At 65.8% G+C, this 97,259-nt stretch carries 84 protein-coding genes, 2 tRNA genes and 3 pseudogenes (1 of these 89 cut by a window edge); 57 read left to right on the forward strand and 32 right to left on the reverse strand.

Going from position 1 to position 97,259, the window contains the following annotated elements; translation table 11 throughout:
- From C556_RS22270 to C556_RS23885, 4 genes and pseudogenes are all read right to left on the reverse strand, one after another.
- Positions 1 to 849: the start of an LTA synthase family protein gene (locus C556_RS22270; RefSeq protein ID WP_083930558.1), read on the reverse strand. It extends 960 nt beyond the left edge of the window; 849 of the gene's 1,809 nt are visible here — the first part of the coding sequence; it begins with the start codon at positions 847 to 849; its stop codon lies off the left edge, out of view.
- Positions 850 to 977: 128 nt separating this feature from the next.
- Positions 978 to 1,349, reverse strand: a complete 372-nt coding sequence (locus C556_RS22980; protein ID WP_157236109.1) for a hypothetical protein — start codon at positions 1,347 to 1,349, stop codon at positions 978 to 980.
- Between the two features lie 111 nt (positions 1,350 to 1,460).
- Positions 1,461 to 1,548, reverse strand: a pseudogene (locus tag C556_RS23880) (prepilin-type N-terminal cleavage/methylation domain-containing protein); the annotation flags it as partial.
- 162 nt (positions 1,549 to 1,710) lie between these two features.
- Positions 1,711 to 1,818: pseudogene (locus tag C556_RS23885) on the reverse strand (prepilin-type N-terminal cleavage/methylation domain-containing protein); the annotation flags it as partial.
- 101 nt (positions 1,819 to 1,919) lie between these two features.
- Between C556_RS23885 and C556_RS0111435 the strand changes: the two are divergent.
- A tRNA-Thr gene (locus C556_RS0111435) sits at positions 1,920 to 1,995 on the forward strand.
- A gap of 252 nt (positions 1,996 to 2,247) precedes the next feature.
- The gene (locus C556_RS20165; RefSeq protein ID WP_018748394.1) at positions 2,248 to 2,961 is read left to right on the forward strand and encodes a pseudouridine synthase; all 714 of its coding nucleotides are present in this window, start codon (positions 2,248 to 2,250) and stop codon (positions 2,959 to 2,961) included.
- A 146-nt stretch (positions 2,962 to 3,107) separates the two neighbouring features.
- Here C556_RS20165 and C556_RS0111445 read toward each other — a convergent pair whose 3' ends face one another.
- Together C556_RS0111445 and rlmH are read right to left on the reverse strand one after the other, a co-directional pair.
- A complete protein-coding gene (locus tag C556_RS0111445; RefSeq protein ID WP_018748395.1) occupies positions 3,108 to 3,692 on the reverse strand; it encodes a Maf family protein in 585 nt (194 codons plus the stop codon).
- A gap of 58 nt (positions 3,693 to 3,750) precedes the next feature.
- Positions 3,751 to 4,221, reverse strand: a complete 471-nt coding sequence (gene rlmH / locus C556_RS0111450) for a 23S rRNA (pseudouridine(1915)-N(3))-methyltransferase RlmH (RefSeq protein ID WP_018748396.1) — start codon at positions 4,219 to 4,221, stop codon at positions 3,751 to 3,753.
- A gap of 37 nt (positions 4,222 to 4,258) precedes the next feature.
- Here rlmH and C556_RS0111455 point away from each other — a divergent pair, with 37 nt between their 5' ends.
- Together C556_RS0111455 and C556_RS22275 are read left to right on the forward strand one after the other, a co-directional pair.
- Positions 4,259 to 5,002 carry a TIGR01621 family pseudouridine synthase gene (locus C556_RS0111455; protein WP_018748397.1) on the forward strand — a complete coding sequence of 248 codons (744 nt, stop codon included), beginning with the start codon at positions 4,259 to 4,261 and terminating at the stop codon, positions 5,000 to 5,002.
- Positions 5,003 to 5,505: 503 nt separating this feature from the next.
- Positions 5,506 to 7,452 (forward strand): glycoside hydrolase family 19 protein, encoded by a 1,947-nt coding sequence (locus tag C556_RS22275; protein ID WP_157236129.1) that lies wholly within the window; start codon positions 5,506 to 5,508, stop codon positions 7,450 to 7,452.
- Between the two features lie 152 nt (positions 7,453 to 7,604).
- Here the strand turns inward: C556_RS22275 and C556_RS0111465 are convergent, their stop codons facing one another.
- Positions 7,605 to 8,789, reverse strand: coding sequence for an MFS transporter (locus C556_RS0111465; protein WP_018748399.1), 1,185 nt, complete (start codon positions 8,787 to 8,789; stop codon positions 7,605 to 7,607).
- 95 nt (positions 8,790 to 8,884) lie between these two features.
- Here C556_RS0111465 and C556_RS0111470 point away from each other — a divergent pair, with 95 nt between their 5' ends.
- Together C556_RS0111470 and C556_RS0111475 are read left to right on the forward strand one after the other, a co-directional pair.
- Positions 8,885 to 9,760 (forward strand): LysR family transcriptional regulator, encoded by an 876-nt coding sequence (locus C556_RS0111470; protein WP_026263018.1) that lies wholly within the window; start codon positions 8,885 to 8,887, stop codon positions 9,758 to 9,760.
- 102 nt (positions 9,761 to 9,862) lie between these two features.
- Complete coding sequence (locus C556_RS0111475) at positions 9,863 to 10,618, forward strand: copper homeostasis protein CutC (protein ID WP_018748401.1); 756 nt, start codon at positions 9,863 to 9,865, stop codon at positions 10,616 to 10,618.
- Between the two features lie 66 nt (positions 10,619 to 10,684).
- Here the strand turns inward: C556_RS0111475 and ilvA are convergent, their stop codons facing one another.
- The 3 genes from ilvA to yedA form a co-directional block, all read right to left on the reverse strand.
- On the reverse strand, positions 10,685 to 12,205 hold the full coding sequence (gene ilvA, locus C556_RS0111480) for a threonine ammonia-lyase, biosynthetic (RefSeq protein WP_018748402.1): 1,521 nt from the start codon (positions 12,203 to 12,205) through the stop codon (positions 10,685 to 10,687).
- Positions 12,206 to 12,396: 191 nt separating this feature from the next.
- Complete coding sequence (locus tag C556_RS20175) at positions 12,397 to 13,428, reverse strand: DUF3369 domain-containing protein (RefSeq protein WP_018748403.1); 1,032 nt, start codon at positions 13,426 to 13,428, stop codon at positions 12,397 to 12,399.
- 237 nt (positions 13,429 to 13,665) lie between these two features.
- Complete coding sequence (gene yedA / locus C556_RS0111490; RefSeq protein WP_018748404.1) at positions 13,666 to 14,538, reverse strand: drug/metabolite exporter YedA; 873 nt, start codon at positions 14,536 to 14,538, stop codon at positions 13,666 to 13,668.
- 111 nt (positions 14,539 to 14,649) lie between these two features.
- Between yedA and hslU the strand changes: the two genes are divergently transcribed.
- Entirely contained in the window at positions 14,650 to 15,975 is a 1,326-nt protein-coding gene (gene hslU / locus C556_RS0111495) for an ATP-dependent protease ATPase subunit HslU (protein ID WP_083930561.1), read from the forward strand.
- A 66-nt stretch (positions 15,976 to 16,041) separates the two neighbouring features.
- On the opposite strand, the gene C556_RS0111500 is transcribed toward hslU, so the two are convergent.
- From C556_RS0111500 to egtD, 3 genes are read right to left on the reverse strand one after another with little or no spacing between them, the layout of a single operon-like run.
- Positions 16,042 to 16,578 carry a GNAT family N-acetyltransferase gene (locus C556_RS0111500; RefSeq protein ID WP_018748406.1) on the reverse strand — a complete coding sequence of 179 codons (537 nt, stop codon included), beginning with the start codon at positions 16,576 to 16,578 and terminating at the stop codon, positions 16,042 to 16,044.
- A gap of 54 nt (positions 16,579 to 16,632) precedes the next feature.
- The gene (egtB, locus tag C556_RS0111505) at positions 16,633 to 17,907 is read right to left on the reverse strand and encodes an ergothioneine biosynthesis protein EgtB (RefSeq protein ID WP_018748407.1); all 1,275 of its coding nucleotides are present in this window, start codon (positions 17,905 to 17,907) and stop codon (positions 16,633 to 16,635) included.
- Entirely contained in the window at positions 17,904 to 18,941 is a 1,038-nt protein-coding gene (gene egtD, locus C556_RS0111510; protein ID WP_018748408.1) for an L-histidine N(alpha)-methyltransferase, read from the reverse strand. The genes egtB and egtD overlap by 4 nt, the downstream gene beginning before the upstream one ends.
- 246 nt (positions 18,942 to 19,187) lie before the next feature.
- Here egtD and C556_RS0111515 point away from each other — a divergent pair, with 246 nt between their 5' ends.
- From C556_RS0111515 to C556_RS0111535, 5 genes are all read left to right on the forward strand, one after another.
- Positions 19,188 to 19,973, forward strand: coding sequence for an SDR family oxidoreductase (locus tag C556_RS0111515; RefSeq protein WP_018748409.1), 786 nt, complete (start codon positions 19,188 to 19,190; stop codon positions 19,971 to 19,973).
- A gap of 104 nt (positions 19,974 to 20,077) precedes the next feature.
- Entirely contained in the window at positions 20,078 to 20,836 is a 759-nt protein-coding gene (gene modA / locus C556_RS0111520; RefSeq protein WP_018748410.1) for a molybdate ABC transporter substrate-binding protein, read from the forward strand.
- Between the two features lie 28 nt (positions 20,837 to 20,864).
- Positions 20,865 to 21,557, forward strand: a complete 693-nt coding sequence (modB, locus tag C556_RS0111525; protein WP_018748411.1) for a molybdate ABC transporter permease subunit — start codon at positions 20,865 to 20,867, stop codon at positions 21,555 to 21,557.
- A gap of 3 nt (positions 21,558 to 21,560) precedes the next feature.
- Positions 21,561 to 22,247 (forward strand): sulfate/molybdate ABC transporter ATP-binding protein, encoded by a 687-nt coding sequence (locus C556_RS0111530; RefSeq protein ID WP_026263022.1) that lies wholly within the window; start codon positions 21,561 to 21,563, stop codon positions 22,245 to 22,247.
- A gap of 26 nt (positions 22,248 to 22,273) precedes the next feature.
- Positions 22,274 to 23,221: a TOBE domain-containing protein gene (locus C556_RS0111535; RefSeq protein ID WP_245559239.1), complete on the forward strand. Its 948-nt coding sequence runs from the start codon at positions 22,274 to 22,276 to the stop codon at positions 23,219 to 23,221.
- Between the two features lie 442 nt (positions 23,222 to 23,663).
- Here the strand turns inward: C556_RS0111535 and C556_RS22280 are convergent, their stop codons facing one another.
- Entirely contained in the window at positions 23,664 to 24,137 is a 474-nt protein-coding gene (locus tag C556_RS22280; RefSeq protein ID WP_211214717.1) for a hypothetical protein, read from the reverse strand.
- Positions 24,138 to 24,364: 227 nt separating this feature from the next.
- Positions 24,365 to 24,919 carry a TetR/AcrR family transcriptional regulator gene (locus tag C556_RS0111545; protein ID WP_018748415.1) on the reverse strand — a complete coding sequence of 185 codons (555 nt, stop codon included), beginning with the start codon at positions 24,917 to 24,919 and terminating at the stop codon, positions 24,365 to 24,367.
- An 88-nt stretch (positions 24,920 to 25,007) separates the two neighbouring features.
- Here C556_RS0111545 and C556_RS0111550 point away from each other — a divergent pair, with 88 nt between their 5' ends.
- Positions 25,008 to 26,027, forward strand: coding sequence for an NADP-dependent oxidoreductase (locus C556_RS0111550; RefSeq protein WP_018748416.1), 1,020 nt, complete (start codon positions 25,008 to 25,010; stop codon positions 26,025 to 26,027).
- Between the two features lie 172 nt (positions 26,028 to 26,199).
- Here C556_RS0111550 and C556_RS0111555 read toward each other — a convergent pair whose 3' ends face one another.
- Positions 26,200 to 26,772 carry a TetR/AcrR family transcriptional regulator gene (locus C556_RS0111555; protein WP_018748417.1) on the reverse strand — a complete coding sequence of 191 codons (573 nt, stop codon included), beginning with the start codon at positions 26,770 to 26,772 and terminating at the stop codon, positions 26,200 to 26,202.
- A gap of 67 nt (positions 26,773 to 26,839) precedes the next feature.
- Between C556_RS0111555 and C556_RS0111560 the strand changes: the two genes are divergently transcribed.
- Positions 26,840 to 27,604: an SDR family NAD(P)-dependent oxidoreductase gene (locus C556_RS0111560; protein ID WP_157236111.1), complete on the forward strand. Its 765-nt coding sequence runs from the start codon at positions 26,840 to 26,842 to the stop codon at positions 27,602 to 27,604.
- 87 nt (positions 27,605 to 27,691) lie between these two features.
- Here C556_RS0111560 and C556_RS0111565 read toward each other — a convergent pair.
- The 3 genes from C556_RS0111565 to C556_RS0111575 all read right to left on the reverse strand — a co-directional run bounded on the left by C556_RS0111565 (position 27,692) and on the right by C556_RS0111575 (position 31,620).
- Positions 27,692 to 27,767, reverse strand: a tRNA-Ala gene (locus tag C556_RS0111565).
- Positions 27,768 to 27,820: 53 nt separating this feature from the next.
- The gene (gene secA / locus C556_RS0111570) at positions 27,821 to 30,562 is read right to left on the reverse strand and encodes a preprotein translocase subunit SecA (protein WP_018748419.1); all 2,742 of its coding nucleotides are present in this window, start codon (positions 30,560 to 30,562) and stop codon (positions 27,821 to 27,823) included.
- Positions 30,563 to 30,732: 170 nt separating this feature from the next.
- Positions 30,733 to 31,620 (reverse strand): M23 family metallopeptidase, encoded by an 888-nt coding sequence (locus C556_RS0111575; RefSeq protein WP_026263024.1) that lies wholly within the window; start codon positions 31,618 to 31,620, stop codon positions 30,733 to 30,735.
- A gap of 98 nt (positions 31,621 to 31,718) precedes the next feature.
- Here C556_RS0111575 and C556_RS20180 point away from each other — a divergent pair, with 98 nt between their 5' ends.
- Positions 31,719 to 32,087, forward strand: a complete 369-nt coding sequence (locus C556_RS20180; protein ID WP_169338615.1) for a DciA family protein — start codon at positions 31,719 to 31,721, stop codon at positions 32,085 to 32,087.
- A gap of 321 nt (positions 32,088 to 32,408) precedes the next feature.
- A complete protein-coding gene (locus tag C556_RS0111590) occupies positions 32,409 to 33,233 on the forward strand; it encodes an undecaprenyl-diphosphate phosphatase (protein ID WP_018748423.1) in 825 nt (274 codons plus the stop codon).
- A gap of 140 nt (positions 33,234 to 33,373) precedes the next feature.
- Here C556_RS0111590 and C556_RS0111595 read toward each other — a convergent pair whose 3' ends face one another.
- Positions 33,374 to 34,807, reverse strand: a complete 1,434-nt coding sequence (locus C556_RS0111595; RefSeq protein WP_018748424.1) for an NAD-dependent succinate-semialdehyde dehydrogenase — start codon at positions 34,805 to 34,807, stop codon at positions 33,374 to 33,376.
- 154 nt (positions 34,808 to 34,961) lie between these two features.
- On the opposite strand from C556_RS0111595, the gene C556_RS0111600 reads away from it, so the two are divergent.
- On the forward strand, positions 34,962 to 35,351 hold the full coding sequence (locus C556_RS0111600; protein WP_040431108.1) for a YidB family protein: 390 nt from the start codon (positions 34,962 to 34,964) through the stop codon (positions 35,349 to 35,351).
- A 15-nt stretch (positions 35,352 to 35,366) separates the two neighbouring features.
- Here the strand turns inward: C556_RS0111600 and C556_RS0111605 are convergent, their stop codons facing one another.
- The 8 genes from C556_RS0111605 to C556_RS0111640 are packed head-to-tail and all read right to left on the reverse strand — an operon-like array spanning position 35,367 to position 45,563.
- On the reverse strand, positions 35,367 to 36,737 hold the full coding sequence (locus tag C556_RS0111605; RefSeq protein WP_018748426.1) for a hypothetical protein: 1,371 nt from the start codon (positions 36,735 to 36,737) through the stop codon (positions 35,367 to 35,369).
- On the reverse strand, positions 36,700 to 37,761 hold the full coding sequence (locus C556_RS0111610) for a glycosyltransferase family 2 protein (protein ID WP_018748427.1): 1,062 nt from the start codon (positions 37,759 to 37,761) through the stop codon (positions 36,700 to 36,702). Before C556_RS0111610 ends, C556_RS0111605 begins: the two co-directional genes overlap by 38 nt.
- A 32-nt stretch (positions 37,762 to 37,793) precedes the next feature.
- The gene (locus C556_RS0111615; protein ID WP_018748428.1) at positions 37,794 to 38,189 is read right to left on the reverse strand and encodes a GtrA family protein; all 396 of its coding nucleotides are present in this window, start codon (positions 38,187 to 38,189) and stop codon (positions 37,794 to 37,796) included.
- A 20-nt stretch (positions 38,190 to 38,209) separates the two neighbouring features.
- On the reverse strand, positions 38,210 to 39,529 hold the full coding sequence (locus C556_RS0111620) for an NAD(P)/FAD-dependent oxidoreductase (RefSeq protein ID WP_018748429.1): 1,320 nt from the start codon (positions 39,527 to 39,529) through the stop codon (positions 38,210 to 38,212).
- On the reverse strand, positions 39,526 to 40,509 hold the full coding sequence (locus tag C556_RS0111625; protein WP_018748430.1) for a lysylphosphatidylglycerol synthase transmembrane domain-containing protein: 984 nt from the start codon (positions 40,507 to 40,509) through the stop codon (positions 39,526 to 39,528). The genes C556_RS0111620 and C556_RS0111625 overlap by 4 nt, the downstream gene beginning before the upstream one ends.
- Positions 40,506 to 41,486, reverse strand: coding sequence for a glycosyltransferase family 2 protein (locus tag C556_RS0111630; protein WP_018748431.1), 981 nt, complete (start codon positions 41,484 to 41,486; stop codon positions 40,506 to 40,508). The genes C556_RS0111625 and C556_RS0111630 overlap by 4 nt, the downstream gene beginning before the upstream one ends.
- Positions 41,483 to 43,510 (reverse strand): DUF2298 domain-containing protein, encoded by a 2,028-nt coding sequence (locus tag C556_RS0111635; RefSeq protein WP_018748432.1) that lies wholly within the window; start codon positions 43,508 to 43,510, stop codon positions 41,483 to 41,485. The genes C556_RS0111630 and C556_RS0111635 overlap by 4 nt, the downstream gene beginning before the upstream one ends.
- A gap of 22 nt (positions 43,511 to 43,532) precedes the next feature.
- Positions 43,533 to 45,563, reverse strand: coding sequence for a DUF2298 domain-containing protein (locus tag C556_RS0111640; protein WP_018748433.1), 2,031 nt, complete (start codon positions 45,561 to 45,563; stop codon positions 43,533 to 43,535).
- 388 nt (positions 45,564 to 45,951) lie between these two features.
- Between C556_RS0111640 and C556_RS0111645 the strand changes: the two genes are divergently transcribed.
- The 12 genes from C556_RS0111645 (at position 45,952) to C556_RS20195 (ending at position 58,157) form a co-directional block, all read left to right on the forward strand.
- Positions 45,952 to 46,149, forward strand: coding sequence for a hypothetical protein (locus C556_RS0111645; RefSeq protein ID WP_018748434.1), 198 nt, complete (start codon positions 45,952 to 45,954; stop codon positions 46,147 to 46,149).
- A gap of 101 nt (positions 46,150 to 46,250) precedes the next feature.
- Positions 46,251 to 47,414 (forward strand): imelysin family protein, encoded by a 1,164-nt coding sequence (locus tag C556_RS0111650; protein ID WP_018748435.1) that lies wholly within the window; start codon positions 46,251 to 46,253, stop codon positions 47,412 to 47,414.
- A gap of 156 nt (positions 47,415 to 47,570) precedes the next feature.
- On the forward strand, positions 47,571 to 48,974 hold the full coding sequence (locus C556_RS0111655) for a di-heme oxidoreductase family protein (RefSeq protein WP_018748436.1): 1,404 nt from the start codon (positions 47,571 to 47,573) through the stop codon (positions 48,972 to 48,974).
- Positions 48,975 to 49,194: 220 nt separating this feature from the next.
- Positions 49,195 to 50,199, forward strand: coding sequence for an imelysin family protein (locus tag C556_RS0111660; protein WP_018748437.1), 1,005 nt, complete (start codon positions 49,195 to 49,197; stop codon positions 50,197 to 50,199).
- Positions 50,200 to 50,317: 118 nt separating this feature from the next.
- Complete coding sequence (locus C556_RS21700; RefSeq protein WP_018748438.1) at positions 50,318 to 51,367, forward strand: DUF1513 domain-containing protein; 1,050 nt, start codon at positions 50,318 to 50,320, stop codon at positions 51,365 to 51,367.
- A complete protein-coding gene (locus tag C556_RS0111670) occupies positions 51,364 to 52,185 on the forward strand; it encodes a ChaN family lipoprotein (RefSeq protein WP_018748439.1) in 822 nt (273 codons plus the stop codon). Before C556_RS21700 ends, C556_RS0111670 begins: the two co-directional genes overlap by 4 nt.
- 245 nt (positions 52,186 to 52,430) lie before the next feature.
- Positions 52,431 to 53,156, forward strand: a complete 726-nt coding sequence (locus tag C556_RS0111675) for a MotA/TolQ/ExbB proton channel family protein (RefSeq protein ID WP_018748440.1) — start codon at positions 52,431 to 52,433, stop codon at positions 53,154 to 53,156.
- A 307-nt stretch (positions 53,157 to 53,463) separates the two neighbouring features.
- On the forward strand, positions 53,464 to 53,844 hold the full coding sequence (locus tag C556_RS0111680) for an ExbD/TolR family protein (protein ID WP_245559240.1): 381 nt from the start codon (positions 53,464 to 53,466) through the stop codon (positions 53,842 to 53,844).
- A gap of 102 nt (positions 53,845 to 53,946) precedes the next feature.
- The gene (locus tag C556_RS0111685; protein WP_018748442.1) at positions 53,947 to 54,801 is read left to right on the forward strand and encodes a fructosamine kinase family protein; all 855 of its coding nucleotides are present in this window, start codon (positions 53,947 to 53,949) and stop codon (positions 54,799 to 54,801) included.
- A gap of 132 nt (positions 54,802 to 54,933) precedes the next feature.
- Entirely contained in the window at positions 54,934 to 57,006 is a 2,073-nt protein-coding gene (locus C556_RS20190; RefSeq protein WP_018748443.1) for a site-specific recombinase, read from the forward strand.
- Positions 56,981 to 57,574, forward strand: coding sequence for a 2OG-Fe(II) oxygenase (locus C556_RS0111695; protein WP_026263027.1), 594 nt, complete (start codon positions 56,981 to 56,983; stop codon positions 57,572 to 57,574). The genes C556_RS20190 and C556_RS0111695 overlap by 26 nt, the downstream gene beginning before the upstream one ends.
- A 67-nt stretch (positions 57,575 to 57,641) precedes the next feature.
- Entirely contained in the window at positions 57,642 to 58,157 is a 516-nt protein-coding gene (locus C556_RS20195) for an outer membrane lipoprotein (protein ID WP_157236115.1), read from the forward strand.
- 59 nt (positions 58,158 to 58,216) lie between these two features.
- On the opposite strand, the gene C556_RS0111705 is transcribed toward C556_RS20195, so the two are convergent.
- Positions 58,217 to 58,876, reverse strand: a complete 660-nt coding sequence (locus C556_RS0111705; protein ID WP_018748446.1) for a thiol:disulfide interchange protein DsbA/DsbL — start codon at positions 58,874 to 58,876, stop codon at positions 58,217 to 58,219.
- Between the two features lie 89 nt (positions 58,877 to 58,965).
- Positions 58,966 to 59,589, reverse strand: coding sequence for an SPOR domain-containing protein (locus C556_RS0111710; RefSeq protein WP_026263028.1), 624 nt, complete (start codon positions 59,587 to 59,589; stop codon positions 58,966 to 58,968).
- Between the two features lie 447 nt (positions 59,590 to 60,036).
- On the opposite strand from C556_RS0111710, the gene argH reads away from it, so the two are divergent.
- From argH to C556_RS0111780, 15 genes are all read left to right on the forward strand, one after another.
- On the forward strand, positions 60,037 to 61,425 hold the full coding sequence (gene argH / locus C556_RS0111715; RefSeq protein WP_018748448.1) for an argininosuccinate lyase: 1,389 nt from the start codon (positions 60,037 to 60,039) through the stop codon (positions 61,423 to 61,425).
- Between the two features lie 122 nt (positions 61,426 to 61,547).
- The gene (locus C556_RS0111720) at positions 61,548 to 62,027 is read left to right on the forward strand and encodes a GNAT family N-acetyltransferase (RefSeq protein WP_018748449.1); all 480 of its coding nucleotides are present in this window, start codon (positions 61,548 to 61,550) and stop codon (positions 62,025 to 62,027) included.
- A 331-nt stretch (positions 62,028 to 62,358) separates the two neighbouring features.
- Complete coding sequence (locus C556_RS20200; RefSeq protein ID WP_018748450.1) at positions 62,359 to 62,817, forward strand: GNAT family N-acetyltransferase; 459 nt, start codon at positions 62,359 to 62,361, stop codon at positions 62,815 to 62,817.
- Between the two features lie 302 nt (positions 62,818 to 63,119).
- The gene (locus C556_RS0111730) at positions 63,120 to 64,706 is read left to right on the forward strand and encodes an ABC transporter substrate-binding protein (protein WP_018748451.1); all 1,587 of its coding nucleotides are present in this window, start codon (positions 63,120 to 63,122) and stop codon (positions 64,704 to 64,706) included.
- 51 nt (positions 64,707 to 64,757) lie between these two features.
- Positions 64,758 to 65,768 (forward strand): ABC transporter permease subunit, encoded by a 1,011-nt coding sequence (locus tag C556_RS0111735; RefSeq protein ID WP_018748452.1) that lies wholly within the window; start codon positions 64,758 to 64,760, stop codon positions 65,766 to 65,768.
- Positions 65,769 to 65,772: 4 nt separating this feature from the next.
- On the forward strand, positions 65,773 to 66,678 hold the full coding sequence (locus tag C556_RS0111740) for an ABC transporter permease subunit (RefSeq protein ID WP_018748453.1): 906 nt from the start codon (positions 65,773 to 65,775) through the stop codon (positions 66,676 to 66,678).
- Positions 66,679 to 66,899: 221 nt separating this feature from the next.
- Positions 66,900 to 67,877, forward strand: coding sequence for an ABC transporter ATP-binding protein (locus C556_RS0111745; protein ID WP_018748454.1), 978 nt, complete (start codon positions 66,900 to 66,902; stop codon positions 67,875 to 67,877).
- Positions 67,874 to 68,887, forward strand: a complete 1,014-nt coding sequence (locus C556_RS20205) for a peptide ABC transporter ATP-binding protein (RefSeq protein ID WP_018748455.1) — start codon at positions 67,874 to 67,876, stop codon at positions 68,885 to 68,887. The genes C556_RS0111745 and C556_RS20205 overlap by 4 nt, the downstream gene beginning before the upstream one ends.
- Positions 68,888 to 69,224: 337 nt before the next feature.
- Positions 69,225 to 74,207 carry an RHS repeat domain-containing protein gene (locus C556_RS0111755; protein ID WP_020608485.1) on the forward strand — a complete coding sequence of 1,661 codons (4,983 nt, stop codon included), beginning with the start codon at positions 69,225 to 69,227 and terminating at the stop codon, positions 74,205 to 74,207.
- Positions 74,204 to 74,593, forward strand: a complete 390-nt coding sequence (locus C556_RS22985) for a hypothetical protein (RefSeq protein WP_157236117.1) — start codon at positions 74,204 to 74,206, stop codon at positions 74,591 to 74,593. The genes C556_RS0111755 and C556_RS22985 overlap by 4 nt, the downstream gene beginning before the upstream one ends.
- A 453-nt stretch (positions 74,594 to 75,046) precedes the next feature.
- A complete protein-coding gene (locus tag C556_RS22995) occupies positions 75,047 to 75,292 on the forward strand; it encodes a hypothetical protein (RefSeq protein ID WP_157236121.1) in 246 nt (81 codons plus the stop codon).
- Between the two features lie 108 nt (positions 75,293 to 75,400).
- Positions 75,401 to 75,721 (forward strand): immunity 53 family protein, encoded by a 321-nt coding sequence (locus C556_RS0111765; RefSeq protein ID WP_018748457.1) that lies wholly within the window; start codon positions 75,401 to 75,403, stop codon positions 75,719 to 75,721.
- Between the two features lie 30 nt (positions 75,722 to 75,751).
- Positions 75,752 to 76,642, forward strand: coding sequence for a hypothetical protein (locus C556_RS0111770; protein WP_157236123.1), 891 nt, complete (start codon positions 75,752 to 75,754; stop codon positions 76,640 to 76,642).
- Between the two features lie 143 nt (positions 76,643 to 76,785).
- The gene (locus tag C556_RS0111775; RefSeq protein ID WP_018748459.1) at positions 76,786 to 77,133 is read left to right on the forward strand and encodes a hypothetical protein; all 348 of its coding nucleotides are present in this window, start codon (positions 76,786 to 76,788) and stop codon (positions 77,131 to 77,133) included.
- Positions 77,134 to 77,261: 128 nt separating this feature from the next.
- Positions 77,262 to 77,534 carry a hypothetical protein gene (locus tag C556_RS0111780; protein ID WP_018748460.1) on the forward strand — a complete coding sequence of 91 codons (273 nt, stop codon included), beginning with the start codon at positions 77,262 to 77,264 and terminating at the stop codon, positions 77,532 to 77,534.
- A 193-nt stretch (positions 77,535 to 77,727) separates the two neighbouring features.
- On the opposite strand, the gene C556_RS23000 is transcribed toward C556_RS0111780, so the two are convergent.
- Together C556_RS23000 and C556_RS0111785 are read right to left on the reverse strand one after the other, a co-directional pair.
- Positions 77,728 to 78,102 carry a hypothetical protein gene (locus tag C556_RS23000; protein WP_157236125.1) on the reverse strand — a complete coding sequence of 125 codons (375 nt, stop codon included), beginning with the start codon at positions 78,100 to 78,102 and terminating at the stop codon, positions 77,728 to 77,730.
- A gap of 105 nt (positions 78,103 to 78,207) precedes the next feature.
- A complete protein-coding gene (locus C556_RS0111785; RefSeq protein ID WP_018748461.1) occupies positions 78,208 to 79,185 on the reverse strand; it encodes a D-2-hydroxyacid dehydrogenase in 978 nt (325 codons plus the stop codon).
- A 518-nt stretch (positions 79,186 to 79,703) separates the two neighbouring features.
- On the opposite strand from C556_RS0111785, the gene C556_RS0111790 reads away from it, so the two are divergent.
- The 13 genes and pseudogenes from C556_RS0111790 to C556_RS20215 form a co-directional block, all read left to right on the forward strand.
- Positions 79,704 to 81,137, forward strand: a complete 1,434-nt coding sequence (locus tag C556_RS0111790; protein ID WP_018748462.1) for a hypothetical protein — start codon at positions 79,704 to 79,706, stop codon at positions 81,135 to 81,137.
- 690 nt (positions 81,138 to 81,827) lie between these two features.
- Positions 81,828 to 82,895: an ABC transporter substrate-binding protein gene (locus C556_RS0111795; protein ID WP_026263031.1), complete on the forward strand. Its 1,068-nt coding sequence runs from the start codon at positions 81,828 to 81,830 to the stop codon at positions 82,893 to 82,895.
- Between the two features lie 10 nt (positions 82,896 to 82,905).
- A complete protein-coding gene (locus tag C556_RS0111800; protein ID WP_018748464.1) occupies positions 82,906 to 84,114 on the forward strand; it encodes an MFS transporter in 1,209 nt (402 codons plus the stop codon).
- A 4-nt stretch (positions 84,115 to 84,118) separates the two neighbouring features.
- Positions 84,119 to 84,958, forward strand: a complete 840-nt coding sequence (locus C556_RS0111805) for an ABC transporter permease (protein WP_026263032.1) — start codon at positions 84,119 to 84,121, stop codon at positions 84,956 to 84,958.
- Positions 84,959 to 84,968: 10 nt separating this feature from the next.
- A complete protein-coding gene (locus C556_RS0111810) occupies positions 84,969 to 85,748 on the forward strand; it encodes an ABC transporter permease (protein WP_018748466.1) in 780 nt (259 codons plus the stop codon).
- Positions 85,749 to 85,758: 10 nt separating this feature from the next.
- A complete protein-coding gene (locus tag C556_RS0111815) occupies positions 85,759 to 86,868 on the forward strand; it encodes an ABC transporter substrate-binding protein (protein WP_018748467.1) in 1,110 nt (369 codons plus the stop codon).
- Between the two features lie 24 nt (positions 86,869 to 86,892).
- A complete protein-coding gene (locus C556_RS20210; protein ID WP_018748468.1) occupies positions 86,893 to 87,990 on the forward strand; it encodes an ABC transporter substrate-binding protein in 1,098 nt (365 codons plus the stop codon).
- An 18-nt stretch (positions 87,991 to 88,008) separates the two neighbouring features.
- Positions 88,009 to 88,857 carry an ABC transporter permease gene (locus C556_RS0111825; protein WP_018748469.1) on the forward strand — a complete coding sequence of 283 codons (849 nt, stop codon included), beginning with the start codon at positions 88,009 to 88,011 and terminating at the stop codon, positions 88,855 to 88,857.
- Positions 88,858 to 89,764: 907 nt separating this feature from the next.
- On the forward strand, positions 89,765 to 90,586 hold the full coding sequence (locus C556_RS0111830) for an ABC transporter permease (RefSeq protein ID WP_018748470.1): 822 nt from the start codon (positions 89,765 to 89,767) through the stop codon (positions 90,584 to 90,586).
- A gap of 53 nt (positions 90,587 to 90,639) precedes the next feature.
- Positions 90,640 to 91,458 (forward strand): ABC transporter ATP-binding protein, encoded by an 819-nt coding sequence (locus C556_RS0111835; RefSeq protein ID WP_018748471.1) that lies wholly within the window; start codon positions 90,640 to 90,642, stop codon positions 91,456 to 91,458.
- A gap of 184 nt (positions 91,459 to 91,642) precedes the next feature.
- A complete protein-coding gene (locus C556_RS0111840) occupies positions 91,643 to 92,914 on the forward strand; it encodes an MFS transporter (protein WP_026263034.1) in 1,272 nt (423 codons plus the stop codon).
- 80 nt (positions 92,915 to 92,994) lie between these two features.
- On the forward strand, positions 92,995 to 94,920 hold the full coding sequence (locus C556_RS0111845) for an ABC transporter ATP-binding protein (RefSeq protein WP_018748473.1): 1,926 nt from the start codon (positions 92,995 to 92,997) through the stop codon (positions 94,918 to 94,920).
- A gap of 219 nt (positions 94,921 to 95,139) precedes the next feature.
- Positions 95,140 to 97,259, forward strand: a pseudogene (locus C556_RS20215) (hypothetical protein); the annotation flags it as partial.

Consider the following 97,259-nt stretch of genomic DNA (forward strand, 5'->3'; position numbering starts at 1 on the left):
GAAAATGCCAATCAGAGCCTTTGATGTATGATCTTTGGTGGTGTACGCTTGCAAAAATTGATCGCTTCGCTGGGTCATTGCTGCAATAAAAGGCATATTCTCTTGAGTGATCGCATCACTCCTGACAGACTCCATTACCAATATTATAATATTGGGTTTTTTTTGATTTGGTATGGCATGGGCCAGAGATTTAGAAAAATTCCATTTTGGTATTTCTGCTGTGTTTGTTAGTAAGTCTGCAAAGGCATTGTCTTCTTGTTTAATCACAAAAAAACGAGCTGCATAACTTTGTTGGAACCAATCATTTGACCAGGACCAATCGCTGTTCCGGAGAAGGCCGGGGGCATGCAAAAGCACCAGCGGGACGCTGATCAAAGTCGCAGCTAATGCCCAGCCACGAAATACATTGCTAAGCCTATACGCTAGCGCTCCAAGAAGTAGGCAAATAAATATCCAAAAATCTGTTACGACATGGTTGCTGGCAGAGTCGGTAACCACTCTAACCATCCCTCCCCCTTGCTTGATGCCATAGATGGTCAGGTCTAGAGTTAACCTACTACCATTTATTGAGTAGAGAGAGTAGCTGGCGTACACAATTAAAGTATATGTCGCAAGGAGGGCGCTAGTTAGCAGTGCATTCTTTTTTGGGGAGATGTATCGCCCGATGACATGTTTTAATGCTAAGTAAGCAAAAAAAATAAATGATCCATCGACTACAATTGCTTCTATTAGATCGAACCAATACCAAGAGCTTCCTTCCATGTCGACCGTTGAAACATAAGAATACAAACTCAGCATCAGTAGAGAGAAGCAAAGTGTTTCGTATCCGATTTTCAGTTGCCTAGACATGGGGCTAAAATCGACCTAATAGCTGGTGTTTGTCTGCGTACATAATAGCAAAAAGCCCAGTAGGCATGGCCTACTGGGCAAACCAATTGCTTGGTCAATGTCAGCTCTTATGTGCCAACGCGACTATATTAAGGGGCGGGCGGGCAGCCCAGAGTCAGGTTCGGGGTGCCAGGGACTGGGTTGCCTACGCTCGTTGGCTCGCAGGCGGCAACGGCGCCACCTTGGCTGGAGCCACCAAACGTATGCATACCCTTGGTGTTGGCGGAAGTCACTGCCACAACAGTGGGCGAACCGTCGTACTTGAGTGCTACGTTTGCGGAAATATTCAGCTTGAATGCTTCAGAAACATACCCGTTGGCATCGCCGCTGGACACATCGCAAGTTTGCGGGGTACCAGTGGCGGCTACGTCGCCTCCGCAGGGTGCGGCGTAAGCATTCGAAGCCATGGAAATTGCCAGTACACCACCAGCAATCAATGCTGCTTGAACTTTCTTGTCCATATTAATGTCTCCTGGCGGATTACTGGTTAGAAGCAACAAAGGCGGTCAGCGCATTCTTGGCATCGGCCTGCGCGGACTTGTCATTGCCCTTCTTTTGATATTCCGAGAATTGCGGAATAGCGATAGCGGCGAGAATGCCGATGATTGCTACCACAATCATCAGCTCGATGAGGGTAAAACCTTTCTGAAGCTTGTTCATTGAATACTCCCGGTTCTTAAGAGTTCGGTCGCGTCCAGCGGGATAGCTGTTCGCCGCCCCCTGACCTAAGCATGATGCATGCCAGGACTAGTTGAAAACTTCCGAATGCAACATCGCTGCGCTCAGGAAGGACCGCGCATCCGCTTGTGCGGCTTTGTCGTTGGCTCTCATCTGGTACTCGGTGAACTGCGGTATTGCAATTGCAGCAAGTATCCCAATGATCGCGACCACGATCATCAGTTCGATCAAGGTGAATCCACGCTGCAACATAGATACGCTCCCTCGCTGGCTGTGGAGTTACACGCAAGTAGCATGCCAAGGGGGAAGGTGTTGGACTACGGGCCTGAATCTGCTATCCTGCTCGGCGTTTTGCCGTTGTAGCTCAGTCGGTAGAGCAACTGATTCGTAATCAGTAGGTCGTGTGTTCGATTCACATCAACGGCACCAGTGTTCCTCGCAGAAGCCCGCCTTGGCGGGCTTTTGTTTTGCCTTGACGAACCGGTGGCGCCCGTCGTCGCCGACAGAAGGTGATCGCAGGATGACGCGATCCGGCCTTCGCTATGCCTAGAGTCATCTGGAAGTGACGAAAATCGTCACCTCTTCTTACAAAATCCGGCTCCATCAGACTTTTCTCATACCCACGGCATGGCCATGGCAATAGCACGACGTACCTCTACTGCAGGCGCAGGGCGCACCCAGTTGGCGCGGGCGCTGTCCAAGCTCGGGGTCTGTTCGCGGACGCAGGCGGAAGCGCTGGTGCGGGATGGACGGGTGGTGGTGAACGGGCGCTTGGTGCTTGATCCGTTGATTTGGGTATCGCTGGAATCAGACCGCTTTGCGGTCGATGGCCAGCCGGTGGGGGCCGAAGGCAAGGTCTACCTGATGCTCAACAAGCCGCGCGGACTGGTGACCACGGCGCAGGATGAGCAAGGGCGGGGGACGGTCTACGAGTGCCTGCAAGGTGCTGACCTCCCGTGGCTGGGGCCGGTGGGGCGGCTGGACAAGGCCAGCGAGGGGCTGCTGCTGTTCAGCAACGATACGACATGGGCTGCGCGGCTCACCGATCCGGCCAGCCATCTGGACAAGACCTATCACGTGCAGATCGACCGCGTGGCGGATGCGGCGTTGCTACAGGCGATGGAGCGTGGCATGACGGTCGAAGGCGAACGCCTGCTCGCGAAGTCGGTGCGCCTGTTGCGCGTGGGCGAGCGGAACAGCTGGCTGGAAGTGGTGCTGGACGAGGGCCGCAATCGCCACATCCGGCGCTTGCTGGCAGCTCACGAGGTGGAGACGCTGCGCCTGGTGCGCGTCGCCATCGGTGGCTTGGTGTTGGGCGACCTGGCCAAGGGCCAGTGGCGCATGCTGACTGCCGAGGAGGTCGCGCAGTTGAGCGGTGTATCGCCGCGGAAATGAACTTGCAGGCGGCGCTGGGTTCCCAGCCAAGGGAAGCATGGCTTCCTTAGCGAGCAGATTGACAGGGCGCCCCATGGGCGCCCTCTTTTATAACCAGATGCCGCGTTTCCAGTCCTCGACTATTATCTTCTGTTCTGACCTTGGCACTACGCCAATGCACCCAGGCCATATCGCGCGAGCAATTGGGCGGTTTCATGCAACGGCAGGCCGACCACGCCGGTGAAGCTGCCCTCCAGATGGGAAACGAACAATCCGCCCTGGCCCTGGATGCCATAGGCGCCGGCTTTGTCCATCGGTTCGCCGCTCGCCACGTAGCGGGCGATCTGGGCATCGCTCAGCGGCATGAAGGTGACGCGGCTTTCCGACAATACCGTTTCGACACGATCCTGCTCGGCGATCGCCAGCGCGGTCAGCACCAGGTGAGTGCTGCCGGACAGTTGCTTGAGCATGGCGGCGGCGTGGGTCTCGTCGTCCGGTTTGCCGAGGATCTCGCCGTCCAGCACCACGGTGGTGTCGGCGGCCAGCACCGGATGCGGCGGCAGGTTTGCGGCTAGCATCGCCAGCCAGCCGGCCTGGGCCTTGGCGCGTGCTAGTCGCAGTACGTAGCCGTGGGGGTCTTCGTTCAGCAACGGGGTTTCGTCGACCGGCGCGGCGATGCGTTCGAACTGCACGCCGATCTGCGCCAGCAGTTCGCGGCGGCGGGGGCTGGCGGAAGCAAGATAGAGGTCCATGTCGATCCGTGGGGGAAGTTGGCCGCGGGATCGCAGCCTTGGGTGTTTCGGCCGTGGCCTACTCGCGGTGATAGGGGTGATTGTGCAGGATGCTGTAGGCGCGATAGAGCTGTTCCGCCAGTAGCACGCGCACCATGCCGTGTGGCAGCGTCAACGCCGAGAGTTGCAGCAGCTGGTCGGCCTTGTCCTTGACGCGCGCATCCAGGCCGTCGGCGCCGCCGATCACGAAGACCGTATCGCGGCCATCGGCGTGCCAGGTCTTCATCGCTTCGGCCAGCTTCATGGTGGTCCAGTTGGCGCCGCGTTCGTCGAGCACGATCAGGCGAGCGCCCTGCGGGATGGCGGCCAGGATACGGTCGGCTTCTTCCGCCATCACCTGCTGGGGTGTCCGTCCGCCGGCGCGCTTGTCCGGTTTCAGCTCCACCAGCGACAGCGCGAACTCGCGGGGTAGGCGCTTGCGGTATTCGCCAAAGCCATCCTCGATCCAGCCCGGCATCTTGTGGCCGACGGCGACGATGATAAGCTTCATGCCCCGCACTCCTCCGGCAAAGCCCGGACTTTAGCACGTGTCCGAACCCTCTTCTTCCACCGCCGCTGCCCCGTCGCTGCGCCTGTCGGTCACCGATCCCTGGCAGGCCCAGGCCATTGCCGATCACGGCGATTTCCTGGTGGCATACAAGCCGCCGGGCATGAGCTTCCATCGCGAAGGCGATGCGCCCGGCCTGCTCGACATACTGCGGCAGGCGGGCCATCGGGATCTGCACGCGGTGCATCGCCTGGATCGAATCACTTCCGGGCTGGTTCTGGTGGCGAGGGGGGCCGAGGCTGCGCGTGAACTGGGCGAGGCATTCGAAGCGCGCCGCGTGACCAAGTGCTATCTCGCGTTGTCCGACCGCAAGCCTTCCAAGAAGCAGGGCCTGATCAGTGGCGGCATGGCGCCGGGCCGCAACGGCACGTGGCGCCTGACCCGCGAGCTGACCCTGCGCGCGGTGACGCGTTTTCAGAGTGTGGCGCTCGAAGAGGGCCTGCGGCTGTTCGTGCTTTACCCGCAGACGGGTCGCACGCATCAGCTGCGCGTGGCGATGAAGAGCATCTCGGCGCCGATCCTGGGAGATACCCGCTACGGCGGCAGTGCATCGGATCGTGGCTATCTGCATGCCTATGCATTGCGTTTCGACTGGCGCGGGCAGCCTGTTTCACTGGTCATGGCCCCCAATGCAGGGTTGTCGTTCCAGTTGCCGGGTATCGCAGCCCACCTTGCGCAGCTGACCGCCGCGGGCGGGACGGGACTGCCGGCGGCCTCGCCCTGAGCAGGAAGCCGGCGCGGGTGCCGTCGAAAGCAAATTGCTTTCTAAATCCTTTCTATTTTGCCGCTTCATGGCGTAGATGGCGCCTGCTTTACTAAACACGACATCATTTCGGCTTTCTCGATTTCCCACAATAACAAGGGGTTAGCGCACCTATCACTGAACGCTGGCAGTGATGGGGCCGGTTGTCAGGGCCTGCATCGTGGTGCGATCTGCCAATTGTCGGAGACGAGCGTTCGGTGCCCTGTGCCAAGCGGCGTGGCCATGAAGGGAACCGGGTGGGCGGAGTCAATACAGCCGCCGCTTCCAGCGTCGATGGCACATGCGCGGATCGGCAAATACCGCTGGATGGGACCAGGGGAGGGGGCGTGGGCGGGCATCAATTTACTTACAGGGCTGCGTTATGATAACGCCGGCAATGAATGTAACAGTCGCAAATATCACTACAACTTAAAGAGGATGGAGCGATGAATTTCCCTCGCATGCGCAAGCTCTCGATGGCGTGCATGATCGCCATCGGTACCTTGGGTCCCGTGGTCATGAATGCCTCGTCCGCCCACGCCTATGTGGCCTGGACGGAAGGCGTCACCTACACCGCCGGCACCTTCGTCACCTACAACGGTGTCGACTATCAGGCACTGGTCACCCATATCGCCTACACCGGCGCCAACTGGAATCCGGCAGCGACTCCCACGCTGTGGAAGAACGTCGGCACCAGCAGCACCCCGACGCCCACCCCGGTGGTGACGCCGACCCCGACGCCCAAGCCCACTCCGACGCCGACCCCCGTCGTGACGCCGACCCCGACTCAGGTCGTGACCCCGACTCCGACGCCCGTGGTCACCCCGACCCCGGCCGGCAATTGCGGCGCGGCCTGGGATGCCGGCGCCGTCTACAACGGCGGCGATCGCGCCAGCTACAACGGCACCATCTACGAAGCCAAGTGGTGGACCAAGGGTGACAACCCCGCCCAAGCCGGTGAATGGGGTGTCTGGAAGGTGATCGGCCCCTGCGGCGGTGGCACCACCCCGACGCCGACCCCCGTCGTGACCCCCACACCCACGCCGGTGGTGACGCCCACCCCGACGCCGGTCGTCACACCTACCCCGACCCCGGTGGTGACGCCGACCCCGACGCCGGTGGTCACGCCGACCCCCGCGCCGGCCAGCTACAAGCCGCAGATCACCTACATTCCCGCGCCGGCCGGCTACCCGACCGCTGCGCAGTTCACCGCCGCCGAAAACGCGCTGATGGCGCAGGCCGGTACCGATGCGCAGGCGATCAACCGCATCCGCGCCGCGCTGGCCGTGCTGCCCGATGCCCAGGTGGAAGCCGTGGTGCCGGGACGTGCCGCCAACCCGGACAACGTCAAGCGCGTGGAGCGCGTGATGGGTGAGGCCCGCTTTGACGAGATGTTCCCGATCCGTCATGTGAACTACACCTACACCAACTTCCTGCGTGGCGTGGCCAAGTTCCCGGCCTATTGCACCAACTACACCGACGGCCGCGACGCCGACGCCATCTGCCGCAAGCTGCTGGCCACCTCGTTCGCGCACTTCGTCCAGGAAACCGGCGCCAACTGGCCGTCGCTGACCGTCGCCACCGCACGCACCTACGCGGACCACAACAACCCGGTGCTGGCGACCATGGCGCAGAACGACGTCATCCCGACCTACCGTCAGGCGCTGTGGTACCTGCGCGAATCGGGCTACAACGAAGGCTCGTCGGTGGGTTCGTACCAGGATTGCTTCCGTGGTGCCGGCAGCTCGATCTTCTCGGTGTTCTACCCGTGCGCGCAGAACAGCCAGGGCAGCTTCATCGACTACTTCGGCCGTGGTTCCAAGCAATTGTCGTGGAACTACAACTACGGTCCGTTCAGCAAGTCGCTCTACGGTGACGTGAACGTGCTGCTGGACAACCCGGCTCGCGTTGCCGACACCTGGCTCAACTTCGCCTCGGCCATCTGGTTCGCCGTGTACCCGCAATCGCCCAAGCCTCCGATGACCTGGGTGGTGGACGGTACCTGGCAGCCGAACGCGGTCGACCTCGCCAACAACATGAAGCCGGGCTTCGGCGCCACCGTGTTCATCATCAACGGCGGCATCGAGTGTGGCGGCGGCGGTGCCGAGAAGTCGCAGGTGCAGAACCGTATCGCGGCGTACAAGGAAATCGCCAAGGTGATGAACGTGCCGGTGCCGGCCGATGAACCGCTGGGCTGCGCCAACATGAAGGGCTTCCAGTCCGGTTCCGCCGCGGCGACCAAGACCTACCTCGACAAGAACTGGGGCTACAACGCCAACAACCCCGGTGGCGTGAGCTGGGCCTGCCAACTGGTGGATTACCAGATGCCGTTCTCGCTGGCGAACCCGGGCGACTACCAGGCCTGCGTGGACTACATGTTCCGCGGCAAGGTCACCCACAACGGCCAAGTGGTGATCGACAACACCAAGTAACAAATGCTGGTGCAGTAACTGAAACGGCGACCTTCGGGTCGCCGTTTTTTTTCTTGATTCATCCAGCGGGAGCGGTTGGGCAGCGCCGATTCGCGGGGCCCGGACTCGGACCGCGACCTGATTTCCGCATGACCATCGCGCCGGTGCCCCTTTCAGGCCATGGCCGGCTTGCGAACCCGGCTCAGGCCCCAGGTGAGCAGCGCCGCCAGACTGATCGCACCGCCAGCGATGCAGACGCCGTACCAGCCGGCGGCGTGATAGGCCGATGCCGAAAGCAGCGAGCCGGCCGCGCCGCCAATGAAGTAGCTGGTCATGTAGGCGGCCGTCATGCGGCTGCGCGCGTCGGGCCGCAGCTTGTACAACACGCTCTGGTTGCTCACGTGCACCGCCTGCACCGCCAGATCCAGCACCAGCACGCCGACCACGAACGCTGCCAGCGAGCGTTGCGCGACAGCGATCGGCAGCCATGACAGCAGCAGCAGCACCAGCCCGACCGTGGTGGTGCGGTCCGCGCCGCCCCGGTCGGCCATCCGCCCGGCACCGCTCGCGGCCAGCGCCCCGGCGGCGCCCACCAGGCCGAACAGCCCGATGGTGGCTTCCGAGAAGTGAAAGGGCGCTTCGCTCAGCAGAAAGGCCATCGAGGTCCACAGCACGCTGAAGATGGCGAAGGAAAAGGCGCCCAGCGCTGCACGCAGGCGCAGCGCCGGTACTTCGACAAACAGCCGCAACACCGACGCCAGCAACTGCGGGTAGCGCATGCTGGCGGGTTCGCGGTAGGTCGGCAGCGCGCGCCACAGCGCCAGTGCGGTGACCACCAGCAGCGGTGCCGCCACCCAATACACCGTGCGCCAGCCGCCCAGTTCGGCCAGCAGGCCGGCGGCGGTGCGGGCCAGCAGGATACCCAGCAGCAGCCCGCTCATCAGCGTGCCGACCACCCGGCCGCGCTGGTCCGGCGCGGCCAGCGTGGCACCGAGCGGCACCAGCACCTGCGCCACCACCACGAACAAGCCGGTCAGCGTGGTACCGACCAGGATCTGCGCCACACTGTGCGCGCTGGCGGTGATCGCCAGGCCGCAGGCCGCCAGCAGCGTCATGCCGACGATCAGCCCGCGCCGCTCCATCACGTCGCCCAGCGGCACCAGGAACACCAGCCCCAGCGCATAGCCGAGCTGGGCCGTGGTCACGATGAAGCCGGCCAGTGCCTCGGACATGCCGAAGGCGGTGGCCAGGGTGCCCAGCAATGGCTGCGCGTAGTAGTTGCTGGCGACGGTCAGGCCGGTGGCGAAGGCCATCAGCGCGACCAGACGCGATGTGAGCGGGGGATGGGTTTGACTCATGATGGGGGCGAGAACGGGAACGGCTCTCAGTATCCACTCGTGGTTGTCATCTCACCAATGTATTGTTTTGATGGTTTTGATCGTGGATCGAGATGATGAACCTGCGACAGATCGAATTGGCGTTGGCCGTGGCGGAAGAAGAAAACTTCACCCGCGCCGCGCAACGCTGCCATATCGTGCAGTCGGCGCTGAGCCACCAGGTGGCGCGGTTGGAGGAGACGTTGGGAGCGCAGTTGTTCGAACGCGGCGCCCGCCGCACCAGGCTGACCCCGGCCGGACAGGTGTTCGTCCCCGCCGCCCGGCGCCTGCTGCACGAGGCGCAGCGGCTGAAGGAAGAGGTCGCCGCGGTCGGCGGCCAGGTACGCGGCACGCTGTCGGTGGGCGTGATCTCCGCACTGACGGTGCTGGAGCCGGTGGACCTGCTGGCGGATTTCCACCAGCGCCATCGTCAGGTCGATGTGCGGCTGCAGATGGGCATGAGCGAAACCATGATGGCCGACGTGCGCGAGCACCGGCTGGACATCGCCTTCGTCGGCCTGTGGCCGGACGAGCGCATCGAAGGGTTGCAGTCGCGGCTGCTGGAAGAAGAAGCGCTGGTGGCGGTGGTGTGGCAGGGGCATCCGCTGGCGCGGCTGGGCGAAGTCTGTCTGGCGCAGCTCGCCGCCGAGCCGCTGGTCGACTACTACACCGGCAGCGGTGCACGGCGGCAGACCGACGAGGCGTTCCGTGCCGCCGGCTATGACCGCCATGTCCATTTCGAGGTCGGCCACGTCGATCTGCTGGCGCGCATTGTGCGGCGCCAGCTGGCGATCGGCCTGGTGCCGGCGCGTACCGCGCCGGGGCTGGGTGGCTTGGCGATCCTGCCGGTGCGCGACGCGCCGTCGCGGCGGGTGTACTGCACCTGGTCGCGTCATCCCACGCCGGCGGCGATGGCCTTCCTCGAACTGGCGCTGGCGCGTTTTCCCGGCTGATCTGGCCGGGATTGCCGCGCTGGCGGCCGAACGGGAATCCCGGCTTGCCGTCGGGCGGTCGCTGCGCCAGCATTCAGGCATCACTGTCCAGGGAAGACCGTCATGTCCGACGATATCCAGCTTGAAATCTGTGCCGGTTCGGCCGCCTCGGCGCTGGCGGCACAGGAAGGCGGCGCGGTGCGCGTCGAATACTGCGACAACCTGTTCGAGGGCGGCACCACGCCGTCGCATGGCGCCATCGCCGCCGCGCGCGATCGGTTGTGGATCACTCTCAACGTCATCATCCGCCCGCGCGGTGGCGACTTCCTCTACGACGAAATCGAATTCGAGGTGATGAAGCGCGACGTGCTGGCCTGCAAGAAGCTGGGCGCGGACGGCGTGGTGATCGGCCTGCTGACCGCCGACGGCGACGTGGACGTGGCGCGTACTCGCGAACTGGTCGAGCTGGCCGCGCCGATGCAGGTCACCTTCCACCGCGCCTTCGATGTCGCGCGCGACCCGATGAAGGCGCTGGAGGACGTCATCGCCGCCGGCTGCAACCGCCTGCTTACCAGCGGCCAGGCGCCCAGCGCACTGGAGGGCGCATTGCTGCTGGCCGAACTGAATCGTGCCGCCGCAGGTCGCCTGGTGGTGATGCCGGGCGCCGGGGTGCGCGCCAACAACATCGGCGAACTGGTGAAGGTGACCGGCTGCCGCGAATTCCATACCTCGGCGCGGGCGCCGCGCCCGTCCGGCATGCGCTGGCGCAACCCGGTGGTGAAGATGGGCGCGCCCGGCCAGGACGAATACGAGATCCTCGACACCTTCGCGCCGCTGGTGGCGGAAATCCTCGGCAACGCCCGCGCCGCACTGGAGTGATCCGGCGAGCGCCGGACAAAAAGGCCACGCGATGCGTGGCCTTTTCGTTGCCCGGCGCCAGCGCGCTCAGGACAGGAACAGCTTGTACGCCGGGTTGGTGCTTTCCATCCAGTACGGGTAGCCCAGCTTTTCCAGGAAGGCGACGAACGCCTCGTTGTCGCCTTCCGGCACCTGGATGCCGACCAGTACCCGGCCATAATCGGCGCCGTGGTTGCGGTAGTGGAACAGGCTGATGTTCCACTTGCCGCCCATCTGGTTGAGGAAGTTCATCAGCGCGCCGGGGCGCTCGGGGAATTCGAAGCGCAGCAGGCGTTCGTCCTGCGCCTGCGGCGCACGGCCGCCGACCAGGTGGCGGATGTGCAGCTTGGCGGTTTCGTTGTCGGTGAGGTCGATCGCGGCCAGGCCGTGGTCGGCCAGCCTGCCGATCAGGTCGGCCACCTCGGCGCGGTGCTGGATCGACAGGCCGACGAAGATATGCGCGACCTCGTCGTTGGCGTAGCGGTAGTTGAACTCCGTGACGTTGCGCGCGCCCAGCAGCGAACAGAAGTCGCGATAGGCACCCGGTCGCTCGGGAATGGTCACCGCGATGATGGCCTCGCGCTCCTCGCCCATCTCGGCCTGTTCCGCCACGTAGCGCAGCCGGTCGAAGTTCATGTTGGCGCCGGAGGCGATCGCCACCAGCGTGCGATCCTGCGCGTTCTCGCGCGCCGCCCACAGTTTGGCGCCGGCGATGGCCAGCGCGCCGGCCGGCTCCAGGATCGAGCGCGTGTCCTCGAACACGTCCTTGATTGCCGCGCACATGGCGTCGGTATCGACCAGGATCACGTCGTCCACCAGCTCGCGGCACAGGCGGAAGGTCTCCTCGCCCACCTGCTTCACCGCCACGCCGTCGGCGAAGATGCCCACCTGCGGCAGGTTCACCCGCTCGCCCAGCTTCAGGCTCAGGTACATGGCGTTGGCGTCGGTCGGCTCCACGCCGATGATCTTCACTTCGGGCCGAAGCCGCTTCACGTAGGCCGCCACGCCCGCGATCAGGCCGCCGCCGCCGACCGGGATGAAGATGGCGTCCAGCGTATCCGGGTGCTGGCGCAGGATCTCCATGCCGATGGTGCCCTGGCCCGCGATGACTTCCGGATCGTCGTAGGGATGGATGAAGGTGGCGCCGGTCTCCTCGGTGATCTTCATCGCGTGCAGGTAGCAGTCGGAGTACGAATCGCCCACCAGCACCACCTCGGCGCCGCGCCGCGCCACCGCATCCACCTTGATGTGCGGCGTGGTGGCCGGCATCACGATGGTGGCGCGGCATTGCAGCATCTGCGCCGACAGCGCCACGCCCTGCGCGTGGTTGCCGGCCGAGGCGCAGATCACGCCGCGCTCCAGCTCGGAACGGCTCAGCTTCACCATCTTGTTGTACGCGCCGCGGATCTTGAAGCTGAACACCGGCTGCATGTCCTCGCGCTTGAGCAGCACCTTGTTGCCAATGCGGCGAGACAGGTTGGGGGCGGCTTCCAGCGGGGTTTCCACCGCCACGTCGTAGACGCGGGCGGCCAGGATGCGTTCGAGATAATCGGGCTTGGACGGGGACATGGCGGGCGGACGGTGAATTGTCGGAAACCCTTGATTGTACAGGCTGTAAGCTGGGGCGTCCCGGCGCCGATCAATTTTCCGTGGGCACGCCGGCGGCGCTTCGATCCGCCCCGGCGCGCGGGGCAAGGCCGCGCCCGCCGCGACCGGGCAAACCGGCTACTTGCGCGCCACGGCGGATCGCTTTGCGCGTGTCACAGCCCCAGGCCGGACGATGACGCCGGGCGAGGTACGGGATCGCGGTTGGCGCCCAGCCCATCGTGCAGCACCTGATTGTCGAAGGCGATGGCGACGTTGCGGCAGAACAGCTCCACCAGCTGGCGGTCGGCGTTGGAGAGCGCCACCGGGCCATCGACGATCAGCAGGTTGGCCGCGCCGTGGCGCGAGCGGAAGAAGCCGACGAAGTGATCGGCGCCGAACACGCTGGCGCCTTCGCGGATCGCCTGCTCGATGGTCGGCCCGAAGCGCGACAGGTCGGCGTCCGACAGCGGCTTGCCGCACAGGTCGGTGTAGCCGCCGGTGGCATACAGCACCGTCATCCCCTGATCACGCTCGACGGCGGCCACCGCGCCGTTCACCACCACGTACAGCGCCTCCTGTTCGAAGAACAGCAGCGCCTGCAGCTGTTCCAGCACGCCCTGGGCGAACTGTCGCATCGATTGCAGGCGGAAGATGTCGCTCGACGCATCCACCACTTTGAGCAGCCCGCGCCGGTTGGCGTCCAGCATCTGCCGCTGGCGCTCGATCAGCATGATGTCGCGGTAGGAGCGCAACGTGCCGAGCACCGCGGTGTACAGCTTGTCGCGCGTCAGCTCGGTCTTGGCCTTGTAGTCGTTGATGTCGTAGTTCTCGATCACCTCGCGTTCCGGCGCGGCGCCCGGCTGGCCGGTGCGCAGGATGATGCGCACCTGGTGGTTGCCCAGGTCCTCGCGCACCACGCGCGCGGTATTGAGCCCGGCCTCTTCGGATTCCATCACCACGTCGAGCAGGATCAGCGCCACGTCGTCGCGCTCCGCCAGGTAATCCACCGCCTCGCGCCCGGAGTAACACGACAGCAGGTTGAGCGGCCGGCCCAGGAACTGCACGCTGCCCAGCGCCAGCCGGGTCACCTGGTGGATGTCGGGCTCGTCGTCCACGATCAGCACGTTCCAGGGATCGGTGAGCGCGGCCGTGGCTTCGTCCGCGCTGTCGTCGATCAGCCAGTCTTCGTCGGTGACGGTATCCATGGTCTTTTTCCTTCCAGGCGCCTGAACGCCCAGTATAGGAAGACCATTCCACGCTTCGGCGTCAGCGGACGAACAGCCGGCGCCGCGGGTGGACGAACGCGCGGATTGACTGATCCGCCTTGCCGTATGCGGCGGCATGCGGTGTCAGGCTGGCCACCCCAGCAAGGCATGGCGGACACGCCTGTCGGCAAGCACGGTAAGGATCAGGGTGCCGGCACGCGCCCCGAGGCGCGGCGCTCAGTGCCGCTGGTTGCCCAGCGCGATCAGCACCACCCCGCCCAGGATCACCGCCATGCCCACGCCGATCGGCAACGACAGCACCTCGTCGGCCAGCAGCGCGCCCAGCGCCACCGCGATCGCCGGGTTCACGTAGGCGTAGCTCATCGCCAGCGCGGGCCGGGCATGGCGCAGCACGTACACGTAGGCGTTGTACGCGACCAGCGAGCCGAACACGGTCAGGTAGGCCAGCGCCGCCCAGCCGTGCCAGTGCACCTCGGCCGGCAGGCGCTCGCCGCTGGCGGCCGAGACCAGCGCCAGGCCCACGCCGCCCACCGCCATCTGGATCGCCGCCGACATCGGCCCCGCCGGCATCGCGATCCGCGCCTGCAATACCGAGGCAAAGGCCCAGGTGGCGGCGGCGATCACGATCAGGATGAAGCCCTTGGGGCTGGCGGCCAGGTGGGCGTCGAAGTTGAGGATGGCCACGCCGCCCAGGCCGAGCGCGATGCCCAGCCATTCCCCGGCACGCGGGCGGCTGCCCCAGGCCCAGGCGATCAGGATGGCGAACAACGGCCCGCAGGCCACCAGCAGCGCCGCCAGGCCCGACGGCACGGTCTCCTCGGCCACGCAGACGGCGCCGTTGCCCACGCCCAGCATCAGCAACCCCATGATGCCGGCGTTGCGCACCTCCGCCCAGCGCGGCCACGGCACGCCGCGCCAGCGCAGGAAGGCCAGCATCAGCCCCCCGGCGGCGAGAAAACGCATCGCCGCCAGCAACAGCGGCGGCATTTCGGCCACGGCGATGCGGATGGCCAGGTAGGTGGACCCCCACACCACGTACATCATCAGCAGACACAGGGGCAGCAGCAGGCGGGGGGAAAGGGTTTTCATCCGGTTGACGATAGCAGGCGCGCGCCCGGCTGAAACGTCACAGCCGCGCTTTAAAATCGGCAAACAGCCCCCAGCTTGGGCTGTATTCGCAATCAGCCGCCGCCCGCCGCCATGAGCCAGATGACCCCGCAGGAAATCGTCCACGAACTCGACAAGCACATCGTCGGCCAGCGCGACGCCAAGAAGGCCGTGGCCATCGCGTTGCGCAACCGCTGGCGCCGCCAGCAGGTGGACGAGCCGCTGCGCCACGAGATCACCCCCAAGAACATCCTGATGATCGGTCCCACCGGCGTGGGCAAGACCGAGATCGCGCGCCGCCTGGCGCGGCTGGCCGACGCGCCGTTCATCAAGGTGGAGGCCACCAAGTTCACCGAGGTGGGCTACGTCGGCAAGGATGTGGACAGCATCATCCGCGACCTGGCGGAAATCGCCTTCAAGCAGGTGCGCGACGCCGCGATCCGCCGCCAGCGCACCCGCGCCGAGGATGCCGCCGAGGAGCGCCTGCTCGACATCCTGTTGCCGCCGCCGCCGAAGAACCCGTTCGCCAGCGTCGAGGACGACCCGGCCGGGCGCGAGACGCGGCAGAAATTCCGCAAGATGCTGCGCGAAGGCAAGCTGGACGAGAAGGAAGTGGAGGTCGAACTCAACGTGGTGGCGCCGACCATGGACGTGATGGGGCCGCCGGGCATGGAAGACTTCACCAGCCAGATCCAGGACATGTTCAAGGGTGCCTTCGCCGGCAAGAAGAAGGCGCAGAAACTGAAGGTGCCCGAGGCGCTGAAGCAGCTGACCGAGGAAGAAGCGGCCAAGCTGGTCAACGACGAGGACCTGCGCAGCGAGGCGGTGCAGGCGGTGGAGCAGAGCGGCATCGTGTTCATCGACGAGATCGACAAGGTGACCAGCCGCGCCGAGGGCGCCGCCGGCGAAGTCAGCCGCCAGGGCGTGCAGCGCGACCTGCTGCCGCTGGTGGAGGGCACCACCGTCACCACCAAGTACGGCATGATCAAGACCGACCACGTGCTGTTCATCGCCAGCGGCGCGTTCCAGCTGGCCAAGCCGTCCGACCTGATCCCCGAATTGCAGGGGCGGCTGCCGATCCGCGTCGAGCTGGCCTCGCTCACCGTCGAGGATTTCGGCCGCATCCTCACCGGCACCGACGCCTGCCTGACCAAGCAGTACCAGGCGCTGCTGGCCACCGAGGGCGTAGCGCTGGAGTTCTCGGACGACGGCATCCGCCGCATCGCCGAAATCGCCTGGCAGGTGAACGAAAGCACCGAGAACATCGGCGCGCGCCGCCTGCACACCGTGATGGAAAAGCTGCTGGAGGAAGTGTCGTTCGACGCGCGCAGCGGCGCGGTACGGGTGGACGCCGCCTATGTGGAAGCGCGCCTGGGCGCGGTGGCCAAGAACGAGGACTTGGCGCGCTACGTGCTGTGAGTGGCGCGGCGCCCAAACGAAAACAGGCCAGCATCGCGCTGGCCTGTTTTCATTGCGCCGCCGTGTTCAGTTACGACGTCCCGAATTCTGCAGGACGGTGGCGGTGGGGGCCTCCCACTGGCTGCGCGAGGTCTTCAGTCGCAGATCGAACGCAGCCAGCGCGTCCGGGTTCAGCTTGCCGGTGCCGCCGCCAGCGAACGGCGCGACCTGCCCACCAAAGCTCTGGTTCCAGCGGTTTTCGGCGGCGGTCTTGGTCGCCTGCGACGGCAGCATGCCCATCTTGTGGTAGAAGCCGTGGGCGCTCGGCGCCGTCAGCGTGGTGCGGATGAAGGGCTTGCCCAGCTCCTGCGCATCCTGGGCGATGCGATGCATCAGCTTGCTGCCGCCACCGGGCTGCTCCGACTGGATGCTGTGCACCGTCAGGTCATGGGCGTTGTGATCGAAGGTGGCGGAACCATGGGCGTAATCCAGCGTACCGCGCTGCCCCAGGCGGGTAGGCTGCTCGTGGAACACCTTCATCTCGGTGCCGGGCGGCTCGATCTGGCTACTGCGTGGCTTGCCCGAACCGCCGCTGCCACCGAAAACGGATTTGAAAAACGACATCGTCATTGCTCCAGGGCTGAACGGCTTTACCGTAGGAGATGACGGCGGGTTCCGCTACCGCGTATCACGCGCCAGCCGGATACCGCTGAACTGCCAGCGCGCCGCCGGGGGGAAGAAATTGCGGTACGACGGGCGGATATGTTCGCGCGGCGTGGCGCACGAGCCACCGCGCAGCACCATCTGGTTGATCATGAACTTGCCGTTGTATTCGCCGACCGTGCCGGCCGCCGGGCGGAAGCCGGGATAGGGCAGGTAGGCGCTGGCGGTCCATTCCCAGACGTCGCCGAAGCACTGGCTCAGGCCGTGTTCGTTGGCCGCGCCCGGGTGCAGGCGGCCGCTTTCCAGAAAGTTGCCTTCGTCGGCGTGGATCGGCCAGCCCGACAGCGCGGCGTGCTCCCATTCCGCTTCCAGCGGCAACCGGGCGCCGGCCCAGCGCGCGTAGGCGTCGGCCTCGTAGTAGCTGACGTGGCAGACCGGCTCCGCCGGCGCCAGCGCGCGATCGCCGCCCAGGGTGTAGTGGTGGCGCAGGTCGGCGTGCCAGTACAGCGGCGCCTGCCAGCCTTCGCGCTGCACGGTGTCCCAGCCATCGGACAGCCAGAGTTCCGGCCGGCGGTAGCCGCCATCCTCGATGAACGCCAGGTACTCGGCGTTGCTGACCGGGCGGGCCGCCAGCAGGAACGGCTGCAACCAGACGCAATGGCGCGGTGCCTCGTTGTCGAAGGCGAAGCCCGCGCCACGCCGGCCGATCTCGACCAGACCGCCGCTGAACGGCAGCCAGCCGGTCGCGCAATGCGCCACGCGCTCGATCTCGCTGAGCGGCCCGTGTGCCGGGTGCAGCGGGTTGCTCCAGAAGTGGTGCTTCAGATCGGTGACGATCAACTCCTGGTGCTGTTGCTCGTGGTGGATGCCCAGCTCGATCAGGTCCAGCACCGGCGCGGCGATCGGCACGGCGAACAGCCGGTCGAGCGCGTTGTCGACGTGCAGGCGGTAGGCGTGGACCGTCTCCAGGTCCGGCCGCGACAGCAGTCCGCGCGCCGGGCGCGGATGGCGTTCGCCGACGCCGGCATAGTAGGAATTGAACAGCACCCGGTACGCCGGATCGAACGCGGCGAAATCCGGCTGGGCCCGCTCCAGCACGAAGGTCTCGAAGAACCAGGTGGTGTGCGCCAGGTGCCATTTCACCGGGCTGGCGTCCGGCATCGACTGCACCATGCAGTCCTCGGCGCTCAGCCCCGCCACCAGTTGCAGGGTGCGGTCGCGCGTGGCGGCCAGCGCGCGGCGCAGTTGGGCCTGGCGGCCGGCAAGCAGCGGATCGCTTTCGTACCTCATTCCAGCGCTCCGGCCGGCGCGGCGAGAAATACATTGAACCAGCCGCGCTCGTCGCTGAAGCGGTCGATCCGGCCGAAGCCGGCCTGCGACAGCAGCTCGACGAAGCGTTCGGGGGCGTACTTGTACGAGTGCTCGGTGACGATGAATTCGCCGGCCTCGAAGCGGCGTTGTGCGTGGCCCAGGGTGACGGTCTGCGGGTACAGCGCCACCAGGTGCATCTCGATGCGACTGCGTTCGCGGTCGAATACCGCGCGGTGGGCGAAGGCGGCCGGCTCGAAGTCCGTGCCCAGCGTGCGGTTGATGTGACGCAGCACGTTGCGATTGAACGCGGCGGTCACGCCCAGCGCGTCGTCGTAGGCGGCTTCCAGCCGTGCCGGCTCCTTGGGCGCGTCGACCCCGATCAGCAGGCGCCCGTCGCGTCCCAGATGCCGGCGCATGGCGCGCAGCAGCGCCAGCGCTTCGTCCGGCTCGAAATTGCCGATCGACGAGCCGGGATAGAACATCACCGGCGTGTAGTCGTCCACGGCGTCGAGCACGTGGGCCAGCGACAGTGGCCGGGTGAAGTCGGTGACGATGCCGACGAACTCGGCGTCGGGAAAGCGCTTGGCGCCGCGTTCCAGCGTATCGCGCAGCCAGTCCTCGGCGATGTCCACGCCCACGTAGCGCGCGGCGGCCACGTGTTCCAGCCAGTCGAACGCCTTGGCGCCGTCGCCGCAACCCAGGTCCACCCATTGGCAATGGCGCGGCAGCAGGTCGGCGATCTCGTGGCGGTGGCGGGCGAAGATCGCCGCCTCGGTGCGCGTCGGGTAGTACTCGTCCAACTGGCAGATCGCGCCGTACAGGGTGCAGCCCTGGGCGTCGTACAGGTGCTTGGGGCTGATGCAGGCGCGCGGTTGCAGCAGCCCGGCCAGCAGGCTGGCGTTGCGTTCGGCCGGGTCTTCCAGCGCCTCGACGTGGATCTGCGGGGGAAACGGCGCGCACAGGATGGGGACATCGTCGAACAGGCGCACGTCGAGCGGGCTGGCGGGCTTCATGCAGGACCTCGGGGCGGGTTTTTCGGCGGGGCGGCCCGATGCAGGAAGCGTGCCGGTTCCGCATTGGCCCGATCAGCCGCGAATTCCGACCGTTCGAGGCTTTTTGGTGCAATTGCTGCACGATTCCGTGAAAAAGCTACACGCGATTTGCTCGCCGCTAGCCCAGCCAGGCTGGTTTGCCAAGGCCAGCAATCCCCCTCACGCGTGCACCGTTGCACCCTCCAATGCCGGAAACGAGGAGCGCACATGGAACTGCAAGGCAAGGTGGCGCTGGTGACCGGCGCCGGGTCCGGCATCGGCCGCGCCACGGCGCTGCGGCTGGCTGCCGAGGGCGCGGCGGTGGGGGTGCTGGCGCGCACTGCGGACAAGATCAACGCCGTCGCGGCGCAGATCGTCGCCGCGGGTGGGCATGCACTGCCGCTGATGGCCGATGTGTCGGACGACGCGCAGATGGCGGCGGCCGTGGAGCGGCTGTTGGGCGAGCTGGGCAGGCTGGACATCGTCTGCGCCAACGCCGGCATCAACGGTACCTGGGCGCCGATCGACCAACTGCGCCCCGATGAATGGGACCGCACGCTGGCGATCAACCTGCGCGGCACCTATCTCACGCTGCACCACGCCGTGCCGCACCTGAAGCGCGCCGGCGGCGGCGCCATCGTCGTCACCGCGTCGGTCAACGGCACGCGGATGTTCAGCAACAGCGGCGCCACCGCGTATGCGTGTTCCAAGGCGGCGCAGCTGGCGATGGTGCAGATGCTGGCGCTGGAACTGGCGCCGTCGCACATCCGGATCAACGCCATCTGCCCCGGCAGCATCGACACCGAGATCGACGCCAGCAGCGAACAGCGCGGGCTGGGCGCGATCAAGGCGCCTGTCGACTATCGCGCCGGACAGGTGCCGCTGACGGCGGGCAAGCCCGGCAGCGCGGACCAAGTGGCGGAGCTGGCGCTGTTCCTGGCGTCGCCCCGCGCCGCGCACATCACCGGCACCCCCGTGTGGATCGACGGCGCGCAGTCGCTGCTGGTGGGCTAGCGGGGGCGCCAGGCTGTACCCCCTCCAGGATGACTACGCCTAAATGGCTATAGCGTTATATACGGCGCGATATTACGCTGGGGGCACCTGGAGAGGAGCCCTTCATGTTCAAGCAGATCGTCGCCCGCGCATCCTTCGCCGCAGTGGGCCTGCTGTGCGCCGGCAGCGTGCTGGCAGCGGAGATCACCGTATCCGCCGCGGCCAGCCTGACCGATGCCTTCAAGGAAATCGGCCAGCGCTATGAAGCCCGCTACCCGGACGCCAAGGTGCAGCTCAACTTCGGCGCGTCGGGGGCGTTGCTCCAGCAGATCGACAAGGGCGCGCCGGTGGACGTGTTCGCGTCGGCGGACCAGGAGACGATGCAGCAGGCCGAACGGCAAGGGCTGGTCGCCGCCAAAGAATCGCGCAATTTCGCCGGCAACTCGCTGTTGCTGATCGTGCCGGCGGACAGCGCCTTGGCGTTGCCGGACCTGCAGGCGCTGAAGGCCGTCGGGGTCCGGCGCATCGCCATCGGCAACCCCGCCAGCGTGCCGGTGGGCCGCTATGCCAGGCTCGCGCTGGAACGCGCGGGCCTGTGGGCGGCTGTCGAGCCCAAGCTGATCAATACCCAGAACGTGCGGCAGTCGCTCGATTACGTCGCCCGCGGCGAGGTGGATGCCGGCTTCGTGTACGGCACCGACGCCGCCATCATGAAGAACGCGGTGAAGACCGCCTTCCGGGTGCCGCTGGACGTGGCGATCAGCTACCCCATCGCGCCCGTCATCGGGGGCGGACAGCGCCAGGAGGCCCGCCGCTTCATCGACTTCGTGCTGTCGCCCGCCGGCCAGGACATCCTGCAGCAATACGGATTCCAGAAGCCTTGAGCGCCTGCCGTGCCAGGAGACGACGCCCATGATGGCCAGCCTGGACGCCGCCTGGGTGCCGCTGCTGCTGTCGCTGCGCGTCGCGGGCCTGGCCACGCTGTTCGCGCTGGGCATCGGCATCGGCGTCGCCTGGCTGCTGGCGCGTCGCGCGTTCCGCGGCAAGGAACTGCTGGATACCTTGCTGACCTTGCCGATGGTGCTGCCGCCGACGGTGCTGGGCTACTACCTGCTGGTGCTGCTGGGCCGCCATGGCTGGCTGGGCGGCTGGCTGCGCGAGCAGTTCGGCATCAACCTGATCTTTTCCTGGCAGGGCGCGGTGATCGCGGCGGCGGTGGTGGCCTTTCCGCTGGTGTTCAAGCCGGCGCGCGCGGCATTCGAATCGGTGGACCCGCAGCTGGAAGACGCGGCGCGGGTGTTGGGCCAGCACGAAATCGCCGTGTTCTGCCGGGTGACGCTGCCGCTGGCGTGGCGCGGCATCCTCGCCGGGGCCTTGCTCGCCTTCGCCCGCGCCATGGGCGAATTCGGCGCGACGCTGATGGTGGCCGGCAGCATTCCGGGCAAGACCCAGACCCTGTCCATCGCCGTGTACGAGGCGGTGCAGGCGGGGCACGACGAACTGGCGCTGTTCCTGGTGCTGCTGATCTCATCGGTATGCATCGCCGTGCTGCTGCTGGCTGCGCACCTGCTGCCCGGCCGGATCGCCAATCCCATCCAGAGGTGACGCGTGCAACTTCATGTGGATATCAGCAAGACCTTCCGCTCAGCCGGCCGGCGTTTCGACCTCAGCGTGGCGTTCCAGGCCGATTCGCAGCGTGTGGTGATCTATGGCGCCTCCGGCGCGGGCAAGAGCCTTACGCTGAAGGCGATCGCCGGCCTGATCACGCCCGATGACGGACGCATCAGTGTGGACGGCGCCGACTTCTTCGACTCGCAGACCCGGTTGAACCTGGCGCCGCGCCAGCGCAAGGTGGCCTACGTATTCCAGGATTACGCGCTGTTCCCCCATCTGACCGTGCGCGAGAACATCGGCTTCGGTCTCAACCGCGGCTGGTTCAACCGGGAGGCGAGGCATAGCCGGGCGGACATCGACCAATGGCTGGACACGCTGCATATCCGCAACGTGGCGGACCAGTACCCGACCGAACTGTCGGGCGGACAGCGCCAGCGCACCGCGCTGGCCAGGGCGCTGATCAATCGCCCCACCGCCCTGTTGCTCGACGAGCCGTTCGCTGCGCTCGATCATTCGCTGCGCAAGCTGATGCGCAAAGAGCTGGATCAACTGCAACGGGCGCTGCGGATTCCGCTGGCGCTGATCACCCACGACCGCGAGGACGTCGAGGTATTCGGCGATCAGGTGGTGCATCTGCGGGACGGCCGCGTGGCGGCGGGGCTGGCCGATGCCTTGGCCTGACTTCGCTTCCGCTTCGAATGACGCCGATGCCGCGACCGCAGCCCCGAAGCCGGCCCGCGATCTATGCTGGAAGCACTTTTGCCCAGGCAACGACCACCGGCCCCGCTGGGCAGTGGGTACCGGGCGCGCTCCTCTTCAATCGTCCTTGGCAATCGGCAGACATGAGTACCGACCCTGAAGGAATCCAGTTTGGCGGCTCGGTGTGGTTGACCATCGGCGGCGAAACCCTCGGTGGCATCCAGCGCATCGAACTGCTGGCCGGGATCGAGGAACACGGCTCGATCACGCGGGCCGCCAAGGCCATCGGCATGAGCTACAAGGCCGCGTGGGATGCCGTGGACACCATGAACCAGCTGACCGGCCAGCCGTTGGTGCTGCGTACCACCGGCGGCAAGGGGGGAGGCGGCACCCGGCTCACCGAGCGGGGCAGGCGGCTGGTCGACAACTTCAAGTTGATCGAGCGCCAACACCTGCGTTTCCTGGCGGAACTGAGCCAGCAGGCCGACGGCATCACTGAAGACTATCTGTTACTGCGGAGACTCAGCATGAAAACCAGCGCGCGCAATCAATTTCTCGGCAGGGTCAGCCAGATCAAAACCGGCGCGGTGAATGACGAGATAGAACTGGAAGTGGCCGGCGGCCACAAGCTGGTGGCCGTCGTGACCCGCGAGAGCACCGAAAACCTGGGCCTCAAGGTGGGCGCCGAGGCCTTCGCCCTGATCAAGGCATCGTCCATCATCGTCATCACCGACGACGAAGGCGCGCGCTTCTCCGCGCGCAACCGGCTGGCCGGCGTGATATCGCGCATCCAGACCGGCGCGGTCAACACCGAAGTGGTCCTCGACTTGCCCGGCGGTTTTACCGTGGCAGCCATCGTCACCAACGAAAGCAGCACCGCGCTGGACTTGGCCGTCGGCAAGGAGGCCAGCGTGATCTTCAAGGCATCCAGCGTGGTATTGGGGACGCCGGCCTGAGGGTTGCCGCGCGGGTGAACGGAAGAAGGGGCCATTTGGCATTACGAAAACCCTGGCCTCCTGGCCTTCTGCGAATTTCTACCTCAAACACCAAAAGCCGATTATGGCAACCAGTCAATTCAACTCAAGGCCTATTGCTCTTGCCATTCTGGGGACGGTCATCTGCCTGTATCCCAGCCTGGTGATATCCCCGGCAATATGCGTTCAACGGCTTTTGACGGGAAAAATCGAATTGGTGCCGGTCACTGCACTGTACATTTGGCTGGCCAGTGCTGCACTCCTGGCGATCTCCAACTGCATTTTTGCGGTGCTCTATTTCAGGGCTACAGCATGCACTCGTTTTTGGTGGCGACTATTTGCAAGCGCATGCCTTGTGCAGGGTATTGCTGTTTTAGTTCAGTTGAGTTGAATGCTGGCGTTTCATTCGGCCCTGGACCGCGTGTCATTGGGCATCCTCGGGGCGTAGCGGTGAATAGGCCCAGGCGAAACTCTCCAGAAGTGCCCTGGCGTCGGCATCGAATTCCTCTCGGTAGTGATGTTGATGCGGAAACGGAATGCTTGCCTCCCCCGGAGTAAATCCAAGGGCGTCGAGTTCTGAAGAAAGCCGGATAAGCGGGCCATAAGCAAAAAGCTGATTGTGCCGATCCCAGACCACAGTGGCTTGCTCGACCGGGGAATGTGCCCAGATGTCGAATCGCGAGTCCGAAGATAAATAGCTGCCGAACCGGCTCATGAATTCGTGGAACTGCTCCGAGGATACGGCTGGGCTCTGGTAGCGACCGGCATCGCCTTCGCCCCGAGGTGTGTGGAGTACATAAAGCAGGAAATACGGCGGTTCCAGACAGCTGACGAGGCGCGTGAAGGGGATGGGGTCGCCAAGCGGTACCCCGGCCACAATACGACGGTCTTCATCCACTGAGGAAACGTTGTAGACCGCGGGGTGCGAGTACGGCTCCCAGCTACCGGCGATGGCGTGAGACAGTTTGCTAGGGCGAATCGACATTCAAACGTGGGGTGCGTTGGTCCGTGGGCCGGATGGCCGCATTGTACCTCGCTTGCGGGGATGACCCCGCGGCACTCGGCACGCCTTGCCCTGCATCCCGGTCTTCGCCCTTCGCACCCGCGTTTGAAGGTCGATTCGCCCTAAGCATCGCGATTCACCAGGACCGCATCGGTAATCACGCTGAAGAGCCGATCCGCGCGTGGTGCGTGTGAGGGTTGCTCGCGAAGCCAGGCGAGCGCCGCAATGAGGTCGAACAGTTCCGAGCCGTCGAGGTCGGCCCGAGCATTGCCATCCGCTTGCGCACGGGCCAGAAGCGAAGCCCCTGCGGCACGCAACATGACGCACGAAGCATGAAGCGCGGATTCCGGATCCTCGATTGCGCCCATCATCGGTGCGATGACACCCCGGTGTTCGTGCGTGAACGCAATGGTTTCCTGCAGCCACGACACCAGGGCTTCGTCGGAGGCGCCAGACGATTCGAGTTCCCGGGCTTTCGCCGCCAGCGCGTCGAAGCTCGAGCGCAGCAAGGCTTCGAGTAAAGCTTCGCGCGTTGGAAAGTGGCGGTACAGCGTGCCCAGGCCGACTTCGGCTCTGCGAGCGATATCGCGCAAGGACGCATCGGCCCCTTGCTCGGTAAAGACCTCGCGGGCAGTCGCCAGTAGTTGATCGTAGTTTTTCTTCGCATCGGCTCGCATAGGGCTCCTTGACAAACGGAACACTGCTCCATATATATGGAGCAGTGTTCCGATAAACGATAACGCATTTCCGTTCAAGGAGAAACTCATGACGGCCAACACGATGAAGGCGATTCAACAAGATAGGTTCGGCGGCCCGGAGGTGCTGCGTTACGACGATGCGCCGATACCGGAACTGAAGCCCGGAGAAGTACTGGTGCGGGTTCACGCCGTAGGCATCAATCCGCCGGATTGGTACCTGCGCGACGGTTACAAGATGCTGCCGCCAGCATGGCGGCCTCAGTTGACCTTTCCCCTGATCCTGGGGACCGATATTTCGGGTGTGGTGGCGTCGGTCGCCGATGACGTCGGGGCCTTCACCGTTGGGGACGAAGTGTATGCGATGACCCGGTTCCCCGACGGCGCTGCGGGAGGCAGTCGTGCGTATGCGGAATACGTGAGCGTGCCCGCGTCGGACGTTGCGCTCAAGCCGGCTGGCATCGATCACGTGCATGCTGCCGCCGCGCCGATGTCCTTGCTGACCGCGTGGCAGTTCCTGGTCGATCTGGGCCACGACGAGCCCAATCCGCTCCAACCGACCCGACATGAGCCGGTACCGCTTGTTGGCAGGACGGTTCTCGTGAACGGCGCTGCGGGGGGCGTCGGGCATTTCGCGGTGCAAGTGGCCAAGTTGAAGGGCGCGCGCGTGATCGCCATTGCGTCCGGCAAGCACGAGACGCTTCTGCGCGAGCTGGGTGCGGACGAGATCATCGACTACACCAAGACCGCTCCCGAGGACGTTGTCCGCGACATCGATCTTGTCGTCGATTCGGTTGGCGGCCCGACCACGGATCGTTTCCTGCGCACGATCAGGCGGGGCGGTGCCCTGTTCCCTGTGTTCCCGTTGGGTTTTTCCAGTGCGGAGGAGGCCAGGAGGCTGGGCGTCACTGTCTCGGCAACCCAGGTGCGCTCGAATGGTGCGCAGCTTGCGGAACTTGGCCGTTTACTCGACGACGGGACGATTCGTGTCGTGATCGACAGCACCTATCCGCTTGCCGATGCCGGCAGGGCGCACGAACGGGCGGCCCGTGGGCATATTCAAGGCAAGCTCGTCCTCGAGGTTCGATGAATCAGGTTGATCAAAGGGCTCCCGGCAACGTCTGGCAGGGATTCGCGAGGAGGTGTACGTGTTTGCGGGCCGTGGCCCGGACCGGTGCTTCGTCAGAATCGAGGAAATCGCGCTGGCTCTTGAATCGTAACGGGGAAGTGATCGGTGCCTGTGCTGCTCGCGACGACGGCTCTTAGCCCGGATCTCTTGCCTGCGGCACGCTGATGCCATTGAGGAACAAGTCCGCCAAATGAGTGATCCGCGATTTCGATGAATCGTTCTGTTCGACGGCAAGCGAAATCGCGGTGGCGACGTACACGATATCGTCGAAAGTGACATCGCCGCGAATCGCGCCGGCTTGCTGCGCACGACGAAGGAGCCTTTGTCCTTCCTCGGCCGTCGCGTGGCAGCCGGGCGTGCCGCTTTGCAAAACCGTTCCGAGCGACGTCGCGATGCCGCGATAGGTGCTCGTATTCGTCACCAGGTCTTCGAGATAGGCACGCACGGCGCTGGCGGGGCCATGCTCGGCATCCCGCGCGCGGCTTGCCGCGGCAAAGGACAAGAGCCGCGCATCGTAGGTGGCGGCCAACAACGCCTCGCGCGTCGGAAAGCGCCGGTACAGCGTTCCGATCCCGACCCCCGCGCGCTTGGCTACATCTTCCAGCGAAGCGCCGGCGCCTCGTTCCAGGAACACCTCATCGGCCGCAGCGAGGATGCGCTCGCGGTTGCGTTGGGCGTCGGCGCGCAGCGCGGATGAGTCGTCCACTGGTCTCTCTCGTCTCCACTTGTAAAGCGGAGGGTAGCTCCATATTATAAGTGGAGCAATCCTCCACTTGAACAAAGGGCACTGGAAATGGCAAAGCGATTCGAGAGCAAGGTCGGTGGTGGTGACGGGCGGCAGCGACGGTATCGGGCTGGCGACGGCCAGGCACTTCGCGGCGGAGGGCGCGCACGTCTACGTGACGGCGCGCCGGCAGGAACCGCTGGACGCAGCGGTGAAGGAAATTGGTAACGGCGTCGTCGGCGTACGGGGCGATGTTGCCAACCTCGCCGACCTTGACCGATTGTACGAACGCATCCGGCGCGACCACGGCCGGGTCGACGTGGTATTTGCCAATGCAGGGATTTCCGAGTCCTTGGCGCTCGATGCGATCGACGAGGCGCACTTCGACCGAGTGTTCGGCGTCAACGTCAAGGGCTTGGTCTTCACCGTGCAGAAGGCGCTGCCGCTGATGACCCGCGGCGGTGCGGTGATCCTGCCCGGCTCGGTGGCCGGCAGCAAAGGCATTCCGGGCCTGTCGATCTACAGCGCGACCAAGGCCGCGATCCGCTCACTCGCACGTACCTGGACCGCCGACCTGAAAGACCGTGGCATCCGCGTGAACGTGGTGGCGCCCGGCTTCATCCTCACTCCGGGCATGCAGCGGTATCTGCAGGACAATGCGGGCGCGAATGCGGCGCTGACCCAGATGACGCCATTGGCGCGGCTGGGTGGGACGGAAGAAGTCGCCAAGGCGGTGCTGTTCCTGGCCTCGGACGAAAGCAGCTTCGTCGCTGGCGGCGAGCTGTTTGTGGATGGCGGCGTCACAGCCGTTTGAGCCAAAACGCCCAATAAAGCATAAAGCGGCCATCAGGCCGCTTTATGTTCAACTGCACACCAGCCGTGTAGGCCGGCTTGGGATATCTGGTGGACCGAAGGAGGATCGAACTCCCGACCTCCGCATTGCGAACGCGGCGCTCTCCCAGCTGAGCTATCGGCCCAAGAAACGCAACGATAATGAAGCGCCCGGCTGGCGTCAACCGGGCGCCTGTGGTCAGGCGAGCTGGCCGTGGCAGTGCTTGAACTTCTTGCCGGAACCGCACGGGCACGGGTCGTTGCGGCCCACGCCGGCGAACTGCACGCCCGGTCCGCCTTGTGCCTGCATCGCGGCCAGGATCGCGGCCTTGATCTGTTCCTCGTCGCCGGAGGCCAGCAGTGCTTCGATGTCGGCGTGCTGGAACTGCATCGCGGATTCGGGCACGGCGGTCGGGGCCACGGCGTCGACGTCGGCCTGCGAGCGCACTTCGACGTTCATCACGATGCGCACCACGTCGCGCTTCACGCTGTCGAGCAGGTTCTGGAACAGCTCGAATGCCTCGCGCTTGTATTCCTGCTTGGGGTTCTTCTGTGCGTAGCCGCGCAGGTGGATGCCCTGACGCAGGTGGTCCAGCGCGGACAGGTGCTCGCGCCAGCTGTGGTCCAGGTGTTGCAGCAGCACCGCGCGCTCGAACTGGCGGAAGGTGGCTTCGCCGGCCTCGGCCACCTTGGCGTCGTAGAACTCGGTGGCCAGCGCCTGGATGCGACCCTTGATGGCTTCGTCCGACAGATCGGGCTGATCCTTCAGCCACTGGCCCACCGGGGCGCTGAGGCCGTACTCGGATAGCGCCTTTTCCAGGCCCGGCAGATCCCATTGTTCTTCCATGGCGTCCGGCGGCACGTGCTGCTCGAACAGGTCGTCGAAGAACGCGTTGCGCATCGCGGCGATGGTATCGGTCACGTTGTCCGATTCCAGCAGCTCGTTGCGCTGGGTGTAGATGGCGCGGCGCTGGTCGTTGGCGACGTCGTCGTATTCCAGCAGTTGCTTGCGGATATCGTAGTTGCGGCCTTCCACCTTGCGCTGTGCCGATTCGATGGCGCGGCTGACGATGCCGGCTTCGATGGGCTCGCCCTCGGGCATCTTCAGCTTGTCCATGACGAAGGCGACGCGCTCGCCGGCGAAGATGCGCAGCAGCGGATCTTCCAGGCTGAGGTAGAAGCGGCTGGAGCCGGGGTCGCCCTGACGGCCGGAACGGCCGCGCAGCTGGTTGTCGATGCGGCGCGATTCGTGGCGTTCGGAGCCGATGATGTGCAGGCCGCCGGCCGCCACCACCTTCTCGTGCTCGACCTTCCAGTCGCTGCGCAGCGCGTCGATGCGGCTGCGGCGGCTGACTTCGTCCAGCGCCTCGTCCTGCTCGATCACGCGGATATCGCGTTCGATGTTGCCGCCCAGCACGATGTCGGTGCCGCGGCCGGCCATGTTGGTGGCGATGGTGACTTGGCCGGGACGGCCAGCCTGCGCCACGATCTCGGCTTCCTTGGCGTGGTGCTTGGCGTTGAGCACGTTGTGCGGCACGCCGGCCTTCTTCAGCAGTTCGGACAGCTGTTCGGACTGCTCGATCGAGGTGGTACCCACCAGCACCGGCTGGCCGCGTTCAACGCAGCCCTTGATGTCCTCGATGATGGCGTTGTTCTTCTCGGCGGTGGTCTTGAACACCTGATCCTGGCGATCCTGGCGGATCATCGGGCGGTTGGTCGGGATGATCACCGTTTCCAGGCCGTAGATCTGCTGGAATTCGTAGGCTTCGGTATCTGCCGTACCGGTCATGCCGGCCAGCTTGCCGTACATGCGGAAGTAGTTCTGCAGGGTGATGGTGGCGAGGGTCTGGTTTTCCTGCTTGATCTCGACGCCTTCCTTGGCTTCCACCGCCTGGTGCAGGCCCTCGGACCAGCGGCGGCCGGACATCAGGCGGCCGGTGAATTCGTCGACGATCACCACTTCGCCGTCCAACACCACGTATTGCTGGTCGCGCTGGTACAGCGCGTGGGCGCGCAGCGCCGCGTACAGATGGTGCATCAGGCTGATGTGCTGCGCGGCGTACAGGCTTTCGCCCTCGCCCAGCATGCCCATCTCGGTGAGGATGGTTTCGACCTTCTCGTGGCCGGCTTCGGACAGCAGCACCGAGTTGGCCTTTTCGTCCACCCAGTAGTCGCCTTCGCCTTCCTCGGTTTCCTGGCGGGCGAGCTGCGGCGGGATGATGTTCATCCGCACGTAGAGATCGGTGCTGTCCTCGGCGGGGCCGGAGATGATCAGCGGGGTACGAGCCTCGTCGATCAGGATCGAGTCCACTTCGTCGACGATGGCGTACGACAGCTCGCGCTGCACGCGCTCGCCCGGCGTGAACACCATGTTGTCGCGCAGGTAGTCGAAGCCGAATTCGTTGTTGGTGCCGTAGGTGATGTCGCAGGCGTAGGCGGCCTGCTTGTCGTCGTGCGGCATCTGGCCGAGGTTCACGCCGCAGGACAGGCCCAGGAAGTTGAACAGGCGGCCCATGGTATTGGCGTCGCGCTGGGCCAGGTAGTCGTTGACGGTGATGACGTGCACGCCCTTGCCGGAGAGGGCATTGAGGTAGGCGGGCAGGGTGGCGACCAGCGTCTTGCCTTCGCCGGTGCGCATTTCGGAAATCTTGCCCTGGTGCAGGGCGATGCCGCCGATCAACTGGACGTCGAAGTGGCGCATGCCCAGCGAGCGCTTGGCGCCTTCGCGGCAGACGGCAAAGGCTTCGGGCAGGATGGCGTCGAGTGCTTCGCCCTTGGCGACCCGCTCGCGGAACTCGGCGGTCTTGGCCTGCAGCGCCTCGTCCGACAACGGTTCGATCTGCGCTTCCAGTGCGTTGATCTTGGCGACGATGCTGCCGTATTGCTTGAGCAGGCGATCATTGCGGCTACCGAATACTTTCTTGAGCAGAGTCGAAATCATGTCCGTTGCCAGCTTCCCGCTATCGGGCGGTGTTTTTAGTTAGAACAACGGCGGTAGGGATAACCCTCCGCCGCATGTGCACGTTGTCTCCAGATGGGGTGTCCCCACTGGATTTCCATCCCCCTGCGGGCTCGTCGATCAGAACGAGCCGCTCAGCATGAGATCGGCTGCTAGTCGCTTGCCGCCACCGCCGTTTCCCGACTTACCGCCTCGGGCTTCATGAAGCGCAGCGGATTCTGGGCCACGTTCTTGTAGCGGATTTCGAAGTGCAGGTGAGGCCCGGTGGAGCGGCCGGTACTGCCCACTTCGGCGATCTTCTGCCCGGCGGCGACCTTGTCGCCCACCGACACCAGCAGGCGGCTGGCATGGGCGTAACGGCTGGTCAAACCGTTCTCGTGGCTGAGGTCGATCATATTACCATACTGGGGGTGGTAGGCCGCGTAGACCACGGTGCCTGCGGCGGCGGCGTGGATCGGGGTGCCCACCGGGCCGACGAAGTCGATGCCTTCGTGGAAGTTCTGCCGGGCGGTGAAGGGATCGATGCGCCAGCCGAAACTGGAGGATTGCAGGCCGGTGGCCAGCGGGGCGCGCGTCGGCAATTGCCAGCCTTGCGGACGCAGCAGCATGGTTTCCGCCAGCGTCATGTGGTCGAGGTAGGCGTCGGCCTGGTCGGTGGACTGGTTCAACAGGTGCGAGACATCGTTGAAGCTGAGTGCCCGATCCGGCTTTTCCAGACCGCCCGTCGGTGCCGGTTGGCTGGAAAGAAAGGGTTTGACGTCGATGCCGGTCTTCAGGCCGACCTGCCGCGCCAGACCGTCCAGGCGGATCAGCTTGGCCTGCAACTCGCCCAGCTTGATCGCCAGCACGTCGAGGTCGGCGCTCTTGGGCGGCTGGCTGAGGCGGAACAGCCGCGGCGCCTCGCCCTGATGCAGCAGCATTCCGGCGCCGACACCCAGCGTGCCGGCACCCACGGCGATCAGCAGACCGACGGCCGCCAGGGAATACGGTCCCAGATGCAATGCGCTGGAGAACCGGTTTGAAACCAGAATAATATTCATCGAACTCCCCCTCTCGTGCCTTCTTCTTGATGTCAGCCCGTTCCTCGAAACCAAGGTTTGTCGGCCAGAATCGGCAATTGTCGCGACTGGTGGCGCAGGTGGACGAACTCAATCGTCTGCTTGCGACGGTGCGCGGCGCCTTGCCGCCCGCGCTGGCCGCAACCTGCATTGCCGTGGCGCTGGAAAACGGGGTGCTTCAAGTGGGCGTGACCTCCTCGGCGGCGGCGGCGAGGCTGAAACTCTCGGGCGAAGCCATCGTAGAGGCCGTGTGTCAGGCTGGCTGGCACGCTACCGCAATCCGACCCCGCGTGCAAGTTGAGTTACAACGCCAAAAAGCGAGGCGCACCAAGGACTTAAGCATTCCCCCTGCTGCGGTTGAAGCATTCGGGCAGCTTGCCGAAAGGCTGGATCGCGGACCGTTGCGCGACGCCGTATTGAGGCTTGCCAAGCGTCATCGGTCGCGCTGAAGCCGGCGGCAACCGGGTGCATCCGTCAGGATCGGAATGTACCGATGGTTGAATTGCTTCTCCGGGCGGGCGGACAAAAAAATGCCGGGCTCGATGGGAGCCCGGCAATCAGGGAGGAGATGAGCAAAATGCGCGCGTCGCTCGGGGGAAGCGACGATGAATCGCACACGGGATAAGAGTGGGGTCGGCACGTCGAGTTCCCAGCCTCACCGTGAAAATTTACCGTGCTCCCGCTGGCTCCTCCGCCCCGTCGCTATCGCATGGCGCCGCGATTTTGGTCGTTATAATGCGCCCTCCTGACGACTTTCCTGGCGCTTCCTTATGGACCTTCTGCTGTTGTTGAAATCGTTGATCATGGGCTTCGTGGAGGGGGTGACCGAGTTCCTGCCCATCTCCAGCACCGGCCACCTGATCCTGGCCGGCGACCTGCTGAACTTCCTGTCCAAGGACAAGCGCGACGTTTACGAGATCTTCATCCAGCTTGGCGCGATGCTGGCCGTGGTGTGGGAATACCGCGCCAAGATCGGCCACACCCTGGTCGGTGCCGGCAAGCCCGGTTCCGAACGCAACCTGCTGCTGGCGGTGCTGATCGCCTTCGTGCCCGCCGCCATCCTGGGCAAGCTGTTCAACGAACAGATCAAGGCGGTGCTGTTCAACCCGGTGCCGGTGGCGATCGCCTTCATCGTCGGCGGCCTGGTGATCCTGTGGGCGGAAAAGCGCCAGCACACGGTCACGGTGGAGACGGTGGACGACCTCAGCCTGAAGGATGCGCTCAAGGTCGGCCTGTGCCAGTGCCTGGCATTGATCCCCGGCACCAGCCGCTCGGGCGCGACCATCATCGGTGGCCTGTTCTTCGGCCTGTCGCGCAAGGCGGCCACCGAGTTCTCGTTCTTCCTCGGCATTCCCACCCTGGGCGCGGCGTCGCTGTACAGCCTGTACAAGCACCGCGATGCGCTCGACGCGGGCGACGCCGGCGTGTTCGCGGTGGGCTTCATCGCCTCGTTCATCTTCGCCTTCCTGGCGATCCGCGCGCTGATCCGCTACGTGTCCAGCCACACCTTCATTCCCTTCGCGTGGTACCGCATCGCCTTCGGGGTGATCGTGCTGTTGACGGCCTGGACCGGCATCGTCGACTGGTCGGTCTGACGCTATAAGCGCGGCTAACAAAACCCTCCCGGCTGTGTCGCGTTCCTTGCCAGGAGCGCTTCGTTGGGTTTTGTTGGCCGCTCAAAAAAGGGCTGCTCCGGCAGCCCTTTTTCATGAATGGCGTGTCGACGCCGCTCGTCCTAGATGCCCAGGCACAGGTATTTCAGTTCCAGGTACTCGGCCAGGCCGTAGCGCGAGCCTTCGCGGCCGAAGCCGCTTTGCTTCATCCCGCCGAACGGCCCGACCTCGTTGCTGAACAGGCCGGTGTTGATGCCCACCATGCCGTACTCCAGCGCTTCCGCTACGCGGAACACCCGGCTCAGGTCGCGGCCGTAGAAATAGGCGGCCAGGCCGAACTCGCTGGCGTTGGCCAGTGCGATCGCCTGTTCTTCGGTATCGAACTTCACCAGCGCCGACACCGGGCCGAAGGTTTCCTCGCGGGTGACCAGCGCATCGCTCGGCACGTCCGCCAGCACCGTCGGCGCGTACCAGGTACCGCCGCGCCGCTCGCCGCCGGTCAGCAGGCGCGCGCCGCGCGCCAGGGCGTCGGCGACGTGGCGTTCCACCTTGGCCAGCGCGTCGGCGTCGATCAGCGGCCCCTGCTCCACGCCCGCGTCCAACCCGTTGCCGACCTTCAACTGCGCCGCGCGCTCGGCCAGCCGCGCCGCGAATCGGTCGTGGACCGCCGCCTGCACATAGAAGCGGTTGGCGCAGACACAGGTCTGCCCGCTGTTGCGGTACTTGGCCGCAAGGGCGCCTTCCACCGCGGCGTCGACATCGGCATCGTCGAACACGATGAACGGTGCGTTGCCGCCCAGTTCCAGCGACAGCTTCTTCAACGTCGGCGCGCACTGCGCCATCAGCTTGCGACCGGTTTCGGTGGAGCCGGTGAACGACAGCTTGCGCACCGCCGGGTTTTCCGCCAGCTCGGCACCCACTTCGCCGGCCGGGCCGGGCACCACGTTGAACACCCCGGCGGGCAGCCCGGCCTCGACGGCGAGCGCGGCCATCGCCAGCGCGGTCAGCGGGGTCTGGCTGGCCGGCTTGACCACCATGGTGCAGCCGGCGGCCAGCGCCGCGCCGGCCTTGCGGGCGATCATCGCCGCCGGGAAGTTCCACGGCGTGATCGCGGCGCAGACGCCCACCGGCTGTTTCAGCACCAGGATGCGCCGGTCGGCCTGCGGGTGTTCCAGCACATCGCCGGCGATGCGGCGCGCCTCCTCGGCGAACCACTCGATGAAGCTGGCGGCGTAGGCCACCTCGCCCTGGCTTTCCGCCAGCGGCTTGCCTTGCTCGCGGGTCAGCAAGGTGGCGATGTCGTCGCGCCGCGCCATCAGCAGTTCGTACCAGCGCCGCAGCACGGCGGCGCGCGATTTGGCGGGCGTGGCGCGCCAGTTGGGCAGCGCGGCTTCGGCCGCGGCGATGGCGGCGCGGGTTTCGTCGCGACCGCAACGGGCCACCCGGGCCAGTATTTCGCCGGTGGCCGGGTCGTGGACGGCGAAGCGCGCCGCGGTGGCGTGCCAGCGGCCGTCGATCATGGCGTCCTGGTACAGCAGGTCGGAGGTGAAGGTCATGGTTGGTGCACTCCTGGGCTGCCCATCCGTTCATACGGGAATTGCCGAGGTTGGCCGAATGCGCGTTGGGCAGGCTTTTATAGTGGGTTGTCCCTCGCGGGATGGGTTCGATGTTACGCCCCGGCACGGTGGGGCCCCAATCAGGAGAACGCAGATGTTGGAACAACTGAGTGGTTTGTTCGGGGGTGGTGGAGGTTCGAACGTGGCCAGCCTGGCCACCGATCTGTTACAGCGCGAAGGCGGCGTGGCCGGCCTTGTCGAGCGCTTTCAGAACGGCGGCCTGGCCGAGGTGGCGCAATCGTGGGTGGGCACCGGCGGCAATCTGCCGATCTCGCCCGAGCAGATCCAGTCGGTGTTGGGCAGCGATGTGGTGCGCCAACTGGCGGACAAGGTCGGCATCGATCCGCAGGCGGCCGCCGGGCACCTGGCGGAGCTGCTGCCGCAAGTGGTCGACAAGCTCACCCCCAATGGCCAATTGCCCGCGGAAGGCGGCGGGGACGCGCTCAGCCTGGGGCTGGGCGCGTTGGGCAAGCTGTTCAAATAGGCGCCGTCAAGCCGGTCAGACCTGCTGCACCGCCGTTTCGCCATGGCCGTCGGGATCGATCTCGGCGGCTTTGTCTTTCAGCCACTCCTGCCACAGGATGTTGCCGGTCAGCAGCAGCGTCGCCACCGGCTTTTGCGCCACGAAGCAGTAGTAGAGCAACGGCGAGCTGGCGAGCATCGCCTCGCCGCTGACCTCGCCGGTGAAGCCCAGCACGGTGCGGAACAACGCGTAGCTGGTCGGCAGCGCATACATGGCGGCGATCAGCAGCATGAAGCGGGTGCGATACCACTGCGGACGCTGGCACCACAGGTAGGCCAGCACCGGGATCAGCAGCGTGGCGTGGTAGTCGTGGCCGCGGGCGTACACCAGGAAGAACCATAGCGTCACCAGCGACACCGCCAGTTCCAGCGGCTTGCGGCGCAGCACGACGGCGCCGATCAGGGTGACGATCAGACCGAACAGGTAGCGCAGGTAGAGCTGGGCATCGGGCGACATCCATTCGCCGAGGAACGAGGCCATCGATTGCTCCTGGTTCCAGCGCGGCACGTTGTACTTCAGGTAGTGGCTGCCGATGTCGAAGAACGGCGCCAGCGAAGTATTGCGCCCCAGGTGGATGCCCTGCTCGAGCGAGTAGTTGAGGAAGAACCACGGCAGGTAGCCGATCAACAGCGCCAGCACGATCAGCACGATGGTCTTCCACATGCCGCGCACCAGCAGCACCAGCCCGGCCGGTCCCAGCAGTGGCTTGCCGAAGGCGCTGACGATGAAGCCCAGCGCGGGGTTGCGCGGTTGGAGGAACACCAGCATCAGCGCCAGCACCGCCAGGCTGTGGTACTGCCCCTGGTGGTAGAGCACGTACATCGGAAAGAAGAAGCCGAGCAGGCCGAACATCAGGTGGTCGCGCCACTGGCCGCCGTGGAAGGTGCCGGCGTCGCCCGCGGCACGTCGTGCGAAGTGGACCAGGATGAACAGATGCAGCGCCAGGTTGAACAGGTTGAACAACCAGTAACCGGCGAAGGGAGGCAGGTAGGACAGCGGTACGCCGGGGAAGACGCACAGGTTGGGGTGGGTGACCCAGTTGGTGGCCCACGGGCCGTAGTGGGTGTAGGTCTCGGCGCTGGTGAAGACGTCGGTACCGTGGCGGATCGCCAGGCCGCAACGCGGCAGCGTGAAGTAGTCGTAGCCCCGGAACACGCTGTCCGAGTTGGGGCTCAGGCGGTGCAGCAGCCAGAAGACCTGGCTGAAGAACAGCGCCAGCGCGCAGCCCAGCCCGGTCCAGAGCGGCCGGAAGGCCAGGGTCTGTCGGAGCGAGGCGGGCCGGTGTGGCCAGGTTTCGGGGTCGGGCCCGTTAGGCAGGGCCCTCCACCACTGGGCGAGGGAGTTCATCGGTCGTTTCCTTTCGAGAGGTCAGGGCCGCTTCTGACGAGCGGTTCTGGTGTATCCGCGCGGGTTTCCAGCCCTGCGCGAAATAGAGGGGACGTCCCTTGGTCTCGTCGAAGATGCGGCCCAGGTATTCGCCGATCACCCCGATAAAGAACAACTGCACGCCGCCGAGGAACAGCATGGTCACCATCAGTGTGGGATAGCCGCGCACCACCTCGCCCAGGAACAGCGTCTTGCCGATGATCCACAACCCGTCCAGGAAGGCCAGCGCGGCGGTGATCAGGCCCATGTAGGTGGCGATCTTCAGCGGGCCGATGGTAAAGGAAGTGATGCCCTCCAGCGCGAAGTTCCACAGCTTCCAGTAATTGAACTTGGTGTCGCCGGCCGCGCGCGGGTCGCGGCGGTAATCCAGCGCCACCGACGGAAAGCCCACCCAGGCGAACAGGCCCTTCATGAAGCGGTGCTGCTCGCGCAGTTCGAGCAGCGCATCGACCGCGCGCCGGCTCATCAGGCGGAAGTCGCCGGTGTCGCGCGGGATCTTCACCTTGCCGGACAACTGATCCATCACCCGGTAGAAGGCGGCGGCGGTGGCTTTCTTCAGCGCGCTCTCGCCGTCGCGGTGGGTGCGGCGCGCAAACACGGTATCGAAGCCCTCGGCCGCCTTGGCCAGCATCGCGGGGATCAGTTCGGGCGGATCCTGCAGGTCGGCGTCGATCATCACGATCCAGTCGCCGCGCGCGTGGTCCAGCCCCGCGGTCATGGCGATCTCCTTGCCGAAGTTGCGCGACAGATCCACCGACGCGGCGCGCTCGTCGCCGGCGCACAGCTCGTCGATGATGCGTTGCGTGGCATCGCGACTGCCGTCGTTCACGTAGATCACTTCGCTGCGGTAATCGGCCAGCGCGTCGAACACGGCGGTCAGGCGCTGGTGGAAGGCGGCCAGCACGGCCTCCTCGTTGTAGGCGGGCACCACCACCGACAGCAGGGGCCGGTCGGCGGGGCTGGTGGGCAGGTCGGTGTTGTCCATTGTGAAGTCTCTCGGTGAACTGCGCCGCGTGCCTATCCCTGGCCGCCGCCCGGCGCGGGGGCGGCGTGGCGGAACACCCAGGCCCGGCTGCCCAGGTAGTGGGCGACGAAGCAGACGACGGTGGAGATGGCCTGCGCCAGCAGGTAGTGCCAGCGCCAGGCATCGACCATCAGCGCCATCAGCAGCGCGTTCAGTCCCCACAGGCCCAGCACCAGCGCGTAGTAGCGCGGCGCGGTGACGCGGTGGGCCTGGCGGCTCTCGAAGGTGTAGGCCCGGTTCAGCAGGTAGTTGACCAGCGCGCCCGCGATCATGCCCACGGTGGACGCGCCCACCACCGGCATGCCCAGCCGCACCAGCAGCCACAGCACCGCGAAGTGCGCGGCGGTGCCGGTGGCGCCGACCAGGGTGAAGCGGACCAGTTGTTTCATTTCAGCGCCTGTTCAAGCTTTCAGCCCAACTGCGCGGCCAGTTCGCGGCCGATCTTGCGACCTTCGCGCACCGCGTAGTTGGTGCCGCGATCCTCGGGGTAGATCTGCGCCATCGACGCCAGGTGGAAGCCTGGCTGCGGACCGGCGGCCGGCGGGATCAGCGTGCTGTAGTGCTTTTCCACCACCGGCTGCGACCAGCGCGCCTTCCACACGTGATGACGCTGGATCCAGCCGCGCTCCAGCTTGGGGAACATCTTCTGCAGGAACGGCAGCGCGTAGTCGAGGAACTGGTCGGCGTCCATCTGGTACAGCGCATCGGTGTGCGGCAGGTACTTGGACAGGTAGACGATGCGGCGGCCGCCGTAGGTGGCGGGCGATTCGAAGTTGGTGTGCTCGATCACCCCGACGAAGGGGAAGCTCGGGTCGTTGACGTTGAGCCAGTAGGTCTCGGACAGCGGGCGGTCGAGTTCCATCACCAGGCAGACGTTGGCCAGGTAGTGGATGCGTTCCAGCCTGGCCACGTAGTCGGCCGGCGCCCAGCCGCGCACCATGTCGGCCACCAGCGGCAGCGCGGTGGTGGCGATCACGTGGTCGGCGCTGACGGTGCCATTGGGGGTGTCGAGCTGCCAGACGTTGCCTTCGGGACGGATCGCCGCGACCGGCGCGCCGGTCTCGATGCGCCCGCCCAGTTCGCGGATGCGCGTGGCCAGCGCCTCGGCCAGCGCCACGAAGCCGCCCTTGAAGTAGGCCAGGCGTTCCTCGCCGCCCTTGCCGCGGCTGCCGCCGCGCAGCTTGAGCTTGTTCCAGAACCACACCGCCGACACCTGCTCGGCCACCGGGCCGAACTTGCCCTTGAGCAGCGGTTCCCACATCACCTGGTACACCCGCTCGCCGCCCAGCTCCTTCAGCCATTCGGCGGCGGTCTTGTCCTCCAGCGCCATCCAGTCGTCCACGCCGCGCGCGCGCAGCGTCAGGAGGCCCAGGCGGATGCGGTCGACGAACGACAGCGGCGTGAACTTCAGCAGGTCCAGCGGGGTGGAGAGCTTGAAGAAGTTGTTGGCGTAGTACACGCCGGTGTTGGTCGGGTTGATCGCCACGCGCTCGTTCAGGCCCAGCTCGTCGATCAGCTTCATCACCTCGACGTCGTTGGTGAACCAGTGGTGGTAGAAGCGATCGAGCTTCTCGCCGCCGACCTCGAAGGCGGCGGCCAGGCCGCCCAGTTCCGTTTCGGCTTCCAGTACCGTGACGGCGATGCCCTGCTTGGCCAGTTCGTAGGCGGCCGACAGGCCGGTGAAGCCGCCGCCGACGACGGCGACGCGGGTGGCGTGGGTGTTGCTCATGACAGCTTTTCTCTTGGAAGACGGGTGTGGGAGGCCAGGAAGTAGCAGCCGCCGGCCACGGTGGGCGGCAGCCACAGCAGGGCGTGGACCAGGAAGGCGTAGGCGGTCGCGGCCGCCTGGCCATTGCCGAGCGCGGTCATGGCGCGCACGGTGAAGTAATCGAAGGTGCCGACATAGCCGGGCGTGCTGGGGATCAGCGTCGCCAGCGTGCCCACCGGCAGGGCCAGCCAGCCGGCGGCGGGGGCGATCAGTTCCGGCAGCGCCAGCGCCGCCATCCAGAACACCGTGCCCTCGGCCAGCCACGCGGCCAGCGACCAGCCGACCAGCCGCAGCATGGTGCCGCCGCCGGCCAGGTGTTGCAGCGTGCCCAGGCCGCGCTCGATCTCGGCGGCGAGCCGGGCGCCCAGCGCCGGCGACACGCGCCCGGCCAGCCTGCCCGCCAGCCGTGCCGGCGGGGCGAACAGGCGCGGGAACAACAGCACCACCAGGATCGCCAGCGCCACCGCGATCAGCGCCGCGCTGCCCAGCCCGGCGAAGCGGCTGGCGTCCAGGCCGAACACCGCCAGCGCCGCGCCCAGCAGCACCAGCACCATCAGCAGGTCGAGCAGGCGTTCGACGAACAGCGTCGCCAGCACCGTGCCGGCACTGGTGCCCAGCCGCGCGTTGAAGGCGAAGGCGCGCAGCACGTCGCCGGCGCGGAACGGCAGCACGTTGTTGGCGGCGAAGCTGGCCAGCAGCGGGCCGGCACAGTCGATCCAGCGCAGCGCCGGGTTGTCGCGTGCCAGCATCACCCGCCAGCGCGCGATGCGACAGGCATAGCCGACGCAGAACAACGCCAGCCCCGCCGCCACCCAGCCGCCGCGCGTACCGGCGAAGGCCTGGGCCAGCGCGGCCGGGTCGATCTGGCGGGCGATCAGCCACAGGAAGAACAGCGCCAGCAGGATGCCCAGGCCGAGGCGGGCGGCTTGCTTGGGTTTCACTTGCGGTCCACCACCGGGCTGCGCGACAGCGCGGGCGCATGCTCGCCGTAGCCCAGGTATTCCTGCACCACGTACAGCGGGCGATGCTTGACCTCGTTGTAGATGCGGCCGATGTACTCGCCGAGGATGCCGACGCAGATCAGCTGCACCCCGCCGAGGAACAGCACCGCGATCATCAGCGCGGTCCAGCCTTCCACCCACTCGTTGGTGAACAACCGCATCGCCACGGCATACAGGATGCCCACCAGCGCCAGCGAGGCGGCCGACAGCCCCAGGCCGATCGACATCTGCAACGGCTTGGTCGAGAACGACAGGATGCCGTCGGTGGCGAAGCGCAGCATCTTGCGCAGCGGATACTTGCTCTCGCCGGCAAAACGCTCGGCGCGCTTGTAGGGCAGGGCGGTCTGCTTGAAGCCTACCCAGCTCACCATGCCGCGCACGAAGCGGTCGCGTTCGGGCATGGCGCGCAGCGTGTCGACCACGTGGCGGCTCATCAGGCGGAAGTCGCCGGTGTCGAGCGGGATCGGCACGTCGGACAGCTTGTTCAGCAGCCGGTAGAAGCTGCGCGCGGTGGCCAGCTTGAACGCCGATTCGCCGGGGCGCTCGGTGCGGGTGCCGTAGACCACGTCGTAGCCTTCGCGCCACTTGGCGACCATCTGGTGCACCACTTCGGGCGGGTCCTGCAGATCGGCGTCGATCAGCACCACCGCGTCGCCGCGCGCGGCATCGATGCCGGCGGTGACGGCGATCTGGTGGCCGAAGTTGCGGGCGAAGCCGATCACGCGGATGCGCTCATCCTCGGCGGCGAAGCTGCGCAGCAACTGGCGGGTGCGGTCGCGGCTGCCGTCGTCGATGAAGATCAGTTCCACGTCCAGGTCGGACAGTTCGGCGCAGAAGGCCTTGAGGCGCTTCATGGTTTCGCCGATCACCTCTTCTTCGTTGTAACAAGGCACGACGACCGAGAGCAGGGCGGTCATGGCTTCATCTCCCGACGGATCCACAACCCGGCCGGCGGGTTGTCGCTGAAAGGCTTCCAGTAGTAGTAGCCACCGATGGCCTGGTTGATGGTGGCCCAGGCCTGCGGCGCGGCGGCGGAATCCACCGGCAGCCAGGTGACGTAATCGACGCGGTGGCGTTGCAGCCAGTTGGCGCTGTCGGGCAGCTCGCCGCGGTAGAAGGTCTTGATCATCCCCGACTCGTTCCACACCTGTTGCGGCGCGCCGTGCCAGAGGCTGACGTGGTTGGTCCAGCCCTGCATCGAGATCTGCTGCGAGAACATCGCGATCAGTGTCTGGTTGGTATAGGCGTAGGCGTCGCCCTGCCAGGTTTCGAGCACGATGCCGCGCGGCGCGTTGGACAGGTAGTTCACCATGTCGCGGTTGACCTTGTCCTGCATGAACCACGCCCGGCCGTCGAGCTTGCCGGCGTCGGTCTTGGGCACATACCACCAGTAGCGCGCCACGTCGAAGGCATAGAACGAGGTCAGGATCAGCGTCACCGCGGCGGCGGCGCGCACCCAGCGCTGCGCGCTGGCGAGCGCGAGCGCGCCGCAGACCAGCAGGCCGCCGCTGTAGATCCAGCCCCACCACTTCATGGTGGTGTTGGTGCGGTCGTACTTGCCGCCGCTGGGATCGTCGACGAACACCATCTCGGACACCACCAGCATGGCGGTGAAGGCGACGAAGAAGCACAGCGCCAGCGGGCGGTGGCGCTTGTCCACCAGCGACAGGCCCATCAGCGCCAGCATCGGCCACCAGAAGATCACGTAGCGCAGCGCCGGGGTGTGATCCACCCAGGGCACCAGCTTGATCGGGGTGTTGATCGCCTGCGCCGCCAGGCCGGCCAGATAGGGATAGACCAGCAGCGCGCCGAGCAGACCGCCGCCGATCACCGCACCCCAGTCGGGCGGCTCCTTGCGCCATTCGCGCCAGCAGACCCAGGTGAGCAGCATCAGCAGCGCCAGCGGGAAGATCCAGGTATTGGTGATCAGCATCACCGGCACGGTCAGCGCGAACAGCCCCTGCGCCAGCCGCCGCCGCACCGGGAAGCTGCCGGAGGCCGGCGTCTCCACCCACGCCAGTAGCGACAGGCCCAGGAACAGCAGGAAGAAGCTGCCCAGCGGCGGGTGATAGTCGCCCAGGAAGAACTGGTAGCCGAAGTTCTCCATCGGCAGATCGTTCGGCTCGAAGTCGGGGCGCGGCTTGTCCTCGGGCTTCAGCTTGGGAAACAACGCACGGCCGAAGTTGGTGTTCACCTTGGTTTCGAAGTTGCCGATGAAGCGCGCGCTGCCCCACATGTATTCGGTGGCGGCCCATTCCACCGGCTGGTTGGCCGGTTGGCCGACCACGAAGTGGATCAGCGGGGTGATGCCGGTACCGCCCAGGCCGATGGTGATGACCAGCAGCCAGCGCGCCCAGCGCTGCGCCAGGAAGCGGCCGCTGAAGTACCACATCAGCGTCAGCGACAGGCCCATCAGCAACGCGAACGCGATGTTGTAGGCCACGCCGGGGTTCCAGCCGAACAGCCGGCCCATCAGCGCGGCGCCGTAGTGCTGGAAGGCGTAGTAGAAGTCGAAGCGGTACGGCGGGTACCAGGTATCCAGCGGCGGCAGCTGCTCGCCCGGATAGTAGTTCAGCATGAAGTAGAGGTCGGCCGCCCGCTCGCCCATGTTGGGCAAGATGTTGGGCAGCATGAACTTCCAGGCGAAGGCCACGGCGAAGCACACCACCAGCACCTTCTCGGCATTGCGGAACGCCTCGGAGCGCGCCTCGGCGCGGAACAGGTAGAGCACGAACAGCATGCCGGCGGTGGTGAACGGCCACAGCCACGACAGCCGTCCCAGGCCGAACGCGTGTTCGATGGCACAGAGCACCAGCGTCACCAGCAGCACGCCGGCGGCACGGGCGATGGGGTAGGGCAGCCAGCGCCCCAGCACCAGGGTGGTCCCGGCCAGGTGCAGCCAGAGCAGCAGCAGGCTGCCGAGCAGGAAAATCATTTGCATGGTCGTTGTCTTCCCTGGTGCGTCAACGGCGTTCCCACACGCCGTAGGCCACGCCGTCGGCGTCGCTGAGCGGGCGCCACACGTAGCTGGGCGCCAGTTGTTGTTGCAATTGGGCGAAAGCCCCCTGATTACGGTTCTGCTCGAAGCGGCTCCACACTACGTAGCGCGCGCCGCGCGCCATCAGCCACTCCGCCGCGTTGGGCAGCTCGCCGCGATAGATGCGCCGCACCGTCTCGGCGTCGATCAGGATGTGCTGCGGCTCGCCGTGCCATTGCGCGACGTGGCTGGGCCAGCCGTTGAACGCCGGCTGCGCCGCATGCAGCGCGAACGCCGAGGTCGCCATGTAGGCGCCGCCGTCGATGCCTTCCACCACCAGGCCGCGCGGCGCAACGCGCAGGTATTCGAGGATGCGGCGATTGACCGGATCGCTGGTCAGCCACGCCTCGCCACCCAGCTTGCCGGCGTGCGGCTTGGGTTGCTGCACCAGGTACTGCAATTGCGGCAGCGTATAGCACAGCACGCCGATCAGCGGCACCGCCGCCAGCCAGCGCCAGGCGCGGCGCTCGGCGGAGATCAGCAGCGTGGCCAGCAGCGCCAGCGCGCCGGGGAACAGCCACGACCACCACTTGAGCACGGTATTGAAGCGGTTGTAGCGATCGCCGCTGGGGTCGTCCATGTAGACGGTTTCGCTGATCACCAGCAGCAACAGCACGCCGAGCGCGGCCCAGGCGCCCAGGCGCGCCGACGGCGTGTCCTCGCCGAAGCGGCGGATCCAGCACAGCAGCATCAGCCACAGGATCGGCCACCAGATCGCCACCCATTGCGCCAGTGGGGTGTGGTCGATGCTTGGCACCGGGCGCAGCGGCACGGCCAGCGAAGTGAGCGCGAAGTGGGACATGAAGGGATAGAGCAGCGCCAGCCCGATCAGGCCGCCGCCGATCAGCCAGCCGAACTGCGCCGGCTTTCCCTGGGTCAGCCGCCAGCCGGCCCAGCCCAGCACCAGCAGCCCTTGCAGCGGGAACACCCAGCTGTTGAGCGCGATGGCGGCCGGCACGCTGGCACCCAGCAACAGCAGCAGCTTGCCGCAGGCGTTGTGCTCGCCATGGGCATCCTCGCGGTTCTGCGGCGGGGCGCCGGTTTCCAGGCGGGCGATGATCGCCAGCGCCAGGAACAGCAGCAGGAAGCCGGCCAGCGGTGGATGGTAGTCGCCCAGGTAGATGAAGTAGCCGATGTTCTCCAGCGGCAGGTCGCGCGGCCCCCACGGCTGTTGCAGCAGATCGGGCGACACGCTGCCGAACAGGCGGCGGCCCCACTCGACATTGATGTTCTGGTCGAACACGCCGGTGAAGCGGGTATTGGCCCACAGCCGCGTGACGGCGGTGCCGACCACGAACGGGCCCTTGAACAGCACCAGCAGCAGCGGCGCCAGCCCGTTGCCGCCGGCCACGGTGGCGGCGACGATCAGGCTGCGCCAGCCGGTGCTGGCCACCCAGCGCGACGCCATCGACCACACCAGGCTGCCCAGCAGGCCGATCAGCACGCAGAAGCCCAGGTTCATGCTCCAGCCGGCGCTGAGGTGGAACAGCCGCCCGATCAGCGCCGCCGCGTAGTGCATCAGCGCGTAGTACACGTCGAAGCGGAAGCCCGGCAGCCACTGGTCGGGCGGCGGCAGCGTCGCGCCGTCCATGTAGTTGCGCACGAAGTACAGGTCGGTGAGGTGCTCGGCCGTGACGTCGAGATTGGGAAAGAGGAAGCGCCAGACGAAGGCCCAGGCGAAGGGCAGCAGGAAGGGCAGTTCGCCGCGCCAGAATGCTTCGTCGGCGATCTTGCGCCGGAGCACGAACAGCGAGCCGGCCAGCGTGAACGGCCATAGCCAGCGCAGCGAGCCGAGCCCGAACAGGTGCTCGACGAAGAAGCAGCACAGCACCAGCGTGAAGACCAGCGCGCCGCGTACCAGATGACGATCCGACCAGCGCTCGCCGCCCAGCTGGCCGAGTGCGGCCAGATGCACGAGCAGCAGCAGCACCGTCAGGGCGGTGAAGATCAAGCTCATTGGGACTCCTCCGAAGCGGGGCGTATGTTACCCCGCCTTTTGTCGGCGTATCGCAGTGCGATGCGCGCTTTGGTAGCGACCGCTCCGTTGTCGCCATTGCGCAAAGCACAATGACGGATGCAAGCGGATGGGGTGCTCCTTGTTGTAACCGTGGAGCTTACTACAAGCCGCCGCCGCTGCGTACCGCGCAGGCGGCTCACACGACCGGCGCAAAGCGCCGTGCGGCGGTTGGCCCGCAGTTCGCGGGAAACGGCCGCCGGACGGCCGGGCGAACCGCGCGTGCGTGCGCCGGCCATGGGACAATCGTGACCTTGCCCACAAGGAAACCATGATCATGGAATGCCGACCGGGATGCGGCGCCTGTTGCATTGCACCATCGATTTCGGTCATGCCGGGCATGCCCGGCGGCAAGCCGGCCGGCGTGCGCTGCATCCACCTGCTGGACGATCTGCGCTGCGCATTGTTCGGCCTGCCGCAGCGGCCGTCCTGTTGCGGTGGGCTGCAACCGAGCGCGGAAATGTGCGGCGGCGATCGGCAGGCCGCGCTGGCCTGGCTGACCGAGCTGGAGCGCCTGACTACGCCCTGACGGCAGGGGCGGCGGCATCGGGCTGCACCTATTGAAACAAGAACCGTTATCAATTAAGGTGCGAGCCATCCCCGTGCATGCCTGCAGGAGCATCTTTGCAAATGGCCTTCTCCTTCCCCTTCCGTCCCCTGGCCGCACTGGCCGTGGCCGCCGTGGTCGTCGCCGCGCCGGCGCGCGCCGCCGAAGTCAGCCAGCGCGCCGTGCTCGACCAGTATGCCGCCATCGTCGAAGCCAACTACCAGGACACCATTGCCGGTGCCAAGGCGTTGCAGGCCGCGGTCAACGAATTCATCGCCGCTCCGTCCGACGCCGGCCTGCAGAAGGCGCGCAAGGAATGGCTGGCCGCGCGCGAATGGTACGGCCAGACCGAGGCGTTCCGCTTCTACGGCGGCCCGATCGACGACGACAAGGGCCCCGAGGGCCTGATCAACGCCTGGCCGCTGGACGAAGCCTATATCGACTACGTGGAAGGCAAGCCCAAGGCCGGCATCGTCAACAACCCCAAAGCCGCGCTGACCGCCAAGAACCTGCGCGCGCTGAACGAGCGCGGCGGTGAAGAGAACGTCGCCACCGGCTGGCACGCCATCGAATTCCTGCTGTGGGGCCAGGATCTGAACGAAGGCGGCCCGGGCGACCGCAAGTTCACCGACTTCGTCGACGGCAAGACGCCCAACGCCGACCGCCGCCGCAGCTACCTGAAGATCGTCACCGACATGCTGGTGTCCGACCTGGACAGCGTCGCCAGGCAATGGGCGCCGGGCGCAAAGAACTACCGCGCCCGCTTCGTCGCCGGCGGCAACGAAAGCGTGAAGAAGATCCTGACCGGCATCGGCACCCTGTCGCGCGGCGAACTGGCCGGCGAGCGCATGGAAGTGGCGATGGACACCCAGGCGCAGGAAGACGAGCACTCGTGCTTCTCCGACAACACCCACCGCGACATCGTCACCAATGCCCAGGGCATCCAGAACGTGTGGGAAGGCCGCTACAAGACCCGCGACGGCAAGACCCTCGAAGGCGCCAGCATCAAGGCGCTGGTTGCGCAGAAGAACGCCAAGCTGGCCGACGCCACCAGCGCCGACATCGCCCGCACCGTGCAACTGGCGCAGGCGATCCGCCCGCCGTTCGACCGCGAGATCGTCGGCGACGAGAAGGCCGAAGGCCGCAAGCGGGTGCAGGCCGTGATCGACGCGCTGAAGAAGCAGGCTGGCGGCCTGGTGGAATCGGCGCAGGTGCTGGGTATCAAGCGCCTGAACACCGCCGTCTGATTACCACCAACGCTGAGCAACCGGGCCGGCGCTGGCGCGTCGGTTCCGCGTTCCAGGGCGAATCGCCCTTCGCACCCACGTTTGAAGGTCGATTCGCCCTAGAGCCCCGCCAGGGGGCTTCGGCCGTTGTAGAAAGCTTTTGTAGAAGTAATGCGCATGTATAAGTGGTTGATTCCCGCGTTCTGCGTCGCCGGTGCCGTGATGGCCGGCGGCGGCGCGCTGCTCGCCCGGTTCGAACCCGACGAGGCGCTGCCCGGCGGCCAGACCGCCACCATCGACGACCACGGCAAGAACGCGTTCTCGCTGCCGGCGCCGGGACTGACCGACGCGCAGAAGACCGATTTCGTCATCGGCAACTCGTTCTTCAAGAAAGCCTGGGTCGAAGCGCCGTCGTCCACCGCCGCGCGCGACGGCCTGGGGCCGCACTTCATCGCCCGTTCCTGCGGCGCCTGCCACGCGCTGGACGGGCGCGGCGCGCCGCCGGACATCGAGAATGGCATCCAGGCCGAGCAACCGATGGCGCTGCTGATCCGCCTGTCGATCCCCGGCCAGGATGCGCACGGCGGCCCGTTGCCCGAGCCGGTCTACGGCGGCCAGTTCAACAACGACGCCATCCCCGGCGTGGCGCCCGAAGGCAAGGTCGAGATCCGCTACACCGAGATCGCCGGTCGCTTCGCCGACGGCACCCGCTACACCCTGCGCCAGCCCAGCTACCGCCTGACCGACCTGGGCTACGGCCCGATGGACCCGGGCACCCTGCTGTCGCCGCGCGTGGCGCCGCACATGGTCGGGCTGGGCCTGCTGGAAGCGATCCGCACCGAGGACATCCTCGCCAACGCGACACGCCAGGCGGCGGAAGGGCGCGGCATCCGCGGCGAGCCCAACTGGGTGTGGGACGCGCCATCCGGCAAGACGGTGCTCGGCCGTTTCGGCTGGAAAGGCAACGTCGGCACCATCGCCCACCAGAGCGCCGGGGCGTTCCGCGACGACATCGGCATCACCTCGCAGCATTTCCCCGAGCAGACCTGCACCGCCAGGCAGGCGGACTGCCGCGCCGCGCCCAGCGGCGGCGAGCCGGAAATCGACGCGCGCAAGATGGACCAGGTGATCCTGTACAGCCAGACGCTGGCGGTGCCCAGCCGGCGCGATCCACAGAGCCCGGCCGTGCTGCGCGGCAAGCAGGTGTTCGCCGACGCCAACTGCGTCAGCTGCCACGTGCCGAGCTACACCACCGGCCAGCATCCCACGCTGGCCGCGCTGTCCAACCAGAAGATCTGGCCTTATACCGACATGCTGCTGCACGACATGGGCGACGGCCTGGCGGACGGCCGGCCCGACTTCAAGGCCAACGGCCGCCAGTGGAAGACCCCGCCGCTGTGGGGCCTGGGCCTGATCCCGGCGGTGAACGGCCACAGCAACTACCTGCACGACGGCCGCGCCCGCAACCTGATGGAAGCCGTGCTGTGGCACGGCGGCGAGGCCGAGGACAGCAAGCAATACGTGCTCAAGCTCAACCGCCAGGACCGCGACAACCTGGTGCGGTTTCTGGAATCGCTTTGATTGGGGGTGAAACCCCAAGTCTTGAACCACAGAGGACAGTGAGAACACGGAGTTTCACAGAGAACACCGCAAACCGATCGATACGAACATTCAGGCCGACTCGGTTTTGCCTTTCCTCTGTGAATCTCTGTGTTCTCTGTGCTCTCTGTGTTTCAAGATTTGGGGTTTGACCAGATTTGGGGTTTGACCCCAACCAGCCCGAAAAACAAAGGACCGTTTCATGTTCAGACCGTTGCTGATCCTGATGGCGCTGGCGAGCGCCGCGCCGGTGCATGCCGAGGCGCCGCTGCCCGATGCCGAGTTCGCCGTGCGCTGGATCGATGGCGCCTATGTGTCGCGCCATGAAGCACTGGTCGCGGCCAGCGAGCGCTTTGCCGGCGCCGCCGGGCAGTTCTGTGCCCGGCCCGACGACGCGGGCCTGCAGGCGACGCGCAGCGCGTGGCGCGGGGCGATGCTGGCGTGGCGCACGATGGACGGCGCCAGCGGCGGCCCCATCGTGCTGGAACGCACCGGGCGCATGATCGACTTCCGCCCCACCCGCACCAAAGACATCGAGAAGCGCATCGCCAGCGGCGCCGGCGTCGATCCGCACAACGTCTCGGTGCGCGGCCTGCCCGCCGCCGAATACCTGCTGTACGGCGATGCCCAGCCCAAGGCGCAACTGGCACGGCTGAAGGACCCGGCGCGCTGCGCCTACCTGCAAGGCAGCGCCGGACGCGCGCTGGAGGACGTGCACCAGCTCGACGCCGGCTGGACGCTCTACGAGGAACAGTTGCAGGGCGAAGCCGAGTTCTTCCGCAAGAACCTGTTCTCCGAAACCATCGGCCTGATGTTGAGCGGCATCGAAGGCGCGATCCGCCGCCTGCCGCGCGTCGAAGAGGCCCAGCCCGACGCCTGGCCCGACTGGCGCTCCGGCCTGACCCGCGACGCCATCGGCGCCCAGCTCGACGGCTTCGCCACCGCCTATTTCGGTCCCGAAGCCGGCGTCGGCCTGGCGAACTTCGTCGCCGCGCAAGGCCACGCCACCGTCAACGCCAAGGTGAAGGCCGCCTACGACAACGCCCGCGCGGCCCTGGCCGCGCTGCCCGCCGACCAGGCGCGCAGCAGCGAAGCCCAGCGCGCCGCCGTGCGTAGCGCGCTGTCCGCGCTGAAACAGGCCATCGCCGGCGACGTCGCCGTGGCGCTGGACGTGGTGCTGGGCTTCAACGACAGCGATGGGGATTGAAAATGCGGGAAGAGGGAAGGGGGAAGAGGGAAGGGTCAAGTCAAAAGCAACAGCAAAGACGGGCGCTGCGGATTTTGCCCTTCCCTCTTCCCCCTTCTCCCTTCCCATTCACGAACCCATGAACCTCTCCCGCCGTCACTTCCTCGTCGCCCTGGGCGTGCTCGCGCTGCCGTTGCCCGCGCTGGCCGGCCTGCCGCGTCGCACGCTGCTGGCCGCCGCGGCGGATGACGGCGGGCCGTTCTTCGAAGCGGTGAACGGCGGTGCGCCGTTGCGGTTGCCGACGCGCGGCCACGGCATGCTGCCGATTCCGGGCAGCGACGAACTGATCCTGGTGGCGCGCCGCGCGGGGTTCTGGCTGGCGCGCGTCGACTGGCGCCGCGGCGTCGAGGTCCAGCGCATCGCGCCCGCGCCGGGGCGGCACTTCTATGGCCACGCCATCCTCAGCCCAGATGGCGCCACGCTCTACACCACCGAGAACGACATCGAACACGGCGCGGGGGTGGTCGGCGTCTACGACGCGGCCACGCTGACGCGGCGCGGCGAGTTCTCCAGCCACGGCATCGGCCCGCACGAGCTGTACTGGCTGGTGCCGGGCCGGACGCTGGCGGTGGCCAACGGCGGCATCCTCACCCTGCCGCAGTCCGGCCGCGACAAGCTCAACCTGGCCAGCATGGCGCCGTCGGTGGCGATCTTCGACCTGCCGTCGGGCACGCTGCTGTCCAGCCATGCGCTGTCCGACAACACCCTCAGCCTGCGCCATCTGGCGCGCACCGCCGACGGCACGCTGGGCATCGCCATCCAGGCCGAATCGCCGGACGGTCGCGACGTGATGGATACGCCGCTGCTGGCCGTGCTGCGCGACGGCAGGCTGACGCTGGCCGAACACCTGCCCGGCTGGGGCGGCTATGCCGCCAGCGTGGCCGCCGTCGGCGACGTGTTCGTCGCCACCGCCTTGCAGGGCGACGTCATCCTGCTGTGGCGCAGCGACGGTTCCTTCCTCGGCGAGGTCGGCTTGCAGCGCCCCGCCGGCATCGCGGTCGATGGCGAGCGGGTGTATGTGTCCAACGAAATGGGGCTGATCGCCGAGCTGGACGTCGCCCGCCGTCGCCTCACCCCGCTGGCCACCCGCGCCGGGGTGAAGTGGGACAACCACCTGGTGGTGGTATGACGCGGCGCTGGCTGGCGGCCTTGGCGACGCTGCTCGCCGGTTGCGCCACGCCGCCATCCGCTCCGCCGCGACTCGACGCCGCGCTGGCCGCGCGGCCGGTCTGGCTGCTGGGCGAGGTGCACGACAATGCCCAAGGTCATCGCCTGCGCACCGAACTGCTGGCGCAACGGCTGGCGGCGGGCTGGCGCCCGGCCATCGCCATGGAGCAGTTCGACCGCGAGCGCCAGGCCGACCTGGACGCCGCGCTGCGCGACTGCGCCGACGCCGAGTGCGTGGTGGCGCGGGCCGGCGGCGCCAAGGCGGCGTGGCAGTGGGCGTACTACACGCCAGTGATCGCGCTGGCGCAGCGCTACCGCCTGCCGCTGCTGGCGGCTAACCTGTCGCGCGCCGATGCCGGACGCGTGATGCGCGAAGGTTACGGCGCGGCGCTGGATGCGGCGACAGTCCAGGCGTTCGGGCTGGATCGCCCGCTGCCGGCGGACCTGGAAGCCGGCCAGCGGCACGAGGTGGACGTCGGCCATTGCGGCCAGCTGCCGTCCGACCTGCTGCCGGGCATGGCGCGCGCCCAGGTGGCGCGCGACGTGTGGATGGCCAAGGTGGTGCGCGAGCACGCCGACGGCGTGGTGCTGCTGGCCGGCAACGGCCACGTGCGGCGCGACCTGGGCGTGCCGCGCTGGCTGCATGGCGTGCCGGGCCAGCGGGTGGCGAGCATCGGCTTCGTCGAGGCACCGACCGAGGCGGGGCGTTTCGACCAGACGCTACTCATCCCGGCCGCCCAGCGCCCCGACCCGTGCGCCGGGGTGAAAGCCGGCAAGTAGGCCAGGGCGAATCGACCTTCAAACGTGGGTGCGAAGGTCGATTCGCACTAGGGACGGGCGGGACTTTCCCCGCCGGATCAGCGGCTTGCCGGCGCGATGTCCCCGCCGTGGCGGTGGATGCCCGTGCGACGATCTTCTTTTAGTTGAGAATTATTCGCGTTATTATGTCGCCTTTGCGCGCCGTCGGGCGCATCATCCGGCGCGGCGGGTCGCCCCGCAGTCATCGTTGAGGAGTTGCTTCACCTATGGAAAACAATCCCTACGGCATCGCCGCCCTCTGGGCGCAGGGCGACGCGGTCACCCGCGGTGTCGCCATCCTGCTGCTGCTGATGTCGATCGCTTCCTGGTGCGTGATCGTGATGAAGGCCTGGCGCCTGATGCACCTGCGCCGCCAGGCGCGCGCCGCCACCCACGATTTCTGGCACCAGCGCGACTTCGCCGCCGGCCTGGCCGTGCTGGGCGAAACCAAGCAGGAGAACCCGTTCCGCAGCCTGGCCGAGGAAGGCGCCGAGGCAGTGGCGCACCACGCGCACAACAAATCGGACCTGCACGGCGCGCTGAACGTCAGCGACTGGGTCACCAGCAACCTGCGCCGCGGCATCGACGACGCCGCCCAGGCGATGCAGTCCGGCCTGTCGATCCTGGCTTCGGTGGGCTCGACGGCGCCCTTCGTCGGCCTGTTCGGCACGGTGTGGGGCATCTATCACGCGCTGGTCAGCATCGGCGTCACCGGCCAGGCCTCGATCGACAAGGTGGCCGGCCCGGTGGGCGAGGCGCTGATCATGACCGCCTTCGGCCTGGCCGTGGCGATCCCGGCGGTGCTGGGCTACAACGCGCTGGCGCGCGGCAACAAGTCGGTGCTGGCGCAACTGAACCGCTTCGCCCACGACCTGCACGCCTACTTCATCACCGGCGCACGCGTCGGCACCGCCTCGCCGGCGCCCACGTTGAACGTGGTTGGGGGGCGTTAGAGCCCTCCCGAGGACATTTCGCGGCAGCGCCGGGCCGGAAAAAGGTCAGGCGCAAGGCGTGCGACGCAGGTAATACCTGGGTATTTCCAAGGAGCAGAACGAAGTGAATGACCTTTTTCCGGCCCGGCCCTACGGGTTCGAGGCATTGCCGACGCCGGGCGGTGTTGCAATCCGCTTGCGGTATACATACCGCGGCGCGAATTGCGCCTTGCCCGTTCATCGGCACTGCCTCGAACGCTGCCGTGAAATGCCCTCGGGAGGGCTCTAAATGGCCTTTGGCAGCTTTGATGAATCCGGCGATGAAGTGATGAGCGAAATCAACATGACGCCGCTGGTGGACGTCATGTTGGTGCTGCTGATCATCTTCATCATCACCGTGCCGGTGATCAGCCACCAGGTGAAGCTGGACCTGCCGCGCGCGGTGAACCAGCCGCAGGAACTCAAGCCTTCGCACATCTCACTGTCGATCGACCCCACCGGCCAGCGCTTCTGGGACGGCAAGCCGGTGGACGACGCCACGCTGGACGCCAATCTGGCCGAGGCGGCGAAGAAGGAGCCGCAGCCCGAGCTGCACCTGGCCGCCGACCGCGACGTGCGCTACGAATCGGTGGCGCAGACCATGGCCGCCGCGCAACGCGCCGGCTTGACCAAGATCGGCTTCGTCACCGATCCCAAGCAACTGCAGTAAAAGCCGCCGCCGCCGTTCCAGCGGCGCGGCGCATCTGCCTCTTCCACCCGCCGCCTTTCCACCATTAATCTTCCGTCATCGCCCACCCGCCCTGACCGGATCATGTGGAACCAGATCGCCCTTGCCCTTTCCACCGCGCTCGGTGAGCCGGTCACCCTGGGATCGCCGCGCGCCGTCGGTGGCGGCAGCATCAACCACGCCTGCCGCGTCGAAAGCAGCGCCGGGCCGTTCTTCGTCAAGCTCAACCGCGCCGGGCGGCTGGGCATGTTCGAAGCCGAGGCCGAGGGCCTGGACGCGCTGGGCCGGGCGATCCGCGTGCCGCGGGCGATCTGCCACGGCGTGGCCGGCGAGCACGCGTTCCTGGCGCTGGAATGGCTGGACCTGGTGCGCCACGGCGACGACGCCGCGCTGGGTGAGGCACTGGCGTCGATGCACCGCCACACCGCGCCGCGCTATGGCTGGGCGCACGACAACACCATCGGCAGCACGCCACAGGCCAACGGCTGGCTGGACGACTGGATCGAATTCTGGCGCGTGCGCCGCCTGGGCGAGCAGTTCCGGCTGGCGCGGCAGCAGGGCCGGCGCTTCGCCCGTGCCGACCGGCTGCTGGAGGCGCTGCCCGCTTTTTTCAATGGCTATGTGCCCGCCCCGTCGCTCTTGCACGGCGATTTATGGTCGGGTAACGTCGGTTTCCTCGCCGATGGCGGCCCGGTGTTGTTCGATCCGGCCTGCTACCACGGCGACCGTGAAGCGGATCTGGCCATGACCGAACTCTTCGGTGGCTTCGGCCGTCGCTTCTACGATGCCTATCGCGCGGCCTGGCCCCTGGATGCGGGCTACGCCACCCGGCGCGATCTGTACAACCTCTACCACGTGCTCAACCACTTCAACCTCTTCGGCGGCGGTTATGCCGACGAGGCCGAGCGCCTGACGGAACGGCTGCTGGCCGCCGTCTAGGTTCCTGGCGCGGAACCCTCGCTGCGGGCGGACGGACCGAGGACGGCGCGTGCCGCGCGCCCGCGCGGCGCCCCGCCAGGACAACGCCGGCGACAAGACCCGATACAGGCTGAACAACATGGAAGGATCGCGATGCAGGTGACCTTGCTGAAGATGACGACCGCGGCCGACAGCGCGCAGGTGCCGCTGCTGGTCGAACTGGTGGACGGGCTGCGGCCGCGCCGCGCCAGCGACGAACGCGCCGCCATCCACAACGTGCAGGCCCTTTGCTACCTGCTGGAAAGCCACCCGGATTACCGCGCCGCATTGCGCCGCGCGTTGCTCTATCTGTTGTCCACCTGCTGGCAGGTGCCGCTCTATACCGAGACCGGCATCCTCTCCAACGAAACCTTCTTCGCCACCTTGCGCCGCCGTATCGGCCTGCGCCTGTTGCCGCCGGTGGCCGACCCGCACTCGCTCAAGGATCGCTTCGCCCAGCTGTTCCACCGCAACGACGACTACGAGTGGCTGGCCAACGTGCCCAGCCAGAACTGGTTCGAGCTGGGGCGCGCGCTGCACTTCGAAGAGGAACAGGACCACGACAGCATCGCCCGCACCCAGGTGCAGATGCTGGAGGCGGTGCAGATCCTGTCGTGCCGGCTGGCCGCGCTCGGGCTGGAGCCCGAGATCGTGCGCAACTGCCCGGAGGTGCAGCGCTTCGAATCGCCGTTCGTGCACCAGAACGTGGAGGCGCTGGCCTACATCGAGCGCTATCGCACGGCGATGATCGACGATGCGCTGCCCAAGGACGACGACGCGCAGATCCTGGTACTGCTCGACCAGTGCGAGACGCTGGCCGCCAAGGTGCGGCGCAGCGCGGCGCGGCAGGGGGTGTCGGTCAGCCTGACCTACCACCTGATCCGCATCCGTCAGCACATCGAGCGCATGCGCCTGCTGCTGGATCTGATCGACCCGGACAGCGACCGCGACAGCCGCGCCGAGCGCCTGCTCACGGTGATGATCGGGCTGGTGCGGGCCGAGAACCGCAAGCACAGCATCCGCGACGTGTTCTCGGAGAACACCGAGCTGCTGGCCTTGCAGGTGACCGACCACGCCAGCCGCACCGGCGAGCACTACATCGCCGAGAACCGGCGCGAATGGATGGCGATGTTCCGCTCGGCCGCCGGCGCGGGCCTGATCGTCGGCTTCATGTCGCTGGTCAAGCTGCTGACCGCCAAGGCCCATCTGCCGCTGCTGCTGGAGGCGCTGGCGTTCGGGCTGAACTACGCGCTGGGCTTCATGCTGATCCACATCCTGCACTTCACCATCGCCACCAAGCAGCCGGCGATGACAGCGGCCAAGATCGCGGCGTCGATCCACCAGCAGACCAGCAAGAGCGGCAAGAAGCAGCTCGACCTGGACGAGCTGGCGCAATTGATCGTCAAGGTGCTGCGCACCCAGTTCATCGCCATCTTCGGCAACGTCGCCCTGGCGCTGCCGGTGGCGCTGGCGATTGCGCTGGGCTGGAAATACGCCTTCGGCGCGCCGGTGGTCGACGCCGCCAAGGCGCAGCACCTGCTGCATGACCTGTCGCCCATCGCCAGCCTGGCCGTATTTCATGCGGCCATTGCCGGCTGCTGCCTGTTCCTGGCCGGGCTGATCTCGGGCTACTACGACAACAAGGCGATCTACAACAAGATTCCCGAGCGTATCGCCGCGCTGCCGTGGCTGAACAAGGTGCTGGGCGAGCATCGCACCCGCCGGGTGGCCGGCTACATCGAGCACAACCTGGGCGCGCTGGCCGGTAACTTCTACTTCGGCATGATGCTGGGCACCATCGGCACCATCGGCATGCTGATCGGCCTGCCGGTGGACATCCGCCACATCACCTTCTCGTCGGCCTACCTGTCGTACGCGGCGGTGACGCTGAACTTCGACATCGGCCTCAACGTATTGCTGATCTCGCTGGCCGGCATCGTGCTGATCGGCCTGACCAACCTCGCGGTCAGCTTCGGCCTGGCGCTGTGGGTGGCGCTGCGCTCGCGCAAGCTGAACTTCCGCGCCACGCGGCCGCTGCTCGGCAAGATCCTGCGGCATTTCTTCACCTATCCCGGCGACTTCCTGCTGCCGCCGCGCAGCCCCAAGCCGCAGCCCGAGACCCCGGCCGAGCCTGGCCGGACCGACAACGCGGAGACCGCTCGTGAGTGGATTCGACAACGTGGCTGACCGGCTGGCGGACAGCGGCTGGGCCTTGTGGCCCGGTTTTCTGGACGCCAGCGAAACCGAGGCCCTGATCGCGTTGAGCCACGGGCGGCGCGAGGCATTCCAGCACGCCGCCATCGGCCGCGCCGGCGGCCGGGCGCGCAACGAGGCGATCCGTGGCGACGATGTGCTGTGGCTGGACAGCGACGACCCCGACGTGCAGACGCTGCTCGACCGCCTGGGCGACCTGCAGGCCACGCTGAATCGCGGCCTGTACCTGGGGCTGGCCACGCTGGAATGCCATTTCGCGGTGTATCCGGCCGGCGCCTTCTACAAGCGCCACCTGGACCAGCATCGCGGCCAGGACACCCGCGCCGTGACCGTGGTGATCTACCTGAACCACGACTGGCTGCCGGAACAGGGCGGCCAGCTGCGGCTCTATACCGAGGCCGGGCCGGTGGACGTGCAGCCGCAGGGCGGCACGCTGGTGGCGTTCCTCTCCGATCGCTTCGAGCACGAGGTGATGCCGGCCACGCGCGAACGGCTGTCGGTCAGTGGCTGGTTCCGCCGCCGCGAGGCCGCCGTGTTGTGAGCCGGCACACCGTGCCTGGATCACACCAGGACTAGAATCGAGTCGTGGCCCACTCGGAGTAAAAATCATGGAAATCAAACAGTTGTGCGCCATTGTCATGGCGGGGGCGGTGCTGGTCCTGGGCGGTTGCGCCACCAGCGATTCGGCCAACGTCTACAAGCGCAGTCAGATGCGCACCGCCGCCACGGTGCAGAGCGGCGTGGTGGAACAGGTGCGCGAAGTGCGCATGGAGGATTCGACCGGCGTCGGCGCGGTGGCCGGCGGCGCCATCGGCGGCATCGCGGCGGCCGGCAACATCGGCGGCGGCAACGGGCAGATCGTCAGCGGCATCATCGGTTCGATCATCGGCGGCCTGCTCGGCAACAAGATCGAAGAAAGCGTGATGTCCAAGCAGGCGCTGGAGGTGACGGTGCTGCTGGACAACGGCCAGCGCATGGTGGTGGTGCAGGAGGCCGACCAGCCGATCATCGCGCGGCAGCGGGTCAACCTGATCTCGGACGGCCAGACCACCCGCGTAGTGCCGTCGAACGAACCGTTCCCGGCCACGGCGCCCGAGGTCTCCACCGCGCCGATGTCGATGTAGCGGCAATGGCACAAAAAAAGGCAGCCGCATGGGCTGCCTTTTTTGTTTGACCGCGACGGTTACTTTTTCTTCGGGGCCGCCGGCTTGGCCGCGCCGCGTTCCGTTGCCAGCAACTGGTCGATCACGGTGAAGATCGTGCCGTCCTCCTTGCCCACCATGCCGGGCGAGGTGAAGTACTTGCCGTTGACCACGAAGGTGGGCACGCCGTCCACGTTGTAGTCGCGGGTCTGCTGCGCGGCCTTGTTCAGCGACACGCCCATGCTGAAGCCGTTGTAGATGGCCTTGAACTTGGCCACATCGATGCCCTGCTTCTTCACCCAGTCGAACAGCACGTCCTCGCGGCGCAGTTCGATGCGATCCACCTGCACCGCCTTGAACACGGCCTTGGCGTATTTCTCGGCGATACCCATCTGGCTCAGCGTCACGAAGATCCTGGCGTGGCCTTCCAGGTCGCTGCGGCCCGGCCACATCACGTGCACGCGGCGGAAGGCGACATCCTTGGGCAGCTTCTTGATCCACGCCTCGGTGTGCGGCTCGATGGCGAAGCAGTGCGGGCAGCCGTACCAGAAGAACTCGACCACTTCGAGCTTGCCGGCGGGCACTGGCTGCGGGGTGGCCAGACGCTTGTATTCGCGCCCTTCCTGCGGCGCGGCCAGTGCCACGGTCCCGGCCAGCAGGCCCACGGCGACGATGGCGGTCTTGAGGATGCGGGTGAACATCGGGTCTTCTCCTGGTTGGAACCGGGCATTGGGGGTTATCCGGCATGGCGCCGATCCGCCACGCCCGCCACGGTTTTTTATGCGATGCGTTAGTTGCCGCGCACGACGGTGCTTTCCACGCCGTTGGACTTGAGCTGGTTGCGGGTGCGTTCCAGATCGCCCAGGCTGTTGAACGGGCCGATCCGCACCCGGTGCCATACGCCCTTGCCGGGGATGTCGGCGGTGTAGATCGAAGCTTCTACGCCCACCAGCGCCAGCTTGGCCTTCAGGTTGTCGGCGTCCTGTTCGTTCTGGAACGCCCCGATCTGCAGGTAGGTGCCCTTAGGCGCCTCGACCTTGGCCGGCGGGCTGGCCTCCGGCGCGGCCGGTGGCGTGGGCGTGGCGGCGGATGCCGGCTTCTTGGCCTCGGCGTCGTCGGAAAGCCCCGGCAACACCTTGTAGAAATCGAAATCCTGTTCTGGTTCCTTGGGCGCATCGCCGGCGGCGCCGCCCGGGTGCAGGGTCTCCGGGCCCTTGGCCGGATTGGCGGCCGGCGCCGACGACACGGCGTCCGGCGGCGGCGACTTCTTGTCGGTGAACGGGTTGGTGCCCCGGTTGAGGTAAATCGCCAGTACCACGGCGGCGGCCACGCCCCCCAGCAGCCCGATCAGCAGACCGGTCAGCAGCGACGAACCACCGCCGCCGCCGCTCCTGGTTCCACGGGAGCGCTTCATATCCTTGCTCATTGCCTTGGTTGTCTCCATGCGTCGCCCTGATGGGCGGTACTGCGTATCCGTTTCGCGCCGGAACCTCGCGCCGGCGTTGCAACGGCCGGAGTCGCTCGGCGGATCGCGCGTGGCGACCCTCTGGGCAAGCGGGTGATTATACGGTGGAATCCCCCGCGCGCCATGAGGGGGAAACACAGGTTCACCGTCGCGCGATCGTGCTGTTCGAGGCGACACGGCATGGCGTGCGCGCGGCCGTCTCCAGGCCGATGGCGCGAAGCCGTCGGCACGGCGGAATGCCGCGGGAACGGGCCGGCACGCCAGGTGGCGCGCCACGGGGCCGGGCGGTTGTCGCGCTGGCGCAGCGGCGCCGCCGTTTGCCGCCGTTTGTTGCTGCGATGCACGCAAGCGCGCCGTATAATTCGCGCTTTGCCAATGCCGTACAGGATTTCCACCATGCAGGACGCCGCCAACAAGGCCTGGTCCGGTCGCTTCAACGAGCCCGTTTCCGAGCTGGTCAAACGCTACACCGCCTCGGTGACCTTCGATTGCCGCATGGCCGAGGTCGACATCCAGGGCTCGCTCGCCCACGCCACCATGCTCAATCGCGTCGGCGTGCTGCCCGACGAGGACTTCCGCGCCATCCAGTCGGGCATGGCCGACATCCTGGACGACATCCGCAACGGCGTCTTCGACTGGTCGGTGGACCTGGAAGACGTGCACATGAACATCGAGCGCCGCCTGACCGAGAAGATCGGCGACGCCGGCAAGCGCCTGCATACCGGCCGCAGCCGCAACGACCAGGTCGCCACCGACATCCGCCTCTACCTGCGCGGCGGCATCGACGCCACCCTGCGCCAGATCGCCGAGGTGCAGGCGTCGCTGGTGGCGCTGGCCGAACAGCACGCCGACACCGTGATGCCCGGTTTTACCCACCTGCAGGTGGCGCAGCCGGTCACCTTCGGCCACCACATGCTGGCCTATGTCGAGATGCTGGGCCGCGACGCCGAGCGCTTCGCCGACGCTCGCCGCCGCGTCAACCGCCTGCCGCTGGGCGCCGCGGCGCTGGCCGGCACCACCTATCCGATCGATCGCCGCATGACCGCCGAGCTGCTGGGCTTCGAAGGCGTGTGCGAGAACTCGCTGGACGCGGTGTCCGATCGCGACTTCGCCATCGAATTCACCGCCGCCGCCGCGCTGACCATGACCCACCTGTCGCGCCTGTCGGAAGAACTGATCATCTGGATGAGCCCGCGCTTCGGCTTCATCGACATCGCCGACCGCTTCTGTACCGGCAGCTCGATCATGCCGCAGAAGAAGAACCCGGACGTGCCCGAGCTGGTGCGGGGCAAGACCGGCCGCGTCAACGGCCACCTGGTGGCACTGCTGACGCTGATGAAGGGCCAGCCGCTGGCGTACAACAAGGACAACCAGGAAGACAAGGAGCCGCTGTTCGATACGCTCGACACCTTGTCCGACACCCTGCGCATCTATGCCGACATGATGCGCGGCATCACCGTCAAGCCCGAGGCCATGGAGCGCGCGGTGCGCCAGGGCTTCGCCACCGCCACCGATCTGGCCGACTACCTGGTCAAGCGCGGCCTGCCGTTCCGCGACGCGCACGAAGCGGTGGCGCTGGCGGTGCGCTACGCCGAGGACAAGAAGAAGGACCTCGCCGACCTGTCGCTGGTCGAGCTGCAAAGCTTCTCGCCGCTGATCGAGCAGAGCGTGTTCGAGGTGCTGACCCCCGAGGGCAGCCTGGCCGCGCGCGATCACGTCGGCGGCACCGCGCCGGCGCAGGTGCGTGCGCAAGTGGCGCGCTGGAAGGAAAAGCTCGGCGTCTGAGCGCCGCCGCCCGCGCCGTGCCCGGCCGATGCCGGAGCGGGGCGCCGCGCTTTTCGCGGCCGTTGCCGTTTTCCCAGCCCTCGCCTCGGCGGGGGCTGGTCGTTTCGTGAGCGAGTTCATCCATGCCGATCACCTGGACCTGGCGCCACCTCGCCGATTTCGACGCGCTGGCGCTGTTCGACTATCTGCGCCTGCGTCAGCAGGTGTTCGTGGTCGAGCAGACCTGCGCCTATCCCGACCTGGACGACTACGACCTGCTCGCCGAGCACCTCACCGGCCATGACGAGGCCGGGCGACTGCTGGCCTGCCTGCGGCTGGTGCCGCCCGGCTTGAAGTATCCCGAACCATCGCTGGGTCGGGTGGTGATCGCACCGGCGGCGCGCGGCAGCGGCGCGGGGCACCTGCTGATCGCCGAGGGGCTGGCGCGGGCGGCCCGCCGCTATCCGGGGGCCGGACACCGCATCGGCGCGCAGGCGCATCTGGCGCGGTTCTACGGCCGCCACGGCTTCGTGCCGGTGGGCGAGGTCTACGACGAGGATGGCATCGACCACATCGACATGATCCTGCCGCCGGGTTTCGTCCCGTCGCCGACCGGCGGCTGAGCGCGAAGGCCCATGGCCGCCGTTGTCCTGCCGGCCCGGCGGCGCGCATGGCGCCGCATCCTGTAGTCACAAGTTTGACACTACGCAATTTCTCACGCCGCGCGCGGGCTTAGGGTTTTGCCTTATCCCGGCCCCGCGTGCCCCGTTCCATCGCATTCCGCCGCTGGAGCTGCCGACAAACCCCCGGCTGCGTCGCGTTCGCTTGCCAAGCGCCTTGGCTGCGTTTCGCGCGTGTTGCCGGAACCGCTGCACTGGGTTTTTCGGCCCCTTCTTTCTCTGCACGCCCCGCCGCTTCCACGTGCCGCCGCGCACGCCCGAGCAGGAGTTGTCGATGAAACTGGAATTCCACCCCATGACCGAGGCCGACATCCCGGCCCTGATCCCTCCCATGACCCGCGCCTTCGACGATGACTCGCGACGCTTTCGCGGCGAGCTGCGCGGTGGCCCCTACGGCTACGACGACGGCTCGTTCCTGCGGCGCTACGGCCTGTGCGATCGCGCCTCGTCGCCGTTCACCATCCGGGTCGACGGCAGTCCGGTGGGGGCCTTCATCGTCTATTGGCAGCGTCATGGGGAAAGCGTGCTGGGCAACCTGTTCCTCGATCCGTCGGTACAGGATCGCGGCCTGGGGCTGGAAACCTGGCTTTATATCGAAAGCCATTTCCCGTCGCGCGCCTGGCGCCTGGAAACCCCCGCCTGGGCGGTGCGCAACCATTGCTTCTACGAGAAGTGCGGCTTTCGTCGCACCGGCCAGGACGGCCAGCGGGTGATCTACCGCAAGACGCAATGATCGGGTGACCGCGCCGGGCCGTGCCGCGCCCACCGTGCCGTTCCCCGTCATCCCGGCGACGCCGGGGCCGCGCCGGCCCCGCATCGTCATCCGCCGTCTATGATGAGCGGTGTTTGCCAATGCTTATCACTGCTGCGTTTAGGGCGGGGCCATCTTCGGCGTCGCGCGATCATTTGCGCTAGCGCAAGCAAATTTCCCGAAGGTGGGGAATCACCTGATTCCGTAAAGCTGACGGCTTATCAAGATGGCGGACTGTCCGGAATTCCCCCGGCCACCCGATTCGTCCGGCAAAGGAGCTTCACATGAACAAATACGGTCTCGCGCTCGGCGCCTTGCTCACCCTGACAGCCGGCGGCGCCATGGCGGCCGGCACCCTGGTGTTCTGCTCGGAGGGCAGCCCGGCCGGCTTCGACCCCGCGCGCTACACCACCGGCACCGATTTCGATGCCTCCGCCGAAACCGTCTTCAACCGCCTGACCGAGTTCGAGCGCGGCAAGACCACCATCCGCTCCGCCCTGGCCGAGAAGTGGACCGTGAGCGCGGATGGCCTGACCTACACCTTCAACCTGCGCAAGGGCGTCAAGTTCCACACTACGCCGTACTTCAAGCCCACCCGCGATTTCAACGCCGACGACGTGGTGTTCACCTTTGAGCGCCTGATCGACAAGAACCACCCGTTCAACAAGGCCGCGCCGGCGCAGTACCCCTACGTGACCGACATGGGCATGGATACCAACATCGCCTCGGTCGAGAAGGTCGATCCGTACACCGTGCGCTTCAAGCTCAAGGCGGTGGACGCCGCCTTCCTGCAGAACCTGGCGATGTCGTTCTCGTCGGTGCAATCCGCCGAATACGCCAACCAGTTGCTCAAGACCAACAAGGCCGCGCTGATCAACACCCAGCCGATCGGCACTGGCCCGTTCGTATTCAAGAGCTACCAGAAGGACGCGGTGATCCGCTTCGACGCCAACCCGACCTACTGGCGCAAGGATGAACTGAAGCTCGACAAGCTGATCTTCGCCATCACCCCCGATGCCTCGGTGCGCTACCAGAAGCTGCAGAAGGGCGAGTGCCACCTGATGGCCTACCCGCGTCCGGCCGACCTCAAGGCCATGCAGTCCAACCCGCAGTTGCAGGTGACGCAGCAGGCCGGCTTCAACCTGGGCTGGGTGTCGTACAACGTCAAGCACAAGCCGCTGGACAAGGTGGAAGTGCGCCAGGCGCTGGACATGGCGATCAACAAGAAGGCCATCATCGACGCCGTGTACCAGGGCGCCGGCCAGCTGGCCACCAACCCGATGCCACCCACCCAATGGTCGTACAACAAGTCGCTGAAGGATGCGGCGTACGACGTGAACAAGGCCAAGGCGCTGCTGAAGAAGGCCGGCGCCGAGAAGCTCACCATCACGCTGTGGGCGATGCCGGTGCAGCGGCCGTACAACCCCAACGCCAAGCTGATGGCCGAGATGATCCAGGCCGATTGGGCCAAGATCGGCGTCAACGCCAAGATCGTCACCTACGAATGGGGCGAGTACATCAAGCGCGCCAAGGCCGGCGAGGACGACACCATGCTGATCGGCTGGAACGGCGACAACGGCGATCCGGACAACTGGCTGGGCGTGAACCTGGGTTGCTCCGCGGTTGGCGGCAACAACTACGCGCAATGGTGCAACAAGGAATTCGACGACCTGATCGTCAAGGCCCGCAACCTGAGCAACCAGGCCGAGCGCACCAAGCTGTACGAGCAGGCCCAGGTGGTCTTCAAGCGCGAAGTGCCGTTCACCCCGATCGCGCACTCCACCGTCTACATGCCGATGAGCAAGAAGGTGTCGGGCTACATGATCAGCCCGTTCGCGCTGCACTCGTTCTATGGCGTGAGCCTCAAGTAACCGCCCCGGGCGCCGGCCAGCCGGCCGGCGCCGCCGCGAGAAACGCCATCCATGATCCAATTCCTGCTCAAGCGCATCGGCGTAGTGATTCCCACCTTCCTGGGGATCACCGTGCTGGCGTTCGCGCTGATCCACATGATTCCGGGCGACCCGGTGCTGGTGATGCTGGGCGAGCGCAACATCGATCCCGCCTACTACCGCGAGGCCATGCACCGCATGGGCCTGGACCTGCCGCTGTGGCAGCAGTACGTCAATTACCTGGGTCGGCTGCTGCACGGTGACCTCGGCACTTCGCTGATCACCCAGACCCCGGTGATGGACGAGTTCCTCACCCTGTTCCCGGCCACGCTGGAGCTGTCGATCGCCGCCATGGTGTTCGCCGTGGTGTTCGGCCTGGCTGCCGGCATCGTGGCCGCGGTCAAGCGTGGCACCGCCGTCGATCACACCGTGATGGGCGCCGCGCTCACCGGTTACTCGATGCCGATCTTCTGGTGGGGGCTGATCCTGATCATGGTGGTGTCGGTGCACCTGGGTTGGACGCCGGTGTCGGGCCGCCTCGACATCGAGTTCGATATCCCGCCGGTGACCGGGCTGATGCTGGTCGATACGCTGCTCTCCGGCGATTCGGGCGCCTTCGCCTCGGCGCTGGAACACCTGATCCTGCCCGCCATCGTGCTGGGCACCATCCCGCTGGCGGTGGTCGCGCGCATGACGCGCTCGGCGATGCTGGAAGTGCTGCGCGAGGACTATATCCGCACCGCGCGCGCCAAGGGCCTGTCGCGTACCCGCGTCATCCTCAAACACGCGCTGCGCAACGCGCTGATGCCGGTAGTCACCGTGATCGGCCTGCAAGTGGGCACCATGCTGGCCGGCGCGGTGCTGACCGAGACCATCTTTTCCTGGCCCGGCATCGGCAAATGGCTGATCGACGCCATCAGCCGCCGCGACTACCCGGTGGTGCAGGGCGGCATCCTGCTGGTGGCCAGCATGATCATCCTGGTCAACCTGTTGGTCGATCTGCTGTACGGCGTGATCAATCCCCGCATCCGGCATGCGAGATAGGCGCATGAGCGAAACCACTACCCCCGCGCTGACCGCGCCCGATTTCCCGTCCCCGCTGGCAGAGTTCTGGCACGGCTTCTCGCGCAACCGCGGCGCCACCGTCGCGCTCGGCTTCATGTTGCTGTTGTTCGTCGCCGCGCTGTTCGCACCGTGGATCGCCCCGCACAACCCCATCGAGCAATACCGCGACGCGCTGCTGGTGCCGCCCGCCTGGACCACCGACGGCAGCTGGCGCTTCATCCTCGGTACCGACGAGTTGGGCCGTGACATCCTGTCGCGCCTGATCCACGGCGCGCGCATCTCGCTGTGGATCGGCGTGGTGTCGGTGCTGTGCTCGATGATTCCCGGCGTGGTGCTCGGCCTGCTGGCCGCGTTCTATCCCGACCGCCTGGGCACCGTGATCATGCGGCTGATGGACATCATGATGGCGCTGCCGTCGCTGCTGCTGGCGGTGGCCATCGTCGCCGTGCTCGGCCCCGGCCTGGCCAACACCATGCTGGCCATCGCCATCGTGGCGCTGCCGTCCTACGTGCGGCTGACCCGCGCCTCGGCCATGACCGAGCTGACCCGCGACTACGTGGTCGCCTCGCGCCTGGCCGGCGCCGGCACGCTGCGGCTGATGTTCAGCACCGTGCTGCCCAACTGCATGGCGCCGATCATCGTCCAGGCCACGCTGGGGTTCTCCTCCGCCATCCTCGACGCCGCCGCGCTGGGTTTCCTCGGCCTGGGCGCCCAGCCGCCGCTGCCCGAGTGGGGCACCATGCTGGCCGCCGCGCGCGACTACATCGAACGCGCCTGGTGGGTGGTGACCATGCCCGGCCTGACCATCCTGCTGACCGTGCTGGCGCTCAACCTGATGGGCGACGGCCTGCGCGACGCGCTCGACCCCCGGCTGAAACAACATGACTAGCGCCTGCCGGATCGTGCCGCTTGCGGCTGTCGCGCGGGCCAAGGCCCAGCCCCCGGCAAAGCCGGGTGCTCAAGGTACTCCGCGTGCGGGCTGCGGCGCTTTCCTGTCCGATTCCACTCCCCCCGCCCTCGCCGCCGCGAGGGAGCCTCGCTTTGCCCGGAGGCGATGAACCCATGCCCACACCTCAAGCTCCCGATATTGCCGTTGCCGGTGGAACCTCCATGCTGCTGGACATCAAGAACCTGTCCGTCACCTTCGGCAGCGGCCGCGATCCGTTCCGCGCCGTGTCGGGGGTGGACCTGCAAGTGGCCGCCGGCGAGATCGTCGGCATCGTCGGCGAATCGGGCTCCGGCAAGAGCGTGACCATGCTGGCCGCGATGGGCCTGATCGATGCCCCGGGGCGCGTCACCGCCGACCATCTCAGCTTCGCCGGGCGCGACCTGCTGTCGATGAAGCCGCGCGAAAAGCGCGCCATCGTCGGCGCCGAGATCTCGATGATCTTCCAGGACGCGCAGTCCAGTCTGAACCCCGCGTACACCGTGGGCGCGCAGCTGATGGAAACGCTGGCCGAGCACCAGAACCTGAAGGGCGCCGCCGCCCGCGCCCGCGCGCTGGAATTGCTGGAACAGGTGGAGATCCCCGACGCCAGATCGCGTCTGGCCGCCTATCCGCACCAGCTTTCCGGCGGCATGAGCCAGCGCGTGATGATCGCCATGGCCATCGCCTGCAACCCCAAGCTGCTGATCGCCGACGAGCCCACCACCGCGCTCGACGTCACGGTGCAGGCGCAGATCATGGAACTGCTGGTCAGCCTGCAACGCAGCCACGACATGGCGCTGATCCTGATCACCCACGACCTCGCCGTGGTGGCCGAAGTGGCGCACCGCGTGGCCGTGATGTACGCCGGCGAGATCGTCGAGACCGCCCCGGTGCCGCAGGTGTTCGCCACCCCGCGCCACCCGTACACCCAGGCGCTGCTGGCGTCGATCCCTGAACACAGCAAGGGCGCCAGCCGCCTCAACACCCTGCCCGGCGTGGTGCCCGGCCGCTACGACCGACCCAGCGGCTGCCTGCTGGTGCCGCGCTGCCCCTACGCCGAGGACGCCTGTAGCCGCGCCCATCCCGAACTGGTGCTGGTGGGCGACGCCCAGGCGCGCTGCATCAAACCGCTCGACGACCAAGGGAGGCCGCAGCCATGAGCGAACCCATCCTGATCGCCGAAGACCTGTCGCGCTTCTACACCGTGCGTCGCGGCCTGATGCGCGGCACCGCCACCGTCAAGGCGCTCAACGGCGTGTCGTTCTCGCTGCTGCCGGGCCGCACCCTGGCCGTGGTCGGCGAATCCGGCTGCGGCAAATCCACCCTGGCGCGCCAGCTCACCCTGGTGGAAACGCCCAGCGGCGGCCACCTGAAGATCGCCGGCGTCGACGTCGCGGTGGCCGACCACGCCGCCCTCAAGGCGCTGCGTCCGCAGGTGCAGATGGTGTTTCAGAACCCCTACGCCTCGCTCAACCCCCGCAAGACCGTGGGCGCCACGCTGGAAGAGCCGCTCAAGCTCAACACCGCCCTCAGCCAGGCCGAGCGCCGCGAGCGCGTGGCCCAGATGATCGAAATCGTCGGCCTGCGCCCCGAGCACGTGCGGCGCTACCCGCACATGTTCTCCGGCGGCCAGCGCCAGCGCGTCGCCATCGCCCGCGCCATGATCCTGCAACCGCGCATCGTGGTGGCGGACGAACCCACCTCGGCGCTGGACGTCTCGATCCAGGCGCAGATCCTCAACCTGTTCATGGATCTGCAACAGCAGCTGGGCACCAGCTACGTCTTCATCAGCCACAATCTCGCCGTGGTCGAGCACGTGGCCGACGACGTGATGGTGATGTACTTCGGCAGCACCGTGGAATACGGCGACAGGCAGACCCTCTACAGCCTGCCGCTGCACCCCTACACCCGCGCCCTGCTGTCGGCCACGCCCACCATCCGCGCCGAGGACCGCCGCGCCAAGATCAAGCTGCAAGGCGAACTGCCATCACCGCTCAACCCCCCCGGCGGCTGCGCCTTCCACACCCGCTGCCCCTACGCCATCGAGCGCTGCCGCGCCGAAACTCCCCCACTGCGCCCGGTGCTGGGCCGACTGGTGGCGTGCCATCGGGCGGAGGATGTGGCGGCGGAGGAGGGAGTGAACGTACCGTTGCAAGGGGCCGTCGCGTAGTCGATCGCCGCTCCACTGAGTGCACCGAACAAGCCATGACCGGATCAAGGTTGATTTGCGTCATGGCTTGTTTGTTTTTTTTTTGCGCAGTGCTTGCGGAGAATTGGCGTCCCGCAGCATGGGTATGCGGCTCGGTTATCGGTATGCTCGGGCTGTAAGTGGCTTCGATCCTGGAGTTTCCGGTTTTCCACCTTGATGGGTCTTGGCACGTTGATTGCGCCACAAAGAGTTGCGCTTTGTAAGCAAAGAGTTGCCAGGGTTTGATGTTTTTTTCGGGCGATGTAAATATTGCGCTTGATCGCGCTTCCCCAGCGCCCACAACAACAAAAACCCGCTCATGATCCCCATCCGTACTTTCCTGCGCACCGCGCTGTGCGCGGCTGTGCTTGCGCCCGCCTTTCTCCACGCAGCCCCGCTGCCCGCCAGCGGCGGCGACCTGCCGGTCACCGCCATCGATTACTTCAGCGAAGACAACGCCCCGCAACGACGCGGGGAAGAGCCCGGCGCGGTGGACCATGTCGACCCGTTGACCGGCGGGCTGCGCATCGACATTCCGCTGTTCAGCCTGCCTGGCCCCGGCGGTGCGCTGAACCTGCGCTGGACCTACAACTCGCTCGAACCCTTCACCGAGCCGATCCGGGCCATCCGGGTGCGGGACGGCATGGGCACACCGTCCACGCCGGTTTTCCCCATGCTGGAGTTACCCGACGGCACCACCCAGCGCTTCTATCCCATCGATCCGAATGCCCTGAAGACCTGGGGTTACAGCGCCGCTGGCCAATACCGCACCACCAGCAACTGGTGGCTGGAAAAAGGCGGCCGCGGCGATGCCATGACCCTCAAATCGCCCTCCGGCACGGTGTACCAGTTGTCGGTGACTCGGTTGGAAGTCAAAAAAACCCTGCTGTCGGCCAACAGTATCCAGCCATTCAACGCGCCGCAGGAACGGCCGACCGAAGGGCGCTACCGCAACCTGGGGGGCGAGTTCGACTACTACTTGCCGGCGGCATCGACCGACGTCAACGGCAATCGCATCACCTACCGCTACGACGGCCTGCTGCTGCGCAGCCTGAGCGCGGCGGATGGCCGCAGCATCACCATCAATTGGCAGAGTCGTTACCCGGAACAGTCCCAGCGCGTGGCCTCGGTGGTGGCCGGGACGCGGCAATGGCTGTTCGATTACGCCGACGCGAGCCAACTGCGCATCCAGCAGCCGGACGGTCTGTCCTGGTTCCTGCCGTATCGGGACTGGGAAACCTACATGACCACCAATGAAAGCAACTCGCGCCTCAACCTGCACCAGTACCCGCTATACACCGGCGTCACCCTGCCCAGCGGCGGGCGTACCAGCTTCGAGTTCATGCGTTACCTCGCACCGGTGCCATTGCCTGAGGGGTGCACGCAGACCAATTGCGACAAACCTGCCTCGATCCGGGAGCAGCCGCATCCGGCCGTGGCGCGCAAGACCACCAGCGATGGCGGCGTCTGGGTATATAACCACTACGCGGACTGGGGCATCGACAGTGTGCTGGCCACCGACGTCGAAGCGATCCGGGGGGACAAGATCGCCCCGGTGATCCAGGGTCGTCGCCAGGTCAGCGGTCCGGGCGGCATCACCTATTACACCTATGTCTCGCCTTATGACGTGACCGACTGCCAGAACGACCTGTGGAAGAGCGGGTTGTTGCTGGAGCGCAGTGATGCCACGGCCAGCGGCCAAACCCTGCAGACCACCCGCTATACCTGGGGCTACCTGACCATCGCCCACGCCGTTTCCATGCTCGACAGCAACTGTCGCAGCACGGTCAGCCGGGTGCCGCTGCAAACCCGGCAGACCATCACCCGCGATGGCAAGACCTTCACTACCACGCAGGAATACGACAGCTACGGCCGGGTGATCGCCACCGACGAAAGCGGCGACAACGGCGACAGCCGCCGCACCGAACGCAGCTACCTGACCGACACCAGCCGCTGGATCATCGACAAGGTCACCGCCGAATCCGTGCGGGCGGCCGCCGGCATGGCGCCGGTGTCCAGCCTGAGCCGGGTGCTGGATGGCAACGGCAACCTGTTGCAGGAAACCCGCGACGGCATCTCGCGTAACTACACCTACGACGGCGCCGGACAACTGGCCACCGCCACCGACCCGCGTGGCTTCGTCACCCGCTACAGCGACTACTATCGCGGCATCCCGCGCGGCGAAGTCCGCCCGGTGGCCACCGGCAGCGAACCCGCCACCTGCCCGGCCAGCCCCGCCATCACCCTGGCGCGCAGCGTCGACGACTATGGCAACGTGGTCAGCCTGACCGATGGCCGTGGCTACGCCACCGGCTACCAGTACGACGCGATGAACCGCCTGACGCGGATCACCCCGCCGCAGGGCAATCCCACCAGCATCGCCTGGAGCGCCAGCGGCCGCACTCTTACCCGCGGCAACTACAGCGATAGCATCAGCTGGGACGGCTTCGGCCGGCCGCTGCAAAGCACCGTGAACGGCATCACCATCAGCCGCCAGTTCGACGCCCTCGGCCGCCAGACCTTCGAGAGCTATCCCAACCAGAGCGTCGGCGACAGCACCTACTACGACGCGCTCAACCGCGTCACCCAGCTGACCCATAGCGATGGTACCTATCGCAGCTTCGGCTACAGCGGCAGCGCCGTCGCTGAAGTGAACGAACGCGGCTACCAGACCTCCAGCTTCTACCAGGTGTTCGGCAACCCGGACGACAAGGCGCTGCGCAAGGTGGTGCCGCCGATCGCCGCCGCCACCACCGACATCCAGCGCGACCTGCTGGGCAAGGTCACCCAGGTGACCCAGAACGGCGTCACCCGCAGCTGGGGCTACGACAGCCGACAGTACCTGATCAGCCGCAGCGATCCCGAAACCGGCACCACGCTGTTCGGTCGCGACGCCGCCGGCAACCTGGTCAGCCGCCAGGTCGGCAGCCAACCGGCCGCCGGCTACAGCTACGACGCGCAGAACCGGCTGAGCACCAGCTGGTACAACGACGGCACCGAAGCTGCCTGCCGTCGCTACGACGGCAACGGCAACCTCACCGCGCTGAACACCGGCAGTATCCAGCGCAGCCAGGGCTTCGACGCCAACGACAACCTCACCAGCGAAACCCTGGTGGCGTACAGTCGCACCCTCACCCTGCGCCACGAATACAACGCCAACGACGCCAAGAGCGCGCTGGTCTACCCGGACAACCGCCGCTTCGACCTGATCCCCGACGCCTTCGGCCGGCCGACCCGGCTGGGTGACATCGTCCCCACCCTGCAATACAACGAACGCAGCCAACTGACCTACTGGCAAGGTGCCAACGGTCGCCAGGATCGCACCGGCTACAACGTACGCGGCTGGCCGACCAGCCATCAGGTGCGCAACAACGTCACCCTGCCGCCGGTGCCGGTGGCGCCGACCGTGCCGGCTCCGGTTGCCGCACCGGGCAACCCACCCAACCCGCCGGCCCAGCCCAACGCGCCAAGCGTGGTGGAACCCGGTGGTGTCACCGCCGACCAGGCGTGTCGGGCCGCCTATCCCAAGCCGACTGCCGAGCGGGATATCTACCAATGGCAGCAAATCCAGTACAACCCCTGCGTCGCCAACTGGAATGCCAAAGGCAGCGAATACCTCAGCGGCAACGGCGGTTGCCTCGTCATCAACCCCAAGCCGGTTTGCACGTTGACCCGTTGCGACATCGACACCAAATACCAGAACGCCCTCAAAGCCTGGACGCCGACTCATGAAGCCTGCAAAGCCGACTGGAGCTACCGCGCCACGGCCTGGGTCAACTACCGCAACGCCTATGCCCTCTGGCAAGCCCAATACCAGGCCTATCAACAGCAACTGAACGACTACAACGCCCGCAACCAGGCCTATCAGCAATACCAGAGCGCCTTGGCGCAGTACAACCAGGCCCTGGTGAACTACAACCAAGCACAGGCCGCCTACAACCAAGCCTTAGCCGCCAGCCAGCCCGTGCTCGACAGCGTGTGGACCTACGACGGCAGCGGCAACGTCCTGACCATCACCGATGGCGTCGATGCCAGCTACAACCGCAGCTTCGGCTACGACGGCCTGGACCGCCTCACCGTCGCCAACGCCGCCACCTGGGGCAATGGCGCCATCAGCTACGATGGCAATGGCAACCTAACGTCCCAGCAGTTCGGCAACTGGCGTATCGACTACGGCTACGACGCCACCCAGAAACTCAAGACCGTCAGCGGCGGCAAGAACTACAGCCTGAGCTACGACGGCTGGGGCAACGTCACCAGCCGCGGCGACGGCCTGAGTTACCAGTACGACGCCGCCGGCAACCTCAAATGGGCCAACCGCAACACCGCCAGCCAGATCGCCTACACCTACGACGGCGCCGGCACCCGGGTGCTGAGCTTGGGCAACGGCGTCAATCGGCTGGAGTTCACCGGCGCCGACGGCCTGCTGTATCAGGAGATCAACCTCGCCACCGGCGCGACCAAGGACTTCCTCTACCACGGCCGCACCAAGCTGGCCGACATCGAAGGCACCACCACCACCTGGTACCACAGCGACCCGGCCGGCAGCCCCATGGCGGGCACCGACCAGAACGGCGTGCTGGCCTGGCGCACCCACTACCGGCCGTATGGCGAAAAGATGGTGGGCGCCACCGACAAGAACACCCAGTGGTTCACCGGCAAGCCGTTTGAGGACAAGATCGGGCTGAGCTACTACGGGGCGCGCTGGTACGACCCGACCTTGGGTCGGTTCATGGCGATGGATCCGGTGGATGTGGAGTCAGAAGAGTCGTTTACTGTGCTCCACAGCTTTAGCCGGTATGGGTATGCCAATAACAGTCCTCTCAAATATATCGACCCAGACGGGCGAGCATCTACTCTTGTTGCAAAATTGGCAGAGTGGAAAGCAAAGAATGAAATACGTAATTTAGCTTCAAAGATGGGGAGGGATGGAGATACTAAGCTGAACAAAGCCATTGATGCTTTGGCCAGTCATGTGAAGCAATCATTTGAAAATGATAAATACACAAGTGATTTTCTCCAGGAAATCGGGGTTTGTGAAAATTGCAAATCTAGCGTGCCTGTGGTTTTTGGGAAGGAACAAATTGATGTCATAATCAATGATTTTTCGAAGCAGGATCCCAAAGATGCCCAGATAGTTGAAGACGCAATCAACACTGCTATTCAAAAAGGGAAAGTTGTAACTTACGAACAATACAAAGCAAGTCAAAAAAAGGCTGAGGGGAAAAAGACTGATACAGAAAAGAAAAATGAAGGAAAAAGCGGCGATGGGGAAGGTAAAAAAGGAGAAAATCGCAAATGATTGACCAGAGATATCCATCTGGCCAATGTGTATTAGTATTTTCTATTGCTTTTGCCATAAATGGGCTGTTGTATTACCTCTATTTTTTTTCTGGATTTAATTGGGTGGCGGCAAAAATTGACACATATTTTTTGTCGTTTCCTGCATGCTTTTACTTTTTTTTGCCGCACCGAGAGTGGAAGCTTTTAGCTATATCCACTTCCTTTTTAGCTTCCTCCCTGTTTTGGGGAGGGGCGTTTATTTTGTTTTGGAGGCTTTCTGGTCTTCGAAAATTGGCTTATGTGGTTGGGCTAGTGTTGGTTTTCTTTTTCTCTGCAAAAATGATGGAATACTATATTTGGTCTGATTTTGAGGGCTTTGTGGTGTTCTTAAAAAAATACCTATAAGCATAATGTTGGGGGTTATAAGGGGGCGGAATTTGGTGCAAAGTTTGTTTAAAACATTAACAATGATGGTGGTTTTGGCTGAAGTGCCTCAATTTGAAAATATTCAATAAATTTGGCAAATAAACCCCCTCAATACCCCGCCCGCTTATCCACCACATTCACCAGCGACTGCCCGTGCCTCAGCTGCTTCAGGTTCTCCATCGCCACCGCCAGCGCATGGTTGAGGTAGCGGGGCGGCGCCGGCGGTGTGGGCGGCATAACGCCGCACCGTATTCGTTCCAGAGTGGCCCAAGCGGGCCGCTTTTTTTCGCCCGACTGGATTGCTCGCCCAGCCGGGCTATGCGTCAATACCCAGGATTTATGGATGTTCCAGAAGGGTTTCAACCGGGAAATTGTGCTACGCGATATTTGCCGGAGAGATAGATTGGGCGGGCGGCGCGGGAGAAGAAAAGAATGGATGATGGGAAACGCAAGAACGGCTGGCGCACGGATATTTTCAGCGACCCTGCATTTGAACACTTGGTGGCCGAACTCCATTTCGACGGCAGTCTGGTTTTGGTGCTGGATAGAGAAGAAGGCCGAGATGCCGTGTCGGTATCTTTTCCCGATGCGAGTAAAGAGGGCGGGCTGGGTGCAAGGGTAAGGCTGGCCGATTTCAAGCAAGCGCTTGAGGCTGCGGTTGAAAATTTGAATCGATGAGTGTTTTTTGGGGTATGCAGCACAACTATCCGCGCATCGCGGCAGGTTCCAAGCCGGGCTGCTGCCTGGGCATTGCTCTGCTGGGGAAATCGACATGGGCAGGAGAGCATGATCGAGCAAGAACTTCTGACATGGATGGAGGCCTGGTTTTCCACATGTTGCAATGGAAAATGGGAGCACGGCTCCGGGATCAAGATCGAAACCTTGGATAACCCGGGATGGTCGGTTTCCATCGAACTCGCGGGTACGCCATATGAAAGGGTATCAATGCCCGATTTTGTCGTGGAGCGGGATGACACGGATTGGGTCAGTTGTTCCATTAAGGACGGCGTATTTCGAGGGTTCGGTGGCATGGAAAATTTGAAAGAGATATTGAATCTATTTAAGGCCGTTGCTGGTGGTTATTCTGACGAGCTGCTCAAAAAATAAGCCTTCCATTTTTCGAGTGACGATGAAAATATGAACGGAAATAAAGAGCGAATAAGCGTTTTCGCCAGTAATTTGATTGAAATGGCGGATTTTTACGCCGTGATTCAAGAGGCCATGCAGCAATCCAACCACCATGCATGGCAGGTCTTTGTCGACGAAGACTTGATGTTTGTTGAAGAGGGAGAAATTGAAAATTACGAAAAGCTGATGAAGCTGTTGTCTGCTGCTTCAATTGCGGACCTGAGTTCTTCATATGGATATTGGAGGGAAATGCCACAATTTCCAGAGTTGGAGCAGATGAGGGCGGCTTTCTTGAGTAGAGAGGCACAACCATGGTTTTCTCCGTTGCCTTGGCATGTAAGGCAATGGAAGCAGAGGCAAGAAGACCAGGTTCGCTACTATGCGATACAAGAGGCAGTAAACACAAAGTGGCATGCGCTCTTGAGTCAGGAAGCTCAGCAGAACTTCCCGGGGGAAGAGCAGGATGTTTCCCGAGAGGGTGTGATATTTCATCTAAATGAAAAATTGCGTTGCTATGGATTTTCCGAAGCAAAGAGAAACAAGGAAAAGTACACTTGGTCCAAGCCTGTTTCTAATGGCTGGATGTTGGTTTGGGAGTTCGATTTGGTGGAATCTGGGATCGGGCGCATAGGTAACCATGGTGTTTATTCTCTTTCGCTACGGTTGTTCCTGAAGAGGCCTGGGCTAGTCATCCATGATGTGCCGCCTAGATTTAAAAAGGGCATTCAGATCCCTTTTGAGGCGGTTGGGCCGTATATGTACAAATCATATGGTTTGTTCAAAAATCACGGACAAATGAAAAATGTGTTTGATGCCAAAATCATCTCATACCAATTTCTTCAGGGTTTCTTGGAGGGTGTTGCGAAAGATGCTGTTGAAACAATTTTTGCTGATTGGTAATCAAGCCGCACCGTGAATTGGCTTTTCGTAATAGATCAAATCGAAATGGATTTTTCGGGAAAGGTTGGTTTATGAAAGGCAGTGCTTCCATTTCCTTGCACCTCAGACACCCCAATTGCGGTGTGGACTTCATTCGAGGCGGGATGAATGTCGAAGCTACCGGGTATCATGAAGTGGGAACTCCTCGTGTCACCCCGAAAGGAAAGGCGCTGGAAGGGTTTTATAAGGAAACGTACTGGTTCTACAATTTTGGGGCGTTGTCGAGTGATGATGCTTCACTCGAAATCGAGGCTGCAAATAGGTGGCTCCGAGATAGGAAGGGTTTCCTCAGTTCGTTTATTTCGTCCGGTGGGAAGGCCCAGTATTACATTACGGTGGGCGCGGAACAGCATTATGCGTTTGAACTCTCTCAAGGGCTGATCAAAGAGTGTGCCGAACTGGGTGTTGGCCTGGGGCTTGAGTTTTTCTTCGAGCCCCCGTTGGACGAATGATTTGTTCCGGACTTATACGCTTTTACAGACCCTTAGAAAATTGCCTGACCACAATTGTTTAGGCTGGCTGGTTTATCCATGCGCTATGCGTGTTGGTTCTTTCAATAGATATAACAGGGGGTGCAAAGATGATGGCCGAAATCTATGCCAAGGTTTTCCCGTTGGGTTTTGTTTTGGCTTTTTTGTATATAGCGTGCGTTTTCTACTTCCGCTTTAAAATAAGAGCATTGAGAGACTACACCCCGTGGAATCAAGTGCTATGGGTTTTGGGGAGGAAGGCGGCGCAAGGTGATGCAGGTGAGGAAATCAATGCGCCGCTCTGGTTGAGATGGATGTTCTATTGTGCATTTGCTGTTTTCGCTTTTCTGTTGGTAATGGGTTTGAAAATTTCCTTTCCCTGAGTGGCAAGGGTTGTTGAAGTCAATGTTGAGCGCGTAATGAAAAGCCCGTTGTGCCCCATCCGAATGAAAGTGATGGGGCAGCAAGGGTTGATAAAAAGAATCGTGAATGATCCTCAGAAAAATGGCTGTGGCCGCTGCTGTTTTTCAAACATTTCGCTAAGCCTGCTCTGGCGTTGGCTTGCCGGTAGGTTTTCTACGAATGGCTGGTGATCCTGGTTACATTGTTTGCATTTGAGAAAATTATGGATCTTGATGCAGTAGTGATATTCGTCGTTGTCGCGTTGATGGCTGCATGTTTTGTTGTGACCATCGTATATGTTGGGTGTCTTTTGTACTTTATCTGCAAATACAAGCAGTTTCGCCGGGCACCGAAATTGGTGAAAATTTCATGGATTTTGAGGAAAACAAAGTTCGTGGGAGATGCGGGAGAGCAAATAGAAGCACCGCTTTGGTTAAGGCGGATGGCGATAACAGGATGCACACTGTTTTTATGCACATTGGCGAGCCTTGTCGTGGGGATAATGATCACCTGATCCGATGTTGATGCCGCATCACGTATGGCTTCCATGCGAGGCCCGCCATGGCAGCCGGCGGATGCCCTACTGCCAAGGCTCCCGCGGACCCCTTCCTTCGGATGTGGTTTGGCGGGTCACTCGCGATGCAGCGGTTTTCCTCAATACCCCGCCCGCTTATCCACCACATTCACCAACGGCTGCCCGTGCCTGAGCCGTTTCAGGTTTTCCAGCGCCACCGCCAGTGCGCGGTCGAAGTAGCGGGGGGAGGCGCCGGCGGTGTGGGCGGTGAGGATCACCTTCTCCGAGCGGCGCAGCGGGTGATGGGGCGGCAGTGGTTCGGGGTCGGTCACGTCCAGGCCGGCGCCGGCCAGGCGGCCGTGGGTCAGGGCGCCGAGCAGGGCGGCGTGATCCACCGAGCCGCCGCGGCCCACGTTGTAGAAGTACGCGCCGCGCTTGAAGTGGGCGAAGCGGCGATCGTCGAAGAAATGGCGGGTGTCGGCGGTCAGCGGCAGCGCGGCGACCACGTGATCGGCCAGCGCCAGCGCGCGGTCGACGTCCTCGCTGCCGACGATGGCGGTCACGCCCTCGGGCGGCGGCGCGTTGTGGCGCTTCACCCCGATCACCGTCAGGCCCAGCGCGGCGGCGCGTAGCGCCAGCGCCTGGCCGATGCGGCCGAAGCCGACGATCACCAGCGTCTGGCCGGCCAGCTCGAATTGCTCCAGGCGCGGATGATGCAGTGCGTGGTGGCGCTGGCCCTGCACCAGCCGCGGCAGGCCGCGCGCGAAGGCCAGCATCAGCGCCAGCGCGTGTTCGGCGATCTGGATGCCATGAATGCCGCTGGCGTTGGTCAGCACCACGTCGCTTTCGACGAAGCGCGGGGTGAGCCAGCGCTCCACCCCGGCGCCGAAGGTCTGCAACCAGCGCAGGCCAGGCGCGATCTCCAGCAATTGCTCGCCATCGACCTCTCCCTGGCCGAACCACACCGCGTCGGCGCCCGCCAGCGCCGGGTCGGGTCGCAGGCGGTCGGTGCGGACCACGTGGGTATCGGGTGCCAGCAGGCGGATGCGCTCGATGGCTTCCTGGCCCAGTTGCGGGCCGATCACCAGTTTGCGGGGCAGGGTGGCGAGGGTGGTCATGGCGCGGTCTCCACGGTGACGGTCTGCCGGCCCCGCAGCAGAAAACATGCCACGCCGCCTGGCCGCGCCAGCCGGCGCTTCCGCCGCGAGCGGGCTGTTGCGCAGCCAGCACATTGCGGCGCGCGCTGCTGCAAAAGCGGCGTCTGGGCCCTGCTTATTGCCGATTTTTCTATCGAAAACTCATGGCACGCATTCTGCTTATAAGGTTCCACACCGATGCCGACGTCCCGATTTGGGCGGCGCGACCGATTCCCGTGGAGCCTGCATGCGCAACGACCGTTTCTTCCTGCCTTGCTCGATGACTACCGGATTCTGTCCGCCCTGGCGCGGCTAACAAAACCCAGCGAAGCGGTCCTGGCAAGGCGTGCGAAACGCAGACAGTACAAGGCGTACGGCAAGTGAGGCTCGGCGCCCCCGCACAACGCAGCCAGAAGGGTTTTGTTAGCCGCGCTTCGGCAATGCGATGCCCGACCCACAGCAGGTCGGCGTCGACAAGAACAAACCAGGGAGATACACCAATGCCACACCCCGCCAATTGGCTGGGCGCCGGGCTGGTCGCGCTTGCAAGCGCGGCGCAGGCGGCCCCCAGCACCGAGGAACTTCAGAAGCAGATCGACGCCTTGCGCAGCACGGTGGAGGCGCTGCAACGCCAGCTGGACGACGCGCGCCGCGTCGAAACCGCTGCCGCGCCGGCTCCGGGCGCCATCGTCGCCGCCGAGACCGGGGCCGATCCGACCACCGTCGCCACCAAGGAGGACCTGGACGGCCTGCGCGCCGACCTGGAGAACTACAAGTACGAGCAGCAGCGCAACCGCGAGACCAAGACCGCGCTGACCAGCCGTGGCACCACCATCGGCGGCACGATCGTGGCGCGCGCCAGCTACCAGGATGCGCCGACCAGCGCCGGTTCCAGCGCGGTCACCGACGACCGCTATTCCAGCTTCGACATCCCGACCGCCACGCTCAATTTCAGCGGCAGCCTGTATCGCGACTACGCGGAGGGCCGCAACCTGGATTACCGGCTGGCGTTCCAGTACGCCAAGACCACGCCGGCCACCAGCAACAGCAATTTCAACGTCACCGACGCCTACCTGCGCTACAGCTTCTTCCCCACCCTCACCGGGCTGGAGGAACCCAAGCTGACGCTCACGCTGGGTCAGCAGCAGATTCCGTTCGGCCTGGAAGCGCAGGTGGGCGAGGAACTGCGGCCGGTGATCAATTCCGCGCAGTTCCTGTCCGGGTTGGGCGTGGGCAACCGCCAGATCGGCCTGATCCTGCGCGGCGATTACGACCCCTACGTGGACTACGGCTTCAACTACCGCGCGCCGCTGCTGGAATACGCGATCGGCGTGGTCAACGGCAACGGGCCGAACAAGTCGGACGACAACAGCGAGAAGGATTGGCTGGCGCGCGCCGCGGTGACGCTGCCGGTGGACTACAACAGCCTGCTGCGCGAGTTGAAGATCGGCGCGTCCTGGTACAAGGGCACCAAGAACCTGGCCGACAAGAGCGGCGTGGTGTCGCACGGCCGCAGCGACCGCTACGGCTTCGACGTCTACTACAACCACGATCCGTTCGGCGTCACCTACGAATTCGCCGAGGGGCGCGACGAGTACCTGGCGGCCGACAAATCCATCGGCGGCACCACCCGCAGCCGTGGCCAGTACCTGACGCTGTTCTACACCTGGGGCGAGCAGTGGGTGAAGAGCTTCCGCGGCCAGGCCAAGTACGACGACTGGTGGCCCAAGTCGTACCAGGCGTTCCTGCGCTGGGACCAATACGACCCCGACCGCAGCAAGCCAAACGACCGCACCACCATCAGCACCGGCGGCCTCAACGTGTTCTTCGCCGAGACCACCAAGTTCCAGCTCAACGTGAACCACTACGCCTACGACGATGCGGCGCGGGAGAGCGTGAATGAGTACCTCGCGCAGTTCCAGTTCGGGTTTTGAGGGGCTGGGATGAGATTGGTCACTTTCATTGAAAGGTTCATGGCATCGGGCACCCGGCGGAGCCGGGCGCTCAACGGCGGGTGGCTCGCGAGTACCGCCCCTCAAAACCCGAACCCTGATTCATTCCACTCCCCCCGCCCTCGCCGCCGCGAGGGGGCCTCGCTGTGCTCGGGGGTGGGTTTGCCTGGGGCGGCTGGAAATGGGGTGGTGATTGAAGCCGGGTTGAGCCGGGCGCTCGACGGCGGGTGGCTCGCGAGTACCGCCCCTCAAAACCCGAACCCTGATCCACTCCACTCCCCCCGCCCTCGCCGCCGCGAGGGGGCCTCGCTGTGCTCGGGGGTGGGTTTGCCTGGGGCAGCTGGAGATGAGGGGGTGAATGAAGCCGGGTTGAGCCGGGCGCTCGATGGCGGGTGGCTCGCGAGTACCGCCCCTCAAAACCCGAACCCTGATTCATTCCACTCCCCCCGCCCTCGCCGCGGCGAGGGGGCCTCGCTGTGCTCGGGGGTGGATCGGCCAAGGGTTTTGGCGAGGGGCGTATTCATCGCTCGCCGTGCCAACAGCGCCGTGTTGTGCCCTGACCGGTCGCCGACTGGCGCCGCCCCGAACCCGATTCCATCCGCCCCCGCATCGCCTCAGGCGACGCCCGCGGCGGTGACCCGATTTTCGCTATCCCCTACATCGAGAGACACGATGACAAAAACCACTCTTTTTGGCCGCCTGTTGGGGCTGGTCGCTTTGACGCTTTCCCTGGTGCTGCCCGCGCACGCCGAAGACAAACCGGCGGTGATCCGCATCGCCTTCTCCGGCGCCGGCACCGGTGGGCGGCCGTTGGGCAGCGGCACCACGCTGGCCATCGCCCACCAGTTGGGCGCGATCGAGAAGGAGCTGAAGGCCGACAACATCAAGGTGGTGTGGAACTTCCTGCCCGGCGCCGGCCCGGCCACCAACGAGGCGCTGGCCAGCGGGCTGGTCGATTTCGCCTACCACGGCGATCTGCCGCTGATCGTCGGCCGTTCCACCGGGCTCAAGCACAAGATCATCTTCGGCCTGGGCCGCTTCGGCGCGACCTACCTGGTGGTGCCGTCCGATTCGCAGGCCACCACGCTGGCCGAGCTCAAGGGCAAGCGGCTGGGGGTGTTCAAGGGCACCGCCAACCAGCTCACCCTGAACCGCGTGCTGGAGAAATACGACCTGAACGAGAAGGACTTCAAGGTCATCAGCATGAACAACGACACCGCCAAGGCGGCGCTGGCGACCAAGGACATCGACGGCTACCTCACCACGCCGTTCGACCTGCAGGCGCGCGGCATCGCCAAGCCGTTGCTGGAGATCAAGCGCGATCCCAAGGTCACCAGCGTCGGCACCTTCTGGGTGACCGAGGATTTCGAAAAGAAATACCCGCAGGTGACGCAGAAGGTGGTCACCGCGCTCACCCGCGCCACCCAGTGGGCGTCGGACGAGAAGAACCGCGACCAGGTGTTCAAGTACTGGGCCGCCGCCGGCGCCACGCCGTATGCCGATTTCGTGAAGAGCTGGTCCGGCTACACCCTCAAGGAGCGCAACAACCCGCTGCTCGACGAGTACTACGTCGCCAGCCTGAACAAGGCCATCGACGAGGCGCAGCGCTTCCGCCTGATCCGCCGCCCGGTGTCGGTGGACGGCTGGATCGAACCCAAGTACCTGAACGCCGCGCTCAAGGAGCTGAAGCTGGAAGGCTACTGGGACCAGTACGACGCCAACGGCAACATCAAGAAGTGACGGACGCGCCGTGAACGCCTTCTATCAGCGACATCGCTTCCTGCTGGCCTTCGTGCTGCTGTCCTCGGTGGCCGGGCTGTCGGTGGGCGTGGCCAAGGTGGCCACCTCGCTGTACGCGCTCGACCTGGCGGCCAGCGAGCTGGAGCTGGCGCTGATCGCCGGCGCGCAGAGCGTGGGCATCCTGCTGATGAGCATGCCGATCGGCGTGCTGGTCGACCAGCTCGGACCGCTGCGGCTGTTCGTATTCGGCTCCATCGCCGCCGGGCTGCTGTACCTGGCGACGCCGCTGGTGGCGGCGCCGGCCTTCCTCGCCGCCACCGCGGTGGCGATCAGTCTGTGCATGCCGTGCCGCTTCGTCTCGCTGAACGCGGTGTTCATGCAGCAGCTGGAGCGGGTCGGCGTCGCCAAGGCCGGCTGGTTCCGCGGCACCCACATGATCGGCATGTTCCTGCTGGGGCCGTCGCTGGCGGTGGCGGTGATCGCGGCGGTGCAGTACGCCGGCACCTACACCCTGATCGGCGTGGCGTTCTTCGGCACCGCGCTACTGGCGCCGCTGGTGATGCGCCACTACGCCCCCGGCCCGGCGCGCACGCTGTCGTGGCGCGAGCTGCGGGCGCAGTTCGGCCTGCTGTGGCGCGACCGCGAGCTGCGTCGCGTCGGGCTGGTGGAGTTCGCCGGGCAGGCGGTCAACCAGTACTACGGCTTCTTCATCGTGATCATCGCCTTGCAGCACTACCGCTTCGCCTCGACCGGCGCCGCCGCGCTGCTCACGGTGCAGGGCGCCGCCTTCGTGCTGGCCCTGTTCACCCTGGGCGTGCTGCTGCAACGCATCGGCGAGCGGCGCTTCCTGCTGGCCGGCTTCGCGCTGGTGACGCTGGCGCTGCTGGGCCTGGGCCTGACCGAACGCGCGGCGTGGCTGTGGCCGGGCGCGGCGGCGCTGGGCCTGGGGCTGGGCATGGTGCAGACCGCCAACCTGTCGCGCTTCGCCCGCATCGGCAGCCGGCTGGGGCGCGGCCGCGTCGCCGGCATCAACGCCTTCGTCGGCCCGGCCGGCGGGCTGGCCGGCAGCGTGGCGGGCGGCTGGGTCGGGCATCTGTTCGGCCTGCAATTCACCTTCGTGCTGTTCGCCCCGCTGTTTCTCGCCTTCGGCTGTCGGGCGTGGCTGCGCCGCTGTAGCGGCCCCGCGCGCCCGCAGTTCGAACAAGCTCTCCAGGAGTAACCGCATGACCTCACTTTCGAACACCCTTGGCCCCCTGCCATTGGCCGCCGCCCCGTCCTGGCCGGCGCGGCTGGCGGCGCCGTTGCGCCGCGCCGGGCACTGGGCGGCCGGGCTGCTGCTGCCGCTGGCGCTGTTCGCGCTGTGGCAATACGCGGTGCGGCACCAATGGCTGGCCGAGCAGATCCTGCCGCCGCCGGCGCTGGTCTGGCAGTCGCTGGGCGAGCTGTGGTACAGCGGCGAACTGCGCGACCACCTGGCGATCAGCCTCGCCCGCGTCGGCTGGAGCGTGCTGCTCGGCGGCGGCGCCGGGCTGGTGCTGGGCGCCGCGCTGGGTCTGTCGCGCACCGCCCGCGCCTATCTGCTGCCCAGCTTCGAGCTGGTGGCGCAGTTCCCGGTGGTGGGCTGGGTGCCGCTGCTGATCGTGTTCCTCGGCATCGACGAGGCGCTGAAGGTGGCCGCGATCTCGCTGGCGGTGCTGGTGCCGGTCACCGTCAACACCCATCGCGGCATCGTCGGCATTCCGCGCCCGCTGCTGGACGTGGGCCGCGTCTACCGCTTCACCGTGCCGCAGACGTTGTGGCGCGTAGTGCTGCCGGCCGCCGCGCCCAGCCTGTTCAACGGCTTGCGCCAGGGCGTGATGCAGGCGTGGCTGACGCTGGTGTTCGTCGAACTGCTCGCCTCCAGCGAGGGCATCGGCTACCTGATGGTGTGGGGGCGGCAGCTGCTGCAACTGGATCTGGTGGTGGTCGCCATGCTGACCATCGGCGCGGTGGGGCTGGCGCTGGATCTGGCGCTGCGCTGGGCCGAATCCCGCCTGGCGTCGTGGCGCCGTGGCGCGTTCTGAGGAGGCCGCGATGACGACTTCCCATTCCGCCCGCCGCGACTATCGCGGCCTGGTGCCGCCCGCGCTGCTGCTGCTGGCCTGGTTCGCCGCCGGCCGCCTGGGCTGGACCAACCCGACGCTGATCCCGCCGCCCGAACAGGTGCTGGCGGTGGCGTGGCACTACCTGGGCAGCGGCGAGCTGTTCCGCGCACTGGCGGCCAGCCTGGCGCGCGACCTGGGCGGCTTCGCGCTCGGCGCGCTGGCCGGCATCGGCCTGGGCGTGCTGCTCGGCGTGTCGCGCTGGGCCGAGCGCCTGCTCGGGCCCACTTTCCACACCCTCAAGCAGATTTCGCTGTTCGCGTGGATTCCGCTGCTGTCGATCTGGCTGGGCTACAACGACGGCTCGCGCGTGGTGTTCATCGCCGTCTCGGCCTTCTACCCGGTGGCGCTGGCCACCTTCGAGGGCGTGCGCGGCGTGACCCGCGCCCAGTTCGAAGTGGCGCGGGTGCACGGCTTCACCGCCCGCCAGCGCCTCACCCGCCTGATCCTGCCGGCCGCCGCGCCGCAGATCCTCACCGGCCTCAACCTGGGGCTGGTCTACGCCTGGCTGGCCACCATCGGCGCCGAATTCCTGCTGCCCGCCTACGGCGACATCGGCCTGGGCGACACGGTGATCCGCGGCCGCGCCGCCTTCAATGTGGCGCTGGTGATCTTCGGCATGCTGGCCATCGGCGGCGTCGGCGTCGCGCTCAACCGTGTGTTCCACCGCCTGGAGCGCCGCCTGCTGCGCTGGCGCGGCGATCCTCGATAAGGACCTTCCCATGATCCGTCGTCTCATATACCTGTGGCTCGCCGTGCTGGCGGGCGCCGCGATCGCCGCCGAAGCGCCTCCGCCTCAGCCGGCCCCACCTCAGCCGGCCGCCCCCAAGGTGGTGCGTATCGGCGTCGCCTCGCCGGCGGTGGGCAACCCGCCGCTCTACACCACCGGCTCGCTCGGCCTGGCCCGCTACAAGGGCTGGATCGACGAGGAACTGAAGGGCAGCGGCACCCGGGCGCAGTGGTTCTTCTTCAAGGGCGCCGGCCCGGCGGTGAACGAGGCGCTGACCAACAAGCAGCTCGACCTGGTGTTCCAGGGCGACCTGCCGGCCATCATGGCGCGCGCCGCCGGGCTCAAGACCCGACTGGTGCTGCCGGTGGCGATCCGCAGCAACGTCTACCTGCTGGTGCCGCCCGATTCGCCGATCCGTGGTATCGCCGATCTCAAGGGCAAGCGGGTGTCGATCTTCCGCGGCACCAACGCCCACCTGCCGGTGAATCGCATCCTGGCCGCGCACGGGCTGTCGGAGCGCGACCTGCGCGCCATCAATTTCGACAACGCCTCGGCCCAGGCCGCGCTCACCACCCGCGACATCGACGCCGCCTTCCTCGGCGTGGAGTCGCTCAAGCTGGTGGAGCAGGGCGTGGCGCGCATCGCCTACAGCACCCAGGGCGGCCCGGCGGTGCTCACCCGCCAGAGCGGGTTGCTGGCCAGCGACGACTTCGCCGCGCGCCATCCCGACACCGTGCGCCGCGTGGTGCGCGGCGTGGTGCGCGCCGCCTACTGGGCCTCGGACGACGCCCACCGCGCCGAGGTGTTCAAGGTGTGGAGCCTGATGGGCTATCCGCTGTCGAGCTTCGAGACCGATTACCGCGACCAGTCGGTGAAGGCGCGCGTCTCGCCGCTGTTCGATCCGTTCCTGATCGGCCGCTACCAGGACGCGGTGACCGGCGCCCAGCAGTTCCGCCTGGCGCGCGGCAAGGTGGACGTGGCGGCGTGGATCGACCGCCGCTTCGTCGATGCCGCGCTCAAGGAACTGAAGCTGGAGCACTACTGGACCCCGCTCGACGCCCAGGGGCGGCCACTCACCACACGCAGCGCCAGCGCCCGCTGATTCCCACGGAACGGAGATACCCCCATGACCCTGTCCAGACTGTTGTCCGCCGCCGTCGCCGCCCTGTGGCTGGCCGCCGCCACGGCCGCGCCCGCCCCGCAGACCATCCGCATCGGCGTGGCCTCGCCCACCGTCGGCAGCCCGCCGATCTTCACCGCCGGGCCGTTCGGCATCGCCTACAGCAAGGGCTGGCTGGAGCAGGAATTCAAGCGCGACGGCATCAAGGTCGAGTGGTTCTTCTTCAAGGGCGCCGGCCCGGCGGTGAACGAGGCGCTGACCAACAAGCAGCTCGATTTCGCCCTGCAGGGCGACCTGCCGTCGGTGGTGGCGCGCTCGGTCGGGCTCAAGACCCGCATCCTGGCCATGCAGGGCGTGCGCACCAACCTCTACCTGGCGGTGCCGCCGGATTCGCCGATCAAATCGGTGGCGGACCTGAAGGGCCGCAAGGTGGGGATCTTCCTCGGCACCAACCTGCAACTGCCCAGCGACCGCGTGCTGGCCGACCACCAGTTGAGCGAGCGCGACCTGCGGGTGGTGAACCTGGACCTGGCCGGCATCGACAACGCCCTCATCACCCGCAACATCGACGCCGGCTTCACCGACCAGCGCGTGCTCAAGCTGCGTGACAAAGGGCTGGCGCGCATCGTCTACACCACGCGCGGCACCGCCCCGCGCTACACCCGGCAGAACGCGCTGCTGGTGGCCGACGACTTCGCCACCCGCTACCCGGACGCCACCACCCGCGTGGTGCGCGCGCTGGTGCGCGCCTCGCGCTGGGTATCCGACCCGGCCAACGAGGCCGAGACCTACCGGCTGTGGGCGCAGATGGGCGTGCCCGAATCGGTGATCCGCGAGGACTTGTCCGGCGAACCGCTGCGCAGCCAGTACAGCCCGCTGCTCGACGACTTCGCCGTCGCCCGCTACCGCGACGTGGCCGACGGCCTGCTGGCGCTCAAGCTGGTGCGCCGCCCGGTGGCCGTGCCCGGCTGGTTCGACCGCAGCTTCCTCGACGCCGCGCTCAAGGCCGAGGGCCTCACCGGCTACTGGCAGCCGGTGAACGCGGCCGGCAGCAACGTCGCCAAGGCGGCGCCCGCGGCCAAGGCCAGCCAGGCCAGATCCTGATCCGACGGAGCCCGATCCATGTCCGCCTATCCTTCCGCGCTCGCCCTCGACCCCGTGCTGCCGGCGCCGCCCGCCACCCCGGCCGCACGGCCGCGCCGCCGGCTGTGGCCCGCGCTCGGCCGCGCACTGCTGGCCTGGCCGTTCCCGCTGGCGGTGCTGCTGCTGTGGCAGCTGGCCGCCACCTACGAGTGGGTGCCGTCGCAGATCCTGCCGTCGCCCGCCACCGTCGCCGGCACCTTCGCCGACATGTGGCGCAGCGGCGAACTGCAGGACAACACCGCGATCAGCCTGTGGCGCGTGCTGTGGGGCTTTTCCGCCGGCGCCACCCTCGGCTTCGTGCTGGGCGTGGCGATGGGCCTGTCGCCGCTGACCAAGGATTACCTCTACCCCACCTTCAAGACCTTCGCCCAGGTGCCGGCGCTGGGCTGGCTGCCGTTGCTGATGATGCTGGTGGGCATCGACGAGGCGCTGAAGATCATCCTGATCGCCAAGGCGTCGCTGGTACCGATCGCGCTCAACACCTACAAGGGCCTGCAAAACGTGCCGACGACGCAGATCGAACTGGCCAAGGTGTACCGCTTCAGCCGCTGGCAGCTGCTGCGCCACGTGGTGCTGCCATCGGCCTTCCCGCCGATCTGGAACGGCGTGCGTTACGGCCTGACGCACGCGTGGCTGGCGCTGGTGGGGGTGGAGCTGCTGGCGTCGAGCGAGGGCCTGGGGTTCCTGATCGTGTATGGCCGGCAGTTGTATCAGCTGGATGTGGTGCTGGCGGCGGTGGTGGTGGTGGGCGCCATCGGCTGGGCGTTGGATCGGGTGTTGGCGGTGATCGAGAAGCGGTTGTTGCGGTGGCGGGTGGAGGGGTTTTGATGGGTTTGTCTGCGATGGTGGGTGGTGTTGCGGGGGTTGCGACTGCAACTGCAACTTCAAAAGCTTTTAACCGCCTAGCGCCTGCGGCGCGGTTGATTGATGCCCTTCGCGACCGGGCGGGCCGGTTCATTTCTTTTGCTTCTCCAAAAGAAACGAACCAAAGAAAAGGAGCCCCGCGTCTGCGCCCCTCCGGGGTGCCCTACGTCGGTCGCGAGCCTAAGGTCTCGCTCCCTCCTCGGCGCCACGTAACGGGAGGAACCCCCGTTGGGTGCAACGGAAAGTGGGGAAAAAACAAACGCCGGCTTGTACTTTTGGGCCAGCAAAAGGCGCGCGCTTACTTGGTGGCCGTCGCACACGTCACCCCTCGCCTTCAAGGGGAGGGGCTGGGGGAGTGGATGGTCTGCCCGGGGCCCCTCAGCAGCGCCGAGCAGAGGACAAGCGGGGCGGGGTTTCGGCGAGGACTGTCTGAGGGCGCGCAGCGACCGAGTTTCGCAGCCGCCGACCCGATTGTCCGGCGCGAGGGAACCCCGCAGGGGCGCGTATGCGGGGCGGCCTTTTCTTTGGTTCGTTTCTTTTGGCCGCGCAAAAGAAATGAACCGGCCCGCCCGGTCGCGAAGGGCATCAAGCAACCCGCGCCGCAGGCGCTCGGCGTTTCAGGGGTTGCCGTTGAAGTGTGTTTATTTGGTCATGACTCCGAAATGACCGATTCCTTGGCCTGCCGCGACACACAAGTCCAGGCAGTCAGCGTTTCAGGCGTTGACGTTGATGTTGACGTTGAAACCGCCCGCCTCACCGCACAAAGCATCAAGCAACCCGCGCCACAAGCGCATGAAGTGTTGGGAACGGGTTTACCCGCGCGCCCGGTAGCCACCATGGCATCCCCCGCACCAAGTACAAGGAGCAATCCATGACCTCCCGCCAACAAACCGCTGGCCGCTGGCCCCACTGGCTGCACCCCGCCGCCGTCCCCAAACCCCTGCGCGGCTGGGTGATCCCCGTGCTGCTGCTCACGCTGTGGTGGGCGACGTTCCGCTTCGGCTGGACCAGCTCGCAACTGTTCGTGCCGCTGTCCAAGGTGATCGACACCGGAGTGCGCATGGCCGGTAGCGGGGAGCTGGCGCATGCGCTGGGCGCCAGTCTCTATCGCATGGTGCTCGGCTTTGTCATCGGCACGGCGGTGGGGCTGGCGGTCGGGACGGCGCTGGGGGTGTCGCGGCTGCTGGAAAACCTGATCGGGCCCACTTTCCACACGCTGAAGCAGGTGTCGCTGTTCGCCTGGATTCCGCTGATCTCGCTGTGGTTCGGCCTGGGCGACCTGGCCAAGATCGCCTTCCTGTCGCTGGCCGCGTTCTTCCCGGTGGTGCTCAACACCTTCGAGGGCATCCGCAGCGTGCCGCGCGCGCATCTGGAAGTGGCGCGGGTGTTCGCCTTCAACCCGTGGCAGGTGTTCGCGCGGGTGGTGTGGCCGGCGGCGTTGCCGTCGATCTTCACCGGGGTGTACCTGGCGCTGATCTACGCCTGGCTGGCCACGCTGGGCGCGGAATACCTGCTTACCTCGGGCTCGGGCATCGGCAACCTGCTGGTCGATGGCCGCGAGCATTTCTGGATGGACCAGGTGCTGCTCGGCGTGCTGGTGGTCGGCGCGGTGGGGTTCGTCCTCAACTGGAGCGCCAGTCAGCTGGAGCGCCGGCTGCTGGCGTGGCGCGGCCATTCCACTGCTCAGTTTTGAATTTGTTTCTCTCTCTGAAGAAGTAACCCACTTTTTATTATCAGGAGCCCCCCATGCCCCATGCCGCCACGCTCGAAATCCGCGGGCTTTCCAAGCAATACCAGGTCAAGGGCGAGACGTTGCCCGTGCTGGACAACGTGTCGCTGTCGATCAAGCCGGGCGAGTTCGTCAGCATCGTCGGCGCCAGCGGTTGCGGCAAATCCACGCTGCTGCGGCTGGTGATCGGCCTGGAGGACGATTACCAGGGCGACATCCTGCTCGACGGCCACCGCATCGTCGGCACCAGCCTGGAGCGCGGCATCGTGTTCCAGGAGCACCGGCTGTTTCCGTGGCTGACGGTGGAACAGAACGTCGGCCTGGGCCTGCTCAACGCCGATCTCGGCGAGGCGCGCAAGCGCGACGCGGTGCGCGAGCACATTGCGCTGGTCGGGCTGGAAGGTTTCGAGCGCGCCTATCCCTACCAGTTGTCCGGCGGGATGAGCCAGCGCGTCGCCATCGCCCGCGCGCTGGTCAACCGGCCCGAGGTGCTGCTGCTGGACGAGCCGTTCGGCGCGCTGGACGCGCTGACCCGCGCCTATCTGCAACAGGAGCTGCAACGCATCTGGGCGCAGGAGGGCATCACCATGATCCTGGTGACCCACGACGTGGAAGAGGCGGTGTACCTGGGCGACCGGGTGGTAGTGATGCAACCGCGCCCCGGGCGGATCAAGCGTATCGTCGACGTACCGCTGCCGCGCCCGCGCGACCGGGGCGACTATGCGTTCGCCGCGATCAAGGAGGACGTGCTGTCCGAGTTCTCCGACCACCCGCGCGACGAACTGATCGCCGAGCCGCGCGAACGCAACGCGGTGGAGTGGCAGTTCAGCTGGTAGGGGTTTTTTGGGGGAAGAGGGAAGGGGGAAGAGGGAAGGGTAACGGCAACAGCAACGGCCGCTTCTGCCGGTACTGCGGCTTTCACCCTTCTCCCTTCCCTCTTCCCCCTTCTCCCCCCAACGCATCTCCAAAAGAACACCGCCACCCGCCTCCCAACAAACTTTGCATCGCCACCAGACCCCCATGTCCCTTTCCGTTCTGCGTCATCGCGACTTCTCGCTCTATCTGGCGGCCCGTGTCCTCTCCACCCTGGCGGCGCAGATGATGAACGTCGCGGTCGGCTGGCAGGTGTACGCGCTGACCGGCAGCGTCACCGACCTGGGGCTGATCGGGCTGGCGCAATTCGCGCCGTTCCTGTTGCTGGTGCTGCCGGCGGGGCAGGTGGCCGACCGTTACGACCGGCGGGTGGTGGTCAACCTCTGTTTCGGTTTGCAGACGGCGGTGGCGCTGCTGTTGCTGGCGTTCACCCGCAGCGGGCTGGCGGTGGTATGGCCGGTGTTCGCCGCGCTGGCGCTGGCCGGCTGCGCGCGGGCGTTCATGATGCCGGCCAGTCAGGCCATCGTGATGAACCTGGTACCGGTCGAACGCTTCGGCCAGGCCACGGCGTTGTCGTCGTCCAGCTTCCACGTGGCGGTGATCGCCGGGCCGGTGCTGGGCGGGCTGCTCTACCTGGCCGGACCGCAGGTGGTGTATGCGCTGGTCGCCGTGCTGTTCGCGGCGGCGGGGCTGCTGATGCTGCCGGTGCGCACCCGCCAGACCACGCAGCGCGCGCCGGCCGGCGGGCGTTCCATCCTGGAGGGCTTCCGCTTCGTGCGTTCGCGGCCGGTGGTGCTGGGGGCGATCTCGCTCGACCTGTTCGCGGTGTTGTTCGGCGGCGCGGTGGCGCTGCTGCCGGTATACGCGCGCGACGTGCTGCACGTGGGGCCGACCGGGCTGGGGCTGTTGCGCACCGCGCCGGCGCTGGGGGCGGCGTGTACCTCGATCGTGCTGGCGTTCCGGCCGATCACCCGCCACGTCGGGCGCTGGATGTTCGGCGGGGTGGCGCTGTTCGGCATGGCCACGGTGGTGTTCGGGCTGTCCACGCACCTGGCGTTGTCGGTGGCGGCGCTGGCGCTGACCGGCGTTGGCGACATGGTCAGCGTGTACATCCGCCACCTGCTGGTGCAGCTGGAGACGCCGGACGCGATCCGTGGCCGGGTGTCGTCGGTGAACGCGGTGTTCATCGGCGCCTCCAACGAGCTGGGCGAGTTCGAATCGGGCCTGACGGCCGGCTGGTTCGGCCTGGTGCCGTCGGTGGTGCTGGGCGGGCTGGCCACGCTGGGCGTGGCCGTCGCCTGGATGGCGCTGTTCCCGGTGTTGCGCCGCATGAACGGCTTTCCCGCGCCCGCCGCGGTGCCGTCACCCGCGCCGACGCCGGTCGCCGCGCCGGCGGCCTTGCCCCAGGCTGCGAAGTAGCGCGGCCTATCGTATCCACAACGGGCGCGCTGCGCGCCCGGCGGGCACGGCGCCAGGCGCCGGCCCATCGAGGACTCTCCATGACCGAACTGGCTTCCCAACGCGCGCCGGGCACCCCGGCGCTGCCGAATACCCCGTTCCGCTTCATCTGGTATTTCGTGGCGCGCTATCGCTGGTGGTATCTGGCGATGCTGCTGTTCGAAACCGCCAACGCCACCTGCGGCATCCTGATCCCCTACGCGGTATCGAAGATCATCAAGGCGGTGACGCTGGCGCAGAGCCAATCGATGGCGCTGGTGGGCGCGCTGCACGGCCCGCTGCTGCTGTTCTTCGCCTTCAGCGTCGGCGAGGTGCTGTTCGGCCGCGCCGCCGGGGCGATCCAGATCCGCCTGGGGCCGCGCCAGCGGCAGAACGTGACGCGGCAGGTCTACCACTACCTGCAACACCACTCCCATCGCTACTTCAGCAACAACTTCGCCGGCGCGCTGGCGCACCGCATCAGCGAAACCGCGATGGGCGTGACCCAGACGCTGTGGTCGCTGATCACCGAGTTCTGGCCCATCGTCATCGTATTCGGGGTATCGATCGGCCTGCTCTACCGCGCCCACCCGCCGCTGGCGGCATTCGTCGCGCTGTGGGCGGTGGCCTTCGTCGGCATCTCCTACGCACTGGCGCGGCGCGCCCAGCCGCACGCCTACCAGGCCGCCAACGCCCGCAGCGACACCACCGGCAAAGTGGTCGATTCGGTGACCAACCTGGCCAGCGCGCGGCTGTTCGCCCGGCTGGACTACGAGCGCGAGCTGCTCGACGGCGCGCTGCGCACCGAGCTGAAGGCGGTGCGCCGCTCCAACAGCTATTCCGAGCGGGTGCGCTGGTTCCAGTTCTCCGCCGCCGCGGTGCTCAAGGTGGGCACGCTGTACTACGCGCTGACGTTGTGGGGCCAGGGCCGGATCGGCGTGGCCGAGTTCGTGATGGCGGTCAGCCTGTCGCTGCTGATCATCAACGAGGCGCGCAACCTCAGCCGGCGCTTCCTGGAGTTCTTCGAATTCATCGGCAACGTCGCCAACGGCGTGCACACCATCGTCGGCCCGCACGAGCTGATCGACCGCCCCGGCGCGCACGCACCGACCATCACGCGCGGCGAGATCGAATTCCGCGACGTCGATTTCGGTTACACCCCGGAGCGCACGGTGTTCGAGCGGCTGAACCTGCGCATTCCCGCCGGGCAGCGCGTCGGGCTGGTGGGCTATTCGGGCTCGGGCAAATCCACCTTCGTCAGCCTGATCCTGCGGCTGTACGACGTGCAGGCCGGCGCCATCCTGATCGACGGCACCGATATCCGCGACATGACCCAGGACGCGCTGCACGCCCAGCTCAGCCTGATCCCGCAGGACCCGACGCTGTTCCACCGCACCCTGCGCGAGAACATCCGCTACGGCCGCCTGGGCGCCGGCGACGACGAGGTCGCCGAGGCCGCGCGCCTGGCGCATGCGCACGAATTCATCGCGCGGATGAAGGAAGGCTACGACGCCATGGTCGGCGAACGTGGCGTCAAGTTGTCCGGCGGCCAGCGCCAGCGCATCGCCATCGCCCGCGTCATCCTCAAGGACGCCCCGCTGCTGATCCTGGACGAAGCCACCTCCAGCCTGGATTCGGTGACCGAAAAGGCGATCCAGGAGACGCTGGACGACGTGATGCAGGGCAAGACCGTGCTGGTGGTGGCGCACCGCCTCTCCACCATCGCCCACCTCGACCGCATCCTGGTGTTCGAGGACGGCCGCATCGTCGAGGACGGCACCCACGCCGAACTGCTGGCGCGACGCGGCGCCTACCACCGGCTGTGGAGCCATCAGTCCGATGGTTTCCTGCCCGAGGAACACGACAGCCCCGCCGCGCCGCGTCCATTCTCGTCCGCCGCTGGTGGCGAGCACCTGCCGCCACAGGACGACACCGCCGACGACACGGCGGACGAACCGCCGCTGGATCCGGATGTGGAGCGGGTGTGAGGGGGCTGGAAAGTCTAAGGCCGGCGGATGTTGGCCTTTTTGTGCCTGGAACAGTCGTCAGGCTATCCGAAAGCGCCGACAACACTTGCAGTAATTTTGCTTGTATTGACTCTGTGCTTACTGTTTGTCGGGTTTTGTCCGACAAATATCGCATGTCATTTGAGTGCGTTATGCCGCTTGTGCCTGAATGCCGGCTGTTCTCATCCGAATGGCATTCCCATGACGCTTACTCCCATGTCCCAAGCGCTGGCCGGTGTCGGCCTGATTGCGCTATGCCTGTCCGGCGCGGCAACGGCCGGTGGCATCTGCAACCCCAAGAGCGGTATTTCCACCATCGGGCTGGAGTACGTGTCGTCCGCCTGCCCGGCGGGCGAGAACAGTCAGATCGACTATCAGGTCAATGCCTTCGAGTGCAAGAACGGCCAGATCAGCCGCTACGCCGTGTATGGCAGTTCGTACCTGACGCCTGCATCCCTGAGCAATACGGCCAACCAGGTCCCCAGCAATACTTTCCGCGCGTATCGCAACCGCCTGGGCACGCACTTCCTGATGGTGCACAAGAACTACAAGGGCACGCTCAAGCTGGACGACAGCGGCCAGGCGGTGACGCCGGCAGTGGCGCTATCCACCAGTGCGGCGTGCGGCGTGGCCTATGTGCCCCCGGCCCCTGATCGCAATCCGGGCGCGTGCGACGAGAACTGCACCAACCCGATCAATGGTGGCTGGCGCGGCAACAAATACCAGGCGCTGGTTGACTATCAGGCGCGGCATCCCATTCCCTTCGAGTTCGGCTGGCATTACAACAGCCAGCGTCTGCCGTTCCTGATGTACCCGGGCGACCCCCGTTACACGCCCAACCTGCCGCTGCTCGGCTTCGACAAGGATTTCGCGATCAACATCGCTGTCGGCACCTATTCGGAACAACCGCCGGTGAGCCAGCTTCCGCCCTCGACCCCGGGCGTGGCCGGTTCCTGGCAGACCAGCTACAGCCGTTACCTGGTGCAACTGGCGAGCGACAACGTGGCGCTGCGGCGCGATGACGGCAAGACCTTTGGCTTCCGGTTGGTGGCTGGGCAATGGAAAGGCCAGGCAGACGAGTCGGGTCGCCTGAGCCAGATCGCCGGGCAAGGCTGGAGCTACGTCAATCCGCAGGGCGACACCGAGCGTTATGACCTGCGTGGCAAGTTGACGGGTTTGACCAAGCTCGGCGGACAAACTCTGAGCTTTGGCTACAACGGTGCGGGCCAGCTTTCCCAGATCGGCGACGCATTCGGCAACCAGCTCACGCTGGTCTACGACTCGGCGGGCAAACTGCAGAAGCTGACCGATGCCGCCAATGGCAATACCGTCTACGCCTACGATGGCAACGGCATGCTGAGTTCAGTTACCTACCCGGATAACAGCGTGCGTCGTTACGAGTACAACAACGCGTTGTTCCCCACAGCCTTGACCGACATCTTCGACGAGTCGAACCAAGGTAGCGCCAAGTGGACCTACGATGCGCAGGGGCGCGCCACTTCCAGCGCCCATGGCCTGGGACAGCAAGGCCAGGAGACGGATCGCTCCGACGTCACCTACCTGAGCGATACCCAGTACAACGTCACCACGGCCCAGGGCGGCGTCTACCAGTTCACGGTGGCGGATGTGGTCGGCACCAAGCGCATCGTGTCGCGCCAGCGTGCCGGTGCGGCCAGTACCCTCGGCTACGACGCCAACGGCAACGTGAGCAACCGCACCGACTTCAACGGCACCAGCACCACCTACGTCTACGACCTCACCCGCAACCTCGAAACCAGTCGCACCGAAGCTGCCGGCACTCCCCAGGCCCGCACCACCACCACCACCTGGCATCCCACCCTGCGCCTGCCGGCCACCATCACCGAACCCGGCCGCGTCACCGAATTCAACTACGACCCCAACGGCAACCTGCTCAGCAAGAAGGTCACCGCCGACGGCGTCAGCCGTACCCAGAGCTGGAGCTACCTCGCCAACGGCCTGCTCGACACCGCCACCGACGCCCGCGGCAAGGTCACCCGCTATACCTACGACGCCCAGGGCAACCTCGCCACCGTCACCAACCCGCTGAACCAGATCACCCGCTACGGCCCCTACGACCCGCACGGCAACCCGCTGAGCATGGTCGAGCCCAACGGCGTCGGCACCAGCTTCAGCTACGACCTGCGCCAGCGCCTCAAGACCCGCACCACCGACAGCGAAACCACCAGCTTCGACTACCTGCCCACCGGCCTGCTCAGCAAAGTGACCCTGCCCGACGGCAGCTGGCTGGCCTACCGCTACGACCCGGCGCACCGCCTGATCGGCATCGACCACAGCAACGG

This window comes from Chitiniphilus shinanonensis DSM 23277, from assembly GCF_000374805.1.
Classification (GTDB): Bacteria; Pseudomonadota; Gammaproteobacteria; order Burkholderiales; family Chitinibacteraceae; genus Chitiniphilus; species Chitiniphilus shinanonensis.

What these genes read in the sequence shown, in the direction of transcription:
- C556_RS0111500 (WP_018748406.1), bottom strand. Translation starts at nt 16,578, where the DNA reads ATGTCGTTTTTCAAATCCGTTTTCGGTGGCAGCGGCGGTTCGGGCAAG.
- C556_RS0111845 (WP_018748473.1), top strand. Translation starts at nt 92,995, where the DNA reads ATGACCGAACTGGCTTCCCAACGCGCGCCGGGCACCCCGGCGCTGCCG.
- C556_RS0111805 (WP_026263032.1), top strand. Translation starts at nt 84,119, where the DNA reads ATGACCTCACTTTCGAACACCCTTGGCCCCCTGCCATTGGCCGCCGCC.
- C556_RS0111610 (WP_018748427.1), bottom strand. Translation starts at nt 37,761, where the DNA reads ATGGACAACACCGACCTGCCCACCAGCCCCGCCGACCGGCCCCTGCTG.
- rlmH (WP_018748396.1), bottom strand. Translation starts at nt 4,221, where the DNA reads ATGAAGCTTATCATCGTCGCCGTCGGCCACAAGATGCCGGGCTGGATC.
- secA (WP_018748419.1), bottom strand. Translation starts at nt 30,562, where the DNA reads ATGATTTCGACTCTGCTCAAGAAAGTATTCGGTAGCCGCAATGATCGC.
- C556_RS0111590 (WP_018748423.1), top strand. Translation starts at nt 32,409, where the DNA reads ATGGACCTTCTGCTGTTGTTGAAATCGTTGATCATGGGCTTCGTGGAG.
- C556_RS0111745 (WP_018748454.1), top strand. Translation starts at nt 66,900, where the DNA reads ATGCTGCTGGACATCAAGAACCTGTCCGTCACCTTCGGCAGCGGCCGC.
- C556_RS0111815 (WP_018748467.1), top strand. Translation starts at nt 85,759, where the DNA reads ATGATCCGTCGTCTCATATACCTGTGGCTCGCCGTGCTGGCGGGCGCC.
- C556_RS0111550 (WP_018748416.1), top strand. Translation starts at nt 25,008, where the DNA reads ATGACGGCCAACACGATGAAGGCGATTCAACAAGATAGGTTCGGCGGC.
- C556_RS20210 (WP_018748468.1), top strand. Translation starts at nt 86,893, where the DNA reads ATGACCCTGTCCAGACTGTTGTCCGCCGCCGTCGCCGCCCTGTGGCTG.
- C556_RS20200 (WP_018748450.1), top strand. Translation starts at nt 62,359, where the DNA reads ATGAAACTGGAATTCCACCCCATGACCGAGGCCGACATCCCGGCCCTG.
- C556_RS0111465 (WP_018748399.1), bottom strand. Translation starts at nt 8,789, where the DNA reads ATGAGTCAAACCCATCCCCCGCTCACATCGCGTCTGGTCGCGCTGATG.
- C556_RS0111445 (WP_018748395.1), bottom strand. Translation starts at nt 3,692, where the DNA reads ATGGACCTCTATCTTGCTTCCGCCAGCCCCCGCCGCCGCGAACTGCTG.
- C556_RS21700 (WP_018748438.1), top strand. Translation starts at nt 50,318, where the DNA reads ATGAACCTCTCCCGCCGTCACTTCCTCGTCGCCCTGGGCGTGCTCGCG.
- C556_RS0111790 (WP_018748462.1), top strand. Translation starts at nt 79,704, where the DNA reads ATGCCACACCCCGCCAATTGGCTGGGCGCCGGGCTGGTCGCGCTTGCA.
- C556_RS0111650 (WP_018748435.1), top strand. Translation starts at nt 46,251, where the DNA reads ATGGCCTTCTCCTTCCCCTTCCGTCCCCTGGCCGCACTGGCCGTGGCC.
- C556_RS0111670 (WP_018748439.1), top strand. Translation starts at nt 51,364, where the DNA reads ATGACGCGGCGCTGGCTGGCGGCCTTGGCGACGCTGCTCGCCGGTTGC.
- C556_RS0111475 (WP_018748401.1), top strand. Translation starts at nt 9,863, where the DNA reads ATGTCCGACGATATCCAGCTTGAAATCTGTGCCGGTTCGGCCGCCTCG.
- C556_RS0111825 (WP_018748469.1), top strand. Translation starts at nt 88,009, where the DNA reads ATGTCCGCCTATCCTTCCGCGCTCGCCCTCGACCCCGTGCTGCCGGCG.
- C556_RS22985 (WP_157236117.1), top strand. Translation starts at nt 74,204, where the DNA reads ATGATTGACCAGAGATATCCATCTGGCCAATGTGTATTAGTATTTTCT.
- C556_RS0111470 (WP_026263018.1), top strand. Translation starts at nt 8,885, where the DNA reads ATGAACCTGCGACAGATCGAATTGGCGTTGGCCGTGGCGGAAGAAGAA.
- C556_RS0111830 (WP_018748470.1), top strand. Translation starts at nt 89,765, where the DNA reads ATGACCTCCCGCCAACAAACCGCTGGCCGCTGGCCCCACTGGCTGCAC.
- C556_RS0111680 (WP_245559240.1), top strand. Translation starts at nt 53,464, where the DNA reads ATGAGCGAAATCAACATGACGCCGCTGGTGGACGTCATGTTGGTGCTG.
- C556_RS22995 (WP_157236121.1), top strand. Translation starts at nt 75,047, where the DNA reads ATGGATGATGGGAAACGCAAGAACGGCTGGCGCACGGATATTTTCAGC.
- C556_RS0111770 (WP_157236123.1), top strand. Translation starts at nt 75,752, where the DNA reads ATGAACGGAAATAAAGAGCGAATAAGCGTTTTCGCCAGTAATTTGATT.
- C556_RS0111545 (WP_018748415.1), bottom strand. Translation starts at nt 24,919, where the DNA reads ATGCGAGCCGATGCGAAGAAAAACTACGATCAACTACTGGCGACTGCC.
- C556_RS0111575 (WP_026263024.1), bottom strand. Translation starts at nt 31,620, where the DNA reads ATGAATATTATTCTGGTTTCAAACCGGTTCTCCAGCGCATTGCATCTG.
- C556_RS0111645 (WP_018748434.1), top strand. Translation starts at nt 45,952, where the DNA reads ATGCCGGGCATGCCCGGCGGCAAGCCGGCCGGCGTGCGCTGCATCCAC.
- C556_RS0111795 (WP_026263031.1), top strand. Translation starts at nt 81,828, where the DNA reads ATGACAAAAACCACTCTTTTTGGCCGCCTGTTGGGGCTGGTCGCTTTG.
- C556_RS0111675 (WP_018748440.1), top strand. Translation starts at nt 52,431, where the DNA reads ATGGAAAACAATCCCTACGGCATCGCCGCCCTCTGGGCGCAGGGCGAC.
- C556_RS0111705 (WP_018748446.1), bottom strand. Translation starts at nt 58,876, where the DNA reads ATGTTCACCCGCATCCTCAAGACCGCCATCGTCGCCGTGGGCCTGCTG.
- C556_RS0111755 (WP_020608485.1), top strand. Translation starts at nt 69,225, where the DNA reads ATGATCCCCATCCGTACTTTCCTGCGCACCGCGCTGTGCGCGGCTGTG.
- C556_RS0111685 (WP_018748442.1), top strand. Translation starts at nt 53,947, where the DNA reads ATGTGGAACCAGATCGCCCTTGCCCTTTCCACCGCGCTCGGTGAGCCG.
- C556_RS0111635 (WP_018748432.1), bottom strand. Translation starts at nt 43,510, where the DNA reads ATGCAAATGATTTTCCTGCTCGGCAGCCTGCTGCTGCTCTGGCTGCAC.
- C556_RS0111630 (WP_018748431.1), bottom strand. Translation starts at nt 41,486, where the DNA reads ATGACCGCCCTGCTCTCGGTCGTCGTGCCTTGTTACAACGAAGAAGAG.
- egtB (WP_018748407.1), bottom strand. Translation starts at nt 17,907, where the DNA reads ATGAGGTACGAAAGCGATCCGCTGCTTGCCGGCCGCCAGGCCCAACTG.
- C556_RS23000 (WP_157236125.1), bottom strand. Translation starts at nt 78,102, where the DNA reads ATGGAAGCCATACGTGATGCGGCATCAACATCGGATCAGGTGATCATT.
- C556_RS0111780 (WP_018748460.1), top strand. Translation starts at nt 77,262, where the DNA reads ATGATGGCCGAAATCTATGCCAAGGTTTTCCCGTTGGGTTTTGTTTTG.
- hslU (WP_083930561.1), top strand. Translation starts at nt 14,650, where the DNA reads ATGAGCCAGATGACCCCGCAGGAAATCGTCCACGAACTCGACAAGCAC.
- C556_RS0111720 (WP_018748449.1), top strand. Translation starts at nt 61,548, where the DNA reads ATGCCGATCACCTGGACCTGGCGCCACCTCGCCGATTTCGACGCGCTG.
- C556_RS20195 (WP_157236115.1), top strand. Translation starts at nt 57,642, where the DNA reads ATGGAAATCAAACAGTTGTGCGCCATTGTCATGGCGGGGGCGGTGCTG.
- C556_RS0111730 (WP_018748451.1), top strand. Translation starts at nt 63,120, where the DNA reads ATGAACAAATACGGTCTCGCGCTCGGCGCCTTGCTCACCCTGACAGCC.
- C556_RS0111810 (WP_018748466.1), top strand. Translation starts at nt 84,969, where the DNA reads ATGACGACTTCCCATTCCGCCCGCCGCGACTATCGCGGCCTGGTGCCG.
- C556_RS0111735 (WP_018748452.1), top strand. Translation starts at nt 64,758, where the DNA reads ATGATCCAATTCCTGCTCAAGCGCATCGGCGTAGTGATTCCCACCTTC.
- egtD (WP_018748408.1), bottom strand. Translation starts at nt 18,941, where the DNA reads ATGAAGCCCGCCAGCCCGCTCGACGTGCGCCTGTTCGACGATGTCCCC.
- C556_RS0111835 (WP_018748471.1), top strand. Translation starts at nt 90,640, where the DNA reads ATGCCCCATGCCGCCACGCTCGAAATCCGCGGGCTTTCCAAGCAATAC.
- C556_RS0111615 (WP_018748428.1), bottom strand. Translation starts at nt 38,189, where the DNA reads ATGAAACAACTGGTCCGCTTCACCCTGGTCGGCGCCACCGGCACCGCC.
- C556_RS0111640 (WP_018748433.1), bottom strand. Translation starts at nt 45,563, where the DNA reads ATGAGCTTGATCTTCACCGCCCTGACGGTGCTGCTGCTGCTCGTGCAT.
- C556_RS0111515 (WP_018748409.1), top strand. Translation starts at nt 19,188, where the DNA reads ATGGAACTGCAAGGCAAGGTGGCGCTGGTGACCGGCGCCGGGTCCGGC.
- ilvA (WP_018748402.1), bottom strand. Translation starts at nt 12,205, where the DNA reads ATGTCCCCGTCCAAGCCCGATTATCTCGAACGCATCCTGGCCGCCCGC.
- C556_RS0111775 (WP_018748459.1), top strand. Translation starts at nt 76,786, where the DNA reads ATGAATGTCGAAGCTACCGGGTATCATGAAGTGGGAACTCCTCGTGTC.
- C556_RS0111600 (WP_040431108.1), top strand. Translation starts at nt 34,962, where the DNA reads ATGTTGGAACAACTGAGTGGTTTGTTCGGGGGTGGTGGAGGTTCGAAC.
- modB (WP_018748411.1), top strand. Translation starts at nt 20,865, where the DNA reads ATGATGGCCAGCCTGGACGCCGCCTGGGTGCCGCTGCTGCTGTCGCTG.
- C556_RS0111595 (WP_018748424.1), bottom strand. Translation starts at nt 34,807, where the DNA reads ATGACCTTCACCTCCGACCTGCTGTACCAGGACGCCATGATCGACGGC.
- argH (WP_018748448.1), top strand. Translation starts at nt 60,037, where the DNA reads ATGCAGGACGCCGCCAACAAGGCCTGGTCCGGTCGCTTCAACGAGCCC.
- C556_RS0111710 (WP_026263028.1), bottom strand. Translation starts at nt 59,589, where the DNA reads ATGAAGCGCTCCCGTGGAACCAGGAGCGGCGGCGGCGGTGGTTCGTCG.
- C556_RS20175 (WP_018748403.1), bottom strand. Translation starts at nt 13,428, where the DNA reads ATGGATACCGTCACCGACGAAGACTGGCTGATCGACGACAGCGCGGAC.
- C556_RS20205 (WP_018748455.1), top strand. Translation starts at nt 67,874, where the DNA reads ATGAGCGAACCCATCCTGATCGCCGAAGACCTGTCGCGCTTCTACACC.
- C556_RS0111785 (WP_018748461.1), bottom strand. Translation starts at nt 79,185, where the DNA reads ATGACCACCCTCGCCACCCTGCCCCGCAAACTGGTGATCGGCCCGCAA.
- modA (WP_018748410.1), top strand. Translation starts at nt 20,078, where the DNA reads ATGTTCAAGCAGATCGTCGCCCGCGCATCCTTCGCCGCAGTGGGCCTG.
- C556_RS0111605 (WP_018748426.1), bottom strand. Translation starts at nt 36,737, where the DNA reads ATGAACTCCCTCGCCCAGTGGTGGAGGGCCCTGCCTAACGGGCCCGAC.
- C556_RS0111535 (WP_245559239.1), top strand. Translation starts at nt 22,274, where the DNA reads ATGCCGCGACCGCAGCCCCGAAGCCGGCCCGCGATCTATGCTGGAAGC.
- C556_RS20190 (WP_018748443.1), top strand. Translation starts at nt 54,934, where the DNA reads ATGCAGGTGACCTTGCTGAAGATGACGACCGCGGCCGACAGCGCGCAG.
- C556_RS0111740 (WP_018748453.1), top strand. Translation starts at nt 65,773, where the DNA reads ATGAGCGAAACCACTACCCCCGCGCTGACCGCGCCCGATTTCCCGTCC.
- C556_RS22980 (WP_157236109.1), bottom strand. Translation starts at nt 1,349, where the DNA reads ATGGACAAGAAAGTTCAAGCAGCATTGATTGCTGGTGGTGTACTGGCA.
- C556_RS0111660 (WP_018748437.1), top strand. Translation starts at nt 49,195, where the DNA reads ATGTTCAGACCGTTGCTGATCCTGATGGCGCTGGCGAGCGCCGCGCCG.
- C556_RS22275 (WP_157236129.1), top strand. Translation starts at nt 5,506, where the DNA reads ATGATCGCCATCGGTACCTTGGGTCCCGTGGTCATGAATGCCTCGTCC.
- C556_RS0111765 (WP_018748457.1), top strand. Translation starts at nt 75,401, where the DNA reads ATGATCGAGCAAGAACTTCTGACATGGATGGAGGCCTGGTTTTCCACA.
- C556_RS0111655 (WP_018748436.1), top strand. Translation starts at nt 47,571, where the DNA reads ATGTATAAGTGGTTGATTCCCGCGTTCTGCGTCGCCGGTGCCGTGATG.
- yedA (WP_018748404.1), bottom strand. Translation starts at nt 14,538, where the DNA reads ATGAAAACCCTTTCCCCCCGCCTGCTGCTGCCCCTGTGTCTGCTGATG.
- C556_RS0111840 (WP_026263034.1), top strand. Translation starts at nt 91,643, where the DNA reads ATGTCCCTTTCCGTTCTGCGTCATCGCGACTTCTCGCTCTATCTGGCG.
- C556_RS0111620 (WP_018748429.1), bottom strand. Translation starts at nt 39,529, where the DNA reads ATGAGCAACACCCACGCCACCCGCGTCGCCGTCGTCGGCGGCGGCTTC.